Genomic DNA, 115,343 nt, shown 5'->3' on the forward strand with positions numbered 1-115,343 from the left:
GTACATCTTGGTATTTCATCATAGAGGTGTCGCCTTGCAATCCGTTAGAATCCTGCAGAAGCCGCCCCGATGGACTAATAATCTGCACTTGTGCTTCAGAATTGTGCGCGAACCCTTTCAATAACCGTTCTGATTGTTTCTCCAGATCCTCATCGGCAAAATATTGCTGAAAAAAAGAAGCGGATAACTCTGCTTGATTCATCAGGATCCGCTCTACATTATGAAAATAATAATATCTCACCGAGACAATAAGAAAAATTTCAAGAATCAGCACCGTAAGGCAAATAACGATAACATAACTACCAACTAATCGTTTCTGAATACCCATGGCTTCACCCGTCCTTCCTCCAACGGTATCCCAAGCCCCATACCGTCTCGATCCAATGCGGTTTGGAGCAGTCATCTTCAAGTTTTTCACGAAGTTTCCGCACATGAACGTCTACCGTTTTCGGATCCCCGACAAAGTCCTCGCCCCATATCAGATTCAGTAATTCGTTGCGGGATAACGCTGTATCGGGTTGTTCAAGAAAGGTGCGGACCATTTGAAATTCTTTTGGCGTCAGTTCAATCACCTCGTCATGCTTGAACACTTTATTCGAATTGATATCCACTCGAATGGGACCCGATTGAAGGATTTGTTTTTGCGGTTTCAAGGCGATATCTGTACGGCGAAGTATCGCATGTATACGTGCGACAAGCTCTAAAGGGTTAAATGGTTTGACAATATAATCATCGGCTCCGATTTCAAGCCCCTTGATTTTGTCCAGATCTTGTCCGCGAGCGGTTAAGAAGACAATAATAACGGCAGGGTCCTTGTCTCGTAATCGCTTGCAGATTTCAAATCCGTCGGCATCCGGCAGCATAATGTCTAGAATGACAACATCAGGTTGATTCGCCGTGAAGCTCTGTATCGCGGAATCTCCGGTGGCGGCTTCATGGACCCTAAATCCATTATTTGATAAATTGATGGAAATAAACCGTCGAATATGATCATCATCTTCAACGATAAGTACTTGATTACGCATAGCAGTATCCAAAATTCACACCTCCAGCACTGGATTCTTAGGAAGTTAAATGCAAAAAAGCTCTCCCTGTAACGAGAGAGCCTCGAGTACTATTCCGTATGCTATCACACACTATAATTACAAAGTGGATATTACGCTAAATCGATGAACTTGTCAAAAAATGACCTTTTCCTCCGGAATAATAACTTTCTCAAAACAATAAAAAGGGATGGTACTATGGGGAAAAATCACTTCTCCGCGCAGGTCATAACCAAGTTGATGATACAGGTTGTAGGCTCTCGGATTTTGACTAAAGCAATCCAATCGAATACTCGTGTAACCCTGTTCACGCGCATATGCTTCGGTAAAAGCCATAAGTTGTTGAGCGATCCCCCGACCTTGATGTAATGGATGTACCGCCAATCGATGAATCGTGAGAACTTTTGTCTTCAACGGATCATTCCAATGAAGGTTAGCATATTCATCCGGTTGCATATCATTTAAGGTAATCACGCCGGCGATGTTGTATTCAAGATCCCGACAGCAAAATAGGGTACAGGATTCAATATCCATGGTTACATCGTCGATTGCAGGATAGACATCATCCCATTGGTAAATGCCTTGTTCGATCATATGATGAGTGCATTGTTGAAGCAGTTCAAAGATAGAATTCCGTTCTGTCATGCTTGCCTGATCTATGGGTAGATTCAATGTAGGATTCATTTCACTCACCTCCGTGTCGTACAATAGGCAATATTGTATATTTATCAAGCTGTTTCAGCATATTCTAAGAGCTCAACCCCTCGCTGAATCCCATGCTTCTTTAAATGCTTTGACGGTGTGATATCGTTGTTCTCGGTCTTCGCAAACGGCATGGAAGGCTACTTCATACAGGGATTTGTCAGCATCCCACTTTGTGATCGAGTGATCCATTTCGCCACCTAACAGTCCAAAAGCAATAGCTCCCATCGTGTAGACATTCGTCTTACTATCAATAGGGGCTCCTAGAATAAATTCTTCGGGTGCTTTGGAACGTCTTGCCCCCCAGAAGTTCTCTCCCATATCATTATATGTTGGTGCTTTTCTATAAAAATCGATATCACAGATTTTGGTTCTATGATTGGCGAAATCATAAAGGATACTTCCATCATAGAAATCTACGGCCACATATCCTTGCGCCTCCATCGATTCATGAAATGAGAATATAACATCCAAGGAGTCTAATCGTTGCTCGAGAGGCAAATGTCTGAACCGATAAAACGGTGAATCGGGGTGCTCGTATTTAGCTGGAGGCGGATATGACCAGTGTGAATGAAGACACTCTCCTTCAAACCACTCAAATATGGCAACATAACCGCTATTCACTTGGAAGTGATCTATTAGCTTGATGAGATGATCATGTTCCAGTGCTGTGTACAAGGGGATGGCCTGAGATAATCGCTGGACAGCATCTTTCGGATTCCCTGAAAAATCTACCGGCATCGCGCCTGCATATTTCACGAACCTTCGCTGACCCCCTTTGATGACGCCAAAACAAATATTACCCGAATCTTGTTGATCAAATACGCAGAATACTTGGCCTTGTGCGCGTAACCAGTCAAAATCATGGTGTTCTTGAAGTTGAAATGAAACGCTATCCAACGTCATCGTATAAGAAGATTTCGCTCTTTCATTTGGGTGTTGAATGATAACATCACCTTTCCTTTTCTTCAAGGTTAATACGAGATGTTGATTTTACTTTAAGTTCTCAGGGTTCAAGGCTTGTAATGCTTCTGGCACGAATAGACCATCTTTACGGATCAAAACATCATCAAACCAAATCTCTCCACCACCGTAATCCGGCCGTTGAATATTGACAATATCCCAATGTAATTCGGACCAGTTCTCATTGCCTGGAGATCCTACAGGCACACACCCTGGAGTAAAGTGATAACTGCCCCAAATTTTCTCATCAAATAACGTATCTTTCATCGGTTTATCAATATACGGGTTGAGTCCGATGCCAAATTCACCAAAAAACCGAGAACCCTGATCCGTGTCCAATAAGCGGTTTATTCTTTCTGTATCATTGGCCGTAGCTTGTACGATTCGACCCTCTTTCACTTCAAATCGAATGTTCTCATACGTAAAGCCTTCTTTTAAGGAAGGGGTATTAAAAGATATGTATCCATTAACAGACTCCTTAACCGGCATCGTGTACACTTCACCGTCCGGAAGATTCATAATCCCTGCATCTTTAATTGAAGGCATATCCTTGATCGAAAATGTCAGTTCCGTTCCTGGACCGGTTAACCTAACTTTATCCGTCTGATCCATGAACGCGACGAGATGATTCATCGCTCGATCCATTTTGGCATAATCAAGATTGCATACATTGAAATATAAATCTTCCATGTCTTCTGTCGACATATTCGCTTGCTGCGCCATCGCATGGTTAGGATAACGAAGAATACACCATTTTGTATGATGATACCGTGTTCCATTGATTTTTTGTGCGTAATGCTTGCGATACAGCCCCATTTTCTCAGGTGAGACGCCGCTTAATTCACTCATATTCTCCCCTGCTCGTATGAGGATATAGGCTTGCATATCGTTGACTCGATTTAAGTCGTAGGATGCCATCACTTCTAACTGTTCTTCCGTACAACCGATTATTATTTCTCTGAGTAATTCATGATTATTAATGAGTAGAAAAGGAAGTCCGCCTACGGCATAAGCTTGCTTGATCAATTCTTTGGCTAATGGCGTCTCCAATCCGTCAACCTCGATTAATAGCTTCTCTCCTTGTTGCAGCTTCACGGAATATTGAATGAGATTTTTGGCGAGTTGTTCGACTCTTGGATCTTTCATGTGGCTCTCCTTTTGTGAAATGCTATAATCTATCTATTTCATTCCATGTTTTTGATTTTCTCTGAATCCCTCTCACTTGTACTCTTTGTCTAGAATGGAATAATAGTATTGATCCGTCCATTCGTCGTGCCAGAACAGCTCTTCTTTAAAAATAGCTTCTCGCGTCATTCCGATATGTTCCAATATACCTGCTGAACGTGAATTTTTAGCGTTGCACATCCCCACGACTTTGTGTGCTTCTAATTGCTCAAAGGCAAATTGTAATAACAGCTTGCCCGCTTCCGTCCCATATTCTTTTCCCCCGAATTCAGGCAGAATGCAATAACCTATTTCCCAGCTTTTCCTGCTGAAAATATAGCTCCGAATTTTTGCAAATCCGATCGGCCGTTTACTCGAATCATTGGTTCTGGTTACGATATAATAATAGCTTGTAGGTTCGTCGGTACTTTTGATTTTCTCTGCATATCTCTCACGCACGGCCAGTACATCAGATTGTACGGATTCTTCATAATACCAAAGTTGTTGATCACATTCGATGCCGCTAATAAAATCCAGATCATCCATTGTAATCGCTGTCAAAATTATTTTATCGCCGGAAATCGTCATCATTTCACTTCTCCTATCTATTTATAGATGCCCAAATATGTAAAATAATTCATGCCGTTAATCATATCATGCACTTTTTTCGATGCAGGGTCAATAACGCGTTAATTACGAACACAAAAAAACCGCGCTATGCGCGGCTTATTGCCTTCAATCGTTCTAGCTGAAGCAGATGATGACGATAATGCATTTCAGTGAGCTTAAACCATTCGAGTGCATTTAAAGGACCAAAGCGCGGATGAGCAACTGTATTCTGAAGCGGTGCTTCTGCAAGCCTCGGTTCTATTTCTTCCATTCGAGATACGACATGTTTCAACCCTTGAATAAGCTGCTCTCTACTTTCAGGTTGTTGAGGGGTATACTCAGGGGATGGCGGGACTTGAATTCGTATCGGCGGGAAGCTGCCAAGTTCAAACACAGCTATAGCATCCTTTGATTTACCTTCTGTAGGCACGGGTGTAACTGCAGTTGTCGACATACAATCATCGATATTCCGAAGTTGCATGTAGAGCGCAGAATTAATTAAGTGCAGATACATTTGACCCAGCGACCATTCGTTTTCATTAGGCTGGTGTTTCAGTTCCTCCAACGTAAAGTTATTTAATTCTTGAAGATAATGGTTCACCGTTTCTTTAAATTGCTGCAAAGTTTCGTTCGTATTCATGGTCAATATTGCTCCTCTCAAGTAATATAGTCTCACTATACAAAAACGCTACTGACACCTGTATGTCAGTAGCGTTTTAACATTTTTTCGGCTTCATCACGAATGAGAGTACGTAAAGATTCAGGTTCCAGCACCGTGACATTCGATCCCCAACTCAATAACCATGGTACGATTTCTTCATACTGCCGAACGCGTAAATTCACATGGAGACCATCCTCATGAACTTCCACATTTTCCATGAAAAAGTTATTAGCTTCCTTCATTTGATCCGCAATCCGAGGTTGAGCGAGTATTCGTACATATCGGGTTCGATCATCCACCGGCTTGTAGTTCTGAAAATTGAAATTAGGAGGAAACTGAAATGTTTCTTCTTGAACCTTGAGCCCGCTTATTCGTGAGACGCGGAAATGACGGAGTTCTTGTCTCAAATCACAATGGGCAAGGAGGGCCCAATTTCCATGATCAAGTACAAGTCCATAGGGCGCGACTACACGGACACTTTGACGATTTCCGTCGGCTTCAGGTATGTTTTTCGTATAATGGAACTTGATCTTGCGCTCCGCTAGAATCGCTTGTCGTATCGTTTCTATAGATTCCTTTTCATGTTCCTGATGACTACATCCACGATGATTAAGCAAACGGATGCTGCTGCGAATCTGGGATGCGCGGTTACGTACGTGTGCCGGAAGTATCGTTTCGATTTTTTCTTGGGAAGTACGCGCATGGGTTCCATATTCGGTATCAAATTGTTGTTCGATAAAATCTGCGCCAATCAATAACGTAACTGCTTCCTCAACAGTAAAACTAACTGGCGGTAAAAAATAACCTTCCATTAAACAATAGCCCACGCCCGGTGCGCCTACGATCGGAACCCCTGCTTCGCTTAACGCTTGAATATCTCTATATATGGTTCGAACGCTTGTTTCGAATTTTGCTGCAAGATCCTCCGCTCTTAAATTCCCTTTACGCTGCAGCTCAAGCACGATGGCTAGCAACCGGTCCGTTTTGTTCATATCAACTTACCCTTTCTTCTAGAATTACTTCACTCCATCCAAATTCATTAAATCACGAGGGTCCAATGAAATAACGGGGTAGTTACTCTCCAACCGGATACGATAATGATTTAGAATCCTGACCTGTTCTTCAGCTAAACTCTCCATATTCCAGTACATATGCATTAGATTATATTCGAAAAGTTCTTTGAGTTTAAAAAACAATGGCAGCTTCTCTATCATTTCGACGGGTAAACGATTCTCTTCTAAATACCCCTTAAACATAGATTTTGCAATGGATTGACCGTATTCCTTGATATTACCGTTGCCCGCATAAGAAAATTCAAGTGCCGAATAAATAGGTACAACTAAATCATAGATATAGAAATGCTTCTCACAATCTTGAAAGTCAATGATGGTGATATCGGATGAATCTGTGACTAATACATTTTCTAACCATATATCTCCGTGAAGCAGCCCATAGTTATCCCGATTTTTCGGTATTTGATGAATTTCCGAAAGAATCTTACGGGATATTTCTCGTATGGTCGTTTCCTCTTCAGGAATATATTTCAGAAATGAATACTCTTCACTTTCATGCCAATCGATAAGATAGTCGACTTTGTTGTGGCATTCATACGCTGAAGTAAACCGATGCAATTTCCCAATTTCCCTACCTAACTCCAAAAAGACATCACAATCCCAACGGGAACGAGGCAGATGGATTCCATTTGCTTTCCGAAAAAGTACGATATATTGCTCTGTGGGGAATTCCGCTTTTTCGACCATCTTCCCACCTTTAGAAGGAACGACGGAGGGAACTCCAACCCCATGCGCTGACAAATAACTCAATAACTTTATCTCTTCAAGCTGTTCTTCGAATGATCTATAATTGGTGATTCGCGCAAAATATTCATGCTGGTCGCCAGTCAATTGGTACATTTCGTTCGTAATCTTTCGGATGCTGTCCAGTTGTACGGGGTACTTCTCAACAATCACTTTCATGATGGATTTCTCTTGTTCATTGTACATCATATTCCACTTCACTTTCTCCAATGAAAATATTGCCAATTCGTCAATGCAACAATTCTGTTCATAACTTCTTTTGAAAGACGACTTCGTCCTTTTTCATATAATTCGATCGTGTATATGTCTTATGCGCTTGTACGTTATCTCTGCCTGTGAGAATGTTGACACTTTTTACGCCACGGCACCGAAACTCTTGCTCTAGAAAATCAATTAACTGCGTAGCTAACCCTTTTCTCCGAGCTTTTTCTTGAATATACATCTCGGTGATTTCACCTTGACCATGCGGATAACAGAACGAGTTGAACCATTGAGCGCATGCGAATCCTACAGGTTCTTCATCTAAAATAGCGAGTGCAATCAGTTCTTTTGACTGGCGTATACTTGTAAGAACGTCACTTATTGAAAGGCCAACGCCATTAAACTCTTGATTAAGCAGCATAAGGTTTTCAGCATCCGTCTCATTTGCCCATCGTACATTTATGTTCATAAATATCCCCTTGCTTATTTATTGAAGGTTTTGGATCAATTCCTCGACTAATGCTTGTACTTGATTCATTATGGCACCAACTCTGATCTCAATATCGAATTCTTTTGGAATAGATCATCTCGCCTTCAAGATTTTCATAATTCTTACTGATGAATCCTAGCTTTTCATACAGTTGTATGGCAACCTGATTCGTTTTCTCGACCGTTAAGGATAGTATCTCTGCGTTAGGATGTTCCCCTAGAATAAATTCGATGATTTGATGAAGTGCTTTCTTGCCATACCCTTTCCCTTGAAAAGCGATATCCATTTGAAATCCGCCCATCCAATAGTTATCTTTGCTCCCAGGTGTGTAGGATAAGTAAAAGAAACCAATGACTTGATCACCAACACACAAAACATACGGATCCAATGCCTCGTCCCATGGCTTGATATAAGCATAGGCGAGACCTTCCATGACCGTAGGCACATATGCCGTTTGCTCTGGTGATAGCTTGATCTCTAGCACCCGTTCCCAATTGAATCGGTTGACGGATTGGATGACTATTTCATTCACATTTTTCCCCTCCCGCTCCATTAAATCTTTAGATCCCCTTACAGGATTATTCCTTTTTGTTGCTGAACGTCTGGATGTATTTCCCTCGATCCGCTCGGTAATTTTCATGATAATTACCCGATGTATATTCCTCTATTACTTGTCTCCAAAAAGATATAGCAGGTTCATTATCCTCCATTTGCGCAGTTGCCCATTTGGCTGAATACAGATCGAACGCCTTCATGGCTGCTTGTTTGCCTAATCCTTTTCTTCTATACTTTCTAAGAACCATAAAATCATAGATGACATGAGTCGGGTCCGGATCCACATCATAGTTTTCAAATAGGACAACGAGAAATCCTATCATTTGGCCGGTATGATAAATGATGAACGGGTTCCATCGTGGATCTTGCCAATAATGCTCTATACTCACGCTGAATTCCCCTCGATCATTGACATCGAAATCCGTATAAAGACTGAAATCATGCTGATATAGTTGGTACAACCGATATAAGATGTCTCTATTCTCTTTTAATACTGGAACAAGTTGAATCTCCATACCTGAACACTCCTCTTTCATGCATATCTGTCATATGGCAATCTACGAAATCTAACTTCTATCTCTATTGATTCGACAAAAACCGATGGCTTCCTTTATCTGTATATTGAACGCATTTAGTTAAATGGAGGTGTACAATGAAAGAGCAAATACCTGATAAAAACATATTTATGATGTGTACAACAGTCATTCAACAAGCATTCCGTGAGCTGCCATCCGGTTATCAGGTAAGAAGCTGCACAGAGAGTGAATTAAATATTTGGAAGAACTTCCCTTTTGATAACCCATCCGAAGCAGAGCAATATCATGATTTCATAACACAATATTTTAATGATGTGTATGCCGAACAGAGTGATCTATTTTATCAAAAATGCCTATTTGTCTGCGATCAACAAAACCGGCCTGTCGCAACCTGCTTCGCGTGGAAAGCCTATGATCGAATCACGACCATTCACTGGTTTAAAGTATTAAAAGATTATGAAGGATCCGGAATTGGCAGAGCGCTGCTGTCTATTGTAATGCGGGATCTATCCTCTGGTGAGTACCTGGTGTTTCTGCATACTCAGCCGTCCAGCTACCGTGCCATCAAGCTGTATTCTGATTTTGGATTTGATTTGTTATCCGATCCGGTTATAGGCAACCGAAAAAACGACTTGGGTGAATGTCTTCCCATCTTGCAAGCCTACATGCCAGCCAAAGCCTATCAAGGGCTGAGAACAACTGAAGCTCCAGCATTTTTTCTGGAAGCCGCGAATTCATCACCTATTGTGCAATTTTAACCGTCGATGAAAATGCCTTTTAGTTAATCAGTGCCTTCCTTCGCGCGGCGCAGGATTATTTCATCAAGTCTTATTTCGATTTTTGAGCTCAAAAAAAATCCGCTAAATAAGCGGATTCATAACGTGGAGATCCATCGGTACCAAGGCAACCGAGATAATGGCGCATCGACTTCTTGAACACACGGTCCCATTATTGTGCGCCCGTCATCTCCCTGCCATGTGCCAACCGGAAATGTGATCTCGCGACTGCGGGCACCTTTCTCCAAGACTGGCGCAACAAGAATGTGATCGCCTAACATAAATTGTGTCTTGATCTGTTCGTAATTCCCTTCCGGGAACACGTAGGACATGTGCCGAATGATCGGTTCTCCTGTCTGAGCTGCGTGAAATGCAAGCTTTAAGATCTCCTCACCGAATGATTCATGTAATTTTGCAGCCTCTACACAATAAGATAAGTGATCTGAATCGAGAACACGCCAAGGCGCCGTCGAGAATTGCATCATCGGCAGCAGCGCGGAACATTGTGCATAGCGTACGAATAATTCTTGATCAAGCCTAAAGCTTGGGTTATTCTCAACATCGCCGATCTGTCCCCCGCCAATCATATCCGGACATGTGAAGGCATATCCTGCCAGACCTTGTGCCAATGAGTTCGGGATAAGCGACGCTAAGCCCGCTGCATCCCAGCTATGATTCTTATCTCCGAGACGTTGAACCAAAGGCAGACCGGCTGATTTCCAACATGCCCTGTACTCATTCAGGGCGTAACGAAGTCCGATGCGCGTCCAAGCCTCGCAATGGGCATTCGGATGTAGCGGAACAGCACTTTGATCGGATTCACGATAAAATTGCGGATCCCCTGCATCGAATTTAAATCCGTCGATGCCATAATCCTTCATTAATTGGTGCAATTCACCTTCATACCAAGCCACGGCAGCTTCATTCGTGCAATCCAGAACGGCACTGTATCCATTCCACCATCTGCGAATCGCTGTTTCGCCGCGTTCATCTTTGAGCAAATAGCCTTGTCGCTCGAGATAGCGGAAATTCGCCGCATTATCCGGGCTTACGAATGGACATGTCCAGAGCATGACTTGAAATCCCATCTCATGCAAGGTATCCACCATGGCTTTCGGGGTAGGAAATCGATCCGACCGGAACTTCCACACTCCATAGTCCTCCATCCAATTGTCATCAATCATGATGATGCCTGGCGGCATGCCGTTCGCGAGTACCTGTTCGGCATATAACAGTGTTTTGGCTTGTGTGGGTTCATATTGAAGCTCAATCCATAGATTATATTGAGGTACCCTGAAGAAATTAGGGTCTGGTATCGTTCCAGATGATTGAAAATAAGTTTGTGCAGCAGCGCGAAACGCTCCACGCAAATTACCGTAACCTTCATGGAGTTGTATACTTCCCCGTTCACATCCTACCATCAGACTATTATTGGTAAATTCAAAACGGATGGGCTCGTCCGACCAGATATAGCGCCCTTTATTGGATACGAGAAAAGGGACTGCTTGATTCCCACTCCCGTTGATGATTAAATCCCTCTGATGCTTGGTTTCTCCAAAAGGCATACATACCCCTTCATCGATGTCTCCGCCCCACCAATACTCACCCTCAAACTGTTCAATACAAAGCTGATCCTTCCTCATCATCATCTGCTCCTTTCTTTCCCTTCCATCTTAAGGTACAATCGGGATGAAAAATACAGCTATTCTTGCGCATTATTTGCACATTCTTGCGCAATGAAGGAGGAGATGCGTTGGATGACAATCGGTTCGAATCAATATATGAACATGCTAGGCGACAGATATCCTTTCAATTTATTTGTTCCCGAATGTTCGGGAACGACCATTTTTCAGCCACACTGGCATGAGAAGTGTTTGGAGATCATTTATATGATTCAAGGAAGCGCTGAATTTCATATCGGGGGAACTTCATATATCGGGACATCCGGGGATCTTTTCCTGATTGGAGAAGGGGTTATTCATGGCGCATATCTCATAGACGAGCCACCGCAATATTATACAATCTTGCTCGATCGATACAGCCTCGTTCGTTCTGACTTTAACAGTGTTGAATACGGCGCATTATTGACCGGCAAGCTGTCCCTGCCAACGCTTATCCAACCGGAACATGAGAATTATGAAACATTAACTCCAATCGTAATTTCAATTATCGAAGAGTTCATCCATCATGAGCCAGGATATGAGTCGGCTGTGAAATCTTATCTACATATATTGCTAACGAAACTGTATCGATTCTATGGTTGTTCGACGCAGCCCAATCAACGAAAACAAGAGGCAGACCGCTTGAAGATGGAGCGACTGAAGGATGCGATATCATTCGTCGAAGGACACTACCAGGAGCAAGTAACATTGGGGCAAGCAGCCATGATCGCAGGCATGAGCGAATATCATTTTTGCCGCGTGTTCAAACATACGGTTGGCAGAACATTCAACGAATACGTACAATTGTATCGGATTGGCCAAGCTGAAATCATGCTGAACCAGACAGACCTTTCAATTTCACGTATTGCTGAACAGGCTGGATTTGGCTCAATCCATTATTTTGACAAGCTATTCAAACGATACCGGGGATGTTCACCCCTCCAATATCGCAAGCGTGTGCGCAATGGCTGAGCACTAACTTCTTTTCCAAGCACGTTATCTTAAGCCGATGTCGTTAAACCGATTGTTTATCGTCTCTCGAACGAGTATTTTTATCTGTTCAATCGCCGTCTCTTCTTTTTGCTTCGCGTTCATCAATAGATGAATCATCGTTCTTACCTGCGGAGCAGCAAACTTTTGGGTAGCATCTATACTCAAAGTCATCTCAACCATTGTCTCAAATATCTGCGCAAGCTCATCATAGGCTTCAACAGCCGATTTCAATTCTGGCCAAATTTTCTGCAGAACGGTTGTGTATTCGTAAATATCTTTCTTAGCTGAGGCATAGTACCGGATTATTTCGCATACTCCATTACCATCGTATTCACTGCTATGCATTGCATCCGCCATGGCATCATATCCTGCTCTACCGCAGGCATAATCCGATTCTGGCAGCATCAAATCATGGGTCTCCCATTTGTAAATAGCTTGTAACAGCGATTCTCTGTAGATCGCTAATTCATCCATCGCCAATCGTTCCTCAAATACTTGATAATACCAATACGGGGAACGGTTTCGACCCCATTCTATATAAGGCAACGTTCCATTCGTCGGAGAAGTGCCGTCTGCATAGTAGAGCAGTTTGCGTTCATCATCGTAACCTACGACGATTACAAATTGATCCTTCCAGATCACTGCACCTATGCCTCGATCAATCGAGCGTTTGATGTCGCTGATGGCTTGCTTCTGATACAACGGAAAGGTGGGCTCGAACTGAAACCCTGCAGCCTGTGATGCCGTGATGCCAACAAAATCTGCCGCTAGGAAATGTTCAGCCATCCAGTTATATGCTGTAGTAGATTCAGCTGTTAAGCGTCGATGCACCGTAAAACGAAACGAAGATACCGTCATCCCGGATAACATCGCGCGTGAACAAGTCATCCAACCACGGTGCTTCAGAATGGCGTGCATAACATCAATATAATCCGCTTGATCGGTCAGACATAAAGAATCCAATATCTTTGCTCCCATGTGAGCTCCTCCTTCTTTACCGTGGCGTATGTGATCCCCACCTTGGAATCGTGGTTCGCTTGAGATCAGGATACCGTGCAGAGATGTGTCGGAAATGGGAGATCGCTTGATCCTCTAATAATTCCGCCTGCGTCAGTAATTCAATCAGTTCATCTACACGTGATAGATCGACTTGTCGCTCTCCCCTATGCGCTCGAATACAGTCATTCATCCTCGGTATCATCGCTGCTAAAAGGCCGTATAACTGATACGCTTCATCCAATTCCGTCCATATCCCTTGGGCGTCGCCTAAATAATCACGTATCTCCGTTCTCGCAGTCATGTACGAATCAAGAATATAGACAGCACCATGCGTATTGAATGACCCTTGCTTCAATCCTTGGCAAAGATAGACATAGGCAAGTTTGCCGGATGCGATATCCGTATTGGGCAATGTTCTAAAAGGGGTTTCCCAATCTAGAATTGCGAGTCTGAGAGATTCCAGAATCATATCCTGACGTGCGATATCTACCTTATCGCCGAACACTTGGTAATACCAGAAGGTCGTGAAATTCAACCCAAAATTATCGTAAAGAACAATCTGACTCTCCTCTGAGCAACCATCTTGGATATAGAACACGCGATCCCCATCATCATAACCGTGAATGACACCGAATTCGGGTATCCAATACACCACGCCGATTCCACAATCCAAGCTACTTTTAACGGCGTTCACGGCCTCTTGCTGATAATAGGGAAACGTATGATGCCTCACACGACCTGCATCAAATATCGTTAAGATGCCTAAATTGTCGATCGCAGGTTTATGCTCGTTCCCCCATTGCCCATAAGCTGAGACAGACATAGGGAGAAGCTGTTGATGTACGGAAAACTTAAACGCCATGCCCGTGAGTCCTGAGAGTAAGTATTTAGGTCCTTGAAACAAATTCGCTGCCGTTAAAATGGCGTATACGCTATCCGTATAGGATTTTGATTCCCGCTTCATGACGAGATCCTGCAAAAACACAGACATTTGGAACCTCCTTCCGATCGTGTCGAATCTCTCTAAGCAGAACACAATAGCAGCAGCTCATTCGTGATCTTCCTCCACAACATGAAGTCGATTCAACGTTTCTTGGCATTTCACCTGCAGTTTATGCTTCAGCCATTGCGGCGCGATAAGTTCATTCCATTTTGCGATCAATAAGTGCATTAGAAAAGAGTCTGTATCATAGAAAGCGATATCATAAACCAGCTCATCCTGTGCTAGAATCCGATAACCGTGCCATGAGTCTCCTTCTAGAGGGCTTATGAACCCTACTTTAGCAATGAATGGCTTACGAGTCATGACCTGCCCGTTCCAAGGTTTCACTTCCTGTTCAGCCTCACGCGTGAAACGTTCGGTTGTGACATGGGCATACAGGATTCCGTCCACACGGAAGCTTATATATTCTTGATCATGTTCAGAGGTAGCTATCAATTCATCTCCATAGTATTGAGATATTAGCTTCAACGGGCATATACGGAGTTGTTGCTCCCTCTCGTGATCTTTATACATAATGATCATGATCCGAGATTCTTGTATGGCAAAAGACAATTTCTCGATCAGTTGAATGATTCGTGGATTCATATCAAATGTAGGAATACGATGATTCATCTCGCGCACATCCGGATCCGTAAATCGATCTAATAAACTTGCAATCCGATTCGCCGATTCTCGGTTCTCATAGTTATATTGACGATATCGGTGCGCAAGATACTTCAATACCTTCTTCTCTTCTTCCGTCATATAGAGATGAGGCAATACATATGTCGTATCTTCATAGCAGTACCCTCGATACTTCGCCACATACAATAACGGAGCATGCAGAGAAACTTCCATGTACTCCAAGTCACGTTGGGCCTGCCGTCTCGAAATTTCGAAATGTTCCGCCATATGACTGCTATTCGGATACGTCCCGGCTCTTACCTGTTGATCAAACCAATGGATTCGATGCATATGACTCAAGTTCAAGCAGCTCCTTCCTTCGGTAAAAAAGAACGGTACTGGTCCATATCACATAGACAAGTACCGTTCTTGGTTGGACGTTAAGACGAAATTGCTTCTACCTTCATTTGATCTGCTTTGGAACACCGCTTACAGACTTGAACAACGGATCCATTCGATTTTGTGCGCGGATACAGCAATTTAATTCTTGTACTGCTGCAGATTGGACATGTCCCACGACCCCGAGACGGGAGTCTCCATAAGGAACGTCCTCTTTTTGGTTTTGCCATTGTACTTCAACCCCATTTCAATCATTTGGTTCAACACCTATCATGATTATAAAACAGGTGATACGACATATGATGTCGTATCAGTTGGAGCTTCTGGCATGGATTACTTTTTGCTCGACTTTCTCATACATTGCAATGAATTGTTGAATCAATCTGGACTTGGGTACCATCCAATAGGTAGCCACGGCCGTGAAGATACTTATGAAGATCCCTACTGCCACATCGGCAGGATAATGAACGCCTACCCAAATCCGCGATATGCCAACGAGGATTGCGATGACCATCCAAATCCATCCCCATGATCTCTTATACAGCCAAAATACGGTACAGAACGAGAAAAACAACATCGTGTGATCGCTTGGGAACGAATTATTTACGGCTTTGTCTATCAATTGATTCACATCAGATAATACAACGAAAGGCTGCTCATTATAATGAAGCATGCCTGCTACTTTGCCCAGGGCTTCTGCCAGGATAAAGGCTAGGATACCGGATATAACCATCATTTTATGCGTTCGATTATTCGTAAACCAATAAATAGCCACAGATAATGCAAGTGCATATATCAAGTATTCTGCAATAAATACAAATGCAGGGTTCAGATATGTATACTGCTTGCCTAAATCATTGATCATACGAAATAATGCATAGTTCAATTCGGTCATTCGTAAAATTCCCCCTCATGTTTGTGATATGAAAAGTATAGTAATTCGGGAGAGTTTTTCATAATCCTTAACATTTCATTTACCTTACAGTTTTGTAAGATGCTTTCCTGCGCCTCACTTTTGACACAATCACATCGTATAGTAATGGATAACAGCCCAGAACGCGCACGTTCGCGTAAGCGATCATTCAGGAGGAGATTTTGTATGAAAAAGAGGCTTTCCATTAGTATATCAACGTTGGTTCTCCTTGTCATAATCGGATTAATCTACACCATCATTTTCCAGATCACAAAGATCTTTATCATTCAATGGTTTATAGGCGGGAACGGTTAGCCGTTCCTGCATCCCATAGCATCATGAAAATAAAAAAAGCCGCGATTCGCGGCTTTTCTCACGCAACAAGTTTACCCTATTAATCTTCAAATTCCACATTGTGATATACTTGTTGAACATCTTCCAAATCTTCTAATGCATCGATCATTTTCTCGAATTGTCCCTGCGATTCCACAGGGATCGAGATGTAATTTTGCGCTAGCATCGTTACCTCAGCTACCGTGAATTCCGTAATTCCAGCTTGCTTGAAAGCTTCTTGAACCGCATGGAATTGATCCGGATCCGCATATACCAATACAGAGTCATCTTCTTCAATGACGTCACGCACGTCCACATCCGCTTCAAGTAATAATTCGATGACGTCGTCTACGGATTTCCCTTCGAGACCGATAACTGCCGTTTCATCAAACATATAGGATACAGATCCGTTAACACCCATGTTCCCGCCGCTCTTATTGAAGGCAGAGCGTACTGCCGATGCTGTACGGTTAACGTTATTCGTAAGCGTGTCCACGATCACCATGGAACCGTTCGGTCCGAAACCTTCATAACGAAGTTCGTCATAGTTCTCTTCTGCACTGCCTTTTGCTTTATCTAATGCACGATCAATAATAGCTTTTGGTACATTGTATGTTTTGGCACGCTCAAGTACAACTTTTAATGCACGATTCGATTCCGGATCAGGTTCGCCCTTTTTGGCTGCTACGTAAATCTCAACCCCGAACTTTGCGTAAATTCGACTCGTGTTTCCATCTTTTGATGCTTTTTTTTCTTTAATATTGTTCCATTTACGACCCATGCTGACTGTTCCCACTTTCTTTTTTAGCTTTACAAGTTATTATAACCGATTTTCTTTCATTATGGGACTAGTTATGTAACAATTGCCCGATATTCATCATCCACGGTGCGTTTTCTTTGTGACAAATAATCAAAGCCACCCTTCATAAAAGGATGGCTTCTGTACGGATTCGCTTCATATATTACGTAATGCTCGAGGATTCAATAGGTCTTCTTCTCAAGGTGTTCCAAGCTCTTGAACTCATAACCTTGTTCTTTCGCTGTCGTAATCATGCTGGCTAACGCTTCCGCGTTATCCTTGGATACCGAATGAAGTAAAATCACGGCACCTGGATGAATTTGTTTCATCACCTGGTCATATGCATATTTCCAACCACGTTGTGATGCGGTATCCCAATCTTTATAAGCAATCGACCAGAATACGCTTGTATAACCGAGTGCTCTGCTTTCTCCTAGAATTCGATCGTTAAAAATGCCGCGCGGCGGACGCAAATAGGTCATGTGCTTCTGATTCGTCAATTGCGTAACTTCTGCCTGCACCTTATCTAATTCCGTCTTTAACTGTGTATTCGAAATTTGACTCATATCTGGATGACTCCAGGAATGATTCCCGATCAGATGCCCTTCTGCAACCATTCTTTTCACGAGCTCGGGTTCTTGCTTGACATAATGCCCTGTGATAAAGAAGATGGCAGGTACCTGATGTTGTTTCAGCACATCTAAGATTTTCACCGTAAATCCATTTTCGTACCCATTATCAAACGTCAAATAAAGTTCTTTTTTCGTCGTATCCCCTAAAAAGATGGCCTCATGCTTCATGAGGATGTCCTTAAAGCCCTCTTCATTGATGGAAGCGGGTTGATGTTCCTTACTCTTCTTGAACCCGAAATGGTAGGGCTGCATATGTGCGGCCTCAGCGGGAAGTATGGCAGCTGGTACAGCCGAGAATAGGAACAGGAACAGAACGGTTAGCATACTTGTACGGATCAAACACCTTCACCTCATCGCTTCCATTGTAGACCTGAGATAATATGCCCTGTCATGAAAATGTTATTCAACATTCAACAAGACTGGACAGTTGAAGGATCCGATTCAAGAATTGGGGCGAACCTTGTCCATGATCACATGTCCTTCCCCTAATTCTATTTCATAAAACCCAGCCATACCCTTCGCATCATAATCCATGATTTTATCGCTGCACACAACGATAATATTACGAATGTCAGCATCAGCTTCGCTAGACATTGTGAAGGCTCGGCAATGGGCATAAGTTTCGCGAACCGTCGTATGTATGGCATAGACGAGTCTGTCATTCTTGGCTTTCCCCATTAAATTCATGATGAGTGCCCCTTCGGCAGTAAGTTTCTCCCGCGTCATTTGGAAGAACTCGGTTGTCGTAAATTGATAGGGGGTCCCCTCTCGTGTAAAAGCGTCTAATACAATATAATCATATCCCTGTAAATTCTGGCACTCTAGAACTTGACGACCATCCCCGATGACGACATTATCCTGACGATAATGAAAAAATGTCCTGCTTAATTCCACAATCTTCTCATCGATTTCCGCAACCGTGAAGAATCTGTCCTCATAATGTCCCGCAATCGTACCAATACCGTGGCCAATCATGAACACGCGTTCAAAATCGGGATCATTGCATTCCATAAGGTGCATGATCGCTCTTGGATATTCAAGCACGATGCGCTCCGGGTTTTTCAAGTCGATTGCGCCTTGTATTGCATGATTGGAAAACTGCAGGAATCGGAATTTCCCCGTCTCACCGTATAACTCATTTGCCTCGTACACGGCCATTTCTTGATAAAAGCTATTTTCTCTCACTAATAAATGCAATTCATGGTTCTCCTTCTCGATTAGCTAATAGTGCAAATATTAGTGTAACGTAAAATACCCCGTTAGCAAATCATACAAATCGTATGACTTCGATCAATAGGGATACACTATTTCCATCACTTTAATTCCTTGGAGATGAATATGAAACGGATTTATTCGTATTTAGGGCTTCGTGTGAAGATCGCAGCCGCGTTTCTAATGATCTTGAATTCACCCATTTGCTTCGATAACCCACCTATATATGCTGACCCTTCGTTACCAATCGCAGCAGATTCCAGCTTTTATTCCATTGAAATATATCCCCAGTTTTATCAGCTCATTGTCCTTGCGCAGGGTCAGAAAATCAAGACATATAACGTCGCGGTTGGGAATCCGTCTACTCCTACGCCTGTAGGAGAATATCAGATCATCTTTAAAGGTAAAGACTGGGGGCCTTCATTCGGTCCTCGGTGGTTAGGTTTAAATGTTCCTTGGGGGAATTACGGAATTCATGGAACGAACAAACCCCATTCTATTGGTCAACATCTGAGCCATGGATGCATTCGCATGCGCAACAAAGATGTTATGGAATTATATGACATGATTCCTGTCGGCACCAAGGTCACCATTTACGGCCATATTTTGGGAGATCACTTGCATGACCCGAGAGAGCTAGCCGAAGATGATGTCGGGGGCGACGTACAATTAGTTCAATCACGCCTGAAAAGCGGCGGGTACTTCCATGGCATGTGCAATGGGAAATTTCTGTCCGATACGACCATTGCCGTCAAAAAGTTTCAACGTGATCATCATCTGCCACAGGATGGGGTCATCTCCTATCAGGTGTACGAACACCTCGGATTAATGGAGTAATGTCATCAAAAAAATCGGAGTTGATAGGTAAATCGTCCAAATTTACGGATAAATAGTTAAGCAACTATACCCATGATGACAAGTTCGCATATCTTATCCTAACTTGATTTCATTTCATGCATATGATTATGGAGCAAAGGAATGTGATTGTTGTGAAGAAGAACGTGCGAATCAAGCAAAATCTTTTACAACCAGAGAGAGAACTGAGCAATCAGCCTCAGGAGACTCAGGACGTACTTGCAGAAGCGACGATGCCTCCTCTATCAGCCTTTCAAAGGATCGGCGGCATGGAAGGTCTAATGCACATGCTGGGTAATATCCAGCAAATGTATGGCTTATATCTGAACATGCAGCCTACATTTAAAATGCTAAACGCGTTGATGGCACCGCAAGTAACCGTGAGCAGCCTTGCATCGAAAAGAGCACGAGGCAGAAAAAAAATAACGAAACGACGCAAAAGATAAATTAATGGTTTGCCTTACATTCATGGATGGAATGTGAGGTATTTTTATGCAAAAAAACTGTAGACATTGTTCTTGAAGAACATCGCCTACAGTCCTCTTTTACTTGAAGGATCCATGAATATTAGATGAATGCGCGGCTAACGATTACCAATAGGATAAATAGTACTAGGATTGTACCAGTGCTCGTAAATAGACCACCTCTAAATTCTTCTCCCATGTTCATCCTCCTTGCTAAAGAGATTTTGTGGTACAGGGTATTGTATGCAAGTGCTCCACGAGATGATTGTATCTTTGACCATCTTTATCTCAGCGAATTTCCCTTCTGAAAATCTTGAGATATAATGTACATTACCAAATCACCAATTGTTGCCACAAGGATTGATAAAGAAGAAAGGTGCTGCTATTATGTGTGCGGATAAAATGAGGTCTCAGATAACCAGAACATCTCATGAAACCCTTCCCATCATGGGTACGCGTGCTTTGAACCGTGCTCTACTCGCCAGACAGATGTTATTAACTCGTGCTCCATACTCTACACTGGAGGTTATTAGCCATTTGGTGGGATTACAAGCGCAATCGCCGAATGCTCCCTACTTCGCTTTATGGTCAAGAATTCAAGGTTTTCAACAGGAAGATTTGTCTTCGCTGATCCGTGAGCGGAAGATCATTCGTATCGCGCTTATGCGTTCAACGATTCATTTGGTATCTGCACAAGATGGTCTTTCTTTGCGTCCCTGGGTACAATCAGCTCATGAACGCGGATTAAAAGGAGCCTATGGTAAACTTTTGGGTGATGTCCGTCTCGATGATATTGCTGCATCAGGTCGAGCCCTCGTAGAAGCTAGCCCTTTAACTTTTAACGAAATGGGCAAATGTCTTCAACAACAATGGCCTGATCGAGATCCGGGGGCACTAGCGGCAGTCGTCAGGACACGAGTTCCACTCGTTCAATTGCCTCCACGTGGATTATGGGGCGAGAGCGGCCAAGCGATACATACGTCTATTGAAGCATGGCTTAATCTACCTCTTACTTCTCATCCTGAACCAGAAGAGTTCATCCTTCGTTATTTGGCTGCATTCGGCCCCGCTACGATTAAAGACATTCAAGTATGGTCAGGCCTTACTCGTCTAAATACGTACGTTGAGCGGCTTCTACCGCAGTTGATTCGCTTTCGAAATGAGCAGGGCACTGTGTTGTATGACTTGCCTGATGCGCCTCGGCCTGATCCAGACACCCCGGCTCCCCTACGCTTCCTTGGCGAATATGATAATATTCTCCTCTCTTACGCTGATCGTAACCGGATCTTGGATGACTCATTTCGCAAACGTGTATTTACGAGTAATGGCATTATCCGATCAACATTACTCTTGGATGGTTTTGTTGGAACCTGGAGAATCGAACGGGAACGCAACGCTGCAACGTTGACCATTCAACCCTTCATACAGTTACGCGATGAAGACCGGCACGGGATTGCAGAGGAAGGTATGCAGCTGCTTCAATTCGCTGCAGCACATGACGCCACCCATACCGTCAAGTTCCTGCCCATCGAAGAATAAAGACCACGTATACGGATCGCATAGAACACAAATGACGCCGTCCTCGGACAGCGTCATTTGTGTTCATGCACTATAGTATCATTTCAACAACCAAGAACAAGTTCAACAATACAACAATACCAGCGATGATCCACCCTAGGATTGTCGTAATTCGATGATTCACTAACGCACCCATGATGGATTTATTGCTCGTAAATACAACCAGAGGAATAAGTGCGAAGGCAATACCAAATGATAAGACGACCTGACTCATGACAAGTGCTCTCGTTGCATCAATACCAGAAATGATAATAACTAACGGTGGGATTGTCGTAATTGCCCGACGGAGATACAAATTAATACGTTTATTAATGAAACCTTGCATAACGACGTCGCCCGCCATTGTTCCTACAGATGCGCTGGATAATCCAGCAATCAATAAAGCAAGGCCAAAGGAAATCGATGATACAGGCCCTACCAGTTCCCCGAATTTATGAAAGGCTATCTCGAGGTCATCTACGATCAACCCGTTTTTGAAAAATAATGCGGCTGAGATAACAACCATCGCCATATTCACGGCACCTGCTACAATCATGGCGAAGACGATATCCATCAGTTCAAATTTAAAGATTCTTTTTTTCTCGGCATCATTTTTACCGACAATTCGATTCTGCGTCAAAGATGAATGTAGGTAGATGGCATGCGGCATGACGGTTGCTCCAAGAATACCCGCTGCAAGCAAAATACTGTCTACACCTTCAAATTTGGGGGTAATCATTCCTAATGCAACTGCTCCCATATCAGGTTTCGCTAACACGACCTGGAAAGCAAATGCTAGTACCACGATCAAGACCATACCGCCGATTCCAGCTTCTAATGACCGGAACCCGCGTCGCTGCAATTCTAGTATAGCGAACGAACCCACAGCCGTGATCAGTGCAGCCGGCAACATCGGTATATCGAACAGCAGGTATAAACCTAGAGCTGCACCAATGAATTCTGCAAGGTCTGTCGCAATAATGACCAATTCACTTTGTATCCATAAGAAGATCGATACCCCTTTGGGGAATCTGGATCGAGCGATTTCCGGTAAATTCTGACCGGTAGCAATGCCCAACTTCGCAGATAAGGTTTGAATGAGTACCGCCATCAAATTCGATACCGCAATCACCCATAACAACATATATCCGTAAGTGGAACCTGCTGTTATATTAGTGGCGAAATTGCCGGGATCCAAATAAGCGACGGCGGCAATAAATGCAGGACCGAGAAATGGAAGTATGCTTTTCAGTCCTTTAACCTCTCCACTTAATACCGAATGAGCTGATATGACCGATTTATGTGGTTTTATTAGGGCTTTTTTATTTTCGAGAGATTGTTCTATCATATATGTTTCCTCCTAGCCCAAATCTTTTCTATGTCCATAAAAGTTTACCTTATGCAACTTTTGAATTGATTATAGTCCTCTTTTTGAAAAATGTAAATAGTTAATAATTATCATTCTCATCTGAACGTTTAAACAAAAAATGCCACCCTACGCGGCTCTATTGGATACAATAGCTTCGTAGGCTGGCATTTAATGTGCGGTTTTATGATGTCATATGCGAAGGAAATCCTAGTGAAATTTTAGCCCCACCCTCCGTGCGATTGTCTGCTGTAATGTATCCGCCACAGCGCTCTACAATGGCTCGAGATATGGCAAGGCCTAGCCCGGATTCTCCGTCTTTTCCTTTGACAAAACGATGAAACAGAAAAGGAAGCAAGTCTTCCGAAATTCCCTCACCATCATCGGAAATGTACATTTCAATGCGATCTTTGTTCATTACAGCATGGATATAGATATGATGTCGCGCATATCGAGTCGCATTGGACACGACATTCAACAGCGCTTGCAGCAGTTTATCGCGGTCGGCATGAATGATCAAGGACTCCTTCTCATCATAGTCGGTGTGAAGCGTCAGACCTTTTTTCACAAGTAATGGATTCATTCGTTCAATCGTCTCATTCAGCAAATCCTTTACGCATACGTCTACGGGGTTAAAGATATCCTCTTCACTGTCTAATTTCGCAAGAAGCGTCATCTCTGTGACAATGTTCTTCAACCTTCCACTTTCACTTACGATAATATCCAGCCCTTTATGCATGCTGTCTCCTTCAAAAATCCCATCGCGAATCCCTTCTGCATATCCGGAGATGGACATCAGCGGCGTTTTCAGCTCATGTGAGGCATTTTGGAAAAATTGCTTTTGGACTTGATTAAATCGTTTCAATTCTCCTGCCATTTCATACACCGTATTCGCCACAGAACCAATTTCGCCACCAGCTTTGATTAACTTCACATCAGAGAAATGACGCCCCTTCACTTTCTTCAGCTCTGCATTTAATCGCATCAGAGGTTTGATAAGTCTTTGTGTTATGAGGAGGCTAAGCAGAAACATGAGCACACCGCCAACACAGAATACGAGCAGCAATCGCCCTAACAGCGCTTGTTCAATCGCCTTAATCTTACTCATAGGTGTAAGTAGGGTGAGTGTTCCCTGCGGGATGTTGCTCACTTCAACGAGATATCCTGTGTCTGCCCCTGCCCAAATCGCTTGAAGCTTGGCTGATTCTGAAACCTCGCTACGCATTGCCATGGGTTTTGAAGTCCCCGTTACAGGCAGCACTGAACCCGATACGATATTCCCTCCCTTATCACTAACGATGGCTTGCACCGACAAGTTGGACGGAGAAACCGTGACTGATGTTGCAAGACCAGATAACGTATCGTCTTTGGTGGTATCGTTTTTGATCGCTCCCTGAGCCAAAGTAGCGGTCATGGCTGTTCCAATGGATTTCATATCCGCCCTTTGTGCTCCAATGAAATGATCTAATAGTACATAATGGATGAGAACCGCTGTCACGGAAAGTACAAGCACAAGAGACACGGCAAAAGCTATATTAATCTGATGAATTAATTTCATATGGACTCACGCTCCTCTACGCGCATGCGGTAACCAAGTCCCCACACCGCTTCAATCGGTAAATCCTCTAGTTTCTTTCGCATGCGTTTAATGAGATGATCCACGGCACGGTCACTTCCGAAATAATCGTCTCCCCATACATACGTAAGGAGTTCGTCCCTCGTAAAAGCGCGGTTCGGGTATTCAGCCAATACCTTAAGCATCGCAAATTCCTTGATGGTCATATCTACCTCTTCCCCATTCCAGAACACGCGTCGATCTTCTAACCATAGTTGAAGTTGGCCGTGTTCTATCTTGGCTTGCTCTTCTTCTCGGGACGGTTTGTCATCGGCATTCTTTAATTTATACCAACGTTGAAGCTGTCGCTTGATACGGGCTACGAGCTCGCGGGGACTGAAAGGCTTGACCAAATAATCGTCGCTCCCGAGCTCCAAGCCTAATATTTTATCAACTTCGTTATCTCTCGCAGAAATCATTATAATAGGAACTTCTGCCTCATTACGTATCCGTCTGCAAAATTCATATCCATCCATACCAGGGAGCATGATATCCAGTACCCACATATCCGGCGGTGTTGTTCTCCATAAGGTCCATGCTTCTTCCGCAGTTTCGAGTCCAACCGTACGGTAATTCTCTTTCTGTAAATACGCTTCGACGAGATGGCGTATATGTTGATCATCGTCTACGATGGCAATTAAATAGTTGTTATTCATTACGTTACCTCCAAGCTATTGCTATGTTCTAGTATATCAAGGCTTCGTAACCTGTGGCAGTTTGCCATTGTTTTTCCACAATTTCACCAATGTTCTGCCACACACTTTTTATACACTTAGCCTTGTAAGAAAAAAACAAATGAATGAGGAGTGTTACACAATGAACCACAAACACATGATGAAAAGACTTGCTTTATCGACCCTACTCTTATCGGCTGTCGCTAGCCCAGTCATGGCAAATGCTGCTGAAAATTCTGAGGCACAAGCTTCTACTCCAACGATGAAGGCCATTGCACTACAAAAGGATGGAAATACGAAATTTGCACCCTTTGCAATTATGCTTTCGAATCCTCTGGATCTTGCTAAAACCTATGCACCAGATACGGTTCAGGATTGGGAAGCAACATTGGACAAGTTCGATAAACTTGCATCAAGTAAGTTTACGAAAATGACAGCGAGTACTACTGTATCTGCAACCGAGCAAACGGACGTAAAACCGAATATCACAGAACTCAAAGTAGAACGCAAATTAGTATCGGGTAAAGATTCCTCTGACAAAATGCCAGCGAACGCTGTAAAGATGATCAAGGTTGAATCAGCGCATGATGCTCAAGATGGCGATATAACTTTCACAGAAACGAAAGGCCTAAATGTTGAGGTTAAAACTGGCGTTGCGATCACAACCGATTCAGGTGAAATCAAAGACCCTTTCTTTAAAGCACAAATCGAATTAAGTAAAGCGGAACAATCTAAGGATGCGGACCAAATCAAGCAATCCTTGGCCAACCTTCTAGAACAATACAAACAACGTATTGCGGATTGGGAAGTTGAAAAATAAGAGAGAAAATACTTAACTCACTTGATATTATGCTTTGTGAGGAGATATAAAAACAGCAAAATCCCTGCTTCAACCTTAGGTTGGGCAGGGATTTGCTGTTGCTACCATACTATTCAATATAAAAGTAACTTACCAAAAAAAGCCTATCCCCACTAACATCCAAGTTAGCGGCAGATAGGCTTTTCATTAAAATACTTTTGTTGTCCAGGACTCGCAGTTCCAAGTCTCCGTCACAACATCACGATAAAATTCCGGTTCGTGGGAAATGAGGAGAATGCTGCCTTTAAAAGCTTTAAGCGCACGTTTGAGCTCTTCCTTCGCGTCTACATCCAAGTGGTTCGTCGGCTCATCGAGTACAAGCAAGTTCGTCTCGCGATTGATCAATTTGCATAAGCGTACCTTTGCCTTTTCTCCCCCACTAAGAACTGCGATCTTACTTTCAATGTGTTTCGTCGTAAGTCCGCATTTCGCAAGGGCAGCACGTACTTCAAATTGCGTGAACGACGGGAACTCTTTCCAAATCTCTTCGATACAGGTATTGTAGTTGGTACCTTTCATTTCTTGCTCAAAATAGCCAATATCCTGATTCTCTCCACGTTGTACCGTACCTGAGATCGCAGGAATTTCCCCTAATATACTCCGCAGCAAGGTTGTTTTACCAATGCCGTTCGCGCCGACAAGCGCAATTTTCTGTCCGCGTTCCATACGCAAGTCAAGAGGTCTAGATAAGGGACTATCGTAACCAATGACAAGATCCTTCGTTTCGAAAATAAGTTTGCCGGAAGCTCTCGAATCTTTGAAGTTAAATTGCGGCTTCGGTTTTTCCTTAGCAAGCTCGATAACATCCATCTTGTCCAGTTTCTTCTGTCTCGACATCGCCATATTTCGTGTAGCCACACTCGCTTTATTCCGAGCTACGAAATCTTTAAGATCAGCGATTTCCTGCTGTTGACGTTTATAGGCGGATTCAAGCTGTGATTTTCTCATTTCATGCACTTCTAAAAACTTGTCGTAGTCTCCCACATAACGGTTCAACTCTTGATTTTCCATATGATAAATCAGGTTAATAACACTATTCAGGAATGGAATATCATGTGAAATCAGAATGAATGCATTCTCGTATTCTTGCAGATAGCGCTTCAACCATTCGATATGCACTTCATCGAGGTAGTTCGTCGGCTCATCCAGCAGCAAAATATCTGGTTTCTCCAGAAGCAGCTTCGCCAGCAAAATTTTCGTCCGTTGACCCCCACTTAGATCGTTCACGTCTTTATCGAGACCAATATCGGTAATGCCCAGCCCACGTGCTGTTTCTTCAATTTTGGCATCAATCATATAGAAGTCTTGGTTCGTTAACGTATCCTGAATCGTACCAACGTCTTCAAGCAGCTGTTCAAGCTCTTCTGCAGATACATCGCCCATTCTACCATACATATCGTTCATCTCTTGTTCCATATCGAACAAGTATTGGAAAGCTCCTCTTAGGACGTCCCGAATGGATAAACCCTTGCTCAACACGGCATGCTGATCTAAATAGCCAACGCGCATGCGTTTGGACCATTCGACCTTGCCATCATCCGGCTGCAGCTTGCCCGTAATGATATTCATAAAAGTGGACTTACCTTCGCCGTTCGCGCCAATGAGTCCAATGTGCTCGCCTTTCAGCAGGCGAAAAGATACGTCATTGAAAATCGCACGATCTCCAAAGCCGTGACTTAATCGTTCTACATTTAATATACTCATGCATGACACCTTTTCTTTTAGACTTTTTTCTCGTTCTATTATAAGCGGTATCATGTCAATAACTCAATGGAATGAGGATACAAATTATTTCTTTGTGGACAAAACCTAATCATGGCTGCTGTTCTGCGGAATCCCCTGTGCAACTTGTCGATTCGAATTTTTCCTGATTACGAACAGGAGCAATATCATCATAAGTGAAATACCCAACCCATACGGGAGTAATATATGACTTGTATAGAGTATCGTTCCAATGACCGGACCTACGAATGCACCTCCCCCTTGTAAGGCTGCGATATAGGTCGCGACGCTTCTCTGTTCATGATGTTGGACCGACATCGATGCTCCTGCGCTATATCCAAGCATCGTAAACCCGATCCCAAACCCTAATATGATAAATGCGATCATCGCTTGATGAATAAATAGTAGGAATCCAAGCAAACCTACTGCCACACAACTTAAACCTACGAGTAACACGAGCCGCGGCGAGCTCTTCAGATATCTCGTAATGATGACCTGAGACGCGACGACCATCACCCCTGATAGTGCCAGACCAAGACCAATAAACTGCATGGTTTGTGCTGCATTGTACCCCAGCTGATCCTGTACATAGAACCCAATTGTAACTTGTACCATATTAAGTGCAATAGATAGTACGAACCCAATCCATAAATATAAACGGATCCTTGCATCCATGGGAGATAACGATAGTTTCCTTTGCTTCTGGATCGACGGAACCGGGGCATCGGGAATGTATGCGATAAACCATAACGCAATGAGAACTAAAAGTGTGGATGCGGCATACATCGGTGCCGTAAGACTGATGGATGCCAACCATCCGCTTAATGCAGGTCCTAATACAAAGCCAAGCCCATTGGCAGCTCCGAATAATGCCATCCCTTTCGTTCGCGTATCCGCTGTCGTCCATCCCATGACATAGGCCTGTGCTTGTGCTGGAATCCCCCCAAAGAAGAAGCCGGCAACTGCGCGAAGCACGAAGAAAATCCAGAACAAGACCGTGTGATTCCATGTTGAAGAATTCGTTGCAGCATCTGCCAACAATCCAAACCCAATTAGGGTAAGTACATACACAAACATGATCATCGCCAGTATTTTTTTACGACTCATGAAAGTACATTTCTCCCAAAAAAATCCTCCAATCAACCAACACATTCCAGTTACCGATACCAGGCAGCCTGATTCGATCTCGTTCAACCCGATCATTCGGGATAAAGGGCCGATAATAGGATTGAATGCCGCAATCGAGATCATTCCACATAACACGATCATGAACATCATCATAAATTTGTATTTCAAATCCATCCCTCCCTGCAAGTTATGGACTTATGTTACGCTGGCATGATGATAACGATCTACCAGTAGGCGGAATATATTGCTGGTTAGAGGGTGACATGTTCCTATGACAAGCGCCGAGTAAACTCCCCAGGGTTCACACCAAACTTGTTACGGAAAGCCTCTGCAAAATAACTTGGATTCGAATACCCCACGGCACAGGATACTTCGTTTACATTAAATCTCCCCTCTTGCAGGAGTAATAAGGACTTTTCAAGCCGTTGCTCTCGCAGATATCCGAAAACCGTATTCTCATATAGCTCTTTAAATCCAACTTTTAATTTGTAGTCATTCATTCCGATCATTCGGGATAACTCCGTGAGTTTCGGAGGATCTGCCATATGCTCCATCATAATGTCTCTGGCTTGACGAATTTTTTCCATATCTTGTTTTGTTAATGTCGTCGTCTCTTCTTGCGTCTCGCTCAGAAAAGATCGAAAAGCCGTAGATAAGAGATCCAACACATGACATTCCATCTCTATATTGCGGGTACTTCCTGATTGTGCAGCTTGTAGAATTCGATTCAGAATCACGGTAGAAGTCGGTTCGATCATGCCTTGAAACATGCGGAAGGATCGCTTACCCAGCAATTGATGAAAATCTATCGTTCTCCCTTCTCCCGCTCCTTCCATAAAATGATGAAACGTTGACACCGGGATTCCAATGCCCAACAAAGTTAATGATTTGTTACGTTCAAAGCTAAAATGTACTTCCGTCGGGTCCAAAAATTGCAGGATACAACTGCCTGGAACAAGCTCAAAATGAAGACCAGATACGGAAACTTCTCGTGTCCCCTGTATACAAAAGCTTAATTCGACCATTGGAACATCCGATTGCATGTGAAACGTTCGATCTTGATGGAAGGTATACTCGGATATCACGATCTCCATATCCTTACGTGGTATAATCCGACGAACAGTCCCGAGTCCCAATTCCGCTTGAAGAGACATGTGCTCTGATCGATGGGTATGCTGTCGTGGCAATTCAAGACCGTCGAAAAAAAGCTCAAAATTATGATGAAAATTTTTATCTATCATGGTACCGCTCTCCGATTCATATCATTCATTGGATTCATTGATAATCATTATCATTTACATTATAACGATGAACCGGCCTTCTGACTATCCTAACCATAAAATAAACCAAATTTGCCCGACCATTCCTAAAAATATAAATTGTTATTGACATATATTAACTTTTAATGATACTATCTTTTTCCTGTCACTTTACAACGAAAAGGAGGTAATGGGTTTGATCAGGGTACAAGGCATAAGCAAATCATTCCTGGTGGCAAAACGTCCATCGGGCATCAGGCATGCGGTTAAATCACTATTCCATCGGGAATATACCACGGTGGAAGCGTTACAAGACATTTCATTTTCGATTGCTCCAGGTGAAATTGTGGGGTACATCGGTCCGAATGGGGCAGGTAAATCAACGACGATTAAAGTCATGAGCGGGATCCTCGTGCCGGATCGCGGCACTTGTTCAATCATGGGATACACGCCCTGGTTAGATCGAGTGCCATACGTTCAGAACATCGGGGTCGTATTTGGACAGCGCTCGCAGCTGTGGTGGGATGTTCCCGTGATGGATTCATTCGAATTATTACGAGATATTTACAAGATACCCCCAGCGGCATACCGGGATACGCTCACGCTGCTGATCGATACGCTGGATCTCAAAGACATCATCCACACCCCCGTTCGGCAGTTAAGCCTTGGTCAGCGGATGCGTTGTGAGATTGCCGCGTCTTTGCTTCATAGTCCGAGCATCTTATTTTTGGATGAACCCACGATTGGATTGGATGCGGTTTCAAAAATCGCCGTTCGTCACTTTATTAAGACCATCAACAAAGAAAAAGGGGTCACCGTCATTCTGACGACGCATGATATGAATGATATCGAAGCCCTTGCAGACCGTATTTTATTAATTGGCAAAGGTTCATTGCTCTACGACGGCAGTGTTCAAGGCCTGCGAAGTCAATTCGGTACGCGAAGGACGATCACAGCAGAATACCGAGAGAACGCCCATCCCTTGCAAATTCCTGGGGCAACCCTACTCTCTTGGACACCTGATCGCGCAATCCTCAGCGTAGACACGGAACAAATCATGATGTCCGAGGCCATCACCCAATTATCATCGCAGGTAGAGCTTCTGGATGTCACGATTGACACCCAACCGATTGAAGATATTATTGTGCAGATGTATAAGGAGTATCAGTTATGATGAAACCGTACATATCCGTATTCAAGCTGCGAATTAGCAATGGGCTCCAATATCGTGCGGCTGCACTGGCAGGCATCGGAACGCAGTTCTTCTTCGGTTTTATGTTTATCATGATTTTTGAAGCCTTTTACGCGCATACGAGCGGAACTCCGCCAATGACTCTAGCAGAAGTCATCACGTATACTTGGCTGAAGCAAGCTTTCCTGGCATTCATCGTATTATGGTTTCGGGATGATGAATTGTTCCAACTCATCACGAGCGGCAATATTGCTTACGAATTATGCAGGCCGAGCGGCATATATGGACTCTGGTACGTCAAGCTCCTCGCCCAACGTCTTGCAAGCGCAATGCTGCGATGCTTCCCGATTCTGATTCTCGTGATTTTCCTACCTGAACCATATGGTCTTCAGTTACCTACAGATTTCACCTCTTTCCTGTTGTTTCTAGCCACTCTATTTGTTGGTTTGCTCATGATTGTCTCCCTCTCGATGTTGATTTATATTTCCGTATTTATCACGATGTCGCCAGCCGGCTCGTTATTGCTGTTCAGCGTATTTGGCGATTTTTTTGCCGGATTGGTCATTCCTGTCCCGCTCATGCCGAATTGGATGCAGCAGATCGTCTATGTCCTGCCTTTTCACTGGACGGCTGATTTTCCATTCCGCGTGTTTACTGGAAACCTATCGAAAACCGAGGCACTAACAGGGTTATGTATTCAAAGTATCTGGCTGGTTGGACTCATAGCAGTTGGTAAATTTGCCATGGACCGAGCCCTGCGACGGATCGTCGTACAAGGAGGTTAATGACGATGACACTCTATTTTAAATACATGATGCTCTTGTTCAAATCACAAATGCAATATCGCGCGTCCTTCCTTCTCCTTACGCTAGGCCAATGCTTGACGCCATTTACCGTGTTTGCAGGATTATATTTTATGTTCGATCGATTCGGACAGCTGCAAGGTTGGGATTTCTATGAGGTTGCCCTTTGTTTTGCGGTGACCCAAATGGCATTTTCAATAACGGAGTGTTTTGCTCGTGGGTTTGATACGTTCTCGAGTCTAATTGTAAGCGGCAATTTCGACAGATTACTCGTTCGGCCTCGAAGTACGGTGGTTCAAGTATTCGGATCGCGATTCGAATTCACTCGTATTGGGCGTTTATTCCTGAGTGCTGTCGTCCTGATCTGGGCTGTAACAAATATTAACGTGGATTGGACCTTCTTGAAGATCGTTGCGCTATTTTTCATGGTTGCTAGCGGCATCGTTATCTTCACAAGCATCTTTATCCTCACTGCATCCATAAGCTTCTGGACGGTACAAGGACTTGAGATTGCCAATATATTCACGGATGGCGGCCGAGAAATGACGCAGTATCCATTAAATATTTATCAAAAATGGGTCCGCAGATTTTTTACATTTGTGATTCCGTTTGGCTGCGTCAATTATGTGCCCCTTCTATTTATTCTAAATAGGGATGGATATCAACATCCGGTCTATGCCTTAACGCCTTTAGCCGGAGTCCTGTTTCTTATCCCTTGTCTCATCGTATGGCGGATTGGGGTGCGCCACTATCGGTCTACTGGATCTTAATGTTCAATAACCACTCAAAGATGAGCCAGCAACTATACAATAAATCAGTACATCGAAGGCAGCCTGGAAGGCAAGAATTCCAGACTGCCTGTTTTTTTCTACCACATAAGAAGATAAAAACCACCTTTAAACGCTATCGCTCATCTTTGGATAGACCTCGATAGAGATTTTACTCATAAAATCGCTTTTCGCAAAAATTCACTCCGCAGATCACCATACATTTTACTCCTTGGTGTCGGCGTAGCTTGAATAATCGATATATATTGATGCTCAGGGATGATATACATCTCTTGCCCTCCATATCCACGGCACCCATAGCCTTCTTGTTCTAACCACCACAAGAAACCATAGGAAGAGTGCGTAGAAGATGGACTTATATAAGCTTCCGTACAGGCGGGAGTCAGTGCTTGCCGAACGAATTGGGAAGAAATGATTTGCTCTCCTCCAAACCTTCCTTCTTGAAGGAACATCAAGCCTATTTTGGCAAGATCCCTAGCGGACAAATCCGATTCTTCCTCCCCCTCCATGATGGTATAAGAGAACCCATTCGGACTCTGGGGCCATACACCACTCTCGATATCCAGAGGATCATACAAATAAGCTTTGGCTATATCATAGGCTGTTCCGCCACTGGCAAAGCCAATGACTGCCGAGAGGAGCATGACGTCCCATTCTTTATACTGATAGTTCATGCCCGGGACACTGCTCATGGCAATATCCGCCATATATGAAGTCCAATCTCGCGTTCTTTTCATTTGCAAGATCATCGGGCAATGATAATGCACCCCGCCATTCCAATACAATCCTGAAGACATCGTTAGCAAATGACGTACCGTGATTAACTTGTGATATGGATGAAGATGTTGAGCAAATTCAGGCAGATAGGCAGCAATCGGTTCATCCAGGCTCTGAAGGATTCCTTTATCCAGACAGATGCCCGTTACGATGGCCAGAATACTCTTCCAGATCGATTTGATTGAATTTCTGCTGTGCTCATCAAATTGATTGTAATATTTCTCAAACACGATATTGCCGTTTTTGACGACGAGTATACTGTTCACTAACCTATATTGTTTGTATTGGATATAAGCATCGATCTCATCCAATACCTTACTGTCCATGCCTTCTGCCTCAGGAGTTGAATATAGCCACTCATATTTCATGATTGTATCACCTTCTTCAGGTAAGTTCCGATCATGGACTGAGGGTCCGCGATTAACGCTTCCGGCGTACCTTGTGCAATGATGGACCCGCCGTTGCTGCCACCTCCAGGTCCCATTTCAAGGATGTAATCACAATGGGCTAAGACAGAAGGATCATGTTCCGTAACGATCACCGTGTTCCCAACTTCGACCAATTCGGTCATTAAAGCGATTAATCGGTCCGTATCGGCAAAAGATAAACCTGTTGTAGGCTCATCGAGGATATACAAATGATCTCTCCCCTTCTGCTTGGTTAGCTCTTTCGCAAGCTTGATTCGTTGGGCTTCGCCGCCGGATATGGTTGGTGTTCGCTGGCCTAACGTCATGTACCCTAATCCAACTCGTTCGAGCGTCGCTAAGGTGTTATAGGTGCTCTTATCATAAGCCTCCGATTGGACTCGTCCGAAAAACCGTGCTGCCTCCGATACACTCATCATCATGATCTCCTTGATGTTCTTTCCATCGAGCATAATCTGCAGAGCTTCTTCAAGAAACCCTGAACCACCGCACATATCGCACACAACATCTATAAAATTACCGAAGCCTACATAATAACTTTTGGTACCATCCCCTTTACACGCTCGGCAGCCTCCCTCGGAATTTACGGTAAACATGCCTGCTGAATATCCTCGATTTTGTGCTTCAGGCGTTTTGGAGAATAAGGTACGTATGCGGTCGGTCATGCCTGTATAGGTTGCGGGACAGGATGTTCTGCTCCTTCCGATCGGTCTCTGGTCGACAACGATGCACTTCTTGAGATGTTCGATCCCTTCAATCGTTACTGTATTGTCCAGTACGGATGATATTTCATCTTCAGCATCATGTACAACTTTGTTTTTTAATCGTTCTTTTAATATGGGAACCAAGGTATCGTGAATTAAGCTAGATTTGCCGCTGCCTGAGACACCCGCGATCCCAACCAACCCTCCAAGTGGTATATGAACCGTAACATCGCGTAAATTATGCAAGTTCGCGTGTTCGATCTTTAGCATTCGACTTGGATCAATAGATTTGCGTTCTTTCTTGGTGTATAACGATTTAGCACCGGATAAGTAATGTGCGGTCGAGGAGTGCTTGCAAATCAGCAACTCTTCATAACTTCCCTGAAATATACGTTCCCCACCGTCAATTCCTGCACCAGGACCTAAATCAATGATATAATCTGCTGCCTTCATAAAATTCTCATCGTGCTCAACAGCGATGACGGTATTCCCGCGTCGGACAAGGTTCTGAATGATGCGGATCAGCATCTCTTTCTCTAGTTCATGGAGTCCTATCGTCGGCTCGTCAAATATAAAGATGATACCATCCAACTCTGCAATAATAAATGAAGCTAAGAAGAGACGTTGAATTTCTCCGCCAGACAAGGTCGGTAATGGACGCGATAACGATAAATGATGCAAGCCGACATCCACCATGCATTGAAGTTTCATGAGCATTTCATCGATGATATGGATGCCTCGGCTGATCGCTCGATGTTCTCGAAGGAACGGTAACAACTCGTCGATATACATCTCTTCCAGTTCCGTAATCGTGCGCCCAGCAAAGGTCGTATGAATCGCCTGTTCACCAAGTCCTGTTCCCTGACATCGAGGGCAGGGTACGGCACCTGCCGGAATTCCCCATAGCTGGACTTCTTTATCCCCCGAATTGTGACGGGTCAATTTGCTCGCCCAATGCTTCTGCATGTCATGGAAAAATACAACCGCACCCACGAACCCCGTCTTTCGGCATCCATACTTAAACAATATGAGCTGTTCTTCAGTTAACGAGCTGATCGTCTGATGGACATCGATTTGATAAAGGTCACAAAATTTCTTGAAATTCGCACGATGATGCCGATGCTTCATTAAGAAGCCGTTGAACAGATTGCAGATGACCGTGTCCGGTTGAATAATCGCCTCTTCGTCAATCGGATGAAATCGTCCGCTGCCCAGACACTTCACGCACATCCCTTTGGGCGAATTTTTCTGAAATTGTTCCATCGTTAAAGGTTCGCCGTCATCATACATCGGATCCCGGTCCCCATAGACCGTGAACAGGATCGCCAGCATGCTGTCCAATTTGGAGCGCGTTCCTACGGTACTGCGCGGATTGGATTGCCGAATAACGCGTTGCTCCACTGCAACTGTCGGAGCCAATCCTGTGATTTGAGCAAAATTAGGAACTGAATCCACCATAAACTGCGCGCCAGAGAACATGAGATAGCGCCGTTTCCCTTCCTCATATAACGTATCAAAAGCAAGACTTGATTTCCCGCTGCCAGATACGCCGGTAATGACGGTAAGCTTGTTGCGGGGGATTTGGACATCTACATTTTTTAAGTTATGTATGCGTGCCCCTTTGATTTCAATATATTCATTCATCATAGATTCCACCTATATCATTGGTTTCAAGTATTTATAGCCATGTACTAGTTTGGCTCAAACCAGCCATCCACCCCCATATATTACCATACGGTTAGAAACAGTGGATATAAAATGTAACCGCGGCTCCAATCCATGAATTTTCTGCACAAAAAAGAGAAGGATGCCAAATCATGCGGAATAGCATTCCTTCTCTTACTCTTTTTTCATATTACCAGTAGGTTTCTTTAGGGAGTAACTCGATTCATATCCCTTGGATAAAAACATGCTTGGCGGATATTGGGCAGTTTCAATAATTTCATCGTTAATCTCTCTAATCCAGCTCCAAGCCCACCGTGCGGCGGAATACCATACTTATGACTCATTAAATACGATTCGAAATCATCTACATTCATCCCTTTTTGTCTCATTTTATAGATTTGATCATGATAATCATGTATCCTTTGGCCTCCTGTTGTAACCTCCAAACCTCTAAATAACAAATCGAAACTTAAGGTAAATTGAGGTGAATTGGGATCATCTTGTGCATAAAATGGCCTTTTATCCGAAGGGAAATGAGTCACAAACACAAATTCTGAACCATATTCTTGCTTAACGTAATCACAAATAAGCTGTTCTTCTTCGGGATCGAGGTCATCATAGTCCGTGGGAATTCTCTGATATTTTTCCTCGATGATCTTCTTTACCTCTAAAAATTTGAGTGCAGGAATGGAGTCTACATGAGGAATATCTACGTCCAACAGTTTGATCTGATCAGCATATTCTTCTTTTAGCAGCTCAAACATGTATTTCAGAAAACCCACTTCCATTTTCATGATGTCCGTGAAATCGTGTATATATCCCATTTCAAAATCTAAACTTGTATATTCATTCAAATGTCTTGAGGTATTATGTTTCTCAGCCCGGTATACCGGTCCCACCTCAAAGACACGATCATAGACTCCGACTAATGCTTGTTTGTAAAATTGTGGGCTCTGGGCCAGAAAAACCTCTTGTTCAAAATAGTTAAGTTTAAAAATATTCGCTCCACCTTCTGCGCCGGCAAATACGATCTTTGGCGTCCTAACCTCCGTAAAATGATTTTTATGTAAAAAATCTCGAAAGCCTCTAACAATGCCTTCCTGGATTTTGAATATGGCTGCTTCTTTGGGATGTCTCAATGAAATAGACCTATAATTAAGATTTGTATCCAAGGATAAGCTCATATTCTTCCTGTTTATGACAATAGGAGGATGTTCCGCGGATTTAGACAACACATGCAAAGCATGTATTTCAATTTCAAAACCATGAGGTGCTCTCTCCTCTTTTCTCAGCTGTCCCTCGATTGAAACTGTATTTCCCTCAATGACATGATCTTGTAATTCCTGTCCCATACTTTCATTCATAACACATTGCACTAAGCTCCCGTTTACTCTAAGAATAACAAACGAGAATCCACTCATTACCCGGATTTTGTGGATAAACCCCGAGATCTGTACTTCCCCATTGGGCCCTGTGACCATGTTGAGCGGTTTTACAATATCTTGCGCATAGTTAATCCTATCCATAACGTATCACCTTTCTGTTCATTTTCTTTGAAAACAAGGCATACTCGTCACACTATTTAGGCTATATCCAATTTATTATTTTATTCTATAATTTTATCCAGTATTTCTTCTGTGACCAAAGTTCCATTTGTTGGTAAAATAACTTTATAATTTCACAAAAACCACATCAATCCTCCATAATTGATGGCTATGCTAATCTCAATTACGTTTCTCGTAAAATTCATGAGGGAATATGGAGGTTCATGATGAATACGATTTGGCTTAAAAGTATAATCATTTCAGCAGTTATTGTTCTTGTCACGACTGGCTGCTTCAAGCAAAATCAGGCTAAAGATGCAGCCGTTCAAATGAAGAACGAGTCTGGGATGAGTCACGCAACCGACCCTAAGCTTACTTCTGCCCCTGCCCGCGTTAATGGAAAAGAAGTTACCATTACGGCACAAGAAAGCATGTTGGAAGTTGCTAAAGGCGAAACGATCCCGGTGTGGACGTTCAACAATTCTGTTCCGGGTCCCGAAATCCGCGTTAAGGTTGGCGATACGGTGAAAATCCATCTGAATAATCAACTCAAAGTCCCCGTATCCATTCATTGGCATGGGTATCCTGTACCTAATGAGATGGATGGAATCCCCGGCGTAACACAAGATGCCGTCGCTCCTGGCAAGACGTTCACCTATGAGTTTCAAGCAACCGTACCTGGAACATACTGGTATCATTCCCACCAAGACAGCGTGAATCAGGTCGATAAAGGCTTATACGGTTCGTTCATCGTCGAAGATCCCAAGGACAATTATGATCGAGACTATACCCTAGTATTAGATGAGTGGATGAGCTCCAGTGCCACTGGCATGCAAATGAACGGCACGAGTGAGATGGACAATATGGCCGGGATGGATCATAGCCAGATGAACATGGGATCAGGGGACATGGATCATGGCAACATGCCGATGGAAGGTCATGATATGAGCATGTATGATCTTTATACCATCAATGGAAAATCTGGCAATAGCGTGGAGAAACTTTCTGTGAAAAAAGGGGATAAAGTCCGCTTACGACTCATTAATGCAGGTTATATCTCGCATCAGATGCACTTGCATGGTCATGACTTTAAAGTCGTAAGCACCGATGGGCAGCCGATGAACAACCCGGCGATCATTCGGGATCAATTGTTATCCATCGCGCCAGGCGAACGTTACGATATCGAATTTATTGCGGATCAACCGGGGAGCTGGCTGCTTGAAGAGCATGGTACAGATGCAAGAATTCAGCAAATGAGAACCTACATTCAATATGAGGGGATATCCGGGCAAAAAGATCGCTCTGATTCCGACAAAGTACTTACAACGTTTGATTTGACGCAATATGGGAATCCGTCTGCATCACGGTTCGCACTGGATCAGTCATTTGACCAAGAAGTTCAGATGAACCTGAACACCGAAATGAAGAATGGAGAAATGGTATATACGATTAATGGAAAAGTCTATCCCAATACGGATAAAATCCACGTTAAGGAAGGTGAGTCAATCAAAGTTACGATGGTGAATCAATCCAAGCAGGATGATCATCCGATGCATTTACATGGTCATTTCTTCCAAGTCTTATCCAAAAATGGGGTTCCATTGCAGGGCTCTCCCGTGGTCAAGGATACGTTGAACGTCAAACCAGGCGAATCCTATGTCATCGCCTTCGAAGCCAACAACACCGGTTATTGGATGTTTCATTGCCACGACCTGCACCACGCCTCTGCGGGTATGGTGACTGACGTGGAGTATACGGATTACCGCAGTAACTACACCCCAGATCCGAATGCTGGGAATATTCCGGAGTAACCATGAACAAATCCCCCTCCCATGGACATACCACAAGAGGGGGATTGTTATGCATCATGACGTTGGAAATCGAATTTCAAAACAAGTGCCTTCGTTCGTTTTGCTCGAAACCTGAATGGAACCCCCTTGCTTCTCGACCCATTGCTTGACGATGGCGAGCCCCAGGCCCGTGCCTCCATATTGTCGGGATCTTGATTTCTCTACCCGGTAGAACCGCTCGAATATATAAGGCAGTTCATCTTCGGGTATGCCAACCCCCGTATCTGTAACGGTAAGGACAACCTCTTGTTTGATGATGTCCAGATGAACATCGACGTTTCCTTTCTCGGTATATCGAAGTGCATTCTCCAATAGGTTGAACAGAATTTGCTCCATCCGCTGCGGATCTGCCATGATGTAAGGCCGATGACTCTCGTGATCGAAGGTCAGTGCCAACCCTTTCTCGCCTGCTTGATATTGAACCTTTTGAATGGTCCGGTGGATGATATCGACCATATCGACGGGCTTCAAGTCAAGCTCCAACTTTCCCTCTTCCATCTTAGCTAACTCGAATAGATCATTTACCAAGTAGCGCATACGAAGGGCCTCTTCATGTACAATGTGAAGATACATGTCACGTTCTTCATCTGTTTCATATAAGTGTTCTTTCAATACTTGGGTATAACCTTCCAGATAGGTCAACGGCGTGCGAAGTTCGTGCGAGATATTCGCAAAGAACTCTTGGCGGGAATCTCGATAATGCTGCAAATCCCGTGCTAGATCATTGATCGTTGCCGCAAGAGATCCGACCTCATCTTTTGAGTGAATTTCTAAGCGCGTATCTAATTTACCTTGTGAAATCTTCCGTGTAGCTTGTTGCATCTCAATCAATGGCCGAGACAACAACTGTGCAATAAACCAGGTAATGCCAATCGCTAGAAGGAACGCACCGACACCAGAGAGAATCAACAAGTACCGTACATTCGCAATGGACTTATCCATGGCTTCCGTGGAGGCTAACACGTACATATAGTTCGGTGATTCCTGATCTACGAGCACCTCTCGGGCCGATACGAAATATCGTGTGCCTGATGGATCTCGATGTTCTTCATTCATAAGAACGCCCTCGGACAACTTTTTGAAATCTTCAGGATGCACAAATGCACGATCCGTCACTTCATGATGACCTGAGTGCGCAAGCAATTCACCATTCGTATTCAGGAGAAAGATGCTCACATTCGAGAATTCAGCGAACGTATTGATCATTTCATCGGTTGAAGCATCATGGGTTGAAGCCATCATCGCAAAATGCGCCGTCAATTCCTCGACATCCGCTTTCATTTCTTTATAATAAAAATTCGTGAAAAGTTGATTCATCACAAAACCTAAAGTTAATAACACCACTAAAAACACAGACATAATAATCAGGCCTAACTTGACGCCAATCCGGTTATTCTTCATGCTGATGGCTGGGGTGCGTTGAACTTGTACCCTATCCCCCATACAGTCTGAATCGGGTTGTAAGAAAGTCCGTTGCGCTGCACTTTTTCACGGATATTTTTGATATGCGTATCTACGACTCTAACATCGCCATTGTAATCATAACCCCAAATCTGCTCTACGAGCTCCTCCCGTTGATACACGCGTTGACGATGGGTAGCTAATTTCGTAAGCACATCAAATTCCTTTTGCGTAAAATCAATGATTCTACCTTCTACCGTAACCTGCCTGCCTTCTACGAAAATCTCTAACCCTCGGAATTCTAACTTCGTTACCTCTGGGGTAGCTACTTGCACATATTTTGATCTTCTTATCAAAGCATGTATTCTGGCTAACAGTTCTTCGGATTCAAAAGGCTTAGTGATATAATCATCCGCTCCGATCGCTAACCCTTGAACTTTATCTTTTGTATCAACACGTGCGGTTAACATGATGATTGGGGTATTTGAGATTTCGCGGATGTTCCGGCATACCTCCCACCCATTCATATCCGGCATCATAATATCCAACAGGATGAGGTCAAAGGACATCTGTTTCACTTTCACGAAGGCCTCATGGCCTGTTGCAGCTTCATGTACGTTAAATCCTTCCCTCATCAAATAAATGCGCAGCAGGTTTCTCATCTTCCATTCATCATCAACAATTAATATGTGGAGCTTTGACATGGTCACACCTGCCATTCTATTGAAAATATAAAAATATGATGTGTAATCACGGTGTATATTGTTTATTTTAGACGTCTTTCAACTCATTTTAAACGATGCTTTCCATTATATTACGGAAATATGTAGATTCTATGGAGTTACAATCATGCCCCTACAAAAAACAAACCTCCTACGATGTAGGAGGTCATGCGGATAAGCTTTTATTTTTCTTTTGGGAGTACAATCCCTCTATACAATTGAACCGTGATAAAATAGTAAATTGCATAAATTACGACGAACAGCATGATAGGCAGCCATACGCGATAATACGGATTGACGAGTATGAACGAGAACATCTTCATCCCGATCAATACATGGATGATCCCGAGGATCGCCGGGAACAAGAACACCATGAACAACTCTTTATACATGGATTTCGTGAGCAATTCGCGACGAACCCCAATTTTACGCAGCATTTCATAACGTTTGATGTCTTTGGATGCACCCGTTAGAATTTTGAACATCAAGCAGCTTGCCATCATCGCAAGGAAAGCAATCCCTAGGAAGAAGCCCATATACACAGTTCCGCTCGAGATACTGTTAAACCCTACATAATTTGTATATTTGCTATTCATGCGTTCCGCTTTGAGATCTGTGTATTTCTTCAACTGTAATTCATCAATTTGTTTCCATACCTTTGTGTACTTCATAAAATCATCTGATTTACCAATCCAAACGAGACCTTCCTTGCCTTGGAGCTGATCGTACATCTTCTGATCTACAATCTTAATCCGAAGTTTCGGATGCACGTAATACGGTTCGATCGTATTCATCGCTTCAGCCCACTCTGCTGGCAGCTTGATCATATCCTTCGCTTCGTTCTTTCCACCTGCTGATTCGGCACCTACCGGAAGATCTTCAGAAACATTTTTGGTCTGCCCAAAATCCTCTCTCGCCTTTCCCGTCTGCACCAACGGCGGATTCTTCATGAGATCTTCTTTTAAATAATAGACGAATTTCTCATCGACTTTATAGCGATATTCATGCTTCTCTATGAACGTGATCGGTTCGAGAATTCTCTTTTCTTCAGCCGTCGGATTATGAATCCCAACATCATAAATGTTAAATCCGTCCACCATGATGTGCACGTTATTCTTAAATGCCATCCCTGCTGTAATCGCACCAGCGGCAAGAGCAATTAACATCGCGACCGTTGCTAACACTTTCGTCAAACTGTTGATTCTAAAATTTAATTGTGCAAAAGTAAAGGCATTGATCCCTTTTTCTGTACGTTTCTTATTTTTCTTCATCTTATGAATGATTAACGGGAAGAAAGACATGAATAATAAATACGTACCTGATGTGATCGTAATCAATGCGATAATAACCCCAAAATGCTGCAGCACCGCCATATTGATCATAGCCGCATACCCAATCAGCAATAATAGGATTGAAAAGAACGCCATGACAACGGTTCTCTTCCCTTTGATGGTTATACGATCGGTTTGGACGTCAGCATGAATAAGTTGCAAGATCGTCACGCGAAGTAACTTCAAAATGTTCATGATCGCAGAGATAAAAAATAACACAAAGAAAAATATGCAAGTGACCACCAAGGAAGGCACATAGAATGCATGATACCCATCCGAGGGGAATTCCAGTTCTTTCATGAGGAGTCGCCCGATTCCTTCGGCAAGCCCGATCCCCACCGCAACCCCGAGAACCATGGAAATGATCCCCAACATAATCGTCTCGATAAACATCAAAAACGTAATTTTATGTTTCTTCGCTCCAAGCATCATATACATCCCGAATTCATTCTGCCGTAGAGACAATAAGAACGAATTGGCATACAGAATATAGAAGAACGTTACAATGGCTAGTAGAACAGAACCTGCATGAAAGACGAATTGAATCGGTCCAATCATGGAATTTGCTTCAATAAACGTACGATTCATGGCTAAAGTTTCGAACATATAGAAAATGGATATGGACATGACAAGACCGGCAAGAAGCACAATATAATCTTTTAATTTGCTTTTGAGTCCTGACATGGATAGTTTGAATAACATGCCTTAACCTCCTTTCTTACGCTTTCGCCCCGCCTAAGTCTGCGAGAACATCTAGAATCTCTCGGTAGAAGTCTTCACGAGCGCCTGTGCGATGAATTTCCTTATATAGTTCGCCGTCTTGAATAAATAGGATACGCTGGCAATAACTTGCACTGTACGCATCATGCGTAACCATCATAATCGATACCCCATGGTTCTCATTCAAATTCGTCATCGCTTCGAGCAAGCTCGTTGCATTCTTAGAATCCAATGCGCCTGTCGGCTCATCGCCAAGGATAATCGCTGGCTCATGGACTAACGCACGTGCTGCTGCACAACGCTGCTTCTGACCGCCGGAAACTTCGGACGGGTACTTCTGTAGAATCTCTGTAATTCGTAGCGTCGCTGCTACTTTCTGTACCATAGGACCGATTTTTCTTGAAGATACGCCCTGCAAGGACAAGGGTAGAGCAATATTTTCATAGATAGATAAATTCTCTAGCAAATTGAAATCTTGAAAGATAAAGCCTAATTTCTGCGAACGGAAATCGGATAGCGCACCTTGCTTCATCGTCGTGATATCACTGCCTGCAATATGAATACTTCCTTCGGTGGCTTTATCTAAGGTAGATATCACATTCAATAATGTTGTTTTTCCGGATCCCGACGGACCCATAATGCCAACGAACTCTCCTTCTAAAATAGAGAACGATACGCCATTTAAAGCGTAGGATTGACTTTCACCTGATTTACCATATACTTTTTTTACGTTTTTCACGTCTACAACCGGTGTTTTCATAAATATCCTCCCACATGTTTCTTTGTCTTTACTAATACTAACCAATCTCTTCACATCCACCCATCATTTCTAATTACAGCAGTCTTACAAGTTTGTAAGAATACCGAATGAACTCCAAAAAAGGCAGAAACTCTATAAAAGAGTCCTGCCCTATTATTACGAAACCTATGGAACGGCCACGTATCTATCCACTATAAGTTTCTTATGTAGGAATAATGTCAAAATGCACCATATTGTACGAACTCTGCAACGGGTTTACGATACCCTCTCGGTCTAAGTTTCGCAGGATCACTTTTGCCTACAGCAATCATCATTGCAATCACGTAACGCTCATGAATATGAAGCAAATCCCGAATTGCCGTTCCATCGAAGCCGCTCATGGGACAAGTATCCCATCCTTTAGACTTTGCTGAAAGCATAAAATGCGTTGCGGAAATACTAGCATTTCGAATCGCATCTTCTGCTAAATAGGCTTCTCCTCTATTTTCATAGAATTGGGTAACGCCATCGTTCTCCGCATCATATTCTTGCTTGCTCAATACGCCGAGGTGTAAAAACCCTTCATTTAGCTGCGCAATATTCTGATAGGCTAAGGTATCACCTAATACGATAATCACTGCGGAGGCTGTTTTGACTTTGTATTGCTTGTTCGCACGGTCATATAGTTGATTCAGCATCTCCTGATCCTGTAAGACTACATACTGCGTATGCTGCAAATTAAAGGCGGATGGCGCTAATGTGGTCAAGGCGAAAATTTCATCCAACTCTTGGCGCGAAATCTCAATGTCCGGTATAAATTTCATCGCGGAACGGCGTTCTTTGATCAAATTTTCAAATGTTGTCATGTAGGTTAGACTCCTTCGCTAAATAAATGATGTTAGGTCAATTCCAACAATTATAAATAGACCTTATTCTTCCATCATAATGGATTTGTATTGCACCGACAACTCCACTGAATCTCTAACTGTCTGCCAATCCAACAACTGTTCAATATGGAATACGCCCTGGCGTAATGATTTTTCATAGACAATGTTCGCAACAGCCGCAGCTGTTAGAGCCGTGATTCTAGCTTCGTTATTCCCATGCAGGAAGAGCTCACTACGTACCTTCTTATGGGACTTTCTCCCCCACGCATCGACTTTGAGTGCATATTGATCGGTTCCAAGCTTGAGTTGTCCGAACAGTTGCACGGCGAGTTTCCGCATACCGTTGTTGTTTAATAGTTTCGTAAGCCCTAACCTTTGAAACAAAGCTAGGGAACGTGTAACCAACCCCGAGTCAAAACATAACCGAGTCGTGACAGTTGGAATACCTAACGTTCGAGGCAAGACATGTTGATCTGAAAAGTTAAACCGGTATGCTCTCATTTGACCCATAGGCTCGCCGAAATCTATCGATCTCCCATTCGTAAAGCTTGGAACCCTGACGCGTTGGCCTTTCTCCATGACTTCCATTGGCTTCCCGATATTATCCACAGTCCATTCGATGGCTGCTTGCCCATGGCTATCCCCTGTACCTAACATGATTGAGATATCCAATCGATGAACTTTATCCATCGCCTTCGACGCTTCCAATGCTAAAAGATTCGTTATTCCAGGTGCAAGCCCAACGCTAAGCACAGCTGTTGCATGATGTTCACTAGCAATAGAATGCAAGTCTTCTACTTGAGACAAAAATGAATAATCCGCAGATACATCGATATAATGAATGCCTTGAGCTAAGCAACTCCGAACGAAAAACGTATTTTTCTGATCCATACACATCACAACCAGTTTGACATGGTGTAAGATTTCTTTATCCATTGCATTTGAAATGTCGATCTGAAAAGGGAGAATGTCTCCTCCCGTTGTTCGGCAGAATTGCTCAGCTTTATCTAGATTTCGTCCTGCAGCGTACACTTTTCCAGGATATCGCTTCCCCAATTCCTTGCATAGGGTCTGCCCTACATGTCCATATCCACCTATCACCATAATTCGATCTCTCATCACGTTCTCTTTTCAACTCCCTATCATTGCTATACACTAATTAAGAATTGTTCTCAATTATAAAGAAGTCGCCATCATTTCACGATCCCATAAATGTGGGATATTGATATTAGGTGATACGCTTCAGATAGATCAGGAAAGGAGATTGCATCATGGCAAGAAATAGGCAAGCCATTTATTCCAAAATCGATTCGCTTGCAACTAAAACAACCCATTCCCAAGTTTATCGAGAGACTATCCTCACACTACTGCGTGAAGCCGTTCCATTTGACGGGGTATGTTTTACAACCGTAGATCCGAATACACTCCTTTCGACCGGTGCAGTAACAGATGATGGAATTGAGTCTATTCATGCTCAACTCTTCGAATATGAGTACGTTCGTGGTGACTTCAATTCCTTCGACCAACTATCTCGATCCCAAGACCCTATAGCTACATTAAGCGGAGCAACGGGAGGCCAATTAGAACGCAGCAGCAAATACCGCAACGTACTCCTTCCTGCCGGTTATCACGATGAACTGAAAGCAGCCATGCTGTGGAATGGCGCATGTTGGGGGTTTCTGACATTATTCCGCAAGGTGAATTCCCCCTTGTTCCAAGAAGATGAAAGACAATTCGTAGCATCACTAATCCCATCGATTGCTCGCCACCTTCGCAAACTGGCCCTTGCAATACCAGAACAAGAAGTCGCATGGCTTGAACAGGAACCGGGCATTCTCATTCTCACGGACCACCTATCCCGAAGCTCATCTAATCTGCAGGCAGACCACTGGCTATCCTTGTTCAGAACATGGGAAGGGATTGACGATAACACGATACCAAGACCTATCCGTGCAGTCTGCTCACGCGCGCTTGCAGAAATGGACAAGAACATCGAACTCAAATCATCTGCGAAAACATGTATCCGTATTCCGGAAGGCCCTTATCTTATGATTCGGGCAACCGTGCTCCAAGGTTCTGTAGCTACGAAACAGTTTGCCGTATGGATTGAGCTCGCGAAACCTTCCGATATTTTCCCTATGATTTCTGAAGCGTATGGCTTATCTGAACGTGAGAAGCAAGTTCTTGAGCGGATTGTGAGAGGGTTTTCGACCAAAGAAATTGCGGAGACGATGTATATTTCGGCCTACACGGTACAAGACCATCTGAAGTCAATTTTCCTTAAGACTGGAGTTACTAGTCGAAGAGAACTCACGTGGCAATTATATTCCCGCTTCAGCGTACATTTGGATGATTTGAATATGAATGTATAACAAAAAACGGTGGTAGACCGAAGTCTCCACCGTTTTTAACGTCTACATTAGACTGAGATAAACATCATCATGCATTGCGATGTTCTTGCTCACGTAATTCAATTCTCCGTATTTTCCCGGAGTTGGTTTTTGGCAGATCTTGAACGAACTCGATTTTCCGAGGGTATTTGTAAGGTGCCGTCATTTGTTTCACATGATTTTGCAGTTCTTTAACCAGCTCATGCGACGCAGACACATCTTCTTTTAACACGATAAATGCTTTCACGACATGCCCGCGGATTTCATCCGGACTCGCAACTGCCGCACATTCTTTCACAGCACTGTGCTTCATCAATGCTTCTTCCACTTCAAACGGCCCGATGGTATAACCTGAACTGATGATGATATCATCGCCGCGTCCTTCGAACCAGAAGTAACCATCTTCATCCTTGGAAGCGCGGTCCCCTGTGATGAAATAGTTCCCACGCACGCTAGCCTGTTTCTTCTCAGGATCTTTGAAATAAGTCTCGAATAGCGCAGGCATGTCCAAATGCACAGCAATATCCCCTACTTGTCCGGCAGGCATGATATTACCATCTCCATCGACAACTTCGACCAGACCGTCGGCCATAGCTCTTCCCATTGACCCTACGCGGATCGGGGCATCTTTCAGCGCGCCAATTAACAAGGTGCTTTCGGTCTGACCATAACCGTCTCGAATCGTAAGGTCGCATTGATTCTGGAAGGTCAGGATAACTTCTTGGTTCAACGGCTCACCCGCAGATACTGCGCTGCGTAGAGATGAAAGGTCATATTGATCCAATCCGACCGTTTTGGCCATTAATCTATATTCTGTAGGCGTACAGCATAATACTTGAATACGATAAGATTGCATAAGCTCTAGGTAACGCTTCGGTTGAAATGCACCATCGTACACAAAGCCTGTTGCCCCGTGTCCCAGCACGGATAAGAATGGACTCCAGATCCACTTCTGCCATCCTGGCGCAGCTGTTGCCCAGACCGTATCCGATCCTTGAATATCGAGCCATGACGCCGTAATCCGCAGATGCGCATATCCCCATCCATGGCGGTGAACAACCCCTTTGGGATTTCCTGTTGTGCCAGAGGTATAGGCAAGAATCGCCATGTCGTCGCGATGTGTTAGCGCGGCGGTAAAGGTGTCAGGCTGCCCTGTCATGATATCATCAAGAACAAGCCACGCTCGATCCGACGTGTTATCTGCTGCAGTAGCTGCAATACGGAAATCCAAGGAAGGCATGTAATCCGTAATATTATCTACTTCATGGATCCCACCAGAGCAAGCAATCACAGCCCGTGCTTCCGCATGGCGAAGCCGATAGGATAAATCTTTGGCTCTTAGCATCTCGGAAGATGGAATGACCGCAATCCCGGACTTCATACAAGCTAAGTAAATGACATAGGCAATAATACGACGGGGTACCATGACAAGGACTTTATCGCCTTTCCGAAGTCCAAGAGCTTTCAAACCATTAGCTAGTTGATTTGCCTGACTCAACAATGCTCCATATGTAATTTCCTGGTAATCCCCTTTATCATTCAACCACTTCAGGGCAAGCTTCGCGGGATCATGCCGCTCCATCTCTGAAGTTAAGTTATACATCTCAGGTGCAATCCAATCCTTGTAGTCCATCTTATACCGTCTCCTATGCAAGTAAATGTACCTCGTTATTGTTGTCATTATATCATTATGTGCTAATACTAGGTACTAATATTACTAGCTTAAATTGAATTAAACGCGAAGGCAAACGCCTTCCGCGGTCATTTATTGTGCTCTACCGTCGTGGTAGACCATTTTACATTACTATCGGTATTAAATCACTTAAAGGGCGTGTTTGGTGAATAATTCATCCACCCAAGCATAACATCGCAATAACTCCTCATCACCGATCAGGTCAGATCTATGCTCGAATAAAATACGAACCTGCTTATTTTCCTCAAAAATAAGCTGCAAGTAATCCTGAATGGGCGCCCACCCCTCTGCTGGGTTTAGTTCCGGTAGGACAGGATAATGTCTTTGCTGAACAGTACCATCTAATACTTGCGCATTCGATAGATGGATCAGTTCTGCATATTTCGCATATTTCTTAAGAATGAACTTTGCATCAAAGTTGGGATCTATCATCGCCTGAAGATGTAATCTTGCGGTATCCAGACATAATTTGATTTTGGGATACCGATGTAAGAGATTCACTACCAGATCTGTATCGTAGATATACCTGTTCAAGGCATCGAATTCTAATATAGGAATAAAATGATAGGTATCGCTGCGATCCGTAAGCCATTGAAAGAGATACTCACTCTTTTCGCTTAACTCTTCGAACGTTATTTGGCTCTCATATCGATATTCGATTGGATCATCGAACCTCCAACTTTTCCAATCGACACGGTCATCCAATATGACAGGTTTGGGATAATGGAATAAGACATAATCTGGTTCCACTTGGGCTAAATAGGCGAGTTCGTTCTCCATTAACTGATATGCATGCGAGCGAATTTCATCATCCTGTGACAAGGATAAGGCATCTCGAAATCTCGATTGTCCTGCACGAAAAGGGAAATGAACGCCTATGTGGTAACCTCTCCGCTTGGATTCTTCCCGCAGCAATACAATATCTTCCTCCGTAGAAAATAGACAAGCCTCAATACCATGGAACCCTTCTTTAAAGTCCCGACGATATTTGGCAACATCAAAACCCCCGTATTGTCCAATCATATACCGAACCATAATGACCCTCCCTAGTTACGATAATCTTTTCATATACCGTATATTTTAATCGATTATACGAAGATTGAATATCTACGTACGCTGTCATACAGCAGGAAAACGACCAGGACGATACATAAACAGGACCTTTAACGGCAACATTAACCACAAATCTTGTGGGAGGTATGACGCTTGAACAGTCAATGTCCTGTATTATCAATCTTTGCTTTAGGTGGTGTTTATGAAATTGGCAAAAATATGTATGGAATTCAATATGCAGATGATATTGTTCTCATTGATTGCGGCTCCAAGTTTCCTGATGAGAGCTTGTTAGGGATTGACTTAATCATTCCCGATATTACCTATTTGTTAGACAACAGCGATAAAGTTCGTGGGCTTATCGTGACGCATGGTCATGAAGATCATATCGGCGGGATTCCCTACCTCCTCAGACAGCTGCAAATGCCTATTTATGGTACTAGACTTACATTGGGACTCATCGATGTAAAATTAAAGGAGCACGGATTAATTCAGTCAACACACCGCATCGAAATCGATTCGAAATCACAAATCACATTAGGCACGATATCTGTTAGTTTTTTTCGAACCAATCACAGCATTCCGGATTGCTTAGGTGTTGTGTTCGACACGCCTGAAGGAACCGTGGTACAGACGGGAGATTTTAAATTCGATTTAACTCCTGTCAATCAACAATCTCCGGATATTCATCGTATGGCTGAAATTGGACAAAAAGGAGTTCTTGCTTTGTTATCCGAAAGTACCAATGCAGAGCGTCCCGGGTTCACCCCGTCCGAAAAACATGTCGGAGAGCACCTCATTGAGGCGTTCAACAAAGCAAAGCAGAAGGTCATCGTCTCTACGTTTGCCTCAAATGTTTATCGCTTGCAGCAAGTTATTGATGCAGCTGAAATAACGAATCGAAAGCTTACCCTCCTAGGGCGCAGCATGATCAATGTCGTGAATATCGCGGCGCAACAGGGGTATTTGCATATCCCGGAAGGCATGTTAGTGGAGACCGAGGTAGCCAATCAATTGGCACCCGAACAAGTGGCTGTATTATGTACCGGCAGCCAAGGCGAACCCTATGCCGCGTTATCTCGACTATCCACTTCGAATTTACGACAGCTTAAAGTATTGCCCGGTGATACCGTTATTCTGTCTGCTACACCCATTCCAGGCAATGAACGGAATGTTGCACGCATCGTGGACAATCTTTTTATATTGGGTGCCCGAGTCATCTATGGTTCAGGTTCAGTTACAGGATTACACGTCTCTGGACACGGCAGTCAAGAAGAGCTCAAATTGATGCTCACGCTCATGAAGCCGAAATATTTTATTCCGATTCACGGAGAATACCGTATGTTATTTCAGCATCGTATGTTAGCAGAATCCGTTGGCGTAGAGCATCGTCATATCCATATTATCAATAACGGCGACGTCGTGGATATTCAAGACGGAACGGCCAGGGTTGAGCGAAAAATACCTGCGGGAAGCACGCTTGTAGATGGATTGGGCATCGGCGTGGGATCTGTACTGCTTCGCGATCGGAAACATCTCTCCGAGGATGGCATACTTGTTGTCGTCGTTACCCGCAGCAAAATCGATGGGAAAATCCTCTCCGGACCGGATCTGATTTCACGGGGATTTAATTATGCCACAAATTCCGATGGGCTCCTGGAAGAAGCTGCTCTTGCTGCAACCGCAGCGCTACATAAACTTCAGGAGGAACATGTCAATCAATGGAATCGCTTGAAACAAGGGATGAAAGAATCCATTGGCCAATTCTTATATGCAAAAACGAAGCGAAGACCGATGATCCTTCCGATTATTATGGATGTATAAGGAAAATTGTTTACGATCTATCCCCTTATTCTATATACTGTAAGAAGTAACTATAGGAGGCGTTTAAGATGAAAACAATGAAGCACCTCGGGGATATTATAAGAGGTTAAGCGCATCACACCCCGTAAACTGCGTGTTCCCTCGGATACCAAAGAGGAGCATATCATTTGAACAATGAAGTATTAAATCTGTACAATTATCACGCATGGGCCAACGATCAAATACTCGCCCACCTTCAAACACTTCCGGAAGAAATCTGTCGTACAACGATCCAGAGCGTATTCCCGAACATCCACGATGTCCTTGTCCATCTATATGTCATTGATTGCGGATGGTTAGATATCTTAATTAGCAAGGGCTTCTCCGAGATGACTGCCGAGCAGATTGATCAACTTCAGAGAACAACGGAGCAATACATTCAAGACATGCATGGCAACAATATTGAAGAGATCCAAATCATGTTCACCCGGTTGTCGGATCGATTCCGAACCTTCTTGGAACATGAGGATCTTGATACAATATGTGCTTACGGTGCCTTTGAAGCCCGACGGAGGGAATTGATTCAACATGTCGTGAATCACGGCACCTATCACCGTGGGAATATTACAGCCATGTTACGTCAATTAGGACATCCAGGCGTGCAGACAGATTATACACTTTATCTATTTGTGAAGACAGTGTAATAATACGAAAAGCCGAGTTAAAACGGGCAAATCGCCTGTATTGCTCGGCTTTTCTCACGACCCTCTCTTTTACAAACTGCCGGGTCTTGCATGCAGACGATCAAATCATGTAGTGTAGTCCATAGAGAAACGAGATCCATAATGGAGAGAAAAAGAGGGATTTGAATGGACTACACACAAGAAACCGGCGTTTTTTTTGACTTAGATGACACATTGTATGATCACTTAACCCCGTTGCGAGACACGCTTCAACATATCCTAGGGCTCGGTCATGACTTCCCCTATGATCAAGCCTATCAGCGCTTCCGCTATTATAGCGACATGCTCTCTGCCCAACAGACGAACCCCTTCGCCGCCAACAACAAGGATGCGCAAGTCTACATTCGAACGAAACGATATGTACTGATGCTTCAAGAATTCGATATTGAGATTACATTGGAACAAGGTCATCTGCTTCAAGAGGATTATATGGGAAGGCAGTATGATATCTCCCTCTTTGAAGGTGCTGAGGATGTAATACGGCAATTACAGCAGCAAGGTCGAATGGTAGGGATATTAACGAACGGCGCCGAAGAGCATCAACGCAAGAAGATTCAAGCCCTGGCACTAGACAAGCTAATTCCCGCAGAGCAAATCTTCATTACCGGTGCGGTCGGCTGGGATAAACCCAACGTACGGATTTTTGAACATATTAACCAGCAGACGCATGTATTAGCGAAGAATTCCTATTATGTCGGGGATTCCTGGCGAAACGACGTCATCGGCGCGCTAGGTGCCGGATGGCATGTCCTATGGTTCAATCATCGCCAAGCCGAACCTGAGAGTCATCACACTCCACAGTATGTGGTTCGTCAGTATGAGGAAATCGCACGTATTCTGTTGACCCCAAAATCATGAACATGCATACATGACAAAGCGGCTGCCTTCACATGAGATAAGCAGCCGCTTCGTCATTTCATCCGTAATTCGTTGTTGTTACTTCGATATTTCCATGATGGCAAAAACATCGCTTCTGAACGTGAATGCCGTAAGGTTGTGTCGGCAAGATGATCCTCCAATGCACGCTTCACGGATTCAAGATAGCGGTATCCGTTCTGTTTGTCAGGTTCAAGGTATGTGCCTTCAGCCCATTCATTCCAGGCATTGATAAAGACGAACTCACTATCATATACCTGAATAGCTCGTTCCATTTGTCGTGTTAGATACCGCCGGAACTTGTCTGGGCTTACACCGATCGTGCTTTGTCCGCGACTACCTAGGCGCGGCGTATTATCCCAGTTCACGTAGGCTCCTGGGATGATTTGTTCTCCATTTCGATGGGGGGATCGGTTCAGTATGGTGTGCCATATAACATCATAATCAAGCACATGATGCATATCTTCTCTTGTATGAATCACATTCCACAATCCTGTCGTATCACTATGTGCAAACGTATAGTGCGGTTCATATTCAACGCTCGCATCAAATCCCGCTTGATTAGGAATCGCGAATCCACCTAGCGTACGCACAAAGTAGATCCCTTCTAACCCATTTTTTCTTGCGAGTTCATTCCAGAATCGAATCATATCTTCGCAACGAGGAATACTCCCGGGCCGATAAATCAGAAATACCGGCTTGTTGTTGATCCGAATGTATCGATAATCCAGAAATGCAACCAATACCTCATTAAAATGAACTTCCCAATCATGCTCGTCCCCGTAATCTTGAGGCATGAGAACATACTGGTCTCCTCCATCCCATCTACGAGTCCAAGGTTCATTAGCCCACGACAGACAAAACGGAAAATCGGGCTCCCCAAGCTCTAATACGGATTGAAATGGCTTCTCCAGCAATCTTTTTCCTTTGAACCAATAATGATAATAACAAAACCCATAGATCCCATGCGATTTGGCTAACTTGGCCTGCCATCTCCTTGCAGCAGCATCCGTTAAATCATAATAATAATTGCCTAGAGGTTCTTTAGGCTGCTGATGTCCTGCGTACAATGGTTTGTTTTTCTGCGTATTCGTCCATTCCGTAAAACCATCTCCCCACCATAGATCATTTTCGGGAATACGGTGGAATTGAGGCAATAAAAAAGCAATGAGCTTCAAGCAGCATACCTCCTTCGACATGGACTGTTGATTCATAATGGATACGGTGATCCGAAGGATGACAACTTGAGATTGAGACGTAACCCAGTGAGGGCTTCCATCGTTCTATATACCAAACATGCCATCTAGAAGCCGCATGGCCATGTGAAGGCTGGAGTAATCATAATGGCTTCTCCAAAGCGCTTTTGACGCCACTTTTCGCTTCAATTCCGGTTGGTCTAAATAGAGTCGCAACTGGTCCCGCATCTCCTGTGGAGTTCGGAACGTGACTACATCTTCACCAGGAAGCATAAATGCACTTAGATTGGGGTTTTCTTCGACCAGTTGGAATGCGCCGCATGCGGCCGCCTCAAATACTTGCTGCTGTATGGATTTCCAATTCACAATGATGTTGGCGCCGTTATAATACGCTTGTAAATCTTGATCCTTCTCTATCAAAATGATTCGTTCGTTCGCTTCCCAATCTTCACCGAGGACGAATATTTTTTTTAGCTCGCTGATTTGTTGAATAGTATCAAGATGTTCTTGACGGTATGGATAATAGTCACCGATGAGAAGGAGATCCGATTGAAATGGCTTATTCGTTATCTTTGGGGAGTACATCGTTCGATCTGCAGTTAAGGGAAGGTACACGGCGTTTTTACACCCCAGATGCTGATAGATCGGAATATTCATAATATTTTGGGTAAACACAACATCAAAATATGGCACCATGTGGCGGATCGAATCCACGACAAAATGATCACCTACATTCCATAATGCCGTTTTTACAGATGTTTGTTGTATCGTTATCAATAGTTCATCTGACATGGGTTCTTCTTGACATATGATTAATAGTAAATCCGGGTTCATTTGAGATAAGACGGTTGGCACCTGCTCATACGTTTTCAGGACAACAACCTCTTGGACTAGAATCCTCAGTGGTTCCGTGATCAAAGGTTCCATTTGCATATCCATCGTATTCGTGAATGGGGTTACGACCAAAATCCGCAGCTTTTTACGATCCATCAACTTTCTTCGATGTTTATCGTCTACGTAGATGTGTTGTAATACAGGAACCAGAATATGTCGCGGTTGCGCTTCTACTGTCACAGGGGCCTCAGCCGGAGGGTGGACTTGTATACGTTGATCTTGCATAACCGGAGACTTTTGTTTTTTGGACATTCCTTTGGAACGTTTCTTTTTCACGAAGCGTAAGGTTTTCCTTGTTTTTGAAGTCGTACGTTTCCATTTATTTTTCATCGTACACCCGCTGTCCCTCAAATCCTCTATTTTTTCTGTTCATATTATGAATCAGATGACATTTGTTGCAGGGCAATCGTCCGATGTGATTATAAAAAGGGCGTTCTATGGTGCAAAACCGGCTTGGCTCACGTACACTTGATTCTCTTGAAATTCCGATACGAACCTGTCATATACCATGCGATAGGCTTCAGGATGATACCATGCTTCTAGATCCAATTGCTTGTATAAGGACGAAATATTCAGGTTGCGCGTTCTTTTTCCCCCACTCCCGTCACCCATGAAATAATCATCCACACAGACACGGTTCACCAATGGTTTCAGCTTTCTGGCAAAGTCGCTGCTGGACGGTAATAGAGGTGCAATAGCAGCTTGAGTAGGGATATTCGCATGAGCTAAGTCTTGTAGCGTTCTCAATCTTGCTTGGATGGGAGGCGCATAAGGAGAGAAATGCTTCCTCACCTCATCTAAATCCGTCTCCACCGTCATGCTTACGCGAACCTTATTCCCTAATTGCTGTAAGATATCGATGTCTCTGCGAACGAGGGGGCTGCGTGTCTGTACGAGTAAGAAATCAGGCGGATCTTCTACCATCACCTCTAACAGAGATCTCGTTACCTTAGCCTGATACTCAATAGGCTGATAAGGATCTGTGCTGGATGACATGAAAATCGTTACCTTACCTTTCGCCTTCGAGCGTCGAAGCTCTTTACGAAGAATATCGGATGCGCCATTTTTAATATCAACCCACGTCCCCCACTCTTGTCCTCGGAACAATGAGACTGGCATTTGACGTACATAACAATAGGAACAGCCAAAGGAACACCCCGTATAGGGGTTCAAGGAATGACTGTAATCGGAGAGAAATCCAGAGCCCTTATTTAATAATGTTTTTGGATTCTTCGTGATGATATTCATCTGGACCGTTCTCCCTTCTTGCCGTGTTTTATTTTGCATCATGAAAAATGATCCCCAGACTATAACGTATTCCAGATGTAATTGTACTTACGCCGTGTCTGAGCGTTGTTCGATAGTATCCTCTCGTGCCCAATACTGGACGATGATTCGTAGGAAAGATTAATCCAGCACCTTGCTCCAATGTTAACACATGGCCACGGCTTTGCGCTCTTGGTCGCTGCTCTACAAGCATAAACTCGCCGCCCGTATAATCGATCTCTTTCCAATTTAACGCGAACACAACTTGGAACGGAAAGTATACCTCACCATAGAGATCCTGATGGAGACAATTATACCCTCCTTCAACATATTTAAGAATCAACGGTGTAGATCTTGTCTGGCCTTGAAGGTGACATGTATGGAGAAATTGCTGTAGTGTTTCAGGATAGATCGCATCCCGCCCGGATTGATTCAACCATCGATTCGCAGTCATAGCAAGCGGTGGATAGAACCCTTCGCGAAGCTGTTGCAGAATTTCCGGCAGCGGCGCTTGGAAGTATTTGTACTCTCCAACTCCGAACCGATACCTTGACATATCAATGGTACTGCGAAAGTGCCTTTCTTCCTCATACATCGCCATGATATCTTGGCATTGGTCTTGATCAAGAATCGACGGGAACGTTACGTACCCCTGCTCATCCAATGACTGTTGCATGCGCTCCCAATCCAAAGACTTGATTTTCTTCATCAGGGTATTCGACATGTCATCTCACTCCTATCGAGTAATCAAATAATAACTATCACCCAGTATACCCTCGACATCAGCCACCTGTATCTTTATTCGAATGAAATAGCAAGATTTCGATAATAAACGCCAAGGAATACAGCGATTAATGAATAAAAGAATCCACGTAAGCAACAATTAATGATAGAATATGTTCGTATAGATTATTGAAAGGCGGGACAACAATGCAGTATTCATTCATCATTCACCCATCCACATATCAAAGCTTCAATCATGAGGATGAAATCATAGAACAATGCAAACAGTGGGGTCTGATATCAGAAAAGGCGACCAAGTTGAAGGCATTTTACTACAGAGGGAACGGATTAGATGTTCCTTGCCGAATTGTTGGATTCGTGGATAACCAGTCAGCGGTCATTAAATTAGAGAATCAACAATTACACTGCATCCATCCTTCTTATCTCAAGGAAATGCAAGCATCGACCTTTGGACAGAAGACTTCTGCAGTATCCGATGTGCAGGTGGATGCAGAGCCGACAGTGACGGATCTGAAACCAACAGAATCCGCGCAAGAACCAATGAATGAAGCCTTGCCCTTAATCGTAGAGATCATTGCAGAAGATCCAATCGTCGAGACACCTATCCTCGAGCAGCCGAAAAAAGGGAAAGCGAAGAAAGAAAAAGCACCCAAGCTTGAGCTCCCTGAGGAAAAAGTCAAAATGACGGCAACGGTCAAAGAATTCACGACCGTACCGAATAACTTCTCAGATAATGATGACGAAGTCATTATATATGAAGCGGTATCCATAGAAGAACCTGCATTAGAGATAGGCGATGCTTGGTCCAGCCATAGCGCGACGATGAAGAAGCTGGAACTGGAGATCGGAGACACGATTACGTTCGAAGCCAAAATTGTAGCGAAGAAATTGACCAAGCATCCTGTTCCTTACAAAATCAACAATCCTTCTAAAATCCAAAAGCAATAAACGGTTCTACTGCATGGCAAAAGCACCCTTCAAAAAGAGGGTGCTTTTTTTTACCACATCAGACTGTACATTGGAGATCTTCTCCATCTCGATCCTTAATTCATTTATAAATAGGCTTTTACTTCGGACTACATCAAGGTAATGCCGAAAGTTGATCCTGCCTCACCAGCAAATACAATCGTTCCATTCTTAGGCAGCTTCACTTCGTTTTTGCCACTGATGACAGTGTAGTTCACACATGCTCCCTGCTCATCGTATACAACAAAGGCACCCTTTGCCGGCATCTCAATGCTCATCGTCTTGCCGGCAGCCGCTGCAGGAACGGTATACCATTTAGCAAGTCCATCACCTTTCAAGGTGACCGTAGACTGTTTCCCCTTATATAGCGGCTTGACTTGTTCCTCACTTACAAACAAGCTTCCAGCAGTTTCAAGGTACTCGATACCATCCTTCGTGTAGAAACGGAATCCCAACAAATCCCGCCCTCCCATCGCTGGAATTTGAAGTTGGCTCTCTGCCGTATTAGGGCTTGTAATTTTCTTATCGAGCAGATAACCCGGGATATCGTCCGTGCGGTCAATCTGCATTGTAGGTCTCAGTTCACAGGATAATACGTTTTACCTTCCCGCTTCACCCAAGCGTCTGCGGTCTCTTGAGATAACTTATGGTCTTCCAACTTCTCGGCCGCATAGTGTGACATAGCCATTTGTCCAAGACCCGGAACGGTCAAATATTCTCTATCCCATAAGTAGGTGCGTCCATTCTTCTCCGTCACGAAGCTGATTTTTGAGCTGCCATTCTCGCTGACAAAGGTTCCGTCTGAAGTATACACAAACTTCTGTTCTGGAGTGATTGGTACGAGCGGATTAGATAAGGACAGTTCTCCATTCTTATTGACCGCAACCTGAAGCTGTTGATTCGTAGTACCATAATAGCCAGCGTATTTCATGACGTCTTCAGGCATGGCAGCCTTGACTGGCTTACCGAACGACTTTTCCGCTTTGATCTCTTTGATTGTACCCTTCTCTTTCATCGTTTGAAGCAGCAACTCGCTCGCAAGCAGCTCATTCGTTGAGCTGGAACCGCCTGAGGACAGCACAGCTGCAGCCATGTCCTGCTCCGGAAGCACAACGAGGGAAGCATGATACAAAATGGTGTCCCCTCCTTTGACCAGGGCCTTCATTCCGTAATCATTGAACGGAAACAGCCGCACACTATCCCAGCCAAGCCCGTAATCAAACGAATTGTCCGCTTCTTTAGGCCACAAGCCCTTTTTGTATTCCTCCTGCTCCATGGCACGAACCGAATTGTCAGAGAGGATACCATCTACTTGTCTCGTAAAAATTTGCGAGAATCGCACTAGATCCTCAGCCGTGGAATAGATTCCTCCCGTTCCAATCACGTTGACCGTCTCGTTCGGAAGCTGTCCTTGATAAGTAGGAAAATAAAGAGCAGCCATCTTGTCAGCTTCCAGTACATCTTGCGATGTCTTCGTATCGTTCATTTCTAATGGTTTAGTAATATATTGATGAATGAATGCGGTAAAATCCAAACCGCTTACTCTCTCTACAAGAATTTCAGCCAGCGTAAATCCATCGTTGCAATAGACGGAGAATGCCCCCGGGTCCGCCTTCAAGCTCTGGGTGGACAATTGTTGCAGCAGCGTATCATGCGCATGCGTGTCATTATCCTCGAATAAAAAAGCACCTCCAAGGCTGGACCCTTGCAACCCGGAAGAGTGGTTTAACAACATACGTGGGGTAATTTGCTTGTATCGTTCATCTTTCATTTTGAAATCAGTTATGTACTGAACTAAGGGAGTATCCAGGTTGATCTTCCCATCGTCTACCAATTTCATGACAGCAGCGGTCGTAAACACTTTACTCGTTGATCCGATGCCATACATCGTATCTTTGGTCAGCGGCTTTTTCCCTTCCATATCATTCTGGCCAGCATGACCCGACAATGTTATCTTGCCGTTGTCAATCAGCGCATACTGGACGCTTGTCGTACCATAATTTTTAGTAAGCAGCGTCGCCTTCTCTGAAGCAATCTTCTCCAGTCCTTGGTTTGAGATAGCAGCATTGCTGCTAGTGGATGCCATTGCCGCTGTCGGAATAAGCAGCATCAGCGCGAGCGTGACAGTTAACATCCATGATAATCTTTTATTCATTAAAATACCTCCTTATTATGAATCTATCATATAGTACGATTTACCAACTGAAATGGTTCAACTGATGTATACAAATATCCCCTGAATTTTATGCACGCAAAAAAGCTCACTCCTCCTCATCATGCAAGTTGGAATAAGCTTTCAACAATTCATTTCTTCTACCTTTTTTTGAAATGACGATACCAAGGGATGAACGAACAGTCTGCTTAATTATTTATCGTTTGGATAGACAAGTCCGATTTTCCCACGCACTTGATCCATCACGAGCATGGTTGAATACGAATTTTGGTGAGAGTTCAAGTCAGATTCAAGCTTTCCTTGTTGAATTAATCCCATAAATTCTACCACTTCATAATACATCGGCGGATGCGGTTGATCGACGGATATCACTTCGCTTCTACCGTCTTTATAGCGAATTTCCACCTTTTCCGGTGTATGGATTTTATCGATGATGATGCTGCCTAATTCCCCTTGGATTTCACAAGGCAGATACGAATTTGAGATTTTGGAATACATGACGACAGCTTCTTTATCTTCATAGCGCATGATGACACTGCCTTCTCCATCTACCCCGGATTCAAGCATCACACTTGTCGCTTCTACTTGGTTAGGTTCTCCGATGAGGGTAATCAGCGGATAGATGCAATACACCCCTAAATCCATTAATGCGCCATTGGCGAACTTCGGATTGAACGCGTTCAAGATAATGCCTTCTTTGTACTTATCATAACGTGATGAGTATTGACAATAACTTGCGAAATACTTCCGGATTGTCCCAATTTTATGTAAATGGTCTTGAATCTTCTTGAAATTCGGCAGCAATGTGGGTTTCATGGCCTCCATCAGCACAACTTGATGTTGGTTAGCAGCGGCAATCATTCGTTTCACTTCACTTGCATTCGCCGCAAGAGGTTTCTCGCACAAAACATGCTTACCATGCGCTAAAAATTGAATGGCTTGCTCCGCATGATAGGTGTTAGGTGTCGCAATATATACAGCGTCAATATCTTGGCTTAATGCCATTTCTTCTAAGTCAGTGAAAATCTTGCTCACACCATAATTACCTGCAAATTCGGCAGCACGCTCACTCGTACGAGAGAATACTGCGGCAAGCTCAAATCCCTCAGCACCCATTGCACCTTCGAGAAATTGCTCTGTAATCCAATTTGTTCCTATAACTCCAAAACGAACCATATGTCATTTACCTCATTTCATCATGTCATAGAGATATTATACCGTTTTTAACGGGATTGATCTATCTACAACAAGCCAACCCTTCTATTTCTTTCAATATAAAAAAACCAACCCAACAGCGTTTGATTACGCCATCAGATTGGTTCTGATCATCATATGAATTTAGATGGTAGGAGTTGCATTGTTTTTGATCAAATTGTAGACTGGATTTCCTTCGGTGAGCACTAATTTTTCTTCCTCATCACGCACATCTGGGTTCAGCTCAACCACATATCGATAGTTGATCGCGTGTTCAAGGAGATACGGTGCTTCCCCATTCAGAAAATCAAGGTAACGATCTTTTAAATTGGTCGTCTGCTCCACATAGAGCACTTTATACATCCGATTCTCCTGCTGCTTGCTTAAGAATACGAATAAACCCTCTTCACTCGGAATCAACTCGGCAGATTCAGGTGCAAATTTCAATACTTTTGACCAGTTAGCCATAGACTACACCTCTTTCATGAAAGAATAATAGAACTCTTATAATTGCAATGACAAATAACTAAGCAATCCTGTGTAATCCCTGTAAATAACCTTGGAAGCATGATTAGGGTCTGCACTTCCTAATGCAATCAATAAAGGTACAAAATGCTCAGGGGTAGGCACCGCAAGGGCAGCATGGGGTGCTTCTTCCGCATAATTGAACAAGGTTTCATAATCTTTGTTTTCAATTTTATCAATAATCCAATCATCAAACTCCAATGCCCACGCTTCTGTCACTTCACTGTGCAAACTCAAATTATGAACGGTTACCCCGCTGCCGATAATGAGAATGCCTTCGTCCTGTAATTCGCGAATGGCTTGACCAATCTTATATTGATCTCTGGCTGAAAGATTCGGATTCACAGAGAGCTGAACGACAGGCGTTGACGCTTCAGAATCAAATTGTTTCAACAATGACCATGTTCCATGGTCTAAACCACGGACGGGATCTAAGTCGCTCGCGATCCCTTGTTCTTGAAGAAGATGCGAAATTCTCGCTGCAAGTTCTTTGTTTCCTTTTGCGGGATACTCTACCTCAAACAATTCATCCATCCACCATGGGCCAAAATCATGGACGGTATCATGAGGCCCATCCGTGAACGTAATTCGCGTATTTCCATCTACTTCCCAATGAGCTGTAAATACGACAAAAGCTTTTGGTTTCGCGGGCAGCTTATCGGCGAACTCTCTCAGGAACTGTGTGTACTCATTCTCTTGGATTGCAATGAGCGGTGAGCCGTGCGCAAGAAATAATACTGGTGATTTAGACATACGAACACCCTTTCCATATTTATATTTCATAATTGAAAGGCAGATTTACACGAGCGAGAAATTGCTTGGTGCGCTCGTTTTTGGGCTGCCTAAAAACCTCTTCAGGAGTCCCTTCCTCAACAATAGAACCTTCTTCGAAGAAGACGACCCGATCTGCAATTTCCCTCACAAAACTCATTTCATGAGAGACGATAATCATGGTGCGACCTTCTTTGGCTGCGGCCCGGATGACGGCTAATACCTCACCTACCATTTCCGGATCGAGTGCTGAGGTGGGTTCATCGAAAAGAATCACTTTCGGATTTAGCGCAAGCGCACGTGCAATCCCTACGCGTTGCTGCTGTCCGCCCGAGAGTTCACGAGGATAATAATCCTTACGATCATGGAGACCAACATGATCCAGATAGGTATTCGCCGTCACACGAGCTTCTTTCTCATTCATCTTCTGTACCGTGACGAGTCCCTCCATTACATTCTCAACAGCTGTCTTATACTTAAGCAAATTGAACTGTTGAAAGACCATGGCTGTATTTCGACGCAGGTATAGAATATCTCGCTTCGATGCTTTGGTTACATCGACGGTGAAATCATCCAGCGCGATCACACCTGATTGGGGCGTCTCTAGAAAGTCTATGCAACGCAATAGGGTAGATTTACCTGAACCGGATGGTCCGATAATTGCAATGACCTGTCCGTCTTCTACAGTAAGATTTACGTCTTTTACCACGTGATGTTTACCGAATTTCTTGTGCAAGCCTTTGATTTGGATCATCGACCGGTAATCTCCTTTCATTCACCTTCAGCCGCTTCTCCCAATGCGCCATCAATCGTTCTAATACAATCGTAACTACCCAGTAAATGATGGCTAAGGACACATACATTTCGAAAAATCGAAAGTTCCGCGAAGCCAACAGTTTCCCAGCTGCTGTCATTTCAACAACCGAGCACACAAATGCTAGCGATGTACCTTTAATAAGCCCAATCAGGGAATTGCCCAGCGTCGGAAGAGCGACAATAAGTGCTTCAGGTAGAATGATGCGACGCAACGTCTGGAAGGTCGTCATCCCCATCGCATGACCCGCTTCAATACCGCCACGATCAACGGATTGAATCGCTGCACGGATACTTTCCGAGTTGTATGCTCCCTCATTTAAGGCAAAAGTAAGAAGCACGAACAAGATAGGTGGTATGCTGTTGGTATTATAATTCGTCCCGTAATAATAATTGATATACTGCAGCACCATCGGTACGGCGTAGAATGTAAGATACAATTGAACAATAATTGGCGTTCCTCGCATAAAGGATACATAAAATGCCGATATTCTGCGAAGCACTGGAATTTGCTTGATTTTGATGAGTGCAGTTGCAAGACCAATGAGTAAGCTAAGAATCATGGAAATGAATGCAATTTCCAATGTTATCGGTAAGTAGCGGAGTATTTCTGGAATTTGACTGAATACCAGTTCAAAGTCAAATAATTTTGGCATCGCACATCTCTTCCATCGTCATATTTTTAAGCTCTCGTTGATACGATTATCTTGTGTAGTCTCCATCCAAATATTGATTAGATATTTCTTTTAATCTACCGTTATCAAGTAACGTGCGAAGTGCTCCATCAAATGCATCACGAATTGCCGGGCCGTCCCCTGTTTTACTAAATACGAAGTAAGCTTTCGGGTCCTGAACTTTTTGGATCTCCTCTTTCGGAAGATCTACGAATCCCAGTTCGAGGTTAAAATCCTTCTGTACATCTCTCAGCATTACTTTCTCGGCAAAAGTAAAGTCTACCGTTCCTGCATCAATGTCTTGATAGGTCTTCGCAAGGTCTTGATCCGTATATTTCACTTTGATCTTATCGTCAGGATGTTCTTTATTAAATTCCTCGACAAACAATTGTTCAAACCCTCCGCCCGGACTGATGGGAATCGTCTTACCCCCAAGATCCGCAAGCGATTTGATATCCGTTCTGCCTTTCTTCACGACGACAACGGTTTTATTGAAATAGTAATATTCATTTCCGAACAAATACTTCTCTTCACGTTCAGGCTTCTTGGTAATATTGTTCGCACCGATCTGATACCGTCCAGAATCAATTCCGGCAAAAATACTCGGAAATTCGGTGACTTCGAATTGAATCTCATATTGAGGTAGAAGCTTATCTATTTCCTTCAATACGGCAATATCGTACCCGTCTAAGTTATTCTTCTCGTCTTGATACACATAAGGTTTTGGACCTCCACTTGTGCCAACCAGGAGTTTCTGCACCTTCACTGATCCGGATGCATTTACACTGCTGCTGTCCGTTTTTTCACCACAACCCGCTAGCAAGCTTATTCCAGCTAATGTCAATGCCAGTAAAATAGAAGCCGCATACCTTTTACTCTTCATATCTGATACTCCCTCTCCCCACAATACCTAGTAATCTTATCGGTTTATTGTATAACATCATAATTGAATTTGTTTTTGAATTATAGTAAAAAACGGAACTGCGCGTAGAATCAGTCTATTTTACAGAAAGTGATTGACATCACATGCTTATAACCATAAAATACCACTAATCCGATAAGTATTATTGTTTTAAAATCATGGCTTTAGGACGGTGATATTCTTGCAAAGAAACGCTACTCACACCGGCTATTATCCACATCAACCTTCATTCGAAAGCATACTTAACAATTATACGGAATGCTGGTCATCTTATAGTCGGCATAACATGGGAGCTCTCTACTACTCTTTTTATCTAGATGCTCCTCATCGTGATCAGATGATGATATTTCCGGATGGGTGCATTGACCTCATTATTTGCTGTAACAAAGACAATCCAACAGCTAATATTTGCGGTTCGATTACGAAGGAACGAGAAGGGATATTCTCCAACGCGGGATGTGACGTATTTTCGATTCGGTTTCTACCTGGGTATGCTGACCGTTTCCTTAAACATTCAGCTTCACATTTCACCGACCAGGAAATCCCTCTTCAAGATGTAATCCCAAATGCTGAACAGTTGTTAACGCATATTTCAAATGAGACGAGTATGCAGCGTCGGATGACCATTTTCGAAGGGTTCTACAATCAGGTTTCACGTCAAGACTATGAAATTCCGCTCCTGGTGAAATACATCACTGAACAGATCACGACCAGTAACGGTGCAATCAGTATGGTTGATTTGTCTCAAGATATTGGATATTCTTCGCGCTACATCTCGAAGCTCTTCAATGAATATGTTGGGATGTCGCCTAAGCTATTTAGCCGTATTGTAAGATTTCAACATGTATTGGATGCACTATTAAAGGGCAATTACGAAGGAATTCTAGAGGAAATTATGGAGTTGGGGTACTATGATCAAAACCACTTTATTAAAGAATTTAAAGCGTTCTGTTCGTTTACCCCCAAAAAATATATCGAATATCAGGCATCTCTTCCCATGTAATGCTTCTCGTTTGTTCGAACCCAAGACCCCATAATTCCAAGTAAAAAAGGCTTTGAGTGTACGTGATGTACACTCAAAGCCTTTTTGCTTCGTAAATGTGAGTATCCTTTGGGATTGCACTCCAATTAACACGCATATCAGTACAACGTACAGTCTGTCCTGATCGATCAGATATTCGATTCATGGGTTACATTTATTTCAAAGTCAATTCCTTCTGCCACGTTAATTCATTCCCCGTCTCATTCTTGAACACGAACAAGACTTTCCCTTCCTCTCCCTTCATCGCATCCGGATAAATAAAGCCTGAGAATTGACCATCCCCACTGATGTAGAATCCGTCATCTCCTGTTGCTCCGTTATTCGCAGCCTCCACCAATGTCGTGTTCATCTGCGTTTTCTTAGAATGCCAAGCCATGCTTGCTAGGGCGTACCCCTTAGGTAATTGTTCGACCTGGAATGTGAAAGCATTCCCGTTCATTCCAGGTTGTTCTGTCTGATCCACAACGATCAAGATCGGGGTTACTGATTCAGTTGATCCCTGTTTCTCGGTATCTTTCACAGTAGATTCATGACTCGCAGGCTCACCCACTTTCGAATGATCTAGTATGCTGCAAGCACTTGTGAATGCTAGTACAACTATGATCATAACACTATATATAATCTTCATGTTCATCCATCTCATTTCTGTCTATCTCTTGTAATGTGAAATAAAAACTTACGCCTTGTTCCGTGTTCTGCACGCCGTATTCACTCTGATGAAGATTCAAAATATGTTGTACGATGGCTAAACCTAAGCCCGTACCGCCAGACTTACGATCCCTTGAACGTTCGGCCCTATAGAAAGGTTCCCATATCCGGGTTATATCCTCAACAGCTATAGGGGAGCCTACGTTATCGATTCGAATAATAAGCTGACGCGGATGTAATCGATACATTCGTACACGAATTTCACTTTGTTCCTTCGCGTGCCTTATGGCATTACTTAGTAAGTTCAACAAAACCTGCTCGATCTTCCGCGGGTCTGCGGATACGTTACATGGAGCGTCGGTCTCATCTATCATAACCATTTGAAGTTTTTTCCGATCCAACTGTTGTGTGAATGTATCAACGACTCGCTGTACTACATCCATGATTGGAAATGCAACAAGGTGGATTTGTATGACTCTTGCCTCAAATTTGGATAGTTCTAACATATCGATGATGAGCGCATTCATACGATCAGCCTCTTGAAGGATAAATCCTAGATATCGTTCCCGCTTCTCTACAGCCACATCGTCTTGGAGTCCTTCCGCGAAGCCCTTCACGATCCCTAAAGGTGTCTTTAATTCGTGAGACAGATTTGCGATTAACTCTTTCCGAAGATTTTCTAATCGTTGCTTCTCATCCATATCTGACCGCAATTGTTCATTAGCTAGCATAAGTTCATTCAATGTCCGATGTAATCTTTCTGCTAATGTGTTCAAACTCTGCGCGAGCGCACCGAATTCATCCTTCGTATGGATCGTTGTTCGTACCGTAAAATCTAACTCCGCCATGTTTATTGCGGAACGACTTAGCTTGATCAACGGTCTGGAGATCATTCTGGAAAATATCAAAGACAACAAAACAATAAAGAATAATAGCGCTGGGGCCAAATATAGATAGTATTTCTTCAGCATACTTACCGCTTCGCCCACGGGTTGAAGCGAGGTCATCGCGAACAAAAAGCTTCCATCCCGAGCATCCGAAGTAAGTCGTTGCATGACAACCGCATAGTTCACACCGCTCCAAGGATCCCTCCATTGAAAATGTGATGAAGTCTCGCGATTGAATCGTTCTGCGGCATGAGCATCACTTAGAATCTTGTCCTTCAGTACATCATCGATGAGACTGTCTTGATACAGAGGGTTGAATGAACGCTGCTCTGGCAGGAGCATGTCACGAATGTTCCCTTCAAATCGCGTTAACCCTTCTTGCACATCCGATCGTTCTCGTTGGATTTGAACGGGCTTCATGATGCGATCGGCTTCATCAACGAAATAGCCATCAACCACAAGAAAATCGCCAATATGAAGTCCTTGGGGTAAATCTGTCGCTTGCATGCCTTCGGAAGGAATCCGAATCGTAACAGTTTTCCCTTTCTGTTCCACATCAATATAATAGGGTTCCATACTTAATCGCTGGAACGATTCATCCAATATCACCATGCTGGCATTATTCGTGTTCATGAACTGACCAAGCAACCGTGAAGCTTCTTCACGTCCGTCCCGTGCTATCTTGCCATACTGCTGGCTAAATTCCATGATATGTCTTTGAAGTTCACGCTGCTTTGAGTCCATGTAAAACCGATCAAAGAATAGTCCTTGGGCTAACATGACGAGTGCGAAGATCATCAGTATGAATGCAGAGGTAACTAGAAATAATTTGAACACCACACTATTTTTCTTCATAGATCCATCTCGAACTTATAGCCGTAACGAATAACTGTGCGAATCAAGCGCCCCTCCGCGCCAAGTTTTGACCTTAACCTTTTGACATGCGTATCGACGGTACGAAGATCACCTTCATAATCGAACCCCCATACGGCGTTGAGCATAAAATCTCGGGGTAACACGGTCCCTTCATATTTCGTGAAAAGAATTAGTAATTCATACTCTTTGGGCGTCAAGCTTATCTCCGCACCTGCTAGGGTGACCGTATGCGATCGTTTGTTAATCAACAATGCTCCATAGCTTAATTGATCTCCTTCTCGTCCTAGCGTTCCCTCTGTCCGCTTTAACAGTGTAATCGCTCGTGCAACCAGCACTTTGGGACTAAAGGGTTTGGTCACATATTCATCGGCGCCGAGCTCGAATCCTATCATTTGATCATCTTCATCCGAACGTGCTGTAATGATAATAATAGGAACATCCGAATGCTGACGGATACGCCTGCACACCGCCCAACCATCTACCTTTGGCATCATAATATCCAAGACAACTAGATCGAAGGAAGTCTGTTCGAATAGTTCCAATGCCTCCATGCCATTGTCTGCCTCCACCACATGCCATTGCTCTTTTTTGAAATAGTCTGTCATAAACTCTCGCATCAGCACATCGTCTTCGACGAGCAATATTTTTCGATTCATCCGACCGCTACACATTCATGGCGTAGACAGCAATGGTCTTGCCGAATTGGCTGATCCACATTTCACCGTCACCAATCATGACGCCTTCACTATTGACGAACAATTGATCCAGCTGTTGGGCGAGCAGCTTTTTCTTCACCTGAGAGGTCATGATATGATCGTAATTCTTCATAAATTGTTTTTTCGATTGGATCAGCTTCGATTTGCCTTGTTTATTAACTTGCAATGGATAAGACATCAGCGCGGCTACCGCTTTACGGTTATTCTTTGCGACTGCCTGCTGAAGTTTACCGATATATTTGTGTAAAGCCGCAGGGTCATCAATTCCAGCAACTTCATAGGGATTGACCGCAGCTTTAGGGGTATTTTTCACACGCTGCATTGAAATGTTGGTCCCTGCTTCAACGGATGAATGGTTCGCATACGCTGAGACCTGCCCCGTTAACATCATTGATACAATCATCATGCTTAAGACTATTTTTGTTTGTTTTCTCATTCTGATAACCTCCGTTATTTTGTAACAAACCTGATTATAGAATGCTCTTGTGTCCAACGTGTGTACTTTTCGAAACTTCCGAAAATTGCTCCTGCTCAGAATCTTCCCGATTTAAAAATAGCATAAATCAACCATAAGACGAGGACAGTTGCAATGCCTAACCCAATCTCAATGACAGGGAAATCCCACAACATCGTGGCCTGATGCCCCATGGAAGAACCGATAATGAGCCCAACCATAATAATACTGAGAGACAGGAGAACAATGCTGAAAGACATCTTATTACTAATTCGATCCATCTTGCTTAGAAATTCACTAAGCTCGGGTGCTGTGACCTCTACACGAACCTTTCCTTTTTGAAGGAGTGTACTGAGATTTTTCAGGTTCAATGGAATTTCCGTAACTAAATCCAGATAGTCTGGGATATCCTCGATCCATTTTTTTATGACTTTCTTCGGGTTAAACTGGTCCATAAACAGACTGCGCCCATAAGGTTCCGCAACATCAAAAATACTAAATGAAGGATCCAGCGCGGTGACAACCCCCTCCATCGTTAATAATGTCTTACCTAACAATGTCAGTTCGGAGGGAATCCAAATTCGATGACGAAAAGCAACTGTGAAAAGATCATTCACGGCATCCCCCATACTCACTTTGCTTAGTGGCACTTGATAGTATTTATCTCTCAAATCATCCACATCGGCTCTTAATTTGCTCTCGTCAACATCCTCTGGAACAATCCCCATTTTGCCAATCGCACGCAGAACACCCTTGGAACTTTGATTCCTTAAAGCGATCACAAGCATAGCAAAATGCTGCTTCATCTCTGTCGTTAACCGTCCCACCATTCCGAAATCAAGCAGTGCCAAACTTCCGTCTGAAAGCACAAGCACATTCCCCGGATGTGGATCACCATGAAAGAAACCTTCAATCAGGATCTGATGAAAAATAACCGATGCGAAGCGATTGGCTAATGCCGTGCGGTCAAATCCCCTCTCTTCAAGGCGTTGGTGCTCCGATAATTTGATCCCTGCGATAAACTCCATGGTTAATACGCGGCGCGTACAGTACTCATCATATAATGCAGGAACCTTAATATCCTTCATACGATCACACTGGATCGCAAATTTATAACCATTGCGAGCCTCAGCGGTATAGTCAAGTTCTGCTTGAAGAGACCTAGCTAATTCAGAAATGACTTCGGATAATCGATAATTCCTCGCCCACTCGAGACGTTTCTCGGCTAATTTCGCGAATTCAGCCAGCATATCGAGGTCGGTCTCGATCAGTGCTGCGATGCGAGGTCGTTGCACTTTCACCGCGACGATGGTGCCATCCTTCAGCTTGGCTTGGTGTACTTGCCCGATTGAGGCTGACGCCATGGGTATCTTTTCAAATTCAAGGAACAAGTCTGTTATGCGTTCGCCTAATTCATCCTCCACGATATGTGCAGCTTCATGATAGGAAAAGGGTGGAACGTGATCTTGGAGATGTTCAAGCTCTCGGATCACATCCGGGGGGAGCAGATCCGGTCTTGTACTTGCGATTTGCCCTAACTTGACAAATGTTGGACCCAACTCCTCAAGCAATCTTCGAACACGTTCACCTATTGTTTTCACATGGATTTCCTGGTCTTCACTACTCCTGAAGTAAGATACAGGATCAGGTAACCCTAACTCATGTACAAGATAGCCAAAGCCATTACGAACCAAGGCCATCGCAATTTTCCGATACCGTTCGAGATGTCGTATGCTTTTTTTTACGTTCATAGGCGTCCTCCCTGGTACCGGTTATATCAAAGCGAAGCACAGGATTATGAATGGTTATTCATCTGCTGTTCCAGCTTCTCTACGCGTTGCACCAACGCATCGTATTCTGATCGTGGCACCCAATTCCGCTCTCCCACGACAGCTTGGACACGCTCTTGAACCACAGTCTCGAATTTCTGACGTGTTTCTTCACCCTTCTTTACAAGTTCATCAATCATCTCAGACGACTCTTGGCGGGTTACTTCCCCTTTCTTGACCAGTTCATCTACTACTTTTTCAATCTGTTCTTTGCTTTCCGCTGCAATACCAAATCCTAATGCGATAGTACGGTTAAAAAAATCCTTCATGTTGTCTGTCTCCTTTTGTGTAATGTCAACTCAAGCATGCATGATCCCCTGATGTCCGCTTATTAAGATAGTATTTTCGAAAATTGACGTCATAAACAAAAATGCCCCAATTCCATAGAACTAGGGATGATCAAGCGACACATTTCATACATTTATTTTCTTTTTGTTCTTAATCGAAGCGACAATAAGCATGGTCCCATCACACCTCCCATTATTTGCTTTTCTTGGCGAGGTTATACAGAGAATACAAATGACGAATGAAATATCAGCCCCTTCCGGAAAAGAAATAAAAACTGGTTTTTTGAATAGAATAATCTTGAGGACAAGCTATAGGAGGTAACAGAATGGATAAGCAAGAAGCTAAACCCGCGGAATTAGATGAGTCTACCCTTCATAAGCTGCAGTCATTTGAAGAAGCGCTATGCGATTCAACGGGATCAAACATTGTATTGGTGGCCTATCAGGCGAAGACGGAGAAATCCGAGAAGTAAGTTGGATCAACAAATATGAAATAAAAAAATGCCTCGTGACCTTCTTAACGAAGGACAGTGGCATTTTTTAATCCTGACGATTGATTATCGATCATTGTTGTAAATCTGCTTCTTCCTTGAGAGTCAAACGCTTCGAGCTCGATCGATTCCTCCAAGTTATACGGCAGCACGACATCATAAAATCTTAAATGATCCCTGAGTTCGATCATGTTCACTGGCGTTTGAATCCGACTCCTATCCCCCTTCACGACTACACGCGTGATATCAGGATCTAGGATCACACCGAACAGGACTCGAAAATCCGCCTCTGCTCGCGTGATGATCAGCTGATAGGATAGCGGCTCTCCGAGGGACATATCCGGCTTAACTAAAGATATACCAGAGCCCGAATGCCCACCTCCGGTGACCCATTTCCAACCTCTCCACGTTTTACGAACGTAATCGGCAGAGACAACCACCTGATCATTATTGATCGGTCGCAAGTAAAAGACGACTTCGCCATCGGATACGGGCTGCTGTTGAACGATATGTTCGAGGAAATTGTCTCCTCTCGCCTTTTCGATGGCTTCCATTGGGGTTTGACTATAGTTTGAATTAAGTCCAATCCAATAAGTCATGAAAAAACCTGTTATCAATATAAGAAAAAGGCTCGTCGTAAAAAAAATACGTTTCTTCAAATGACGCCTAGAGTACACCATCCATAACGTCTCCTTCTTGGTTACTGCTGCACACCCGTTCTTCTCATCAGTCTCCACCCCGATAATATCGCACTACAACTTATTGCCATCAGGACGGCCTGATACAATCTTTGATCCATTCGCCCCTGATCATCGATCGAATCTGTTCTTTCATCCTCTTTGTTCATTCGTTAATTCAAGAATCATCGTTATTGATGTATCCACCATCCCGATCTCATGAAATCCGTACCTTTCATAGAGCTTCACAGCATAGTTATTGGGATCGACACTAAGGGATATCGCTGGAAGCTGCTTCGCCTTCCCATATTCTAGGATGGACTCAAGCAGCAACGTGCCGATCCCCTTCCCTCTGTAGGCATCTATAATTGCAATATTTAGTTCCGGCGTCTCCTCATTTACATATCCATACCCTTGATTGCTTTCTTTAAAAAAACGCATGATCACCGAGCCTACGCGTTCCCCTTGCGCATCAATAGCTATATATCCATAGTCACCGATCCTGCCCCAACCCTCCACGTATTTAGAAAGGGATGGCTCATGAATTACATCTCTTGGAAAAGGGCATCCTCCCTCAGGTACGTAGAGTGACTCATATAACATTTCCCACAAAAAGGGGATATCTTCTTCACCGATAGGTCTAACCTGAAACATATCCGGATTCTCCTTTACAACCGCGTCTTCAAATTCCTAGTCAACCCGAAATCGATCCCTTCTCCAATTCCGCCAAACGAGTTAATATTCTTCTCTTGCGATAGAGCATCCGTGCAGCCTCCGCCACATCCAACAACATCCCTCGATTGATATAAGCACCGAAGATCATCCCTGCGATGGGTACCATCTGGAAGAGCTTCTTCCATCCCCAATTATCACGATACAAGGTGATTACCTCATGCCAACCTTGGATGCGAGATACTGTGGTATCCTCTCCTTGCCCTGACGCTTGGCCTGCCATGACATACGTATTCAGCTCATCAAGAATCGCGCGTTTACCCACAATATCCGATGAGGCGAATTGCATTACTTTCACGGTAAATACGCGTTCCTCTTTCAAATTCGGGTCATATCCATAACATAATCCAATTTCCTGAATGACCTTCAGTGCTAACCCTAGAACCGCAGGGATATCTACAGCAAGTGTGAAAATCCCGCCAAACCCTGTTGTCGCCCCTTGTACCGTCGCAAATTTACTGCGACTGCTGGCCAAGTCTTCGGACACGGCATCCATCACGGGAAGCGGAAATGTATCCTTTGGTAAATTTTCAGTACGTTGTGCTTTCTCTTGTAAAAGCCGATAAATGGACTCATCTGATACGAGATAACGTCCTCCATGCTGAATATAGCTTCCCAGCTCATCAAGCGCTTTCCCCAACTTATCATGGATGAATTTTGGTGTAAGTCGATCTAATATTTTGAAGGGAAGTCGAGAGAAACGCTCCCAAATCCATAAATCCTTCTGCTCTTTCTCCCACTTATTCACTTCGGCAAGTGCAAGCGTTAATTCATCTTTCGATTCCTTCGGAAACGTTGTATTTTGTCCTTCGTGATCAGCCACCATGTTCTTCATCTCCATCCATTATACGGAAAGCTATTATGCCATTAGTACGCTTAAATATTACGTTTGGTTTCGTCGGAGCTTATCTTGTTCCCATAAAAAAAAGTAACCGCAAGCTCGCGGTTACTTCGTACAACATTACGTATTGGACTCACTCTCGATTTCTTCTTCTAAGCCATGAATACTGTGCTTCAAATGAATATTCTTCTCGCGAAGGCGTCTTGCATCCTCCGTAGAGATTTCGGTGGCATGCTCATCTAAGTACTTCTCTTGCTCTTGAAAAGATTGTTGTGCGCTTTGGAGAGCTTCTTCCAAAATTTTAGTATTCGCTGTAGATTGATGTTCTTGGCTCATCCTATGAACTCCTCGTCGTTTCTTATCGTTGGACAAACAGATGTCAACCATAAGATGGCATGATTTGTGCATTCTTATACATTCCATGACTCATCAACCATGCTAGAGCTTATTATAGTCGCGTTTCATAATATTTTTGACCAGACTCGCCCATTTTGGATTTGCCGGACAATACTTGGTCGCGACTTTTTCCACGGAGGTGTATCCTTTTTTCACATAGTTCTTCGATAGAAGCTGGCCAAATCGCTGGACGCTCGCTCCTTTCGTTTTGAAGCTGTTGGCGTTTTTATTGTTACCTCCGGTCGCATTTAAACCGAAGAGATTATTTTTATTTTTAGCTAATGAACTTTTCCCATTTCCGCTCTCAAGCTTCATCACCGCAATGGTAAAGTACGCATTGATTCCATATTCTTCTTCGACCTCAAGGATCGCGCTCTCTAAATCATGACCCGCTAATGCCGTGCCTTTAAAAATCTGCGCAATATGCGCTTCCGTCAATCCAGAATCTGACTTCACTGTGGATGTAGGTTTACTAGGTTCATGCTGTATTAGCTTTGGTTTTGGTTTGGGTGTTAAATTGGGCTTCAGAACAGGAGGGCGTTTCACCAATTCTTTTTCCAGTGAGCTTTGATCCGCAATATCAATATGTATGATTTTGGCATATCCTCCATGGACATAACCACCAGCTTTCAGCTGCAACCAACCTTCCTTCGTCGTTTGCACGACATCCAGAATGGTTCCCTGCTCCACCACTTTCACTCTCTTCGAGGCAACCGTAGGCCCTGTACGAACGTTCAAATAATCAGCTGTAACTTCGTATGATGTTGTACTCGGCTTCTCGGCTACTGGAACTGGCTTGGCAACGGATTTCTGTAATTGCTCGGGGACTGCGGGACTCGATGAATTGGATTTCGTGGTCGAAGAATGAAGTTTAGATATCACTTGGTACATGACTTTGTGCCACCGGGATATTTCGGAGTTAATTTCATTTCTATTCAAGGGTTGAATCGTAGCCACGGATCTTTCGGCTGCCTGAGCAGGAGCCTTAAACTCCATACCTAACGTCAGCAGCAAAGTTGCGCATAACGCATATACGAACAGTTGTTGATTGAATATTCTACGCATGACGACACCTCTTCCTTTGTGTGATGAAGTATACTCGTACTTGCTAGGATATAGGTTAGATTGTACACATTCATATCTGAGAAGCATGTCAAACGGTCTGCGAGGAATTCTTGTTTCTTTGTCGGACAGAATAGAATGATCTTAGCACCCCAAAAAGCTACAGGATATCATCTATTAGGAACGTTCGTTCGGTAAAGTGGGACAAATGCCTATGCAACAATACCTCAATCTTTCAAGGGACGAAGGTTAACAAGGTTGTCCACTTCACGGAAAATTGCAGACGTTCTTTTTCGACATGGTAAAAAAAAGATTAAAAAATAGTTACAAAATCATTAAAAAAAACAGCAACCACAGAGGTACCTCTGTAATTGCTGCTTGGTATGAAGGGTTCCATTATTTAATATACGCACTGCTCACTAAATCGGCTGCAATCTTTTCTGTAGGAATAACGAATTCTACGACGCCCATATATCCCGGCGCTACTACATACTTATCAAATGAAATCACAAGCTTTCCTTCAGTATTAATATAGAAGCTTTGATCCTTTTGGATGGTCGTAAAGGTTTCCATCGAATCCATATCCGGCGCTCCTTCCACCCAATAGAACTTATCCGGATCTGATTTCATTTGAGCGTTCATTTGTTCTTTGATGATTTGACTAATGGTGGTCACATAGGTATCGTCTTTGAACAAACTAGGAAGCGTGATCAATACTTGATTCTTTTTATCGATCGTGTCATATTTTATCGTTGTTGATGAAGAACCTACTGTGTTCACGACGTATCTGCCGATGGATAAAATCTGTTCATTATCCGTTTTTACTTCATAGCCGCTGTCAATGCCTAAGTGACCGCCACTGCCTTCCTGCTTCATAGCTTCCATATCCTTCTTGAAATCTTCGTACAATTGTTTATTCTCTTCAAGATATTGCTTGTTCAGCATCTCTTCGAGTTTTTTATTCTCCAAGTTCGTTACCGCAGGTACTTTAAGATCAGCATTATACGTGTCTTCATCCACTTTATATTCTCGGAATGTGATGACCTTTACGATGTTATTCAGCACCGGGATGTCCGAAAACGCATTCGCGAACGTTGGACTGCTATTCACGCCGGATACAAACACAATCACGGCTGCTGCCGTCCCCATGATCCATCTCAAATTTGTTCGTTTTGTGCGATGCTTACGAATGGCTTTCTTCACAACAAAGTCCAATTCTGCAGGAATGGGGATCTCTTGATAATTATTTTTTAAGTGCTCTAAGTTTTTATCCATTACGATTTATACCTCCACATAGGAATCATCATTCAGTTTGACACGAAGGACACGGAGCGCTTGATACAACCTTGTTTTCACGGTATTGATGTTCTCATCCAACACTTCAGCAATTTCTTCGATCTTCAAATCCTCAAAATATCGCAGAACCACGACACTTCGGTACTTCACAGGCAATTCCTCTAAGGCTTTTTCCAGATCAATATTCTGGTATACATCCGGCATACCTTGACTGTAGGATTCAAGTGTTTCTTCGTCCATCAATTGAATTCGTTTCTGCTTTCTCAAGAAGTCCAAGGACGTATTCACGACAATGCGATAGAACCAGCTTTTCATCGCATCGGGATTTTTTAATGACGCGGCAGAAGAGAAAGCTTTATGTATAGATTCCTGTACAATATCCAATGCATCTTCTGAATTTCGAACATAGCTATATGCAAGCCGGTAAATGCTCTCCTTATGATCAGTGATGCACTGAACAAGTGAGTTCTCTAATTTTTTATTGCTAAGCATGGTATTCTTGCCTCCACATTTTGTACGTAATTGCTTGATGTAGCTATGACGTTCTACCCCGTCCAAAAAGTTTTACGCTAGTCAAAACATTTTATTTCCTCCTTATTATGCGTCTCTTTGTGTCTTCTATAGGCAGGACGGAAAACGTTCAGAAAAAGTTTGTTGGCAGAATGCCACACTACATACTCGGCAAAAAAAGAACAACTGAACAAGTGTCCAATTGTTCTGACATTCGGTTATAAACTGCCTTCGTAGATCTCTTCCGCAGACTTCTGTGACCATTCGTCAATGGTCATGTTGGGATGGCTACTGAGGTAGGTTAATAGGATTTCGTAACCTTTGGAATAGCCGTAATTGGGTGGGAAGATGCCTCCGCCCAAAATGATTTGGTGTATCATTCCTGGATCTGTAGAATGGAGATTTTTAATGAATTCCTCATCTAACTCTTTATTATCATCGAATGGAAACTCCACGACGTTAGGATAAAGGATGGTCTGAAAATAGACTGCCTTCCCCTCCATCACAATATTTTCTAATAGGTCAACTTTTCGATTTGAGTCATAGTATTTGTACATCCATACACTATGGTGATATTCATGAGCTATAAAACTATTGAAAATACTGATATTCGAATCTGGAATGTACTTGATGATAATCTTCCCCGCACCAGGTGTAATTCCTATTGTCGTCTTAAGATTAGATTGATCAGGCAAAATACATATATTCGTTATCGGTCCAGGAAATTGTTCAGCAGATTTAGTCAAAGATTCTTTAGCTGCTCCAATCATCCTATTGACCTGTTCATTGTCCAAAGCTTTTTCTAAACTGATTAAATCCGTAGGTGGATTACTCTTGTATGTATTCACAAGCCACTCTGCTACCCCATTCGCATAACACCTGCTGCTGACGGGAGCCAATACCGTCTCTTCATAGATCCGTTCTAGGTCTTTCATCTTATTGTCCTTCGCTCGCGCAATATATTCCCGAATGAGACCATCCATCATAATGATATGAAAGGTCTGTTTTTGACCCTTGTTCGTGACGGTGAACGTTGTAATCGAGTCCGGATCCAGTGAGTCACCTTCTTCCGATGCACTACATCCGCTTATGTACAACGAGATTATAACCAAACATAATAGCATTCTTATGACCATACGCGTCATCAATTTCTCTTTTCTCAACGTTTGATCCCCTCTACTCACAATTTCCAGAATTATCTAATCTTTGAATCTAGTATAATCCAAATTGAATCATCTGGAAACGAAAAAGACTGTCTCTCATTCCTTGAGAAACAGTCTTTCGTAAGTGTTACGCTCTACGACGAGAACGGCCTACAAGTTTGATTAGCTCAACCACGATCAAAGGAATGATGGATAAGACGATAATCAATGCCCAATGTGCACCACTCAAAGATACAAGTTGGAAAATATCTGCTAATACAGGTACGACCGATACCGCAAGTATAATGCCTATAGATAACATCGAACACCAGAATAAAGGTTTATTCGAGTAAAAGCCAATCGTGAAGATGGATTTCATGTTGCTGCGAACATTGAAGATATGAACGACGGAAGACCATCCGAGAATAACAAATGCCATCGTCTGTCCAACTTCATAAGAAGGAGCTACCGTGTCAGAAATCGTTACAAAGTTACCTACATAGTATCCAATCAGGGTAATGATGGTAAATACGGTCGCTTGAATCCCGATTTTCTTCCCTAAGCCATTAGCAAAAATACCTTCATTTTTACCAATCGGCTTCCGCTGCATCGTATCTTCTTCCATATCCTCTTTGCTTAGACAGAAACCTGGAATACCGTCAGCAACCACGTTAATGAGCAATAACTGAATGGCAATGACCGGGGCTCCCCAGCCAAGCAGAATTGCGATAATCATAATGAAGATTTCGGAGATATTACAGCTTAACAAGAAGTAAATCGTCTTGCGGATGTTCTCATACACACGTCTTCCTTCACCAACGGAATCCACAATGGTTGCAAAGTTATCATCCGTTAACACCATGTCAGCCGCATTTTTGGCGACATCCGTCCCGGTAATCCCCATAGCTGCCCCTACATCGGCTGCTTTCAACGCTGGTGCGTCATTCACACCATCCCCTGTCATTGCGACGACAGCTCCATTCGCTTGCCATGCTTTGACGATTCGAATCTTATCCTCAGGAGACACGCGTGCATATACCGCAATGTCTTGAACACTCTGTACCAATTCTGCTTCTGACATCTTCTCCAATTGCGCGCCGGTAATTGAACGGTCACCATCTGTTAGGATGCCAATCTCACGGGCAATCGCAGACGCTGTAACAATATGGTCCCCCGTGATCATGACCGTCTTAATACCTGCTTCTTTCGCCAATCTTACGGCTTCTTTGCTCTCTGGACGAGGCGGATCGATCATTCCAATCAAACCTGCGAACGTAAGCCCATGCTCTAATTCATCTGCATCCAATGTCTCAGGCAACTCTTTATAGAATTTAGAAGCCACTGCAATCACGCGTAACGCTTTTTCAGCGAACTGATCATGAATTCTTTTCGCCTTGTCCGCATATTTCGTGCTGTAATCTGAATCCTGATCAATCGGAATCCGATCGAAGGCGCCTTTCGTGATGGAGATAAATCCATTTTCCGTACGATGAACCGTCGTCATCAGCTTACGATCCGAGTCAAATGGAATTTCGAATACTCTTGGATACATCACTTCTAAATCGGACCTCTTCATATGCTTATCTTGAAGCAATCGAATGATCGCGGACTCTGTTGGGTCACCAATAATCCGTTCTTCCCCATCATTCGTCTCAATCGATGCATTATTCGCCAAGCTTAACATCGTCAACAATTCATTCTCTGCATCCGTGAATGCTGCAGTTGCTTCTACAGGATCATGTTCAACAGCCCACAATTGTTGAATGGACATCCGGTTCTGTGTTAATGTGCCTGTCTTGTCAGAACAAATGACAGACGCACTTCCAAGTGCTTCAACAGCGGGTATTCTGCGGATGATCGCGTTCTTCTTCACCATGTTCTGAACACCAAAAGCAAGCGTGATCGTTACAATAACAGGCAATGTCTCCGGAACCGCAGCGACGGCAAGAGATACGGCGGTCATTAACATTTCCATCGCCGTTTCACCATGGTACAGCCCAATCAGGAATACGACAAGTCCAGACGCAATCGCGATGATACTTAGTTTTTTACCCAACTCATGAAGTCTCTTTTGCAATGGTGTTTTGGTTTTTTTCGTGCTGTTGAGGAGACCTGCAATTTTACCCATCTCCGTATTCATTCCGGTCTCAACGACGACAGCTTTCCCCCGGCCATTCGTAACCAAGCAACCAGAGAATAGCATATTAAGGCGATCACCTAATGGATCGGAATCCGATACTTGCGCATGCTCGTCCTTCTCCGAAGGCAGACTCTCTCCCGTCAGAGCAGACTCTTCTACTAGAAGTCCCGTGCTCTCAATTAATCTCGCATCCGCTGGAATCATGTCTCCGGCTTCGATGACAATGATATCTCCAGGAACCAGCTCCTTCGCATTAATCGGCTGAATCACGCCGTCACGAATCACCATAGCAAGCTGGGTATTCATATTTTTCAAAGCATCCAACGCTTTTTCCGCACTGCGTTCCTGGCGAATCCCTAATACGGCGTTAATCACGACGATAGCTATAATGACAATCGGTTCTGCGAAATCATGCCCCTTCGTAATGGCTAAATACGTTGAAATCGCAGCGGCTACGATTAGAATGATTGTCGTGACATCTTTTAATTGGTGAAGGAGCTTATCACCTAGCGTTTCTTTCTTCTCCTCTTCGAACTCGTTCGGTCCTGCCTGCTGCAGGGCATCCTCAGCTTGCTGCTTCGTTAACCCTTTCTCTTTGTCCGTATGCAGCGTTTGAAAAATACTTTCTAGCTTCTTCTCCATCCATTTCATCCAATGCACCTCTTTTTATCTTTATTTTTCCCATAGCCTAATTAGCATATTCACCATCTTCTCATTGTCCATGTGCTGTTTCGTTGGCCTGCCATACAGATCGTCTTTCACCCTTTCAAGTAATTTAATATACGTCACACTGTTCGCAATCAACGAGATTGCGCTTATTTCCTCATCAGGGATCTTAGGTTCCGTTAGGTTTGCAATTTCTTTCTCTAATTCTTGGGTAATGTATTCAAAAATAGTCGGCTGTAAAAAATTCAACTCTTTACTGCCCATTTCTTTTGCGGTAATCATGAAGAACGGTTTATATTTCTCATAAATCCCATGTATGAATTCAAACTTGGCTAGAAGTAAATCACGTATATTGTCATGCGTCGTATGAAAAAACATATCAATCTCGGACTTGATTTTATTGGCTTCTAATTCCAAGGCTTCATGGATTAACTCATCTTTGCCTTTGAAATGCTTAAAGATCGTCGCTTCATTCACACCTGCGAGTTGTGCCAGACATTTCGTTGTTGTCCCTTTAAATCCATGTAGAGACATATTTTCCAAGGCTGCATGCATGATTTTTTCTTTTGTCACGTTTTTCATAAGATAACTCCTCTCTTCCATAAAATAATCAAGTACTTACTTGCTTAATTTAAGTCTAACGATGACAACCCGAATAAAATATGACTCAAATCACACTTTATTAGTAAAGTTTACGATTAACAAGCAGGTCTTCTTCATTTTGTGCTCCGGTCCACGCTTTATACATACATCGCCAAACACAACAAAAACCCCGTATCCCTAAAGATACGAGGTTTTATGATCCTGTAATGATCTCTGTTTAAACACCATGCTGCTTTCCACGAATTACCTATTCCTTCATCGTGATTGCAATATGATCATCATTCGCTTTCCACTCCACTTTGGCCCCCAAGTTTTCACTGATAAACCGTAATGGCAAATAGCCCGTGCCTGAGATGATAAAAGGGGTATTCGGAAGTTTAACAGGTTGTCCGTTCAGCGTAGCTTGGCCTGTTTTATACTGAATCTGGATCTTAACCAGCGTATTGCGATCCTTACTCTGACTTACGGTTACGGTCTTGCTTGCCTCATCCCATACCACGTCGGCTCCCATTTTTCCAAATACGGAACGGAGAGGAATAAAGGCTTGACCATTCCGAAGAATGACCCCACTTGTTAAAGGAATAGCTTCCCCATTCAATCCGACTGTGATCGGCTTCTGCACGGCAACAGGTTTATCATGTTGGAATTCATAGTCGCCGCTGCCTAATTGAGCATTCTTGTTGATTCCCCATCCCCAGAGCGTGCCGTCATTTTTTTGCATGATCATGTGGCGATTGCTTGTTTTGATTTGGGCGATCCCTGATGCGATTTGGGTAAAAGTTGGATTGCTAGGCATGGTCTCTCGATCGATCGAAGTCGTCCAGACTTGTCCATTCTTTGTTAACGCCACAATCGATCGCTCCACGATACGCGCCTCTTTTACCTCTTTCATCGTTGTGAGTAGAACAGGAACAGCCTGTTCATGGTAGGTCGTTCCATCCGAAAACCCTGTAATGCTAACACCCCAGAACCACAGATTGGACTGTTCATCAATAGCCAGATACGTGTTTCCGTTAGAGGCGATTCGTTGTATCGATGGTAATCCTTGCGTCTGAACAGCGGATCCGAATGAATCCCGGGGCAATAGCCAGACGGAACCGTTTTGATGGAGCGCCATGTTCTGGTCTATGGCTGTGATGCGTACCAGGGATGGAATCGGTTGGAACATATCTAGCGTCGTTCCAGTGTTCGTCCATACACTTCCGTCTTTTTTCAAGAACAGCCAGCGGAGGACATTGGATTCCTGCTCCCAATAATTCGTTACTTGAATCACATCGTCAAGGCCCGCGATCGGTACAACATCATCGAATTGTGGAATATATGTACCTGATTTCGTCGGAAGCACGTAAACTTTACCTTCACGATCGACGGCAACTGCTTCTGAGGAACCTGGGTACAGGTCAACGAGATCTTTTAATCCTTTGATTTGTTTCATCTGTACAGTACTTGAAGAAGATTGTTCCCAGTACCATACGGTTTTGTCTTTCTTTTCAACAAACAGATCTAGGAATGAATGTTCAACTTGATCTAACTCTGGAATTTGCGTTGGTACCGATTGATTGCCTCCCCAAATCCAGAACGTACCGTCGGATTTGACAAGTGAATTCGGCTCAAAATATACCACTTTGGATGCTGCGGAAGCTTCTGTAGCAAATGTGCTCACTGCCGAAAAGAATATTAATGAACACAACCCCAAGATCGTCATCCATTTTTTCATGTCATGATGCACTCCTTTTATCGTACTTGCCAATAAATCTCAATACCCTTCGACATTATATACTCTTTTAACTGACAAAAAGTTGCGTTTTACAACATCTATGATCATTTCCAATATGAATTGACAGATATGACTTCAGGTTATATAGTAAACCCCATATTTGGTTTCATTTGAATGGCAAGGAGTGTAATTTATGAGCCTAAACGGTCCGCAAGTGGAGACCCTGAAGGCTCCACTTGGCGAAGATTCTTTTATCCGAGGAGTTAAAGATTGTGTACCTACCTTGTTAGGATACCTCAGTATTGGGTTTGCTTCGGGCGTTGTCGAATACGCGGCTGGCATGTCCATCCCTGAAATCGCCCTGATGTGTCTTCTGCTATATGCTGGATCTGCGCAGTTTATTGCTGCAGGCATGTTGGCATCGGGTAGTTCGATCTTCTCGATCATTTTCACCATTTTCTTCGTGAACTTACGCCATTTACTCTTAAGTGCAGCGTTATCCCCCTATTTTCGGCATTTGACACCGTTGAAGAACATGCTTATCGGATCTTTGTTGACCGATGAAACCTTTGGTGTGGCGATGAATGAATCTGCGAACAAATCAAGACTCAGTGATAAATGGATGCATGGACTGAACCTTACTGCTTACCTCAACTGGTTCGCTGCCAACATCGCTGGAGCATTGCTCGGTCAATGGATTTCCAATCCTGAACAGTGGGGATTAGATTTCGCCCTGCCTGCTATGTTCATCGGTCTGCTTGTACTTGCGATTCTGAATCGGAATAAGCTCGTTACGGATATTATCGTTGCCATATGTTCGGTGCTAATCGCCATTGGAGTAAGTACGTTTACTTCTCCAAGCATAGCTGTCATTGCTGCTACGATTGTAGCCTCTACTGTAGGGATGGTGATCGAAAAATGGACATAAGATGGAATGTGTTTCTTGTTATTTTAGGGGCGGCGTTCGTTACGTTTATTCCGAGAGTTTTGCCGCTTATGGTGCTCAGTCGGACAAAGTTACCTGAATGGGGAATGAGATGGCTGCATTACGTACCTATCGCTGTCATGGCTGCTTTAATAGGTCAAGAATTATTAGTTCACGACGGAAAGGCATCTTCCATTACGCAATATATCGAGCTGATCGCGGCTCTTCCTACGTTTTGGGTCGCCATCAAGACACGCAGCTTGTTGCTCACGGTCATTGTTGGCATCCTTTCCGTCATGGTTCTGCGGTTCATTTTCTGAGTATGGATGATAGGTTACGCTGCAAGCATGGAAGCCGACATGTTCGATATGTTCGATTTTTCTGAGTACATCTTACTTGCTTGAGATTTGTGGTACAGCTTGTTGTGGATGATTCCCATCACCGCAGCAGGCTCTACATCCCCTCTTCTTGCCATTTCCACTAAGGTCGCCATATCTCCCATCTGATAGGCAACGGCCATCACATGCAAGTACTCCCTCATTCCTTCATCTTCCGGTAAACGAACAGAATCTTGCTGCATATCATCGCGAACTGTACGCATGGATTGACGTGCACGATGCAGAGCTGCTTTTACGGCTCCCTCCGTTGTCTTCAAATATCGCGCCGTCTCCTCGATGGTATATTCAAAGACATCACGAAGCAGAAATACAGTCCGTTGGAGTGGCGACAAGTGCTTCATGAGAGCTTGCAGCGCCAATTCTATATTTAATAATCCGTAATCCGGCATCACGGTGTTCAGTTCACTCATCGCTTGAATCTGTTGGAACAATTTTTTCCTACGACATTGATCAATCCAAGTATTCTTCGCGATACGTTTCAACCTTGCTTCCATATGGGGATGATCCATGGCGTGTAACGGGTGAAATGCCTTTACCCAAGTATCTTGTGCCAAATCTTCCGCATCCCAACGAGATTGGGTTAACGAAAGACAATAACGTTGTAAAGTGAATCTCCATTGTTCTATATTCATAGGTACGTACCTCCCTTATTCCTATCGTGTACTCGCAGGCCATACTTCTCCTTATGGTAAAACGATTCAACCCTTTCATAAGATACGCACTTTTCAAAAAAATAAAATAAAGCGTCGTTCGCCTCATTGCCCGTATCTTTCGCGATCCTCCAATCGTATACAAGATAAATAATTGTTTATTGGAGGAGATTAGATGAATATGTATATTCCTTATGTCGTTGAACAAACCAGCCGAGGCGAAAGGTCCTACGATATTTATTCCCGATTGTTAAAGGATCGGATTATTTTTGTGGGATCCGCCATAGATGATGCATTAGCGAACAGCATTACCGCTCAACTTCTATTTCTTACAGCCGAAGATCCGGAGAAAGATATTTTCATGTATATAAACAGCCCCGGCGGATCAACATCGGCTGGCTTTGCGATCTATGATACAATGCAATTTGTGAAACCGCCAGTTCATACCATATGTACAGGACTCGCGGCATCCTTCGCCGCCATCTTGTTACTCGCCGGGACCAAAGGGTATCGATTTGCTCTACCCAATAGCGAGATCATGATCCATCAGCCACATGGCGGCGCCCAAGGTCAGGCCAGTGATATTGCGATCTCAGCGAAACGCATACTCAAGACGCGTGAAACACTGAATCAAATTACGGCAGAACGAACGGGGCAACCCTTGGAACGAATAGAAAAGGATATGGACCGGGATACCTTTATGTCCGCTCAAGAAGCCTTGGAATATGGGATTATCGATAAAGTAATTACATCCATCTAAGCTCTAAGGACTGTCGATTCACTCGACAGTCCTATTCATATATGTTAGGAACCCCTCTCTTGATATGGGCATATGCTGATCGATCTTAATCTGCAAGGAGCTTTGATATGATGCCATATGTTCATTATAACGCACAACCACTCACCTTCGTTCTTGTTCATGGATCATGGGCTATTCCAACAATTAAGAAAAAACTCAAAAGACGATACCATGATGCTGCCATTTCCTGTATTTCGCGAATCCTTTGTCAATTTAGCCGACATTCATTAAGCTAATAACTTGTATAATCATATTTCGCCTGAACCTGCAGCCCCTTTGTTTGAACGACTCGATCTCAAGAAATTCTACTCCTTGGCTACACCACGGAGTTATGTTTATTTGACGGAGGATAATGTAATACCTCAGACCGACGATGTGGGATGGCATCCCCACTTATCGAGTCGCCTAGGCTTGTTCCGTCTCATTAAAGGTCCCGGTGATCATATGTCAACCGCCTATAATCATCCCAAGATGTTAGCAGAATTGATCTATGAAGCAGGTAGAGATTAACATCCGTATAGGAGATTCGCGAATATTCAGACCTACAGCCCCTCATGCCATGAGTGGCTCTTCCTCATGTTCGTATAAAATCATGCCAAAACATCCAAAATAAACAAGCAATTCCATTACCCTATCCGAGGTGAAATAGATCATGGTGGCAATGAACAGCAAAATCAGCTTCTTCCAAGCTTCCTTAATTTTAATGTTAATGAACGGATTGCTGAATCATGTCATCGTAAATCCAATGATCCTGGATGCGGCTGGCCGTGATTCATGGTTGTCCGTCATATTTACAAGTGTTCCCTTCTTGGCATGGTGCATGTTGATTGTATTTATTATGAAGAAGTCCGGCCAACAGAAACTTCAACCTTGGCTTGCAGAAAAGACAAGTCCCTTCTTTTCCTGGATATTGATCATTCCTATGGCTATTCAAATCTATTTCATTGGTGGAATGACGGTTTTCCATACAGCAACATGGACAATAACGAACTATTTGCCCGCTTCACCCAAGCTTGTTCTTACGATTACGATCTCGTTTATTTGTTTCTATGCCGCCCGTTTAGGCATCCGTACCATTGCGATATGCTCAGGCATTTTATTGCCTTTTGTCATTTTTCTGGGTTACTTCGTATCTATTTCGAATATGCCGATCAAAGATTTCGGCTTGCTTCGTCCAATCCTTGAACATGGAGTCCGACCTGCAATCTCTGGCATGGTTTACGCAGGAAGCGGACTCATTGAGCTTATCATTCTGCTTACGATGCAGCATCATTTGAAATTCAAGATCAAGACCTGGCATCTGCTTATCTTCGCTCTCATGATGGTGTACATCATGCTTGGCCCAGTAATCGGTGCAATTACGGAGTTTGGACCTAAGGAAGCAGCGAAGCAGCTTGAATCCCCTTATGAACAATGGAGACTCGTCAAAATCGGAGACTATTTCGAACATGTAGATTTCTTCTCGGTATTTCAGTGGCTGTCTGGTGCGAGTATACGTATTAGTTTGTCCTTGTTTTTACTTGCAGACATGTTTCCCTTTCAGACTCCTGAATCAAGAACCCGATTTATGCTGGGCATCACCATAAGTTATATCCTGGTGTCCATGCTGCCTATTAGTCAGGAAGCTTTTTACGCTTGGATGTATGGGTATTACCTTCCAATTTCGTTATCGATACTCTTTCTACTATCCATGGCCTGGCTAGGTATATCCATATTCACCAAAACACCGAAGGAGGGCACGACATGAGTGATTCCGTTCAAGCGAACGAAGAACTTTGGTCGCTACAGCGCATTCAGGATTATTTCTCTGGTTCTTCTGATGTCATCATTGAATCGTATCAAATCCAAGAATACGCACCGGCTTCCCAAATCGTTCTTACCTTTGCGATCGGTCTGTGTGACACCGTAGAAATCGGAAAAACAGTTCTGCCAGCCTTAAAAAGGCTATATAACGAAACGCAATTCAACGGCGGACAACATAGCAATATGATGAGTACGCTCCCTTTACTCCCCATTGAGACAAGTCATATCGCCGGCCAATTCGCAGAATCGGTCTTTGAAGGTGACTTAGTTCTTTTTATTCCGAAAACCAATGCTTTCTATAAGTTAAGTATTGCGAATACGCCAAAGCGAACGCCAGGTGAATCGAAGACTGAGATTTCGATCAAGGGCCCCCGTGACGGATTTGTCGAAGATATCGTCATCAATGTCGCTCTGATACGCAAAAGAATTCGCAGCAACTCCCTCTGCCATGAGACACTTGTCTTAGGTCGACGAACCAAGACCAAAATTGGCGTTCTATATATTAACGATCTAATCCAGCCTAGCATGATACAAGAAGTTCGCAAACGACTGAAAGACATTGATATTGATGGGATCTATAGCATCGGACAATTAGAGGAAATGATCGTGGATTCGAAATACTCCATCTTCCCCTTAATCGATTTCACGGGCCGTCCCGATTATGTCATCAATGCCTTGTTGAACGGACGCTTCATCATTGTCGTCGATGGGAATCCCATGGTGCTGGTCGGACCTGCAACGTTAAGCTTACTTATGAAATCGCCGGAAGATATCCATTTCAACTTTCTATATATTTCGTTCGTACGGATCATTCGTGTCATTAGCTTATTCTTGTCTATCCTCCTCCCTGGGCTCTGGGTTGCGTTATCTGCGTTTCATCAAGACCAAGTTCCTTTTCGTTTACTAGCTACAATTGGTGTGTCGCGACAAGGTCTTCCCTTCTCTCCGCAGATGGAATTGTTCGTCCTTCTCCTACTCTTAGAAATATTTAGGGAGGCGGGCCTGAGGCTGCCGAGTTCTATTGGACAAACGTTGACCGTTATTGGGGGTCTGATCATCGGAGATGCCGCGATCCGAGCGGGACTTGTATCTCCTTCCGTTGTCGTTGTCGGCGCAATTACGGCCGTATCCGGCGCAACCTTGGTCAATCAAAGTCTAAGTTCTGCGTTAAGTGTCATTCGATTCTTATTATTTTTCGCCGCATCATTTCTTGGAATGTATGGGTTAATCCTAGGTTTTATTTTACTGGCCATCTACGTCTCACGACTCCGCTCCTTCGGAAATACATTCGTCGAGCCGCTGTCCAATCGGCCTATAGCTGACGTATTAAAGTCCCTCATTCGATTACCGTGGAAATTAATGATTCGACGACCTGCACGATATAATACAATTGATAATGACCATCAAGGAGAAGATACAGCATGAGAACGTGGTCTAAATTAGTCATTAGCCTATTGCTCTGCACCCTGCTGCCCGGATGTTGGAACTCCAAGGATCTTCAGAATATGGCGTATGTTACGGCACTCGGCATTGATTACGTCGATAACAAATACATCACTTACGCGCAAATCCTCAATTTTGCTAATATTGCCAAGACGGAAACCGCCAGTACTGGCAAACCTGTACCTGTTTGGATTGGTCGGGGCGAAGGGAGAACTGTTACAGAATCGTTGACAACCATTTATTCGACATCGCAAATGAGAATATTCTGGGGCCACGTCAAAGCCATGATCTGTACGGAAGCATTAATGAAGCACGGTTTGCAAGAAGTTTACGATATGTTGAACCGTTATCGAGAAGTCCGATATAATATCCTGATTTACGGCACAAAAGAACCCTTGAAAGACATTCTTGTTCAAAAATCCATGTTTAATCTGTCACCGCTCGATACGGTCATGAACCAACCTAGCCAAGTATACTCACAACGTTCTTTTATTCTTCCAGTATACGGCTTTAAAGTCATCTCCCAATTGAATGAGAGCGGTTCCCCTGCCATGATCCCTTCCCTTGCGATCAAACGCGATAAATGGTTTGAAGATCAGAAAGAACATCCCATGTTTCAAATTGATGGCGCATACTACTTTCATTATCAAAATCTTAGCGGATGGCTCTCAGAAGATGATCTAAAAGGTGCTCGATGGATGCAGAAGCAACTGCAGCGTTCCCCGATTAACATTCCATACAAGGGAAAGCCTGTCGCAGCATTGATCATGATTAAGCCCAAATATAAGGTCACTCCGATCTTGGAAGGTAACCGTGTTCGATACAATATTATGCTGCATATGCAAGCGTATCTCGACGAAATCGTGAAAAAAACTCCTAATCACGAGATGGAAAAAATGGCTTCGGAAGTCGTTGAAAATGAAATTCGTATGAGCTATAAAAAAGGTCTCCCTATGGAAATTGATGTTCTGAAACTGGAAGAGCATCTATATCGAAAATACCCCAAGAAGTGGCATGAAGTACATCGCAGCAGTGGATTTGTATTAAATGAAGACTCGCTTAAAGATGTTCGGGTCATCGTTACCCTGCTGAACTCAGGTAAATATAAAGAACGTGTGGAATAACGCCGTCTAGAAACAACAAAAAGCATGTAGGCGATACGATCGCACACATGCTTTTTTTACTTCCTGTCTTCAGGCGTCCATGGATTAATATGAATCATGACTTCTTCCACATTCTTATGATGATTCATGATGGAAAATTTGATCTCACGGCTAATATCATGTCCTTCCTGGATCGTTAAATGATTAGGAATGCTGACACGCAGATCAATGATAATGTAGTGCCCATGTTCTCGAGCTCGTATGCGATCAATGCGCTTCACATGCGGATTCGAGCGAACGATCGTCATCAGTTGTTCCATCTGCTGTGGTGAAAGATTCTTCTCCATTAGAATATCGATGGACTCTCGCCCCATCTCATAAGCTAATTTCATGACGAAATAAGATACAATAATCCCAGCCAAGGGGTCTCCATACTCTGTATAAGGGATGTGGAACCGATCTCCTACCAGTGCAATACCGATCCCAAGCACCGCTGCAATGGAGGCATACACATCAGCAAGATGATCTTTGGCCGTCGCGATCAAGCTTTTACTATGCTGCTGATTCCCTATTCGTATGCAATATACATATAAAGCTTGCTTCCATATGAGAGAGATCACGGCCGCGAGTAAAGCCCAGTAGCTGGCTTCTGTAGCAGGCACGAACAAGGCTTCAATCGATTTGTAGACCATCAGCAGGGCTGCCATCACCAAGATGATTGCCACGATACCTGAAGCAATAACTTCAGCTTTGCCGTGTCCGAACGGATGATCTTCATCTGCAGGTTTCTTCGATACCATGGTAGATATGAGCGCGGCGAATGTGGCAATCACATCACCGGCATTATGTATGCCGTCTGCAATTAATACTTGGCTGCCTACCATAAGTCCAACGACGATTTTCAGAGCAGTCAATACAATGTTACTAATTAGACTCAACCAAACGGCTTGAATCCCTGCGTTATGCTGCTGTTGCGACACCCGGACTTTACACCACCGATCTTAGAAGATAATTTTGTAAATAACACCTGCTAAGCAGGCTGCAATAGGTATCGTAATGAACCATGTGATGACGATACGACCCGCCAATGACCATTTTACCGAGGAGAATCGCTTTGCGGATCCAACACCAAGTATGGCTGACGTAATGACATGCGTTGTACTTACAGGTAGATGCAACAATGTCGCAGTGAAAATAACACTTGCCCCCGTCAAATCTGCTGCAAATCCATTTATCGGTTCAATTTTGAATATCTTGGTGCCCATCGTCTTAATGATCTTCCAGCCTCCGACGGATGAACCAACGGCCATCGCTGTTGCTGCTGAAATTTTAACCCACAGCGGAACGTCAACGGTATCTTGAACACCGGCCGATACAAGGGCGAATGTAATGATCCCCATCACCTTTTGCGCATCATTTGTACCATGGGTGAAAGATTGCAATGCCGCGGTAAAAATTTGCAAAGTACGGAACCCCCGATTCACCGCATGCGGGCTGCGACTGGCAAATATCCACTTCAATAATTGCATCAGCACATAACCAATACCAAAACCTATCAATGGCGAGAAGATTAGCGCTTTTACAATATCAATAAATCCTGTCCAATTAACCATCTCGGATCCGGCACCTACAAAAACGGCACCTGCTAATGCACCAATTAACGCATGGGATGATGATGAAGGAATGCCGAACCACCACGTGACTAAGTTCCAAATAATTGCGGCTATCAACGTTGCGATCACAATCTGTATACCATTGTCTAGCTTGGCTGGATCAGCGACACTTCCGCCGATCGTCTTGGCCACCCCCGAGAACATGACGGCCCCGATAAAATTCATACATGCCGCTAATATAATGGCTACTTTCGGCGTCAGTGCTCTTGTCGAGATCGAAGTTGCAATGGCATTCGCTGTATCATGAAAACCATTAATAAAATCAAATGAAAGTGCTAATACAATAACTAAGCCTAATACCCAAATGTTTACGTCCATCCCCAAGCTCCTTATGTTACAACATGGTTAGTGTAATGCCGGCCTGTTGGCGGTTCGTCTTCGTAGGTATCTGTCGTACAGTAAACCTCTCCTGCTCCACTCCTTAATTTTGCCATGATTCAGGTCGTTCTATTCCATTCAATAATAAATCTCTTTGTTCAAGCTATGAGATTCTTCGCTGTCTTTTTCGACGAAGAAAAACCAGAGGCTAAGCCTCTGGGCCATGATTTCATCATGAAAACCTTTACTTCCTAATCATCTCGATTGCGTTATACGGACTTCACAACTGATATATCCATCATACTCTTTATTTTCTCATTCTGCCTCATTTAATTTGCTCCATGGCATAAATAAGTCGAAAAATATCATGTTAATAAAGCCGCTTCTCATAAGTTTCACGCAACGATTTCGCGACATCTTCCTCGCCGATCCCTTTCATATTCGCATGATCCGCTAAGATCTTCGATACTTTAGGAAGCGATGCCGATTCGAGCCATTGATTGGTATCCCACAAACCAGAGCGTTTGAACGCTTTCGCACAATGGATGTAACACTCTTCTACCTCGACACCTATTCCCAGGAGCGGTCTTTTCCCATGGGCAATCATCTGCTCCATGAGATGTTCATCTCTCGTAATGCAGGCTTTGCCATTGACGCGCAACGTTTCTTCTAAACCTGGAATGATAAAAATGATGCCAATGTTCGGGTTGGTTAGAATGTTGCGGATCGAGTCGAGACGACGATTCCCAGGCCGTTCTGGGACGACGAGATGCTTATCGTCGATGATATGTACGAATCCCGCAGCATCTCCGCGTGGAGATACATCACAATATCCCATTTGATCAGAAGTGGCCAGGAATGCCATCGGTGACAAGCCAATGAAATGACGCACATGATCGTCAATATGGGTTATCGATTTTCGAGTTACGAGTTCACTTGGGTATCCTAAAAGATCTCTTAATTCTTCTTCGGTTTGCACGATTTCTTCAAATGGTTTCTGGCGCATGGATTAATGACCTCTCATTCTTATATTTCCATTAACTAGGAGATGAATCTATCATATCATATTCGTACCTGAAAGGAATCGTCTAACTTTTTATACTTAAATGTTGACAATGTGACTTTAGTTATATACACTGGCTATAGTTATAGTGTATTAATACCCCCATGCGGTGGAGAGGATTTCCTCTCTGCCGCTTCAATTTTGCACACATAGAAAGGATATTGGAGAATGTCTAACATGAATGATTTTCAAATTTTGCTCTATTATAAATTTGTGGCGATCCCGGATCCCGAGCAATTTACAGCAGATCATCTCGATTATTGTAAAAGATTAGGTTTAAAGGGTCGGATCTTAATCGCAAGTGAAGGAATTAATGGTACCGTATCCGGTACGGTAGAACAAACAGAACAATACATGCGTGATTTACGCGCGAACCCACTGTTCTCGGACATCGTATTTAAAATTGATCCCGCTGAAGGACATGCATTTACCAAAATGTTCGTTCGACATAAACAAGAACTTGTAACATTACGTTATGATCAACCGCTCGATCCCAATACGCAAACTGGCCAACATTTATCTCCAAAAGATTTTCATGAATATTTGCAGAGAGACGATGTCATCGTGCTTGATGGGCGTACGGATTATGAATATGATTTGGGACATTTCCGCAATGCCATTCGTCCGAATATTGATTCATTCAAAGAATTTCCGGAATGGATTGAAGAACATATGAGCGAATTTAAAGACAGACCTATCCTTACTTACTGTACAGGAGGAATTCGCTGCGAGAAGTTGACGGGTGTCATGATGGATCAAGGCTTCAATAATGTCTATCAGCTTGACGGCGGCATTGTGACGTATGGTAAAGATGCTGATGTACAGGGCAGATTATTCGATGGTAAATGCTACGTCTTTGACGAACGCATATCTGTGAAGATTAATCATACGGACGAAGATGTTATCGTCGGTAAATGCTACCACTGCAATGAACCGGCAGATACGTACATTAATTGCGGGGATGACTTATGCCATCGTCAGCATATCGTGTGTGAAAAGTGCGAGGAAACGCATCACGGCTATTGTTCGCCAGCTTGTGAAGAGAACGATATTGCACGTACTCACGTATAATAGACAACAGGCGGTGGGCTAAATGAGTGATCCAATGGACTTGTCTACGAGGGAAACGATACTGCACATGCTGAAGACACAAGGCGATTTAAGTGCCAAAGATCTTACAGAACAACTCGGAATAACCACGATGGCCGTTCGGAGGCATATCTCCACTTTGGAGAAGGATAACTTCATCAGCTCGACATTAATTCGTCAGCCGATGGGCAGACCCACTTCCGTATATCGTCTGTCTGAAGAAGCAGAACATTTTTTCCCTAAAAAATATCATGCTGTCGCACTTGATCTACTCGGTGAACTAGCTGATGAATCGGGTCAAGCATCCGTAGATCGGTTATTTGATCGACGTAAAGAATCCCTGGCCAAAAAATATGAGCAACGCATGCAATCCATGACATTCGAAGAAAAGGTCGCGGTGCTTACCGAAATCCAGAATGAAAATGGCTATATGGCAGATTTGGTGCAGCAAAGTGAAGACGAATACATTCTAAATGAATTCAACTGTCCCATTTCTCAAATCGCAAATCAATATCAACATGCATGCACATGTGAATTAAGCTTATTTCAGACCTTACTAGGTGCTGATGTACGTCGAACTGAATGCCTTGCCAAAGGGGATCGTAAATGTTCGTATCACATTCGCAAGCAAATTGAATAAAAAAAACGGAGATCTCATGCTAAGCATGAAGTCTCCGTTTTAGTTTATGGTCAAGATTTAAGCTTCATAAAAAAGCTTAATCTCTTCTTGTACGGCTTCCTCAACCTTCTGATAACATTCCTCCGGTGTATCTGCATATATCCGCTTATTATTCACCATGGCATAGGGTCTTGCCCGGCATAAATTGCACATATTCAGACAATCGGTTCGCATGACTGCGACTTCGATATATTCTTCTTCCAGATCTTCTAAGGAACGAAGTGCTAAGGCATTTCGCTCACATACTTCGACAACGATAATACCAAGACTCATTTGAATCACCTACTACATTCTGACTTGATTTTGATCTGAACTCAGTATAGTCAATCGAAGGCATAGGGTCAATGCTTCGGGTGTTCATACAAGTGTATTTCGTGTTTTATAACCAAGTTAGGATCAAATTTCCTTTACTATAAATTCACCATTGCGGATATCTTAAAGTCTGTAGTCCAAAAAAAATATTTGGAGGTAAGAAACACAATGATGAAGAAAATCACAACACTTGCTCTGTCTACATGCTTGTTCTTATCCCTTGCAACAGCTGCGGGTGCTGCTCCAGCAACCAAGGAGCACCACGCAAAACCTCATGCTAAACACCACCATGTGAAGAAACACGGTGTTACAGCAAAAAGTGCTCATCATGCAAAGAAATTACACGCGAAAAGCATGCATGGCAAAAAAATTAAAGCGAAATCCTTCAAAGCCAAAGCTCTACCTAAAACAGGTCTTGGCGGCGCTAGCGAGTCGACCAATTAAAAAGAGGGGCTCTCCCCTCTTTTTTCATTATTTATGAACATACATCGAAAAATTGTATATATTCTCCTGGGTTTCGCGCTATTTGCAGGCAGTTGTTCGCATCAACAACGATCCCCTGAGTCCAATACCGATGGCATGCAGCAACAAGAGATTCAACCCAAAGCACTTCCCAACATACCTGAGCAAGTACAAAGTCCGCCTAAAATCAAAAACGTACGTAAACCTGTAACCCCATTAAAGCCAGTAAAAATCATAATTCCTTCCCTACATGTAAAAGCTATTGTAGAGACTGTCGGCGTACTGGATAATGGTCAAATGGCTGTCCCTCAAGATACAGAGAAAACAGGTTTACTGCATCCAGGATTTCTCCCCGGTGAGTTAGGGAATGCCGTCATTGACGGTCATGTAGATAATTTATACGGACCTGCCGTATTTTTTCATTTAAAAAAGCTAAAACCTAACGATCAAGTCATATTAAAAGACGTAAAAGGGCGACAGCTCATCTTCGTTGTGGAAGCGACAGAAATCGTCGAACCGCACAAAGCTTCCATCGAAAAAATATTTGGTCCAAGCCCCGAACCCCGATTAAATTTGATAACATGTACTGGTAAATATAATCGCAAAAAACATGAACATGAAGAAAGACTCATCGTCTATACAAAACTCGTTGATCATTAATCAAATAGAGCCGTCTTCCGCACATGGAATGAAAATCGGCTCTATTTGTTAGGGTTTGTCTGGTTTATCTCACCGAATAATCGATGTGATACGTCCCTAACTTCTTGCATATTAGATGCTGGACCAACATAGTTGGTGCCCACTTGCTGCTTATCGTTCACAGATACATAAATGTCTTGAAAATCTCTTGACGCTTGCCCCCCAATCGATAGGGTTCCATCGATGATATGCTTCGAGAATAACCGTTTCTTAATCGTTACATCGAGATCCAAGTTCGTCTTTATCTCATCATTCCATTGATTCTTATATCCTACGGCTATGTAGCTTTTCTGGACATGTTGAGGAATGTGATACAATACAATCCCTATCAAGAGAAGAAGAAGAGAGGCACTTACCACGATTTTTTTCAAGGTCATATGGAATCTCTTCCTTTCCCTACTAGATCGTGATTATTTTTAGTCCTTACGCCTCCCAATACTCCTCACCACAGCAATCATGTATCCAATGAACAGCGCAGCTAATACGCCAAGTATATACGTGAAAACATTGATATATGCCGTATTCGTGTACTGATTGAACGTGGACCAGCGATAAATAGCAGAATACGCAGAATTCGGAAAGCCACCCAGGGAATAAAATATTTGGCGAAAATACAGCATTTCACAACCAATGATGAGCAAAGTTATCACGATCATAAAGGTCAAAATTCCCCAATGATACGTCCCCTGCTTGATCTCCAGATGAATGTACCATTGAGCTATCGCGGCGATACAAGTTAAGAATAGGATATACAGCGGCAGGAATAGGAACACGAACAGTAATGCGGGGTTGCCATTCCCTGATAAATGACCTCCCGGTTTCAGTCGAAATGTCCATAAGTCTATGAGACCCAACAACATCAACGTAAGTAGGAATAACCCGATCAGCAATGAGATGAACATGCGTCGATGTGGAGGTATCGAATTGGCGAGATCCTTCAAATGCAACTCATCCTTCCTATCCAACTAGTTCCCCATCGATTTCACGAAAAAAATCTCACCAATCTCTCCTTCGTTAATCCCACTGATAATCCCGCATTCCCGGAAGCCCATATACCGGTGCCAAGCTTGGGGATCTGCTTCATCGGCTTGCGATGAGCTATAGAGCTCAGTTACCCCCTGCTGTCTGAGAGCTTCTTCCACAAAAAGCAGCATTTTAATACCAAGCCCTTGTCGTTGGTATGGACGTTCTACACGAATCATGCCAATGTACGGGTATTTCGACCATAGATACTCTAACCGAATAAACCCAGCACAATATCCATCTACTTCAGCTAATACATACTCTTGATTCTGTAATTTCCATTCCATCATTCTCCCTTGAATATCGTCAAGGGCTGTAATTACAGCTAGATCTTCCAGTTTCCCGAATCGTACTGTATGTTCCATGTCGCGATCACCATCCCAATAAATTTCGATATTATGTAGACGTTAACTTTTTCCATTTGTTTATTTTTACCATGAAAGTTGCGATCTGTATACGCCAAAAAGAACCACCAAAAATTTGATGGTTCTTCAATAGGTCTTAATACGGCTTAATACGGATTCAATACGTATATTATTTTACCGTTTCCACTTCCTTACGGTACATCTTACTGTACATGACGGTCTGATTCCGACCTTGTTCCTTCGCTGCATACAATGCTTCATCCGCGTATTGCAGCAAGGTGTCCAGATCTTCTCCAGCATGACTATTCGCGGAAATTCCGAGGGACAACGTCACAGACCGACCAATCGGACTTATTAATGTTGCCATCTTCATGCGTAAGCGTTCCGCTATGAGGTAAGCTTCTTTCTCGGATGTTTCCGGAAGCAGGATCGTAAATTCTTCCCCCCCATACCGACAGCAAAAATCTTGATCGCGCTTCTCATCCATCATCATTTGGGCTAGAAATTTCAGCACTTCATCACCCTTCTGATGCCCGTAGGTATCATTCACTAATTTGAATCGATCCAGATCGACCATAATAATGGAAAAGGGAATCTCCTGCTCCTTCCACAATGACGTGATCGCTTGCATGGTACGTCGGTTGGCTAATCCAGTTAATGCATCGGTCTGAGCTTCTTGCGAAAGCTCGTCCGTCTTCTTTTTCATGCGATCGAATGCAAGGGCAATCGTCTTGGTTAACTCATTCGTCTCGTAATTCCAATACGTGTAAACCGGGATGGATTCGAGTTGATGATCCCCTTGTGACAGTCGTGATGCATAATTAGCTAATCGATTCAACGGATAGGTCAGCTTGCGTGATAACCATAGGGTCATAATAAGAAGAATAAAAAGATAAGGCATGGAAAAGTAGACCGTCTTCTCGATCAGCTTCTGTGTTGTAGAGTTAATGTAGCTCTCAGGTGTCTGAGATACAATCCCCCACCCGACTTCTTTCACAATCGCATATCCCGCTAAGTAGCTAATCCCAAGGGAATTGATGACATGCTGTTGCCCGCTAACCCCTTTCATTAATTGCTTGACAACGGGATTCTCGTTGACTTTCTGCGCGATGCGATTCGTATCCGGATGATAAATTAGGGTACCAGACGAATCTACCACATAGAAATAGGAACCATTATTGTTCTTATTCTGAGTTCCTAAAATTTCTTGAAAAATATTAGGTTGCTGCAAATAGATCGATCCTGCTACAAAGCCTTTGTAGTTCCCCTCAGAATCAAAAATCGGATGACTAACAAGCACGATGAGACGTTTCGTTACTGCTTGATACGGTTCTGAGATGAGCGGTGCCTTGAGCTCTAAGGCCTTCTGTGCGGCATTCGAGTTCAACTTCTCCCCGATGAGTCCCAAATTGTTCGGCGATGTCGAGACCACCGTACCGTCCACATTGACAATGACGATCGAATTAAAATAATGGTTCGTATTCATGAAAAAATCTAATTGGGAGAGCACATTTTCATCCGTTAACGTTTCATCGGAGAAGTATTCTGCCGTAACCTTGATACTTTTCTTCATGGATAGAACTAAGGATTGCGTTGCTTTACTCATATCCTTCGCATTAATATTATTGAGTTCTATCGTGTTGGTGTAGAGAGATTTCTTCTCGGCTTGATAACTAACGATTGTTGTGATCACAATTGTAACAAGAACGGATATCAGCACGACAAAGGAGATAATGGCTGATAGTTTGAATCCTCTCTTGTTTCTTGAAGCTTGTTCCATGTTCATACCCTCGTTTGACTTGAAATAGTAGGAAATTGTCGAAATATACAAATTCATAGTAAATTTATCCTATGAACTATCAAATATTGTATCACTATCATTTCAAAATATGCAAGATTTGTCATATACAAATGAACGAGAAATAGCACTGCTGAGGGAGCAGTGCTGTTTCTCTTCATGCATAAGCGTTCGAAACCTAGTAGTTCATATGACCTATAAAATTTCATGATTATCATTCATGAATATAGGAACGATGTGATCAGAGTTTCCACCACGCCTGATTCGGAATTTTCGAACTGCCTACGATGACAGGTTCCCCCATCTGCGGCGTCGCGATGCTAACGCCCATTTCTTGTCCATAGGACGTAACACGTTCTATCGAATCTGTCCAATCATGTAAAGCCAATGTAAATGCGCCCCAGTGGATCGGGATCATCGTGCCACCCTTTACATCTTGATGAGCTTGTACCGTCTGTTCTGGCATCATATGAATCGCATGCCATCGTTCATCGTATTGACCGCACTCCATCAAGGTGAGATCGAACGGACCGTACTGATGACCGATTGTTTTAAAATGTGTATCATACCCGCTGTCTCCGCTGAAAAAGATCTTGCTCTCTTGTCCCTGGATCACCCACGAACACCACAACGTCGCATTACTATCTGTTATGCTTCTACCCGAGAAGTGTCTTGCCGGCGTACATACGAGCCGCAGACCATTCAGTTCTGTCTCCTCCCACCAATCTAACTCATGAATGAGATCTGGATGGACACCCCATCGGATCAAATGACTTCCTACCCCAAGCGGAACATAGAACTGTTTTACCTTATCTTTGATTTGCTTGACCGTGCCATAATCCAAATGATCGTAATGATCATGTGAGAAGAGTACGGCATCAATCACAGGCAAGTCATGGATCTCAATAGGCAAATGACCGCTGTATCGCTTCCCGCCGATTGCAGGAAATGGAGATGGAGCATCACCGAACATCGGATCAAGCAACAACGTTTTGCCTTCGATCTGTACCATCGACGCGGAATGACCGAACCAGGTCACTGTAGTTTCCCTGTCGACCGGATCTAGCTGTACGTTACCCTTCATCATGGGTATCTTGCTTCTTGGTCTCCGATTGGGATTCGGCTTCATATAATCACGAATCAAACTCATGATATTCTTCCCGTTATACGCCATCGACGGTGTTGGATTCAAATTCACGAATTTCTTACGTTGAAATTGACTGGACCTTCCATATTCCATTCGCTTCTCCTTCGTCTGCCTAGCGCCGAAGGCAGGGTACACATACAACAGCAAGATACAGCAGAGAATAATCCCTGCTACAATCATCAAGATCATCATCAACGTACCCCTCTTTCTTAGGAATTGTATTTAAGTATACGAGAACGTTTCTTCAAATACAAAAAAACTGCCCGGGGGCAGTTTTTTACGCATCTACGTTTCGTCAGAATCCGTAAAGTGCGCTTGGCAGAAAGCTTCTACAACAGCAACTTCATCGTCTTCTAAGTCAAAATCAACATACCGTTGCGTGGATTTCTCATAGATTTCATATTTAGCAATCCGGGATTGTGTCTCTTCGACACTGAAGATCACGCGAATGTACAAGCCATTTTCGGAATACAGCTCATCATCTTCTTCGACTTCAATATCCAATAGAAATTCGTAGCGTGTTCCCGACAGAATGCCGAACGGATCTTTGACCCGTTCAACGGTATAGGATGTAATGTTAATCATGGATTTGTCCTTTCTATTTCGTGAGGCAAGAACCGATTCACTTGTTCCCAGACCTCGGATTGTTGAAGCTCTTTACCAAAGATGGAAATAATCCCTTGATCGTCTCTTGTCCGAATAAGTCGGCCGATCCCTTGTTTTAACCGTAACAGCATATATGGCATGTCCACGTCTTGGAAAGGCTGAAGGGTATCCTTCCTTTTCGCAGTAAACACGGGATCATTCGGCGGGAACGGTAATTCCCATACGATCACATGCGATAGGGATGGACCAGGAATATCCAGACCTTCCCACAAGGTTACCGCGCAGAGAACACTATGCTCGTCATTCTGAAAGGCAGAAATCAAGTGACTGATTTCGGCTGAACCTTCATACAAGAAACGGAAGGCTTGGTGCTCATCGTATCCGGCTAGATCACGCTTGAATTGCTGCAGTTCTTCCTGGGATGGGAATAGAATTAACGCTCTTCCCTCTGATTCCTGAAGCAAATGGATCACTTGCTTCACTTTGTCTGTGACGGTGTGATCAGGATATAGGTTCGCCCGCATTTGAGCTTTGTAATCATATGGCGATGGCACGGAGAACGACAAATATTTCTCAATCCCTAGACCTTGTGCCGTATAATCGAAGTTCCCATCCACCGATAAGGTAGCTGAGGAGAAGACAATCGGTTTCTTTTGCGAGAATACGCGTTCCTTCAGCACTTCCTTCACTTTCTTCGGCATAATGATCAGTGTGACACCGTCCGGGTCCTCTGTTACCCATGATATTAATTCATCCGGTTGACGGAAAAGACTTAATGCATGCTGGATCATTTCCAGATGCTCTTCCACAATTTTCAACTGATATTCATCTAAGGAGTAAACACCACTCTCGAAGACCAATTCTTCTTCAATGGTAGCGAGCAGATCGCGGAACCGGATCACTTCACGGAGAAGCTCCTCGTTCAACACGATTTCCTTCCGATTCGACGCAGGTACTTTGACGCTGCTTCGATCTAGTAGATCGAACAGGATCTCACTCTGCGATATCGCGTCTTCGACAGCGACAGCTAATGATTCGCGGATTTCTCCTTGCAAGAGTCGGACCACAATACTTTCGAACAACGTTTGCTTCAATTTATAAGTCAACGCATTCTGTCCTGCCGTCTCCAAGAGATGTCCTTCATCAAAAATAATGGAGCTATGATCAGGCAGCAATGGAAGCTGGCCTTCACGTTTTCTCGATTCATAGGTCCAGACATGTTCCATATAGAAATCATGCGAGCAGATGATGAGATCTGTTGATTTACGATAATGTTCACGTGAAATCGTCTGACCACAACGATGACGCTGACTGCAGACCAAGCAATCTTGGAATACGTCCCAGCCGACGCGCTCCCACTGCTCGTCCGTCATATCCGGATATTCCTTACGGTTCCCATAAGGGTGGAAGGCTTGCAGCGTATCCGGAAAATGAACAAAATCAGGCAAACCACGGTACATGTCATGATAAATTTCTGAATCATCTTCTCTAAATCTTGTTTCATCCAGCTTATTGAGACATACGTACTGGTCAGGCGATTTGCTAAGTCTAGCATCAATGGTCAAGTTCAGATGTTTAGCTAACTTCGCAATATCCCCCTCGGGTTTGACGAGCTGCTCAATTAATGACTCATCGGCACAGGCAATGATGGCAGGTTTACGCGTATAACGCGCGTACGTTATCGCATAAAGAAGATACACGAGTGTTTTCCCCGTACCTACCCCTGCTTCGGCAAAAATCGTCTGCTTCTCGCTATAGGCTCGCTCTAACTGAAAAGCCATGTAAATCTGCTCATCACGAACTTCAAAGCCAACTTCCGGTAAAATTTCATAGAATACATCCGCAATCCAGTCGCTTGCTTGCTGTATAAACGGCTCTGCGGGATCAAAAGTAAATGGGTATGATGTCAATCGAGCTGCCTCCAAATCGTTCGTAAACTTGCATCATTACATTATACATCAAATGTTGTCAAGTAAAAAGAAGCATGCTCCAATGAATGTTCAATGTGGAGGATGCTCCTTTGGTGATTTAAGTATAAATTTTCAATGCTCCCACTTAAATAACACAAAGGCGAGGACGCCGCACACGACGGCAAAAATAGCAAGTACCATCGCTTCGAGCCCTAACGTCTGAATCGATTCACCCATCCATACACTTTGTACTGCCTGAACAAAATAAGTCATGGGGATCCACTCGCTAATGCGCTGCAAGAAATTAGGAAAAATTTCAAGCGGCATGGCAATGCCCGAAAGAAATAAAAATGGAAAAAATATAGCCATGGCTATCCCGCTCGCCGCGCCCGGCGTATTCGATAATCCTGACAAGGCGAACCCTAAGCTGAAGAATCCGATACATCCAAATAGTAGACTCACAATCAGCAGGATCAAAGACATCGGTGAAATATGAATATTCCACACGAGCTTAGCTACCCCGATAATTTCAATAGCTCCAAGAAGAATGAGTAATAATCCTTGCACCGATTGCGATGCTAGCACAGCAGATTTCCGAATCGGGGTCACACGGAACCTTCTCAGAATCCCGCTGTCTCGGTAAGTCACCATATTAATATTCAGCGTAAAGACAGCCACGGACATGACATTCATGGCGCACAAGGCCGGGACGTAATAATCGATATAGCGCGTCCCCTCTTTAATTCCTGGGTTATCACCGAAAATGAGTCCAAAAATGAGGAGCATCAGAATAGGGTATACGAGGGTCCAGAATATCGTTAACCAATCCCTCATATAGAGACGGAGATCAAATATCATGAGACGGAAATAAGCATTCATCGTTACTTCATCCCCCCTTGTACCGTTAATTCGATAAAGACATCACTCATGGTAGCCGAGTCAATCTTTAACTCTTGAATCTTCCATTGTTCTTCTGCTGCAAGTTGGTAGAGGTATTGAACGGTTTCATCGGCATTGCCCGTGTGTAGTACAACTGATGTGGGTGTTGATTCGATGTTCACGACATGTGGGAGAGCTTCTAAGGAGGCTGGGTTGCATTGCTCGACTTTTTTGAATGTAACTCGTTGGGTCTTTCCGAGCTGGGAGATCAGGTTCTGGGGTGTATCCATGGCGATGAGCTTACCGCTATGAATCATCGCTACGCGATCACATAGTGCTTCAGCTTCTTCCATGTAGTGGGTCGTCACGATAATCGTGCGTCCTTCTTGTCGCAAATGAAGAATCATGTCCCACATATCGCTGCGTGCATTCGGGTCTAACCCCATACTCGGCTCATCCAGAAAGATGATATCCGGATCATTAATTAATGCGAGCGCTAACGAAACTCGTTGCTTCCAACCCCCAGATAATGATTTGTACATGGCATGAAGCTTATCATGCAATCCCAGGAAACGGATAATCTCATCGACATTGGCCTTTCGATCATAAAAGGATGCAAATAGACTCAAAACCTCTCGTACTTTCGTCTTTCCCGGGATCGAGGTCGATTGAAATAATACGCCAATCCGCTGTTGAATCTGTTCGCGCTGCTTCCGAATATCCTGACCTAATACAGTGATATGGCCCCCGTCTGCTGGACGAAGCCCTTCCATCATTTCAATTAATGTGGTCTTCCCAGCACCGTTCGGACCCACAATCCCGAAGATTTCCCCTTTACTCACTTGTAAAGAGATTCCGTCAACGGCCAACTTGGTACCGTACTGCTTACGTACGTTATCCAGGTGAATGGCTATAGCCTGCTCCAATGATTCGCCCTCCTAACATCAGCATCATATACAAAAAAGACTACTCCTTAACAGAGTAATCTTTTCGCTAAAAAAAGTAAATAAATCTAAATTTAACTTAAAGAGGAAACCTTAACATGTCTTCGCTCGAATTTCCTCTTGAAGCTTGATGATCATATCTGAAATTTGGAAACTTCCCATGTCGCCTTCGCCCCGATTTCGAACCGCTACCGTACCTGAGCTTTTCTCATTTTCGCCTAACACCAACATATACGGAACTTTCTGCATTTGTGCTTCACGGATCTTGTAACCCAATTTCTCATCCCGCAAATCCACTTCGACGCGAATACCGTTCGTTTCGAGGGCCTGCTTTACCTCTTCCGCATAATCATACGTATGTGAGGATACCGGTAATATTTTCACTTGTACAGGCGCGAGCCATAGTGGGAATGCACCTGCATAATGCTCAGTCAAGATCCCAATAAATCGGTCGATCGAACCATATACGGCACGATGGATCACAACGGGCCGATGCTTCAACGCGTCTTCTCCAACATAAGAGAGATCGAATTTCTCAGGCATTTGGAAATCAAGTTGAATCGTTCCGCACTGCCAGCTTCGTTTGAGCGCATCCAAAATATGAAAATCAATCTTTGGACCGTAAAATGCTCCGTCACCTTCATTTAGCCGATAAGCAATGCCTCGTTGATCCAGCACTTGTCGTAACGAAGATTCTGCCTGCTCCCACAGCTCATCCGATCCCATGGAATCGTCGGGACGCGTCGATAACTCAATCTTGTATTCAAATCCGAAAATTTGATACATGTGATCAATCAGCGCGATGACGCGATCGATTTCGTCGACGATTTGATCTGGCCGTACGAAGAGATGCGCATCATCTTGGCAGAATGTACGAACCCGCATCATGCCGCCCAAGGCTCCTGAGAATTCATGCCGATGCACTTGGCCGAACTCCGCGATGCGAATCGGAAGTTCACGGTACGAGCGAAGCTTATTTTTGTAGATTAACATATGACCTGGGCAGTTCATCGGTTTCAGCGCGAAAGAATGTTCATCGACATTTGTAAAATACATATTTTCCTTGTAATGATCCCAGTGGCCGGATTGCTCCCACAGTCGAGTGTTCATCATGAGCGGAGTACGCACTTCGTTATAATTACGCTGTATCTGTAGCTCTCTTGCGAGTTGTTCCAGCTCGTTACGAATGATCATCCCGTTCGGCAAGAAGAACGGCATGCCTGGCGCCTCTTCGGAGAACATGAATAACTCAAGTTCCTTCCCTAATCTGCGGTGATCCCGCTTCTTCGCTTCATCCAACATGTGCAGATGATCGTCCAGTTGGCTTTTCTTCGGAAAAGAAGTTCCATAGATACGCTGCAGCATCTTATTGTTTGAATCGCCCCGCCAATACGCTCCTGCCACACTCAACAGCTTCACCGCTTTGATCCAACCTGTCGACGGAAGATGCGGACCACGGCATAAATCCGTAAACTCTCCTTGTTCATAAAGACTGATCGTTACATCATCAGGAAGATCACGAATCAACTCTAGCTTGAGGGGTTCCTCTAATGCTTGGAACATCTTCGTTGCCTCGTCCCGGCTAACTTCCCGCCGAACAAAAGGGAGGTTTTCTTGTATGATTCGCTGCATCTCTTGTTCGATCGCCTTGAGATCCTCGATTGATAACGGATGTTCTATATCCATGTCATAATAGAATCCATCTTCAATAACGGGCCCAATCCCTAATTTAACCGCATGGCTTCCATAGAGTCGCTTGATCGCTTGTGCCATCACATGAGCTGTACTATGTCGATATATGTTCAGACCCTCTGCAGAGTCGAGTGTTATGACTTCAACGAGGCTATCAAGCTCGATCGGTTGGGTCAAATCAACCAGCCTTCCATCTACTTTGCCTGCGATTGCCTGTTTCTTCAAGCCGACGCTTATCGATTCTGCAATTTCTATAACGGTGGTGCCTTGCACATACCTCCTAATTGTTCCATCTGGTAATTCAACTTCGATCTCCATGATTGTAGCCTCCATTTCTCACCTATTCATTTCCCTTTTGTGAACGCAAAAAAACGCATCTCTCCCGGCAAGGGACGAGTGCGTTCAGCTCGTGGTTCCACCCAAATTCAACCTATTCATGACGTTCCTGGGATGTTCGCCCAAGAAAGCAGAAGTAAGGTCCTTATTCGTATCCAGTAACGAGGATAAGTCGGTGTCGCTTACTTACGCAAGAACATTTGCGTGTTCAACGTCACGGCTACAGAGGGGTAATCACACAACCGGTTCTGAAGAAGATTGCACCAAATCTCTTCTCTCTCTGAACAGTCCGCGTAGGAAATCATGTCTCTGATCAAGGCCACATATGAACTTGGAAATTATGATACACACTTGATAGATAAAAGTCAATGTGCTATTTTATCATCTCAGCATTGAGCTCAATAATATTGCGGTCTGGATCGAGCAGGAAAATTTGAGCAAATCCAGTAATACTATCGGGTTTGGACCGGAACTCTACCTCATTCTGCTGGAGCCATGCAACCGCAGCTTCATAATTCGCAATACGGATCGCAAAATGACCGTCACGCGTGTCAATCCCACCGGTACGAAGTGTTTCACCTTCATGAATGATCAGGTGCAACTGCTGTCCCGAATCGCCAACTTCTAACCATGCACCCGGAAAATCAAATGCCGGCCGTTCGATTTCACGTAGTCCTAGAATCTTCTGATAGAACGCTTTAGATCGCTCCAAATCTGTAACGATGATACTCACATGATGTAATCCTTTATGTTGAATCACGCGCTCACCCTCCATTTCATAGCTAGATTCATCGTACCATATATCGAATAACTTCATGTATTGCTTTTGAAAGTCATGATGGAAACCCCTCACCCCAAGATAGGCTAACGCATATTCTAACATCATCGAACGATCATATTGATGCCCGTTTTTGTGGAAAGGAGCATGACCTCATGCGTTATCTAGCACCACCGATTTGGAGGTTGCCGCATGCCAATAACCTCGTATTACCTCATAACACCTATGTATTAGACAGGAAACAAGGGGATGTGAATGGAGACGGCATCCCGGATAAGGTGTATCTCGTTGGCGAGAAGCCGGATGGTTCATCAGGTATTTTCGAAGAACACATTACCTTGATCATTATAGATGGATACTCCCAGCACATGACTACCGTGGAATTACGGAACAATGCAGGTTACAACGCGACGCTATTCTTAGGGGATTTCAATCACGATCATGTAGCAGACATCCTCGTTCGCATTGATGCAGGCGGAAGCGGCGGCTACCTCTATGCCTACCTCTACTCTTTCAGAAACAACATGTTGAAGGAGCTATTCAATAGTGATTCGTATAACAAAGAATATTCCTTCCATATGCATTATGAAAATATGTATAAAGCAAGCGTAAGCAGCCCTTCCTTAAATGTGCTTTTCTTGCTTGATTTAACCACGAAGGGGCCTGAATATTTATCCCAGTTCTATCAAGAAGACGGCAAGCTGAAAAAACCTACACAAGGCGAGGTTCTGGCTCTAGGAGAACTATATCCGATCGTCGTTCAGCGGAATGACATGAACTATGATCTTTATGTGCTGCAACGAATCATTGGAACGATCAATGCAGATACGTTAGGATATGTCGAGAACCTGCTGACATGGGAGCAAGATCATTTCCGTTCTGCCCGATTAACCGTCTCGATCCTTGGTTCTCAATTAATTACTCCATACGCATAGGTATTCGTCCAACCCACCATCTCCACTCCTGCATACATTATGTTAGCCTAATACTCGAAGGAGTGAACTATATATGGGATTTTTTCCATCTCCATTCAATCCCCCACAGGGACCTTTTATGCCTGGACAACAATTCCCGATCGGCCCTCAAGGACCGCAGGGGACTATGGGGCAAGCGCCCACCGCACCGCCGCCTCCATTTGAACCCCAACAACCACAAGTCTCTGCATTTGCCGTGGATCCTGGCGCTATAGCTGGTTGTTTATTCCGCAATACATTTATTTGGCTTACGAATGGGAATCGTTTCTGGTTCTACCCTATTTTTGTAGGACGTACATCGGTTGCCGGATTCCGCTGGACAGGTAGAAATTGGATGTATTTTGGTATCGATTTGAATCAGATCAGCTCTTTTACTTGCTTCTAAGCTTAAACATCGGAGAAGCATCGAAGATGACAGACCCTCGATGCTTCTCATTTATTTATGTATCGATAGGTTCTTAGATGAATCGTGTGGCCTTGTACCTCGGAACATGAATTTCCACATCACAGCATTGACCAGAACAAGTATAACCATATAACCATATACAGCATAAGAATTATTGCTTATTCCAAAATGTACAGCAGCAAATGGAAGAAGCAGCAGGACAAGAGGGAATATCGTCCATTGTGATTCTTGCTGCGCACCTGCAAAGGAGACGGAGAAAGGAAGTGATTTTCCAATCCATTGATAACAAAGAAGCAGATACAAGTTGGCGCTGAACATGATAATCATGAGGTGCGGAATGATCGTTATGCCAAAGACACCGATAAGCACCATACAAAGAATCAGATAAATCGGAAGAAACAATCGAACCATCACGGCTTTTATCGTTCCACGATGAAGGAGCGCTATGTTCTGAATCGGTGCCACCGTATAGATCCAAGAACCTTTATATCTCCCTGAGTATTTTAGCATATTCACGACGGTTGGAATCATCATTAAGCTCAAATAGATCGTGAAGTACAGCTTGCTGTCTGCTAATTCCGCCCAACTTTTCGATCGCAATCCACTAAAAATAAAAATAAATGGCAGTACCGCCATGAGCGCTACTGAAGGATATACCTTTAATTTAAACTCGCGTTCGCTCCCTAACATCCGTAAGGCAAAACGGAAAAAAGCCTGTTCCTCCGTGCTCCGACATATCCATTTGGATAAACGCTGAATCACACCGTGTGAAGACTTTGCACTTCGCATACTCTGACTATGCATCAGCTTGATTAAATTTTGTTCGAATGCGGGCATGAATTTCGTATATGTCAAGAACAAACAAATCGGAACGCATAAGGCTAGCACTGTGAATGCAATGTAGTAGCCATTCCTGTTTCCTTTCAATAATTCAAAGGGAGCAGCAAACCATAACGGCGGAATGAAGAAATTCCACCAAGTTGGTGTCCAGGCTAATGCCGATTGAACGAGATCGAAGGATCGAATCACAAGTTGATACCCGACAGCAACCCCAATAGAAAGTCCAATTTGGACGTAGTTAATAATATCCTTCAGCCGTTCTCCATCATATAATTTGAGGACAACCAAATAGACGATCGATGTCATAACAAGGATGAACATATCCATCAGGATGGTCTCAAGCAGATATATTAGACCGAATCCGATTCCGTGCCGAATGATAGAGGCTACCCATCCTGGAGCCATTAATACGAAAGTAAGTATGAACATATAGATGCTGATATGCATCGTCTTTGCCATGCGGATCGTCTTGGGATCAACGGGCTTCGTACTTAGGGTCGATATATCTCGGACATCCAGCATGACGGAGGAAAAATCCGAAATCATCGTCGTCATCATGATGAACATACTCATGCCAAATACGAGGCTCATCTGAATGAAATAATTATCTCCCATCACGATAATCGGGATCATTATCGCCCCGTAAATCCCATAGATCCACAGCGACTTCATAAAATTGTTGCTTTCCAGAAATTCTTCTTCATGTATCTTGGACCGTTCCCCGATCACCGTGGGTACACGTCGACGATCCATCAACAGTTTGACTTGCAAAATCTTGCGCATCACAGCATAATCTATCCCTAATTTGTCGAATAGGCTTCGGAATCGGTCCAATACAAGCAATGATCTAATTTCTCTCATCCTTACACCTCTTGCACGATGGATACGAATTCCTCAGCAATCGCTGCATGCTCATGAAAGCCGGTCATCTGCGTAAAAATCTGTTCTAACGTCCCTTCTTGGCTGTGATGCTTCAGAGACTCGAACGTTCCATCCGCTACGATTCTTCCTTCGTGCAGGAGCACGATTCGATTACTGATCTTCTCCACGACATCCATGATATGAGAAGAGTAAAAAATAGTTTTGCCTTGTGCAGCCAATTGAGACATTAATTCTTTCACAATCATGACACTATTCGCATCCAGCCCGCTTAAAGGCTCATCTAAAAATAATAAATCCGGGTTATGCAGCAAACTGGAAATGAGCATGACCTTTTGCTTCATGCCTTTGGAATACGATGAGATCGCCTTATCATAGACCTCTTCCCCAAGCCCTAGGATATGCATTAATCTTTTCGCTTTCATATTCGCCGTAGACCACGATAAACCGTATAATTCGCCTACGAACGTCAAGTATTCGCTTGCCGTCAGATTGTCATAGATATCTATGACTTCCGGTACATAACCAATGTTTCGTTTGTATTCCCAATCTCCGTCTGAAATACGCTTCCCAAAAAGACTTATGTCTCCCGTGTAGCCTTCCACTAGCCCCAGCATGATTTTAACCGTCGTACTCTTCCCTGCACCGTTTGGGCCAATGTAACCAATAATCTGACCTGGATAAACCTCCATATCAATATTTTTTAACACGGGTTTATCCCCATAATTCATGCTCAGATTCCGTATCGATAATACCGGCTGTTCCGCATTCAACATGTCAACATTCCTTTCTACAAGGTCTACATTGAACATTTTAACATATATTCCCACTCGGTTCTCTTAAAACATCTTTAGTCTACCAAAATATGTCCTCAGCACATAAAAAAAGCGGTCACGCCATGACCGTGATCGCTAATTTGTTGTATTATTTGATCGCATGATCAATTGCAATTTGACCGCCTGACCACACCTCTCGCGATGTCCATGCTTTTGGCTCATCATGCCAGAAAGGCGCTTGCGCCGGTAGCCCAAGCGGAAGGAATACGGTCGAGCACAGGTATAAGCTGCCCGTACTAATATAACTCTCGCTGAGCTCCGGCTGATAACCACAGAAGCCCATCGTTAGCCACCCTTCCTGATCGAAGGTTCCAGGCATATCGATCATACGTTGAATGACGGCTGTTAATGCGCAGCGGACCTGCGCTGGGGTGATTTCATCCGGTAGCTCTTCTCTTAACGCCATATGAGATAAATGTTGAAAAGCTCCAAATCGATAGACGAGAGAGCGCCCGATGGCCGGGAATGTTCCTTCAGGAGAAATCATGCGTTCCAGGACACCGGCATAGCGCACTGCACGCTGCAGCACAGGTTCTCGCAGACTGTTCCAATCGGCATGCTGATCTCCTACCGCCTCTAGGATGTCGACAAGCATGGGTTGAATAACGAAGCTATTATAATAATCCCAGTGGAAATTCGGACCATCCCCGTATACGCCATCACCTTTGTACCATTGTTCATGTTGTCTTAAGGCA

115 protein-coding genes and 1 pseudogene (2 of these 116 running past the window's edge) are annotated in these 115,343 nt (G+C 43.6%); 31 read left to right on the forward strand and 85 right to left on the reverse strand.

Going from position 1 to position 115,343, the window contains the following annotated elements:
• From BVG16_RS21705 to BVG16_RS21760, 12 genes are all read right to left on the reverse strand, one after another.
• On the reverse strand, positions 1 to 418 hold the 5' portion of the coding sequence (locus BVG16_RS21705) for a sensor histidine kinase (RefSeq protein WP_233147131.1). Its footprint begins 1,070 nt before the window's first position; 418 of the gene's 1,488 nt are visible here — the first part of the coding sequence; the start codon lies at positions 416 to 418; its stop codon lies off the left edge, out of view.
• Positions 333 to 1,037 carry a response regulator transcription factor gene (locus BVG16_RS21710; RefSeq protein ID WP_078501293.1) on the reverse strand — a complete coding sequence of 235 codons (705 nt, stop codon included), beginning with the start codon at positions 1,035 to 1,037 and terminating at the stop codon, positions 333 to 335. Before BVG16_RS21710 ends, BVG16_RS21705 begins: the two co-directional genes overlap by 86 nt.
• A gap of 141 nt (positions 1,038 to 1,178) precedes the next feature.
• Positions 1,179 to 1,727 (reverse strand): GNAT family N-acetyltransferase, encoded by a 549-nt coding sequence (locus BVG16_RS21715; protein WP_078501294.1) that lies wholly within the window; start codon positions 1,725 to 1,727, stop codon positions 1,179 to 1,181.
• A 72-nt stretch (positions 1,728 to 1,799) separates the two neighbouring features.
• On the reverse strand, positions 1,800 to 2,651 hold the full coding sequence (locus BVG16_RS21720) for a serine/threonine protein kinase (protein ID WP_078501295.1): 852 nt from the start codon (positions 2,649 to 2,651) through the stop codon (positions 1,800 to 1,802).
• Between the two features lie 87 nt (positions 2,652 to 2,738).
• A complete protein-coding gene (locus tag BVG16_RS21725; protein WP_078501296.1) occupies positions 2,739 to 3,854 on the reverse strand; it encodes an aminopeptidase in 1,116 nt (371 codons plus the stop codon).
• Positions 3,855 to 3,926: 72 nt separating this feature from the next.
• Entirely contained in the window at positions 3,927 to 4,463 is a 537-nt protein-coding gene (locus tag BVG16_RS21730; RefSeq protein WP_233147132.1) for a GNAT family N-acetyltransferase, read from the reverse strand.
• 124 nt (positions 4,464 to 4,587) lie between these two features.
• Positions 4,588 to 5,121: a DinB family protein gene (locus BVG16_RS21735; RefSeq protein WP_078501297.1), complete on the reverse strand. Its 534-nt coding sequence runs from the start codon at positions 5,119 to 5,121 to the stop codon at positions 4,588 to 4,590.
• A gap of 65 nt (positions 5,122 to 5,186) precedes the next feature.
• Positions 5,187 to 6,134 carry a helix-turn-helix transcriptional regulator gene (locus BVG16_RS21740; protein WP_078501298.1) on the reverse strand — a complete coding sequence of 316 codons (948 nt, stop codon included), beginning with the start codon at positions 6,132 to 6,134 and terminating at the stop codon, positions 5,187 to 5,189.
• 24 nt (positions 6,135 to 6,158) lie between these two features.
• Positions 6,159 to 7,145 carry a phosphotransferase enzyme family protein gene (locus BVG16_RS21745; protein ID WP_078501299.1) on the reverse strand — a complete coding sequence of 329 codons (987 nt, stop codon included), beginning with the start codon at positions 7,143 to 7,145 and terminating at the stop codon, positions 6,159 to 6,161.
• 61 nt (positions 7,146 to 7,206) lie between these two features.
• A complete protein-coding gene (locus BVG16_RS21750; RefSeq protein ID WP_078501300.1) occupies positions 7,207 to 7,629 on the reverse strand; it encodes a GNAT family N-acetyltransferase in 423 nt (140 codons plus the stop codon).
• A gap of 88 nt (positions 7,630 to 7,717) precedes the next feature.
• Complete coding sequence (locus tag BVG16_RS21755; protein WP_078501450.1) at positions 7,718 to 8,182, reverse strand: GNAT family N-acetyltransferase; 465 nt, start codon at positions 8,180 to 8,182, stop codon at positions 7,718 to 7,720.
• Between the two features lie 46 nt (positions 8,183 to 8,228).
• Entirely contained in the window at positions 8,229 to 8,720 is a 492-nt protein-coding gene (locus BVG16_RS21760; protein ID WP_078501301.1) for a GNAT family N-acetyltransferase, read from the reverse strand.
• Between the two features lie 137 nt (positions 8,721 to 8,857).
• On the opposite strand from BVG16_RS21760, the gene BVG16_RS21765 reads away from it, so the two are divergent.
• Positions 8,858 to 9,499 (forward strand): GNAT family N-acetyltransferase, encoded by a 642-nt coding sequence (locus BVG16_RS21765; RefSeq protein WP_078501302.1) that lies wholly within the window; start codon positions 8,858 to 8,860, stop codon positions 9,497 to 9,499.
• 116 nt (positions 9,500 to 9,615) lie between these two features.
• Here BVG16_RS21765 and BVG16_RS21770 read toward each other — a convergent pair whose 3' ends face one another.
• Positions 9,616 to 11,166: a glycoside hydrolase family 31 protein gene (locus tag BVG16_RS21770; RefSeq protein WP_233147133.1), complete on the reverse strand. Its 1,551-nt coding sequence runs from the start codon at positions 11,164 to 11,166 to the stop codon at positions 9,616 to 9,618.
• 99 nt (positions 11,167 to 11,265) lie between these two features.
• Between BVG16_RS21770 and BVG16_RS32505 the strand changes: the two genes are divergently transcribed.
• Entirely contained in the window at positions 11,266 to 12,150 is an 885-nt protein-coding gene (locus BVG16_RS32505) for an AraC family transcriptional regulator (protein ID WP_158081751.1), read from the forward strand.
• A 24-nt stretch (positions 12,151 to 12,174) separates the two neighbouring features.
• Here BVG16_RS32505 and BVG16_RS21785 read toward each other — a convergent pair whose 3' ends face one another.
• From BVG16_RS21785 to BVG16_RS21805, 4 genes are all read right to left on the reverse strand, one after another.
• Positions 12,175 to 13,149, reverse strand: a complete 975-nt coding sequence (locus BVG16_RS21785; RefSeq protein ID WP_078501304.1) for a hypothetical protein — start codon at positions 13,147 to 13,149, stop codon at positions 12,175 to 12,177.
• A gap of 16 nt (positions 13,150 to 13,165) precedes the next feature.
• Positions 13,166 to 14,161: a hypothetical protein gene (locus BVG16_RS21790; protein ID WP_078501305.1), complete on the reverse strand. Its 996-nt coding sequence runs from the start codon at positions 14,159 to 14,161 to the stop codon at positions 13,166 to 13,168.
• 57 nt (positions 14,162 to 14,218) lie between these two features.
• Positions 14,219 to 15,127 carry a helix-turn-helix transcriptional regulator gene (locus BVG16_RS21795; protein WP_233147144.1) on the reverse strand — a complete coding sequence of 303 codons (909 nt, stop codon included), beginning with the start codon at positions 15,125 to 15,127 and terminating at the stop codon, positions 14,219 to 14,221.
• A 358-nt stretch (positions 15,128 to 15,485) separates the two neighbouring features.
• Positions 15,486 to 16,070 carry an undecaprenyl-diphosphatase gene (locus tag BVG16_RS21805; RefSeq protein WP_078501308.1) on the reverse strand — a complete coding sequence of 195 codons (585 nt, stop codon included), beginning with the start codon at positions 16,068 to 16,070 and terminating at the stop codon, positions 15,486 to 15,488.
• 204 nt (positions 16,071 to 16,274) lie between these two features.
• Between BVG16_RS21805 and BVG16_RS33765 the strand changes: the two genes are divergently transcribed.
• Entirely contained in the window at positions 16,275 to 16,403 is a 129-nt protein-coding gene (locus BVG16_RS33765; protein WP_269845611.1) for a hypothetical protein, read from the forward strand.
• A 79-nt stretch (positions 16,404 to 16,482) separates the two neighbouring features.
• On the opposite strand, the gene BVG16_RS21810 is transcribed toward BVG16_RS33765, so the two are convergent.
• The 3 genes from BVG16_RS21810 to BVG16_RS21820 all read right to left on the reverse strand — a co-directional run bounded on the left by BVG16_RS21810 (position 16,483) and on the right by BVG16_RS21820 (position 19,049).
• Positions 16,483 to 17,202 carry a YebC/PmpR family DNA-binding transcriptional regulator gene (locus BVG16_RS21810; protein ID WP_078501309.1) on the reverse strand — a complete coding sequence of 240 codons (720 nt, stop codon included), beginning with the start codon at positions 17,200 to 17,202 and terminating at the stop codon, positions 16,483 to 16,485.
• A 200-nt stretch (positions 17,203 to 17,402) separates the two neighbouring features.
• Positions 17,403 to 18,176: a delta-lactam-biosynthetic de-N-acetylase gene (pdaA, locus tag BVG16_RS21815; protein ID WP_078501452.1), complete on the reverse strand. Its 774-nt coding sequence runs from the start codon at positions 18,174 to 18,176 to the stop codon at positions 17,403 to 17,405.
• Between the two features lie 117 nt (positions 18,177 to 18,293).
• Positions 18,294 to 19,049: a spermidine synthase gene (locus BVG16_RS21820; RefSeq protein ID WP_078501310.1), complete on the reverse strand. Its 756-nt coding sequence runs from the start codon at positions 19,047 to 19,049 to the stop codon at positions 18,294 to 18,296.
• Positions 19,050 to 19,247: 198 nt separating this feature from the next.
• On the opposite strand from BVG16_RS21820, the gene BVG16_RS21825 reads away from it, so the two are divergent.
• Together BVG16_RS21825 and BVG16_RS21830 are read left to right on the forward strand one after the other, a co-directional pair.
• Positions 19,248 to 19,901 (forward strand): L,D-transpeptidase family protein, encoded by a 654-nt coding sequence (locus tag BVG16_RS21825; protein ID WP_198957522.1) that lies wholly within the window; start codon positions 19,248 to 19,250, stop codon positions 19,899 to 19,901.
• A gap of 143 nt (positions 19,902 to 20,044) precedes the next feature.
• Positions 20,045 to 20,365: a hypothetical protein gene (locus BVG16_RS21830; RefSeq protein WP_078501312.1), complete on the forward strand. Its 321-nt coding sequence runs from the start codon at positions 20,045 to 20,047 to the stop codon at positions 20,363 to 20,365.
• A 121-nt stretch (positions 20,366 to 20,486) separates the two neighbouring features.
• Here BVG16_RS21830 and BVG16_RS33445 read toward each other — a convergent pair whose 3' ends face one another.
• Entirely contained in the window at positions 20,487 to 20,582 is a 96-nt protein-coding gene (locus tag BVG16_RS33445) for a dihydroorotate dehydrogenase (RefSeq protein ID WP_078501313.1), read from the reverse strand.
• Positions 20,583 to 20,830: 248 nt separating this feature from the next.
• On the opposite strand from BVG16_RS33445, the gene BVG16_RS21840 reads away from it, so the two are divergent.
• Entirely contained in the window at positions 20,831 to 21,922 is a 1,092-nt protein-coding gene (locus BVG16_RS21840) for a winged helix DNA-binding domain-containing protein (protein ID WP_078501453.1), read from the forward strand.
• 70 nt (positions 21,923 to 21,992) lie between these two features.
• Here BVG16_RS21840 and BVG16_RS21845 read toward each other — a convergent pair whose 3' ends face one another.
• The 3 genes from BVG16_RS21845 to BVG16_RS21855 form a co-directional block, all read right to left on the reverse strand.
• Complete coding sequence (locus tag BVG16_RS21845) at positions 21,993 to 23,288, reverse strand: Nramp family divalent metal transporter (RefSeq protein WP_078501314.1); 1,296 nt, start codon at positions 23,286 to 23,288, stop codon at positions 21,993 to 21,995.
• A 202-nt stretch (positions 23,289 to 23,490) separates the two neighbouring features.
• Entirely contained in the window at positions 23,491 to 24,864 is a 1,374-nt protein-coding gene (locus BVG16_RS21850) for a sensor histidine kinase (RefSeq protein ID WP_078501315.1), read from the reverse strand.
• Positions 24,861 to 25,577, reverse strand: a complete 717-nt coding sequence (locus tag BVG16_RS21855) for a response regulator transcription factor (protein WP_078501316.1) — start codon at positions 25,575 to 25,577, stop codon at positions 24,861 to 24,863. The genes BVG16_RS21850 and BVG16_RS21855 overlap by 4 nt, the downstream gene beginning before the upstream one ends.
• Before the next feature lie 160 nt (positions 25,578 to 25,737).
• Here BVG16_RS21855 and BVG16_RS21860 point away from each other — a divergent pair, with 160 nt between their 5' ends.
• Positions 25,738 to 26,415: a hypothetical protein gene (locus tag BVG16_RS21860; protein ID WP_078501317.1), complete on the forward strand. Its 678-nt coding sequence runs from the start codon at positions 25,738 to 25,740 to the stop codon at positions 26,413 to 26,415.
• Positions 26,416 to 26,601: 186 nt separating this feature from the next.
• Here BVG16_RS21860 and BVG16_RS21865 read toward each other — a convergent pair whose 3' ends face one another.
• From BVG16_RS21865 to BVG16_RS21875, 3 genes are all read right to left on the reverse strand, one after another.
• Entirely contained in the window at positions 26,602 to 28,158 is a 1,557-nt protein-coding gene (locus BVG16_RS21865; protein ID WP_078501318.1) for an ABC-F family ATP-binding cassette domain-containing protein, read from the reverse strand.
• A 105-nt stretch (positions 28,159 to 28,263) separates the two neighbouring features.
• Positions 28,264 to 29,478, reverse strand: coding sequence for an MFS transporter (locus BVG16_RS21870; RefSeq protein ID WP_078501319.1), 1,215 nt, complete (start codon positions 29,476 to 29,478; stop codon positions 28,264 to 28,266).
• Positions 29,479 to 29,573: 95 nt separating this feature from the next.
• A complete protein-coding gene (locus BVG16_RS21875) occupies positions 29,574 to 30,545 on the reverse strand; it encodes a helix-turn-helix transcriptional regulator (protein WP_078501320.1) in 972 nt (323 codons plus the stop codon).
• Between the two features lie 208 nt (positions 30,546 to 30,753).
• On the opposite strand from BVG16_RS21875, the gene BVG16_RS21880 reads away from it, so the two are divergent.
• From BVG16_RS21880 to BVG16_RS21890, 3 genes are read left to right on the forward strand one after another with little or no spacing between them, the layout of a single operon-like run.
• On the forward strand, positions 30,754 to 31,737 hold the full coding sequence (locus BVG16_RS21880; RefSeq protein WP_078501321.1) for an ABC transporter ATP-binding protein: 984 nt from the start codon (positions 30,754 to 30,756) through the stop codon (positions 31,735 to 31,737).
• Complete coding sequence (locus BVG16_RS21885; RefSeq protein WP_332888801.1) at positions 31,734 to 32,540, forward strand: ABC transporter permease; 807 nt, start codon at positions 31,734 to 31,736, stop codon at positions 32,538 to 32,540. Before BVG16_RS21880 ends, BVG16_RS21885 begins: the two co-directional genes overlap by 4 nt.
• 5 nt (positions 32,541 to 32,545) lie before the next feature.
• Complete coding sequence (locus BVG16_RS21890; RefSeq protein WP_078501455.1) at positions 32,546 to 33,328, forward strand: ABC transporter permease; 783 nt, start codon at positions 32,546 to 32,548, stop codon at positions 33,326 to 33,328.
• Between the two features lie 173 nt (positions 33,329 to 33,501).
• Here the strand turns inward: BVG16_RS21890 and BVG16_RS21895 are convergent, their stop codons facing one another.
• From BVG16_RS21895 to aspS, 3 genes are all read right to left on the reverse strand, one after another.
• Entirely contained in the window at positions 33,502 to 34,491 is a 990-nt protein-coding gene (locus tag BVG16_RS21895) for a serine hydrolase domain-containing protein (protein WP_078501322.1), read from the reverse strand.
• Positions 34,488 to 36,899: an excinuclease ABC subunit UvrA gene (locus BVG16_RS21900; protein ID WP_198957518.1), complete on the reverse strand. Its 2,412-nt coding sequence runs from the start codon at positions 36,897 to 36,899 to the stop codon at positions 34,488 to 34,490. The genes BVG16_RS21895 and BVG16_RS21900 overlap by 4 nt, the downstream gene beginning before the upstream one ends.
• A 224-nt stretch (positions 36,900 to 37,123) precedes the next feature.
• Positions 37,124 to 38,443 carry an aspartate--tRNA(Asn) ligase gene (gene aspS / locus BVG16_RS21905; RefSeq protein ID WP_078501324.1) on the reverse strand — a complete coding sequence of 440 codons (1,320 nt, stop codon included), beginning with the start codon at positions 38,441 to 38,443 and terminating at the stop codon, positions 37,124 to 37,126.
• Positions 38,444 to 38,685: 242 nt separating this feature from the next.
• On the opposite strand from aspS, the gene BVG16_RS21910 reads away from it, so the two are divergent.
• Complete coding sequence (locus tag BVG16_RS21910; RefSeq protein ID WP_408635362.1) at positions 38,686 to 40,272, forward strand: multicopper oxidase family protein; 1,587 nt, start codon at positions 38,686 to 38,688, stop codon at positions 40,270 to 40,272.
• A 54-nt stretch (positions 40,273 to 40,326) separates the two neighbouring features.
• Here BVG16_RS21910 and BVG16_RS21915 read toward each other — a convergent pair whose 3' ends face one another.
• The 6 genes from BVG16_RS21915 to BVG16_RS21940 all read right to left on the reverse strand — a co-directional run bounded on the left by BVG16_RS21915 (position 40,327) and on the right by BVG16_RS21940 (position 47,230).
• Positions 40,327 to 41,754 carry a sensor histidine kinase gene (locus BVG16_RS21915; protein ID WP_233147134.1) on the reverse strand — a complete coding sequence of 476 codons (1,428 nt, stop codon included), beginning with the start codon at positions 41,752 to 41,754 and terminating at the stop codon, positions 40,327 to 40,329.
• The gene (locus BVG16_RS21920; RefSeq protein WP_078501327.1) at positions 41,709 to 42,416 is read right to left on the reverse strand and encodes a response regulator transcription factor; all 708 of its coding nucleotides are present in this window, start codon (positions 42,414 to 42,416) and stop codon (positions 41,709 to 41,711) included. Before BVG16_RS21920 ends, BVG16_RS21915 begins: the two co-directional genes overlap by 46 nt.
• Before the next feature lie 200 nt (positions 42,417 to 42,616).
• A complete protein-coding gene (locus BVG16_RS21925; RefSeq protein ID WP_078501328.1) occupies positions 42,617 to 44,467 on the reverse strand; it encodes an FtsX-like permease family protein in 1,851 nt (616 codons plus the stop codon).
• A 16-nt stretch (positions 44,468 to 44,483) separates the two neighbouring features.
• Positions 44,484 to 45,245, reverse strand: a complete 762-nt coding sequence (locus tag BVG16_RS21930) for an ABC transporter ATP-binding protein (protein ID WP_078501329.1) — start codon at positions 45,243 to 45,245, stop codon at positions 44,484 to 44,486.
• A gap of 218 nt (positions 45,246 to 45,463) precedes the next feature.
• Entirely contained in the window at positions 45,464 to 46,090 is a 627-nt protein-coding gene (locus BVG16_RS21935; protein WP_078501330.1) for a nitroreductase family protein, read from the reverse strand.
• 63 nt (positions 46,091 to 46,153) lie between these two features.
• Positions 46,154 to 47,230, reverse strand: a complete 1,077-nt coding sequence (locus BVG16_RS21940) for a saccharopine dehydrogenase family protein (RefSeq protein WP_078501331.1) — start codon at positions 47,228 to 47,230, stop codon at positions 46,154 to 46,156.
• A gap of 152 nt (positions 47,231 to 47,382) precedes the next feature.
• On the opposite strand from BVG16_RS21940, the gene BVG16_RS21945 reads away from it, so the two are divergent.
• The gene (locus BVG16_RS21945) at positions 47,383 to 48,483 is read left to right on the forward strand and encodes a response regulator transcription factor (protein WP_078501332.1); all 1,101 of its coding nucleotides are present in this window, start codon (positions 47,383 to 47,385) and stop codon (positions 48,481 to 48,483) included.
• A 67-nt stretch (positions 48,484 to 48,550) separates the two neighbouring features.
• On the opposite strand, the gene BVG16_RS21950 is transcribed toward BVG16_RS21945, so the two are convergent.
• Together BVG16_RS21950 and BVG16_RS21955 are read right to left on the reverse strand one after the other, a co-directional pair.
• A complete protein-coding gene (locus BVG16_RS21950) occupies positions 48,551 to 50,134 on the reverse strand; it encodes an acyl-CoA synthetase (protein ID WP_078501333.1) in 1,584 nt (527 codons plus the stop codon).
• A gap of 189 nt (positions 50,135 to 50,323) precedes the next feature.
• On the reverse strand, positions 50,324 to 51,229 hold the full coding sequence (locus tag BVG16_RS21955; protein ID WP_078501334.1) for a hypothetical protein: 906 nt from the start codon (positions 51,227 to 51,229) through the stop codon (positions 50,324 to 50,326).
• Positions 51,230 to 51,400: 171 nt separating this feature from the next.
• On the opposite strand from BVG16_RS21955, the gene BVG16_RS21960 reads away from it, so the two are divergent.
• From BVG16_RS21960 to BVG16_RS21970, 3 genes are all read left to right on the forward strand, one after another.
• Positions 51,401 to 53,071, forward strand: a complete 1,671-nt coding sequence (locus BVG16_RS21960) for a ribonuclease J (protein WP_078501335.1) — start codon at positions 51,401 to 51,403, stop codon at positions 53,069 to 53,071.
• A 167-nt stretch (positions 53,072 to 53,238) separates the two neighbouring features.
• Positions 53,239 to 53,754, forward strand: coding sequence for a DinB family protein (locus BVG16_RS21965; RefSeq protein ID WP_078501336.1), 516 nt, complete (start codon positions 53,239 to 53,241; stop codon positions 53,752 to 53,754).
• 165 nt (positions 53,755 to 53,919) lie between these two features.
• Positions 53,920 to 54,651 carry an HAD family hydrolase gene (locus tag BVG16_RS21970; protein WP_078501337.1) on the forward strand — a complete coding sequence of 244 codons (732 nt, stop codon included), beginning with the start codon at positions 53,920 to 53,922 and terminating at the stop codon, positions 54,649 to 54,651.
• Between the two features lie 53 nt (positions 54,652 to 54,704).
• Here the strand turns inward: BVG16_RS21970 and BVG16_RS21975 are convergent, their stop codons facing one another.
• From BVG16_RS21975 to BVG16_RS21990, 4 genes are all read right to left on the reverse strand, one after another.
• A complete protein-coding gene (locus tag BVG16_RS21975; protein WP_078501338.1) occupies positions 54,705 to 55,847 on the reverse strand; it encodes a glycosyltransferase WbsX family protein in 1,143 nt (380 codons plus the stop codon).
• Positions 55,848 to 55,952: 105 nt separating this feature from the next.
• Positions 55,953 to 57,089, reverse strand: coding sequence for a CgeB family protein (locus tag BVG16_RS21980; protein ID WP_078501339.1), 1,137 nt, complete (start codon positions 57,087 to 57,089; stop codon positions 55,953 to 55,955).
• Positions 57,090 to 57,194: 105 nt separating this feature from the next.
• Positions 57,195 to 58,049, reverse strand: coding sequence for an SPL family radical SAM protein (locus BVG16_RS21985; protein ID WP_408635363.1), 855 nt, complete (start codon positions 58,047 to 58,049; stop codon positions 57,195 to 57,197).
• Positions 58,036 to 58,749, reverse strand: a complete 714-nt coding sequence (locus BVG16_RS21990; RefSeq protein ID WP_078501340.1) for a 2OG-Fe(II) oxygenase — start codon at positions 58,747 to 58,749, stop codon at positions 58,036 to 58,038. Before BVG16_RS21990 ends, BVG16_RS21985 begins: the two co-directional genes overlap by 14 nt.
• A gap of 206 nt (positions 58,750 to 58,955) precedes the next feature.
• Between BVG16_RS21990 and BVG16_RS21995 the strand changes: the two genes are divergently transcribed.
• Positions 58,956 to 59,717, forward strand: a complete 762-nt coding sequence (locus tag BVG16_RS21995; protein WP_078501341.1) for a hypothetical protein — start codon at positions 58,956 to 58,958, stop codon at positions 59,715 to 59,717.
• A gap of 128 nt (positions 59,718 to 59,845) precedes the next feature.
• On the opposite strand, the pseudogene BVG16_RS22000 reads toward BVG16_RS21995, so the two are convergent.
• From BVG16_RS22000 to BVG16_RS22030, 7 genes and pseudogenes are all read right to left on the reverse strand, one after another.
• Positions 59,846 to 61,890, reverse strand: a pseudogene (locus BVG16_RS22000) (serine hydrolase domain-containing protein).
• Between the two features lie 210 nt (positions 61,891 to 62,100).
• Positions 62,101 to 63,084 carry a Gfo/Idh/MocA family protein gene (locus tag BVG16_RS22005; protein WP_078501342.1) on the reverse strand — a complete coding sequence of 328 codons (984 nt, stop codon included), beginning with the start codon at positions 63,082 to 63,084 and terminating at the stop codon, positions 62,101 to 62,103.
• 162 nt (positions 63,085 to 63,246) lie between these two features.
• Positions 63,247 to 63,570, reverse strand: coding sequence for a hypothetical protein (locus BVG16_RS22010; protein WP_078501343.1), 324 nt, complete (start codon positions 63,568 to 63,570; stop codon positions 63,247 to 63,249).
• A 36-nt stretch (positions 63,571 to 63,606) separates the two neighbouring features.
• The gene (locus tag BVG16_RS22015) at positions 63,607 to 64,380 is read right to left on the reverse strand and encodes a DODA-type extradiol aromatic ring-opening family dioxygenase (RefSeq protein ID WP_144027450.1); all 774 of its coding nucleotides are present in this window, start codon (positions 64,378 to 64,380) and stop codon (positions 63,607 to 63,609) included.
• Positions 64,381 to 64,399: 19 nt separating this feature from the next.
• Positions 64,400 to 65,152 carry an amino acid ABC transporter ATP-binding protein gene (locus BVG16_RS22020; protein WP_078501345.1) on the reverse strand — a complete coding sequence of 251 codons (753 nt, stop codon included), beginning with the start codon at positions 65,150 to 65,152 and terminating at the stop codon, positions 64,400 to 64,402.
• Entirely contained in the window at positions 65,115 to 65,867 is a 753-nt protein-coding gene (locus tag BVG16_RS22025; protein ID WP_078501346.1) for an amino acid ABC transporter permease, read from the reverse strand. The genes BVG16_RS22020 and BVG16_RS22025 overlap by 38 nt, the downstream gene beginning before the upstream one ends.
• A gap of 46 nt (positions 65,868 to 65,913) precedes the next feature.
• Positions 65,914 to 66,768, reverse strand: coding sequence for a transporter substrate-binding domain-containing protein (locus BVG16_RS22030; protein WP_078501347.1), 855 nt, complete (start codon positions 66,766 to 66,768; stop codon positions 65,914 to 65,916).
• A gap of 220 nt (positions 66,769 to 66,988) precedes the next feature.
• Between BVG16_RS22030 and BVG16_RS22035 the strand changes: the two genes are divergently transcribed.
• The gene (locus BVG16_RS22035) at positions 66,989 to 67,810 is read left to right on the forward strand and encodes a helix-turn-helix transcriptional regulator (protein ID WP_144027451.1); all 822 of its coding nucleotides are present in this window, start codon (positions 66,989 to 66,991) and stop codon (positions 67,808 to 67,810) included.
• 193 nt (positions 67,811 to 68,003) lie between these two features.
• Here the strand turns inward: BVG16_RS22035 and BVG16_RS22040 are convergent, their stop codons facing one another.
• The 6 genes from BVG16_RS22040 to BVG16_RS22065 form a co-directional block, all read right to left on the reverse strand.
• Complete coding sequence (locus BVG16_RS22040) at positions 68,004 to 68,477, reverse strand: hypothetical protein (RefSeq protein ID WP_233147135.1); 474 nt, start codon at positions 68,475 to 68,477, stop codon at positions 68,004 to 68,006.
• Positions 68,461 to 70,239: a sensor histidine kinase gene (locus BVG16_RS22045; RefSeq protein ID WP_078501349.1), complete on the reverse strand. Its 1,779-nt coding sequence runs from the start codon at positions 70,237 to 70,239 to the stop codon at positions 68,461 to 68,463. The genes BVG16_RS22040 and BVG16_RS22045 overlap by 17 nt, the downstream gene beginning before the upstream one ends.
• Positions 70,236 to 70,916 (reverse strand): response regulator transcription factor, encoded by a 681-nt coding sequence (locus tag BVG16_RS22050; protein WP_078501350.1) that lies wholly within the window; start codon positions 70,914 to 70,916, stop codon positions 70,236 to 70,238. Before BVG16_RS22050 ends, BVG16_RS22045 begins: the two co-directional genes overlap by 4 nt.
• A 7-nt stretch (positions 70,917 to 70,923) precedes the next feature.
• Positions 70,924 to 71,412, reverse strand: coding sequence for a hypothetical protein (locus BVG16_RS22055; RefSeq protein WP_078501351.1), 489 nt, complete (start codon positions 71,410 to 71,412; stop codon positions 70,924 to 70,926).
• A 95-nt stretch (positions 71,413 to 71,507) separates the two neighbouring features.
• The gene (locus BVG16_RS22060) at positions 71,508 to 73,181 is read right to left on the reverse strand and encodes an ABC1 kinase family protein (RefSeq protein ID WP_078501352.1); all 1,674 of its coding nucleotides are present in this window, start codon (positions 73,179 to 73,181) and stop codon (positions 71,508 to 71,510) included.
• 44 nt (positions 73,182 to 73,225) lie between these two features.
• On the reverse strand, positions 73,226 to 73,528 hold the full coding sequence (locus tag BVG16_RS22065) for a phasin family protein (RefSeq protein ID WP_078501353.1): 303 nt from the start codon (positions 73,526 to 73,528) through the stop codon (positions 73,226 to 73,228).
• A 344-nt stretch (positions 73,529 to 73,872) separates the two neighbouring features.
• On the opposite strand from BVG16_RS22065, the gene BVG16_RS32905 reads away from it, so the two are divergent.
• The gene (locus BVG16_RS32905; RefSeq protein WP_158081752.1) at positions 73,873 to 74,019 is read left to right on the forward strand and encodes a hypothetical protein; all 147 of its coding nucleotides are present in this window, start codon (positions 73,873 to 73,875) and stop codon (positions 74,017 to 74,019) included.
• A 44-nt stretch (positions 74,020 to 74,063) separates the two neighbouring features.
• Here the strand turns inward: BVG16_RS32905 and BVG16_RS22070 are convergent, their stop codons facing one another.
• From BVG16_RS22070 to BVG16_RS22120, 11 genes are all read right to left on the reverse strand, one after another.
• Complete coding sequence (locus tag BVG16_RS22070) at positions 74,064 to 74,636, reverse strand: hypothetical protein (RefSeq protein ID WP_144027452.1); 573 nt, start codon at positions 74,634 to 74,636, stop codon at positions 74,064 to 74,066.
• A gap of 231 nt (positions 74,637 to 74,867) precedes the next feature.
• Positions 74,868 to 75,368: a GNAT family N-acetyltransferase gene (locus BVG16_RS22075; protein WP_144027453.1), complete on the reverse strand. Its 501-nt coding sequence runs from the start codon at positions 75,366 to 75,368 to the stop codon at positions 74,868 to 74,870.
• Positions 75,369 to 75,408: 40 nt separating this feature from the next.
• A complete protein-coding gene (locus BVG16_RS22080) occupies positions 75,409 to 76,272 on the reverse strand; it encodes an EcsC family protein (RefSeq protein WP_078501355.1) in 864 nt (287 codons plus the stop codon).
• 135 nt (positions 76,273 to 76,407) lie between these two features.
• Complete coding sequence (locus BVG16_RS22085; RefSeq protein ID WP_078501356.1) at positions 76,408 to 76,623, reverse strand: hypothetical protein; 216 nt, start codon at positions 76,621 to 76,623, stop codon at positions 76,408 to 76,410.
• A gap of 102 nt (positions 76,624 to 76,725) precedes the next feature.
• Positions 76,726 to 77,748 carry a glucosaminidase domain-containing protein gene (locus BVG16_RS22090; RefSeq protein WP_158081753.1) on the reverse strand — a complete coding sequence of 341 codons (1,023 nt, stop codon included), beginning with the start codon at positions 77,746 to 77,748 and terminating at the stop codon, positions 76,726 to 76,728.
• A 393-nt stretch (positions 77,749 to 78,141) separates the two neighbouring features.
• Entirely contained in the window at positions 78,142 to 79,020 is an 879-nt protein-coding gene (locus tag BVG16_RS22095) for an anti-sigma-V factor rsiV (RefSeq protein WP_078501358.1), read from the reverse strand.
• Positions 79,021 to 79,026: 6 nt separating this feature from the next.
• Positions 79,027 to 79,533, reverse strand: coding sequence for a sigma-70 family RNA polymerase sigma factor (locus BVG16_RS22100; protein ID WP_078501459.1), 507 nt, complete (start codon positions 79,531 to 79,533; stop codon positions 79,027 to 79,029).
• 236 nt (positions 79,534 to 79,769) lie between these two features.
• Positions 79,770 to 80,714, reverse strand: a complete 945-nt coding sequence (locus tag BVG16_RS22105; protein ID WP_078501359.1) for a DUF2268 domain-containing putative Zn-dependent protease — start codon at positions 80,712 to 80,714, stop codon at positions 79,770 to 79,772.
• A 127-nt stretch (positions 80,715 to 80,841) separates the two neighbouring features.
• Positions 80,842 to 83,484: a cation-translocating P-type ATPase gene (locus tag BVG16_RS22110; RefSeq protein ID WP_078501360.1), complete on the reverse strand. Its 2,643-nt coding sequence runs from the start codon at positions 83,482 to 83,484 to the stop codon at positions 80,842 to 80,844.
• A gap of 21 nt (positions 83,485 to 83,505) precedes the next feature.
• Positions 83,506 to 84,081, reverse strand: coding sequence for a TetR/AcrR family transcriptional regulator (locus tag BVG16_RS22115; protein WP_078501361.1), 576 nt, complete (start codon positions 84,079 to 84,081; stop codon positions 83,506 to 83,508).
• 268 nt (positions 84,082 to 84,349) lie between these two features.
• Positions 84,350 to 85,819, reverse strand: coding sequence for a stalk domain-containing protein (locus BVG16_RS22120; protein WP_078501362.1), 1,470 nt, complete (start codon positions 85,817 to 85,819; stop codon positions 84,350 to 84,352).
• Positions 85,820 to 86,012: 193 nt separating this feature from the next.
• Here BVG16_RS22120 and BVG16_RS22125 point away from each other — a divergent pair, with 193 nt between their 5' ends.
• Both BVG16_RS22125 and BVG16_RS22130 read left to right on the forward strand, forming a co-directional pair.
• The gene (locus BVG16_RS22125) at positions 86,013 to 86,747 is read left to right on the forward strand and encodes an AzlC family ABC transporter permease (protein ID WP_078501363.1); all 735 of its coding nucleotides are present in this window, start codon (positions 86,013 to 86,015) and stop codon (positions 86,745 to 86,747) included.
• Positions 86,738 to 87,064: an AzlD domain-containing protein gene (locus tag BVG16_RS22130; RefSeq protein ID WP_078501364.1), complete on the forward strand. Its 327-nt coding sequence runs from the start codon at positions 86,738 to 86,740 to the stop codon at positions 87,062 to 87,064. Before BVG16_RS22125 ends, BVG16_RS22130 begins: the two co-directional genes overlap by 10 nt.
• Before the next feature lie 14 nt (positions 87,065 to 87,078).
• Here BVG16_RS22130 and BVG16_RS22135 read toward each other — a convergent pair whose 3' ends face one another.
• The gene (locus tag BVG16_RS22135) at positions 87,079 to 87,774 is read right to left on the reverse strand and encodes an RNA polymerase sigma factor (protein ID WP_078501365.1); all 696 of its coding nucleotides are present in this window, start codon (positions 87,772 to 87,774) and stop codon (positions 87,079 to 87,081) included.
• 193 nt (positions 87,775 to 87,967) lie between these two features.
• Here BVG16_RS22135 and clpP point away from each other — a divergent pair, with 193 nt between their 5' ends.
• The 5 genes from clpP to BVG16_RS22155 all read left to right on the forward strand — a co-directional run bounded on the left by clpP (position 87,968) and on the right by BVG16_RS22155 (position 92,961).
• Positions 87,968 to 88,552, forward strand: coding sequence for an ATP-dependent Clp endopeptidase proteolytic subunit ClpP (gene clpP / locus BVG16_RS22140; RefSeq protein ID WP_078501366.1), 585 nt, complete (start codon positions 87,968 to 87,970; stop codon positions 88,550 to 88,552).
• Between the two features lie 378 nt (positions 88,553 to 88,930).
• On the forward strand, positions 88,931 to 89,101 hold the full coding sequence (locus BVG16_RS32910; RefSeq protein WP_158081754.1) for a hypothetical protein: 171 nt from the start codon (positions 88,931 to 88,933) through the stop codon (positions 89,099 to 89,101).
• A 142-nt stretch (positions 89,102 to 89,243) separates the two neighbouring features.
• Entirely contained in the window at positions 89,244 to 90,338 is a 1,095-nt protein-coding gene (locus BVG16_RS22145) for an endospore germination permease (RefSeq protein WP_078501367.1), read from the forward strand.
• Positions 90,335 to 91,819 (forward strand): spore germination protein, encoded by a 1,485-nt coding sequence (locus tag BVG16_RS22150; protein ID WP_078501368.1) that lies wholly within the window; start codon positions 90,335 to 90,337, stop codon positions 91,817 to 91,819. The genes BVG16_RS22145 and BVG16_RS22150 overlap by 4 nt, the downstream gene beginning before the upstream one ends.
• Complete coding sequence (locus tag BVG16_RS22155; RefSeq protein WP_078501369.1) at positions 91,816 to 92,961, forward strand: Ger(x)C family spore germination protein; 1,146 nt, start codon at positions 91,816 to 91,818, stop codon at positions 92,959 to 92,961. The genes BVG16_RS22150 and BVG16_RS22155 overlap by 4 nt, the downstream gene beginning before the upstream one ends.
• 56 nt (positions 92,962 to 93,017) lie before the next feature.
• Here the strand turns inward: BVG16_RS22155 and BVG16_RS22160 are convergent, their stop codons facing one another.
• From BVG16_RS22160 to BVG16_RS22170, 3 genes are all read right to left on the reverse strand, one after another.
• The gene (locus BVG16_RS22160; protein WP_078501370.1) at positions 93,018 to 93,920 is read right to left on the reverse strand and encodes a cation diffusion facilitator family transporter; all 903 of its coding nucleotides are present in this window, start codon (positions 93,918 to 93,920) and stop codon (positions 93,018 to 93,020) included.
• A 21-nt stretch (positions 93,921 to 93,941) separates the two neighbouring features.
• A complete protein-coding gene (locus BVG16_RS22165; protein ID WP_078501371.1) occupies positions 93,942 to 94,931 on the reverse strand; it encodes an inorganic phosphate transporter in 990 nt (329 codons plus the stop codon).
• Positions 94,932 to 95,301: 370 nt separating this feature from the next.
• A complete protein-coding gene (locus BVG16_RS22170; protein WP_078501372.1) occupies positions 95,302 to 95,937 on the reverse strand; it encodes a pyridoxamine 5'-phosphate oxidase family protein in 636 nt (211 codons plus the stop codon).
• Between the two features lie 234 nt (positions 95,938 to 96,171).
• On the opposite strand from BVG16_RS22170, the gene trhO reads away from it, so the two are divergent.
• Together trhO and BVG16_RS22180 are read left to right on the forward strand one after the other, a co-directional pair.
• The gene (gene trhO / locus BVG16_RS22175) at positions 96,172 to 97,065 is read left to right on the forward strand and encodes an oxygen-dependent tRNA uridine(34) hydroxylase TrhO (RefSeq protein WP_408635364.1); all 894 of its coding nucleotides are present in this window, start codon (positions 96,172 to 96,174) and stop codon (positions 97,063 to 97,065) included.
• 22 nt (positions 97,066 to 97,087) lie between these two features.
• Positions 97,088 to 97,723: a helix-turn-helix transcriptional regulator gene (locus BVG16_RS22180; protein WP_078501374.1), complete on the forward strand. Its 636-nt coding sequence runs from the start codon at positions 97,088 to 97,090 to the stop codon at positions 97,721 to 97,723.
• A gap of 57 nt (positions 97,724 to 97,780) precedes the next feature.
• On the opposite strand, the gene BVG16_RS22185 is transcribed toward BVG16_RS22180, so the two are convergent.
• Positions 97,781 to 98,035 (reverse strand): DUF1450 domain-containing protein, encoded by a 255-nt coding sequence (locus BVG16_RS22185; RefSeq protein WP_078501375.1) that lies wholly within the window; start codon positions 98,033 to 98,035, stop codon positions 97,781 to 97,783.
• A gap of 207 nt (positions 98,036 to 98,242) precedes the next feature.
• Between BVG16_RS22185 and BVG16_RS22190 the strand changes: the two genes are divergently transcribed.
• Together BVG16_RS22190 and BVG16_RS22195 are read left to right on the forward strand one after the other, a co-directional pair.
• Positions 98,243 to 98,518: a hypothetical protein gene (locus tag BVG16_RS22190; RefSeq protein WP_233147136.1), complete on the forward strand. Its 276-nt coding sequence runs from the start codon at positions 98,243 to 98,245 to the stop codon at positions 98,516 to 98,518.
• A 135-nt stretch (positions 98,519 to 98,653) separates the two neighbouring features.
• Positions 98,654 to 99,196 (forward strand): class F sortase, encoded by a 543-nt coding sequence (locus tag BVG16_RS22195; RefSeq protein WP_158081755.1) that lies wholly within the window; start codon positions 98,654 to 98,656, stop codon positions 99,194 to 99,196.
• Positions 99,197 to 99,237: 41 nt separating this feature from the next.
• On the opposite strand, the gene BVG16_RS22200 is transcribed toward BVG16_RS22195, so the two are convergent.
• The 11 genes from BVG16_RS22200 to BVG16_RS22250 all read right to left on the reverse strand — a co-directional run bounded on the left by BVG16_RS22200 (position 99,238) and on the right by BVG16_RS22250 (position 110,695).
• Positions 99,238 to 99,612 carry a hypothetical protein gene (locus BVG16_RS22200; RefSeq protein ID WP_078501377.1) on the reverse strand — a complete coding sequence of 125 codons (375 nt, stop codon included), beginning with the start codon at positions 99,610 to 99,612 and terminating at the stop codon, positions 99,238 to 99,240.
• 39 nt (positions 99,613 to 99,651) lie between these two features.
• Positions 99,652 to 100,200, reverse strand: coding sequence for a hypothetical protein (locus BVG16_RS22205; RefSeq protein WP_078501378.1), 549 nt, complete (start codon positions 100,198 to 100,200; stop codon positions 99,652 to 99,654).
• The gene (locus BVG16_RS22210) at positions 100,201 to 100,623 is read right to left on the reverse strand and encodes a GNAT family N-acetyltransferase (RefSeq protein ID WP_078501379.1); all 423 of its coding nucleotides are present in this window, start codon (positions 100,621 to 100,623) and stop codon (positions 100,201 to 100,203) included.
• 169 nt (positions 100,624 to 100,792) lie between these two features.
• On the reverse strand, positions 100,793 to 102,403 hold the full coding sequence (locus BVG16_RS22215; RefSeq protein ID WP_078501461.1) for a sensor domain-containing diguanylate cyclase: 1,611 nt from the start codon (positions 102,401 to 102,403) through the stop codon (positions 100,793 to 100,795).
• A 259-nt stretch (positions 102,404 to 102,662) separates the two neighbouring features.
• The gene (locus BVG16_RS22220) at positions 102,663 to 103,661 is read right to left on the reverse strand and encodes an MBL fold metallo-hydrolase (RefSeq protein ID WP_233147145.1); all 999 of its coding nucleotides are present in this window, start codon (positions 103,659 to 103,661) and stop codon (positions 102,663 to 102,665) included.
• 192 nt (positions 103,662 to 103,853) lie between these two features.
• On the reverse strand, positions 103,854 to 104,153 hold the full coding sequence (locus BVG16_RS22225; RefSeq protein WP_078501381.1) for a DUF6509 family protein: 300 nt from the start codon (positions 104,151 to 104,153) through the stop codon (positions 103,854 to 103,856).
• Positions 104,150 to 106,084: an ATP-dependent DNA helicase gene (locus tag BVG16_RS22230; protein ID WP_078501382.1), complete on the reverse strand. Its 1,935-nt coding sequence runs from the start codon at positions 106,082 to 106,084 to the stop codon at positions 104,150 to 104,152. Before BVG16_RS22230 ends, BVG16_RS22225 begins: the two co-directional genes overlap by 4 nt.
• 132 nt (positions 106,085 to 106,216) lie before the next feature.
• Positions 106,217 to 106,963, reverse strand: a complete 747-nt coding sequence (locus tag BVG16_RS22235; protein WP_078501383.1) for an ABC transporter permease — start codon at positions 106,961 to 106,963, stop codon at positions 106,217 to 106,219.
• A gap of 2 nt (positions 106,964 to 106,965) precedes the next feature.
• Positions 106,966 to 107,889 (reverse strand): ABC transporter ATP-binding protein, encoded by a 924-nt coding sequence (locus BVG16_RS22240; RefSeq protein ID WP_078501384.1) that lies wholly within the window; start codon positions 107,887 to 107,889, stop codon positions 106,966 to 106,968.
• A 111-nt stretch (positions 107,890 to 108,000) separates the two neighbouring features.
• Positions 108,001 to 109,917, reverse strand: a complete 1,917-nt coding sequence (gene thrS / locus BVG16_RS22245) for a threonine--tRNA ligase (protein WP_078501385.1) — start codon at positions 109,915 to 109,917, stop codon at positions 108,001 to 108,003.
• A gap of 391 nt (positions 109,918 to 110,308) precedes the next feature.
• Positions 110,309 to 110,695 carry a VOC family protein gene (locus tag BVG16_RS22250; RefSeq protein WP_078501462.1) on the reverse strand — a complete coding sequence of 129 codons (387 nt, stop codon included), beginning with the start codon at positions 110,693 to 110,695 and terminating at the stop codon, positions 110,309 to 110,311.
• A 173-nt stretch (positions 110,696 to 110,868) separates the two neighbouring features.
• Here BVG16_RS22250 and BVG16_RS22255 point away from each other — a divergent pair, with 173 nt between their 5' ends.
• Complete coding sequence (locus BVG16_RS22255) at positions 110,869 to 111,648, forward strand: FG-GAP repeat domain-containing protein (protein ID WP_233147137.1); 780 nt, start codon at positions 110,869 to 110,871, stop codon at positions 111,646 to 111,648.
• 73 nt (positions 111,649 to 111,721) lie between these two features.
• The gene (locus BVG16_RS22260) at positions 111,722 to 112,072 is read left to right on the forward strand and encodes a transporter (protein ID WP_078501386.1); all 351 of its coding nucleotides are present in this window, start codon (positions 111,722 to 111,724) and stop codon (positions 112,070 to 112,072) included.
• Positions 112,073 to 112,123: 51 nt separating this feature from the next.
• Here BVG16_RS22260 and BVG16_RS22265 read toward each other — a convergent pair whose 3' ends face one another.
• From BVG16_RS22265 to BVG16_RS22275, 3 genes are all read right to left on the reverse strand, one after another.
• Positions 112,124 to 113,794 (reverse strand): ABC-2 family transporter permease, encoded by a 1,671-nt coding sequence (locus BVG16_RS22265; RefSeq protein WP_078501387.1) that lies wholly within the window; start codon positions 113,792 to 113,794, stop codon positions 112,124 to 112,126.
• Positions 113,795 to 113,796: 2 nt separating this feature from the next.
• Positions 113,797 to 114,588: an ABC transporter ATP-binding protein gene (locus tag BVG16_RS22270; protein ID WP_078501464.1), complete on the reverse strand. Its 792-nt coding sequence runs from the start codon at positions 114,586 to 114,588 to the stop codon at positions 113,797 to 113,799.
• A gap of 148 nt (positions 114,589 to 114,736) precedes the next feature.
• Positions 114,737 to 115,343, reverse strand: the 3' portion of a protein-coding gene (locus BVG16_RS22275; protein WP_078501388.1) for a DUF2264 domain-containing protein. Its footprint extends 533 nt past the window's final position; the window shows 607 of its 1,140 coding nt (coding positions 534–1,140); the start codon falls outside the window, past its right edge; its stop codon occupies positions 114,737 to 114,739.

The organism is Paenibacillus selenitireducens, from assembly GCF_002021565.1.
Taxonomy (GTDB): Bacteria; Bacillota; Bacilli; order Paenibacillales; family Paenibacillaceae; genus Paenibacillus_K; species Paenibacillus_K selenitireducens.

Excerpts from the sequence above, each read along its gene's own strand:
- BVG16_RS22020 (WP_078501345.1), bottom strand. The coding sequence starts at position 65,152 with ATGATCCAAATCAAAGGCTTGCACAAGAAATTCGGTAAACATCACGTG.
- BVG16_RS21725 (WP_078501296.1), bottom strand. The coding sequence starts at position 3,854 with ATGAAAGATCCAAGAGTCGAACAACTCGCCAAAAATCTCATTCAATAT.
- BVG16_RS21850 (WP_078501315.1), bottom strand. The coding sequence starts at position 24,864 with ATGAAATTAATTCATCAGATTAATATAGCTTTTGCCGTGTCTCTTGTG.
- BVG16_RS21810 (WP_078501309.1), bottom strand. The coding sequence starts at position 17,202 with ATGGGTCGTAAATGGAACAATATTAAAGAAAAAAAAGCATCAAAAGAT.
- BVG16_RS21935 (WP_078501330.1), bottom strand. The coding sequence starts at position 46,090 with ATGACAACATTTGAAAATTTGATCAAAGAACGCCGTTCCGCGATGAAA.
- BVG16_RS22005 (WP_078501342.1), bottom strand. The coding sequence starts at position 63,084 with ATGGTTCGTTTTGGAGTTATAGGAACAAATTGGATTACAGAGCAATTT.
- BVG16_RS22055 (WP_078501351.1), bottom strand. The coding sequence starts at position 71,412 with ATGAGAAAACAAACAAAAATAGTCTTAAGCATGATGATTGTATCAATG.
- aspS (WP_078501324.1), bottom strand. The coding sequence starts at position 38,443 with ATGGATAGGATTAACTATGCGCAAGATATTGTAAAACCGCTCAACATG.
- BVG16_RS22110 (WP_078501360.1), bottom strand. The coding sequence starts at position 83,484 with ATGAAATGGATGGAGAAGAAGCTAGAAAGTATTTTTCAAACGCTGCAT.
- BVG16_RS21855 (WP_078501316.1), bottom strand. The coding sequence starts at position 25,577 with ATGAATAACAACTATTTAATTGCCATCGTAGACGATGATCAACATATA.
- BVG16_RS21915 (WP_233147134.1), bottom strand. The coding sequence starts at position 41,754 with ATGGGGGATAGGGTACAAGTTCAACGCACCCCAGCCATCAGCATGAAG.
- BVG16_RS22085 (WP_078501356.1), bottom strand. The coding sequence starts at position 76,623 with ATGAGCCAAGAACATCAATCTACAGCGAATACTAAAATTTTGGAAGAA.
- BVG16_RS21750 (WP_078501300.1), bottom strand. The coding sequence starts at position 7,629 with ATGAACATAAATGTACGATGGGCAAATGAGACGGATGCTGAAAACCTT.
- BVG16_RS22075 (WP_144027453.1), bottom strand. The coding sequence starts at position 75,368 with ATGTTTCAGGTTAGACCTATCGGTGAAGAAGATATCCCCTTTTTGTGG.
- BVG16_RS21765 (WP_078501302.1), top strand. The coding sequence starts at position 8,858 with ATGAAAGAGCAAATACCTGATAAAAACATATTTATGATGTGTACAACA.
- BVG16_RS22125 (WP_078501363.1), top strand. The coding sequence starts at position 86,013 with ATGAGCCTAAACGGTCCGCAAGTGGAGACCCTGAAGGCTCCACTTGGC.
- BVG16_RS33445 (WP_078501313.1), bottom strand. The coding sequence starts at position 20,582 with ATGGGAGAAGAATTTAGAGGTGGTCTATTTACGAGCACTGGTACAATC.
- BVG16_RS22155 (WP_078501369.1), top strand. The coding sequence starts at position 91,816 with ATGAGAACGTGGTCTAAATTAGTCATTAGCCTATTGCTCTGCACCCTG.
- BVG16_RS21730 (WP_233147132.1), bottom strand. The coding sequence starts at position 4,463 with ATGATGACGATTTCCGGCGATAAAATAATTTTGACAGCGATTACAATG.
- BVG16_RS21880 (WP_078501321.1), top strand. The coding sequence starts at position 30,754 with ATGGGTTTGATCAGGGTACAAGGCATAAGCAAATCATTCCTGGTGGCA.
- BVG16_RS22070 (WP_144027452.1), bottom strand. The coding sequence starts at position 74,636 with ATGACTTATTGGATTGGACTTAATTCAAACTATAGTCAAACCCCAATG.
- BVG16_RS21840 (WP_078501453.1), top strand. The coding sequence starts at position 20,831 with ATGGGTACGCGTGCTTTGAACCGTGCTCTACTCGCCAGACAGATGTTA.
- BVG16_RS21920 (WP_078501327.1), bottom strand. The coding sequence starts at position 42,416 with ATGTCAAAGCTCCACATATTAATTGTTGATGATGAATGGAAGATGAGA.
- BVG16_RS32505 (WP_158081751.1), top strand. The coding sequence starts at position 11,266 with ATGCGTTGGATGACAATCGGTTCGAATCAATATATGAACATGCTAGGC.
- BVG16_RS21985 (WP_408635363.1), bottom strand. The coding sequence starts at position 58,049 with ATGATGCAAAATAAAACACGGCAAGAAGGGAGAACGGTCCAGATGAAT.
- BVG16_RS21930 (WP_078501329.1), bottom strand. The coding sequence starts at position 45,245 with ATGAAAACACCGGTTGTAGACGTGAAAAACGTAAAAAAAGTATATGGT.
- BVG16_RS22135 (WP_078501365.1), bottom strand. The coding sequence starts at position 87,774 with ATGAATATAGAACAATGGAGATTCACTTTACAACGTTATTGTCTTTCG.
- BVG16_RS22045 (WP_078501349.1), bottom strand. The coding sequence starts at position 70,239 with ATGAAGAAAAATAGTGTGGTGTTCAAATTATTTCTAGTTACCTCTGCA.
- BVG16_RS22215 (WP_078501461.1), bottom strand. The coding sequence starts at position 102,403 with ATGGAACAAGCTTCAAGAAACAAGAGAGGATTCAAACTATCAGCCATT.
- thrS (WP_078501385.1), bottom strand. The coding sequence starts at position 109,917 with ATGGAGATCGAAGTTGAATTACCAGATGGAACAATTAGGAGGTATGTG.
- BVG16_RS21990 (WP_078501340.1), bottom strand. The coding sequence starts at position 58,749 with ATGTCGAATACCCTGATGAAGAAAATCAAGTCTTTGGATTGGGAGCGC.
- BVG16_RS21770 (WP_233147133.1), bottom strand. The coding sequence starts at position 11,166 with ATGATGATGAGGAAGGATCAGCTTTGTATTGAACAGTTTGAGGGTGAG.
- BVG16_RS21955 (WP_078501334.1), bottom strand. The coding sequence starts at position 51,229 with ATGGTTCGGTATATGATTGGACAATACGGGGGTTTTGATGTTGCCAAA.
- BVG16_RS22195 (WP_158081755.1), top strand. The coding sequence starts at position 98,654 with ATGCAGCAACAAGAGATTCAACCCAAAGCACTTCCCAACATACCTGAG.
- BVG16_RS21980 (WP_078501339.1), bottom strand. The coding sequence starts at position 57,089 with ATGAAAAATAAATGGAAACGTACGACTTCAAAAACAAGGAAAACCTTA.
- BVG16_RS22210 (WP_078501379.1), bottom strand. The coding sequence starts at position 100,623 with ATGGAACATACAGTACGATTCGGGAAACTGGAAGATCTAGCTGTAATT.
- BVG16_RS21720 (WP_078501295.1), bottom strand. The coding sequence starts at position 2,651 with ATGACGTTGGATAGCGTTTCATTTCAACTTCAAGAACACCATGATTTT.
- BVG16_RS22060 (WP_078501352.1), bottom strand. The coding sequence starts at position 73,181 with ATGAACGTAAAAAAAAGCATACGACATCTCGAACGGTATCGGAAAATT.
- BVG16_RS21900 (WP_198957518.1), bottom strand. The coding sequence starts at position 36,899 with ATGATGAATGAATATATTGAAATCAAAGGGGCACGCATACATAACTTA.
- BVG16_RS21925 (WP_078501328.1), bottom strand. The coding sequence starts at position 44,467 with ATGTTATTCAAACTATCCATGTCAGGACTCAAAAGCAAATTAAAAGAT.
- BVG16_RS22270 (WP_078501464.1), bottom strand. The coding sequence starts at position 114,588 with ATGTTGAATGCGGAACAGCCGGTATTATCGATACGGAATCTGAGCATG.
- BVG16_RS22180 (WP_078501374.1), top strand. The coding sequence starts at position 97,088 with ATGAGTGATCCAATGGACTTGTCTACGAGGGAAACGATACTGCACATG.
- BVG16_RS22080 (WP_078501355.1), bottom strand. The coding sequence starts at position 76,272 with ATGGTGGCTGATCACGAAGGACAAAATACAACGTTTCCGAAGGAATCG.
- BVG16_RS22220 (WP_233147145.1), bottom strand. The coding sequence starts at position 103,661 with ATGGAATATGGAAGGTCCAGTCAATTTCAACGTAAGAAATTCGTGAAT.
- BVG16_RS33765 (WP_269845611.1), top strand. The coding sequence starts at position 16,275 with ATGAAAAAGAGGCTTTCCATTAGTATATCAACGTTGGTTCTCCTTGTC.
- BVG16_RS21895 (WP_078501322.1), bottom strand. The coding sequence starts at position 34,491 with ATGAAATATGAGTGGCTATATTCAACTCCTGAGGCAGAAGGCATGGAC.
- BVG16_RS22050 (WP_078501350.1), bottom strand. The coding sequence starts at position 70,916 with ATGAATCGAAAAATATTGCTCGTCGAAGACGATGTGCTGATGCGAGAG.
- BVG16_RS21950 (WP_078501333.1), bottom strand. The coding sequence starts at position 50,134 with ATGGACTACAAGGATTGGATTGCACCTGAGATGTATAACTTAACTTCA.
- BVG16_RS21860 (WP_078501317.1), top strand. The coding sequence starts at position 25,738 with ATGAACCACAAACACATGATGAAAAGACTTGCTTTATCGACCCTACTC.
- BVG16_RS22165 (WP_078501371.1), bottom strand. The coding sequence starts at position 94,931 with ATGGACGTAAACATTTGGGTATTAGGCTTAGTTATTGTATTAGCACTT.
- BVG16_RS21790 (WP_078501305.1), bottom strand. The coding sequence starts at position 14,161 with ATGTCTGTGTTTTTGCAGGATCTCGTCATGAAGCGGGAATCAAAATCC.
- BVG16_RS22170 (WP_078501372.1), bottom strand. The coding sequence starts at position 95,937 with ATGCGCCAGAAACCATTTGAAGAAATCGTGCAAACCGAAGAAGAATTA.
- BVG16_RS22130 (WP_078501364.1), top strand. The coding sequence starts at position 86,738 with ATGGACATAAGATGGAATGTGTTTCTTGTTATTTTAGGGGCGGCGTTC.
- BVG16_RS21910 (WP_408635362.1), top strand. The coding sequence starts at position 38,686 with ATGATGAATACGATTTGGCTTAAAAGTATAATCATTTCAGCAGTTATT.
- BVG16_RS22065 (WP_078501353.1), bottom strand. The coding sequence starts at position 73,528 with ATGAAGGATTTTTTTAACCGTACTATCGCATTAGGATTTGGTATTGCA.
- BVG16_RS22145 (WP_078501367.1), top strand. The coding sequence starts at position 89,244 with ATGGTGGCAATGAACAGCAAAATCAGCTTCTTCCAAGCTTCCTTAATT.
- BVG16_RS22120 (WP_078501362.1), bottom strand. The coding sequence starts at position 85,819 with ATGAAAAAATGGATGACGATCTTGGGGTTGTGTTCATTAATATTCTTT.
- BVG16_RS22200 (WP_078501377.1), bottom strand. The coding sequence starts at position 99,612 with ATGACCTTGAAAAAAATCGTGGTAAGTGCCTCTCTTCTTCTTCTCTTG.
- BVG16_RS22030 (WP_078501347.1), bottom strand. The coding sequence starts at position 66,768 with ATGAAGAGTAAAAGGTATGCGGCTTCTATTTTACTGGCATTGACATTA.
- BVG16_RS21845 (WP_078501314.1), bottom strand. The coding sequence starts at position 23,288 with ATGATAGAACAATCTCTCGAAAATAAAAAAGCCCTAATAAAACCACAT.
- BVG16_RS22095 (WP_078501358.1), bottom strand. The coding sequence starts at position 79,020 with ATGGATAAAAACTTAGAGCACTTAAAAAATAATTATCAAGAGATCCCC.
- BVG16_RS21715 (WP_078501294.1), bottom strand. The coding sequence starts at position 1,727 with ATGAATCCTACATTGAATCTACCCATAGATCAGGCAAGCATGACAGAA.
- BVG16_RS21735 (WP_078501297.1), bottom strand. The coding sequence starts at position 5,121 with ATGAATACGAACGAAACTTTGCAGCAATTTAAAGAAACGGTGAACCAT.
- BVG16_RS22015 (WP_144027450.1), bottom strand. The coding sequence starts at position 64,380 with ATGTCTAAATCACCAGTATTATTTCTTGCGCACGGCTCACCGCTCATT.
- BVG16_RS22025 (WP_078501346.1), bottom strand. The coding sequence starts at position 65,867 with ATGCCAAAATTATTTGACTTTGAACTGGTATTCAGTCAAATTCCAGAA.
- BVG16_RS22185 (WP_078501375.1), bottom strand. The coding sequence starts at position 98,035 with ATGAGTCTTGGTATTATCGTTGTCGAAGTATGTGAGCGAAATGCCTTA.
- BVG16_RS21945 (WP_078501332.1), top strand. The coding sequence starts at position 47,383 with ATGGCAAGAAATAGGCAAGCCATTTATTCCAAAATCGATTCGCTTGCA.
- BVG16_RS22115 (WP_078501361.1), bottom strand. The coding sequence starts at position 84,081 with ATGAAAAACGTGACAAAAGAAAAAATCATGCATGCAGCCTTGGAAAAT.
- BVG16_RS21970 (WP_078501337.1), top strand. The coding sequence starts at position 53,920 with ATGGACTACACACAAGAAACCGGCGTTTTTTTTGACTTAGATGACACA.
- trhO (WP_408635364.1), top strand. The coding sequence starts at position 96,172 with ATGAATGATTTTCAAATTTTGCTCTATTATAAATTTGTGGCGATCCCG.
- BVG16_RS22090 (WP_158081753.1), bottom strand. The coding sequence starts at position 77,748 with ATGCGTAGAATATTCAATCAACAACTGTTCGTATATGCGTTATGCGCA.
- BVG16_RS21940 (WP_078501331.1), bottom strand. The coding sequence starts at position 47,230 with ATGAGAGATCGAATTATGGTGATAGGTGGATATGGACATGTAGGGCAG.
- BVG16_RS22040 (WP_233147135.1), bottom strand. The coding sequence starts at position 68,477 with ATGAAGATTATATATAGTGTTATGATCATAGTTGTACTAGCATTCACA.
- BVG16_RS22265 (WP_078501387.1), bottom strand. The coding sequence starts at position 113,794 with ATGAGAGAAATTAGATCATTGCTTGTATTGGACCGATTCCGAAGCCTA.
- BVG16_RS32905 (WP_158081752.1), top strand. The coding sequence starts at position 73,873 with ATGGATAAGCAAGAAGCTAAACCCGCGGAATTAGATGAGTCTACCCTT.
- BVG16_RS21785 (WP_078501304.1), bottom strand. The coding sequence starts at position 13,149 with ATGGGAGCAAAGATATTGGATTCTTTATGTCTGACCGATCAAGCGGAT.
- BVG16_RS22190 (WP_233147136.1), top strand. The coding sequence starts at position 98,243 with ATGATGAAGAAAATCACAACACTTGCTCTGTCTACATGCTTGTTCTTA.
- BVG16_RS22010 (WP_078501343.1), bottom strand. The coding sequence starts at position 63,570 with ATGGCTAACTGGTCAAAAGTATTGAAATTTGCACCTGAATCTGCCGAG.
- BVG16_RS22100 (WP_078501459.1), bottom strand. The coding sequence starts at position 79,533 with ATGCTTAGCAATAAAAAATTAGAGAACTCACTTGTTCAGTGCATCACT.
- BVG16_RS22225 (WP_078501381.1), bottom strand. The coding sequence starts at position 104,153 with ATGATTAACATTACATCCTATACCGTTGAACGGGTCAAAGATCCGTTC.
- BVG16_RS21740 (WP_078501298.1), bottom strand. The coding sequence starts at position 6,134 with ATGAACAAAACGGACCGGTTGCTAGCCATCGTGCTTGAGCTGCAGCGT.
- BVG16_RS21875 (WP_078501320.1), bottom strand. The coding sequence starts at position 30,545 with ATGATAGATAAAAATTTTCATCATAATTTTGAGCTTTTTTTCGACGGT.
- BVG16_RS22255 (WP_233147137.1), top strand. The coding sequence starts at position 110,869 with ATGCGTTATCTAGCACCACCGATTTGGAGGTTGCCGCATGCCAATAAC.
- BVG16_RS21745 (WP_078501299.1), bottom strand. The coding sequence starts at position 7,145 with ATGTACAATGAACAAGAGAAATCCATCATGAAAGTGATTGTTGAGAAG.
- BVG16_RS21870 (WP_078501319.1), bottom strand. The coding sequence starts at position 29,478 with ATGGATTTGAAATACAAATTTATGATGATGTTCATGATCGTGTTATGT.
- BVG16_RS21890 (WP_078501455.1), top strand. The coding sequence starts at position 32,546 with ATGACACTCTATTTTAAATACATGATGCTCTTGTTCAAATCACAAATG.
- pdaA (WP_078501452.1), bottom strand. The coding sequence starts at position 18,176 with ATGCTAACCGTTCTGTTCCTGTTCCTATTCTCGGCTGTACCAGCTGCC.
- BVG16_RS22150 (WP_078501368.1), top strand. The coding sequence starts at position 90,335 with ATGAGTGATTCCGTTCAAGCGAACGAAGAACTTTGGTCGCTACAGCGC.
- BVG16_RS21760 (WP_078501301.1), bottom strand. The coding sequence starts at position 8,720 with ATGGAGATTCAACTTGTTCCAGTATTAAAAGAGAATAGAGACATCTTA.
- BVG16_RS22260 (WP_078501386.1), top strand. The coding sequence starts at position 111,722 with ATGGGATTTTTTCCATCTCCATTCAATCCCCCACAGGGACCTTTTATG.
- BVG16_RS22235 (WP_078501383.1), bottom strand. The coding sequence starts at position 106,963 with ATGAATGCTTATTTCCGTCTCATGATATTTGATCTCCGTCTCTATATG.
- BVG16_RS21995 (WP_078501341.1), top strand. The coding sequence starts at position 58,956 with ATGCAGTATTCATTCATCATTCACCCATCCACATATCAAAGCTTCAAT.
- clpP (WP_078501366.1), top strand. The coding sequence starts at position 87,968 with ATGAATATGTATATTCCTTATGTCGTTGAACAAACCAGCCGAGGCGAA.
- BVG16_RS21805 (WP_078501308.1), bottom strand. The coding sequence starts at position 16,070 with ATGACCGAATTGAACTATGCATTATTTCGTATGATCAATGATTTAGGC.
- BVG16_RS21795 (WP_233147144.1), bottom strand. The coding sequence starts at position 15,127 with ATGCATCGAATCCATTGGTTTGATCAACAGGTAAGAGCCGGGACGTAT.
- BVG16_RS21825 (WP_198957522.1), top strand. The coding sequence starts at position 19,248 with ATGATCTTGAATTCACCCATTTGCTTCGATAACCCACCTATATATGCT.
- BVG16_RS21865 (WP_078501318.1), bottom strand. The coding sequence starts at position 28,158 with ATGAGTATATTAAATGTAGAACGATTAAGTCACGGCTTTGGAGATCGT.
- BVG16_RS21885 (WP_332888801.1), top strand. The coding sequence starts at position 31,734 with ATGATGAAACCGTACATATCCGTATTCAAGCTGCGAATTAGCAATGGG.